At 46.1% G+C, this 86,267-nt stretch carries 82 protein-coding genes and 1 pseudogene; 67 read left to right on the top strand and 16 right to left on the bottom strand.

From position 1 onward, the window contains the following. Positions 1-1,450: WIAG-tail domain (locus MH215_RS26665; RefSeq protein WP_239294010.1), on the top strand; the 1,450-nt coding region annotated here is incomplete at its 5' end. A 228-nt stretch (positions 1,451-1,678) separates the two neighbouring features. On the opposite strand, the gene MH215_RS26660 is transcribed toward MH215_RS26665, so the two are convergent. Further along, positions 1,679-3,244 (bottom strand): M4 family metallopeptidase, encoded by a 1,566-nt coding sequence (locus MH215_RS26660; RefSeq protein ID WP_239294009.1) that lies wholly within the window; start codon positions 3,242-3,244, stop codon positions 1,679-1,681. 73 nt (positions 3,245-3,317) lie between these two features. Here MH215_RS26660 and MH215_RS26655 point away from each other — a divergent pair, with 73 nt between their 5' ends. The 5 genes from MH215_RS26655 to MH215_RS26635 all read left to right on the top strand — a co-directional run bounded on the left by MH215_RS26655 (position 3,318) and on the right by MH215_RS26635 (position 7,601). Next, positions 3,318-3,578: a hypothetical protein gene (locus MH215_RS26655; RefSeq protein ID WP_239294008.1), complete on the top strand. Its 261-nt coding sequence runs from the start codon at positions 3,318-3,320 to the stop codon at positions 3,576-3,578. Positions 3,579-3,964: 386 nt separating this feature from the next. Next, complete coding sequence (locus MH215_RS26650; protein WP_481857490.1) at positions 3,965-4,855, top strand: glycosyltransferase family 2 protein; 891 nt, start codon at positions 3,965-3,967, stop codon at positions 4,853-4,855. 165 nt (positions 4,856-5,020) lie between these two features. Further along, the gene (locus MH215_RS26645; RefSeq protein ID WP_239294006.1) at positions 5,021-6,100 is read left to right on the top strand and encodes a glycosyltransferase family A protein; all 1,080 of its coding nucleotides are present in this window, start codon (positions 5,021-5,023) and stop codon (positions 6,098-6,100) included. Beyond that, a complete protein-coding gene (locus tag MH215_RS26640) occupies positions 6,100-6,873 on the top strand; it encodes a glycosyltransferase family 2 protein (RefSeq protein ID WP_239294005.1) in 774 nt (257 codons plus the stop codon). The genes MH215_RS26645 and MH215_RS26640 overlap by 1 nt, the downstream gene beginning before the upstream one ends. After that, the gene (locus MH215_RS26635) at positions 6,870-7,601 is read left to right on the top strand and encodes a sugar phosphate nucleotidyltransferase (RefSeq protein ID WP_056702532.1); all 732 of its coding nucleotides are present in this window, start codon (positions 6,870-6,872) and stop codon (positions 7,599-7,601) included. The genes MH215_RS26640 and MH215_RS26635 overlap by 4 nt, the downstream gene beginning before the upstream one ends. Before the next feature lie 190 nt (positions 7,602-7,791). On the opposite strand, the gene MH215_RS26630 is transcribed toward MH215_RS26635, so the two are convergent. Continuing rightward, complete coding sequence (locus tag MH215_RS26630; RefSeq protein WP_239294004.1) at positions 7,792-8,208, bottom strand: hypothetical protein; 417 nt, start codon at positions 8,206-8,208, stop codon at positions 7,792-7,794. Between the two features lie 118 nt (positions 8,209-8,326). On the opposite strand from MH215_RS26630, the gene MH215_RS26625 reads away from it, so the two are divergent. From MH215_RS26625 to MH215_RS26575, 11 genes are all read left to right on the top strand, one after another. Further along, positions 8,327-9,187, top strand: coding sequence for a GT-D fold domain-containing protein (locus MH215_RS26625; protein ID WP_239294003.1), 861 nt, complete (start codon positions 8,327-8,329; stop codon positions 9,185-9,187). A gap of 67 nt (positions 9,188-9,254) precedes the next feature. Next, positions 9,255-10,826, top strand: a complete 1,572-nt coding sequence (locus tag MH215_RS26620; protein WP_239294002.1) for a glycosyltransferase family 2 protein — start codon at positions 9,255-9,257, stop codon at positions 10,824-10,826. 556 nt (positions 10,827-11,382) lie between these two features. Further along, entirely contained in the window at positions 11,383-11,661 is a 279-nt protein-coding gene (locus tag MH215_RS26615) for a glutaredoxin family protein (protein ID WP_239294001.1), read from the top strand. A gap of 394 nt (positions 11,662-12,055) precedes the next feature. Then, positions 12,056-13,399: an LLM class flavin-dependent oxidoreductase gene (locus MH215_RS26610; protein ID WP_239294000.1), complete on the top strand. Its 1,344-nt coding sequence runs from the start codon at positions 12,056-12,058 to the stop codon at positions 13,397-13,399. A gap of 101 nt (positions 13,400-13,500) precedes the next feature. Further along, a complete protein-coding gene (locus tag MH215_RS26605; protein WP_239293999.1) occupies positions 13,501-15,141 on the top strand; it encodes an ABC transporter substrate-binding protein in 1,641 nt (546 codons plus the stop codon). A gap of 40 nt (positions 15,142-15,181) precedes the next feature. Continuing rightward, positions 15,182-16,114: an ABC transporter permease gene (locus MH215_RS26600; RefSeq protein ID WP_239293998.1), complete on the top strand. Its 933-nt coding sequence runs from the start codon at positions 15,182-15,184 to the stop codon at positions 16,112-16,114. An 18-nt stretch (positions 16,115-16,132) separates the two neighbouring features. Next, positions 16,133-17,050, top strand: a complete 918-nt coding sequence (locus tag MH215_RS26595; protein ID WP_239293997.1) for an ABC transporter permease — start codon at positions 16,133-16,135, stop codon at positions 17,048-17,050. A gap of 77 nt (positions 17,051-17,127) precedes the next feature. Then, complete coding sequence (gene ssuE, locus MH215_RS26590) at positions 17,128-17,676, top strand: NADPH-dependent FMN reductase (protein ID WP_239293996.1); 549 nt, start codon at positions 17,128-17,130, stop codon at positions 17,674-17,676. 89 nt (positions 17,677-17,765) lie between these two features. Then, a complete protein-coding gene (locus MH215_RS26585; RefSeq protein ID WP_145049735.1) occupies positions 17,766-18,638 on the top strand; it encodes a LysR family transcriptional regulator in 873 nt (290 codons plus the stop codon). Positions 18,639-18,705: 67 nt separating this feature from the next. Next, the gene (locus MH215_RS26580) at positions 18,706-19,764 is read left to right on the top strand and encodes an LLM class flavin-dependent oxidoreductase (RefSeq protein ID WP_239293995.1); all 1,059 of its coding nucleotides are present in this window, start codon (positions 18,706-18,708) and stop codon (positions 19,762-19,764) included. Positions 19,765-19,837: 73 nt separating this feature from the next. Further along, positions 19,838-21,094 carry an amidohydrolase gene (locus MH215_RS26575; protein WP_239293994.1) on the top strand — a complete coding sequence of 419 codons (1,257 nt, stop codon included), beginning with the start codon at positions 19,838-19,840 and terminating at the stop codon, positions 21,092-21,094. Between the two features lie 286 nt (positions 21,095-21,380). On the opposite strand, the gene MH215_RS26570 is transcribed toward MH215_RS26575, so the two are convergent. Beyond that, on the bottom strand, positions 21,381-22,109 hold the full coding sequence (locus MH215_RS26570; protein WP_239293993.1) for a biotin--[acetyl-CoA-carboxylase] ligase: 729 nt from the start codon (positions 22,107-22,109) through the stop codon (positions 21,381-21,383). Between the two features lie 329 nt (positions 22,110-22,438). Here MH215_RS26570 and MH215_RS26565 point away from each other — a divergent pair, with 329 nt between their 5' ends. The 13 genes from MH215_RS26565 (at position 22,439) to MH215_RS26505 (ending at position 35,445) form a co-directional block, all read left to right on the top strand. Beyond that, a complete protein-coding gene (locus MH215_RS26565; RefSeq protein ID WP_239293992.1) occupies positions 22,439-23,305 on the top strand; it encodes a histidine racemase CntK family protein in 867 nt (288 codons plus the stop codon). A gap of 29 nt (positions 23,306-23,334) precedes the next feature. Further along, positions 23,335-24,129: an SAM-dependent methyltransferase gene (locus MH215_RS26560; protein WP_239293991.1), complete on the top strand. Its 795-nt coding sequence runs from the start codon at positions 23,335-23,337 to the stop codon at positions 24,127-24,129. 130 nt (positions 24,130-24,259) lie between these two features. Further along, the gene (locus MH215_RS26555; protein ID WP_239293990.1) at positions 24,260-25,579 is read left to right on the top strand and encodes an opine metallophore biosynthesis dehydrogenase; all 1,320 of its coding nucleotides are present in this window, start codon (positions 24,260-24,262) and stop codon (positions 25,577-25,579) included. Between the two features lie 254 nt (positions 25,580-25,833). Continuing rightward, the gene (cntA, locus tag MH215_RS26550) at positions 25,834-27,432 is read left to right on the top strand and encodes a staphylopine-dependent metal ABC transporter substrate-binding lipoprotein (RefSeq protein WP_239294013.1); all 1,599 of its coding nucleotides are present in this window, start codon (positions 25,834-25,836) and stop codon (positions 27,430-27,432) included. A gap of 13 nt (positions 27,433-27,445) precedes the next feature. Then, the gene (opp1B, locus tag MH215_RS26545) at positions 27,446-28,378 is read left to right on the top strand and encodes a nickel/cobalt ABC transporter permease (RefSeq protein ID WP_239293989.1); all 933 of its coding nucleotides are present in this window, start codon (positions 27,446-27,448) and stop codon (positions 28,376-28,378) included. Further along, positions 28,378-29,274: a staphylopine uptake ABC transporter permease subunit CntC gene (gene cntC, locus MH215_RS26540; protein ID WP_239293988.1), complete on the top strand. Its 897-nt coding sequence runs from the start codon at positions 28,378-28,380 to the stop codon at positions 29,272-29,274. The genes opp1B and cntC overlap by 1 nt, the downstream gene beginning before the upstream one ends. Continuing rightward, complete coding sequence (cntD, locus tag MH215_RS26535; RefSeq protein ID WP_239293987.1) at positions 29,255-30,064, top strand: staphylopine uptake ABC transporter ATP-binding protein CntD; 810 nt, start codon at positions 29,255-29,257, stop codon at positions 30,062-30,064. The genes cntC and cntD overlap by 20 nt, the downstream gene beginning before the upstream one ends. Next, the gene (locus MH215_RS26530) at positions 30,065-30,811 is read left to right on the top strand and encodes an ABC transporter ATP-binding protein (RefSeq protein WP_239293986.1); all 747 of its coding nucleotides are present in this window, start codon (positions 30,065-30,067) and stop codon (positions 30,809-30,811) included. Positions 30,812-30,825: 14 nt separating this feature from the next. Further along, a complete protein-coding gene (gene cntE / locus MH215_RS26525; RefSeq protein WP_239293985.1) occupies positions 30,826-32,019 on the top strand; it encodes a staphylopine family metallophore export MFS transporter CntE in 1,194 nt (397 codons plus the stop codon). 26 nt (positions 32,020-32,045) lie between these two features. Then, positions 32,046-33,278 carry a staphylopine family metallophore export MFS transporter CntE gene (cntE, locus tag MH215_RS26520; RefSeq protein ID WP_343224616.1) on the top strand — a complete coding sequence of 411 codons (1,233 nt, stop codon included), beginning with the start codon at positions 32,046-32,048 and terminating at the stop codon, positions 33,276-33,278. 253 nt (positions 33,279-33,531) lie between these two features. Next, a complete protein-coding gene (locus MH215_RS26515) occupies positions 33,532-34,731 on the top strand; it encodes a GTP-binding protein (protein ID WP_239293984.1) in 1,200 nt (399 codons plus the stop codon). A 32-nt stretch (positions 34,732-34,763) separates the two neighbouring features. Continuing rightward, positions 34,764-35,033, top strand: a complete 270-nt coding sequence (gene rpsN / locus MH215_RS26510) for a 30S ribosomal protein S14 (RefSeq protein ID WP_128103379.1) — start codon at positions 34,764-34,766, stop codon at positions 35,031-35,033. 79 nt (positions 35,034-35,112) lie between these two features. After that, positions 35,113-35,445: a DUF3024 domain-containing protein gene (locus MH215_RS26505; protein ID WP_239293983.1), complete on the top strand. Its 333-nt coding sequence runs from the start codon at positions 35,113-35,115 to the stop codon at positions 35,443-35,445. Between the two features lie 142 nt (positions 35,446-35,587). On the opposite strand, the gene MH215_RS26500 is transcribed toward MH215_RS26505, so the two are convergent. Continuing rightward, on the bottom strand, positions 35,588-36,646 hold the full coding sequence (locus tag MH215_RS26500) for a substrate-binding domain-containing protein (RefSeq protein WP_239293982.1): 1,059 nt from the start codon (positions 36,644-36,646) through the stop codon (positions 35,588-35,590). A 358-nt stretch (positions 36,647-37,004) separates the two neighbouring features. Here MH215_RS26500 and modA point away from each other — a divergent pair, with 358 nt between their 5' ends. Next, positions 37,005-37,874: a molybdate ABC transporter substrate-binding protein gene (gene modA, locus MH215_RS26495; protein WP_239293981.1), complete on the top strand. Its 870-nt coding sequence runs from the start codon at positions 37,005-37,007 to the stop codon at positions 37,872-37,874. Beyond that, positions 37,871-38,554 (top strand): molybdate ABC transporter permease subunit, encoded by a 684-nt coding sequence (gene modB / locus MH215_RS26490; RefSeq protein WP_239293980.1) that lies wholly within the window; start codon positions 37,871-37,873, stop codon positions 38,552-38,554. The genes modA and modB overlap by 4 nt, the downstream gene beginning before the upstream one ends. Positions 38,555-38,743: 189 nt before the next feature. On the opposite strand, the gene MH215_RS26485 is transcribed toward modB, so the two are convergent. Continuing rightward, positions 38,744-38,887 (bottom strand): hypothetical protein, encoded by a 144-nt coding sequence (locus tag MH215_RS26485; RefSeq protein ID WP_239293979.1) that lies wholly within the window; start codon positions 38,885-38,887, stop codon positions 38,744-38,746. A 256-nt stretch (positions 38,888-39,143) separates the two neighbouring features. Here MH215_RS26485 and MH215_RS26480 point away from each other — a divergent pair, with 256 nt between their 5' ends. The 16 genes and pseudogenes from MH215_RS26480 (at position 39,144) to MH215_RS26405 (ending at position 53,770) form a co-directional block, all read left to right on the top strand. After that, positions 39,144-39,485 (top strand): hypothetical protein, encoded by a 342-nt coding sequence (locus tag MH215_RS26480; protein ID WP_145049773.1) that lies wholly within the window; start codon positions 39,144-39,146, stop codon positions 39,483-39,485. A 184-nt stretch (positions 39,486-39,669) separates the two neighbouring features. Continuing rightward, positions 39,670-40,035 (top strand): annotated as a pseudogene (locus MH215_RS26475) (ATP-binding cassette domain-containing protein); the annotation flags it as partial. A 122-nt stretch (positions 40,036-40,157) separates the two neighbouring features. After that, positions 40,158-40,445 (top strand): hypothetical protein, encoded by a 288-nt coding sequence (locus MH215_RS26470; protein WP_056702634.1) that lies wholly within the window; start codon positions 40,158-40,160, stop codon positions 40,443-40,445. A gap of 23 nt (positions 40,446-40,468) precedes the next feature. After that, positions 40,469-40,810 (top strand): alpha-helical endospore appendage domain-containing protein, encoded by a 342-nt coding sequence (locus MH215_RS26465; protein ID WP_056702637.1) that lies wholly within the window; start codon positions 40,469-40,471, stop codon positions 40,808-40,810. Beyond that, positions 40,807-41,106: a hypothetical protein gene (locus MH215_RS26460; protein ID WP_056702643.1), complete on the top strand. Its 300-nt coding sequence runs from the start codon at positions 40,807-40,809 to the stop codon at positions 41,104-41,106. Before MH215_RS26465 ends, MH215_RS26460 begins: the two co-directional genes overlap by 4 nt. A gap of 1 nt (position 41,107) precedes the next feature. Beyond that, positions 41,108-41,452 carry a hypothetical protein gene (locus MH215_RS26455; protein ID WP_235540899.1) on the top strand — a complete coding sequence of 115 codons (345 nt, stop codon included), beginning with the start codon at positions 41,108-41,110 and terminating at the stop codon, positions 41,450-41,452. A 224-nt stretch (positions 41,453-41,676) separates the two neighbouring features. After that, the gene (locus tag MH215_RS26450) at positions 41,677-42,771 is read left to right on the top strand and encodes a CgeB family protein (RefSeq protein ID WP_239293978.1); all 1,095 of its coding nucleotides are present in this window, start codon (positions 41,677-41,679) and stop codon (positions 42,769-42,771) included. A gap of 107 nt (positions 42,772-42,878) precedes the next feature. Beyond that, positions 42,879-44,018, top strand: coding sequence for a CgeB family protein (locus MH215_RS26445; protein WP_239293977.1), 1,140 nt, complete (start codon positions 42,879-42,881; stop codon positions 44,016-44,018). A 63-nt stretch (positions 44,019-44,081) separates the two neighbouring features. Beyond that, entirely contained in the window at positions 44,082-45,713 is a 1,632-nt protein-coding gene (locus MH215_RS26440; RefSeq protein WP_239293976.1) for a glycosyltransferase, read from the top strand. Between the two features lie 14 nt (positions 45,714-45,727). After that, positions 45,728-46,819, top strand: coding sequence for a non-hydrolyzing UDP-N-acetylglucosamine 2-epimerase (wecB, locus tag MH215_RS26435; protein ID WP_239293975.1), 1,092 nt, complete (start codon positions 45,728-45,730; stop codon positions 46,817-46,819). Beyond that, positions 46,812-47,798 carry a polysaccharide biosynthesis protein gene (locus MH215_RS26430; RefSeq protein WP_145049787.1) on the top strand — a complete coding sequence of 329 codons (987 nt, stop codon included), beginning with the start codon at positions 46,812-46,814 and terminating at the stop codon, positions 47,796-47,798. Before wecB ends, MH215_RS26430 begins: the two co-directional genes overlap by 8 nt. Continuing rightward, a complete protein-coding gene (locus MH215_RS26425; protein WP_239293974.1) occupies positions 47,795-48,622 on the top strand; it encodes a dTDP-4-dehydrorhamnose reductase family protein in 828 nt (275 codons plus the stop codon). Before MH215_RS26430 ends, MH215_RS26425 begins: the two co-directional genes overlap by 4 nt. Next, entirely contained in the window at positions 48,604-49,545 is a 942-nt protein-coding gene (locus tag MH215_RS26420; protein ID WP_239293973.1) for an NAD-dependent epimerase/dehydratase family protein, read from the top strand. The genes MH215_RS26425 and MH215_RS26420 overlap by 19 nt, the downstream gene beginning before the upstream one ends. Next, positions 49,542-50,258 (top strand): glycosyltransferase family 2 protein, encoded by a 717-nt coding sequence (locus MH215_RS26415; RefSeq protein ID WP_239293972.1) that lies wholly within the window; start codon positions 49,542-49,544, stop codon positions 50,256-50,258. Before MH215_RS26420 ends, MH215_RS26415 begins: the two co-directional genes overlap by 4 nt. Before the next feature lie 475 nt (positions 50,259-50,733). Next, on the top strand, positions 50,734-52,842 hold the full coding sequence (locus MH215_RS26410) for an RICIN domain-containing protein (RefSeq protein WP_275446347.1): 2,109 nt from the start codon (positions 50,734-50,736) through the stop codon (positions 52,840-52,842). 211 nt (positions 52,843-53,053) lie between these two features. Further along, the gene (locus MH215_RS26405) at positions 53,054-53,770 is read left to right on the top strand and encodes a glycosyltransferase (RefSeq protein ID WP_239293971.1); all 717 of its coding nucleotides are present in this window, start codon (positions 53,054-53,056) and stop codon (positions 53,768-53,770) included. Positions 53,771-54,158: 388 nt separating this feature from the next. Here the strand turns inward: MH215_RS26405 and MH215_RS26400 are convergent, their stop codons facing one another. Both MH215_RS26400 and MH215_RS26395 read right to left on the bottom strand, forming a co-directional pair. Next, entirely contained in the window at positions 54,159-54,335 is a 177-nt protein-coding gene (locus tag MH215_RS26400; RefSeq protein WP_239293970.1) for a hypothetical protein, read from the bottom strand. After that, positions 54,332-55,570, bottom strand: a complete 1,239-nt coding sequence (locus MH215_RS26395; protein WP_239293969.1) for a glycosyltransferase family 4 protein — start codon at positions 55,568-55,570, stop codon at positions 54,332-54,334. The genes MH215_RS26400 and MH215_RS26395 overlap by 4 nt, the downstream gene beginning before the upstream one ends. Before the next feature lie 186 nt (positions 55,571-55,756). Here MH215_RS26395 and MH215_RS26390 point away from each other — a divergent pair, with 186 nt between their 5' ends. Continuing rightward, positions 55,757-56,116, top strand: a complete 360-nt coding sequence (locus MH215_RS26390; protein ID WP_239293968.1) for a hypothetical protein — start codon at positions 55,757-55,759, stop codon at positions 56,114-56,116. A gap of 403 nt (positions 56,117-56,519) precedes the next feature. Further along, positions 56,520-58,004 (top strand): DHA2 family efflux MFS transporter permease subunit, encoded by a 1,485-nt coding sequence (locus MH215_RS26385; protein WP_239293967.1) that lies wholly within the window; start codon positions 56,520-56,522, stop codon positions 58,002-58,004. A 140-nt stretch (positions 58,005-58,144) separates the two neighbouring features. Here the strand turns inward: MH215_RS26385 and MH215_RS26380 are convergent, their stop codons facing one another. From MH215_RS26380 to MH215_RS26370, 3 genes are all read right to left on the bottom strand, one after another. After that, the gene (locus tag MH215_RS26380) at positions 58,145-61,531 is read right to left on the bottom strand and encodes a DUF5704 domain-containing protein (RefSeq protein WP_239293966.1); all 3,387 of its coding nucleotides are present in this window, start codon (positions 61,529-61,531) and stop codon (positions 58,145-58,147) included. 11 nt (positions 61,532-61,542) lie between these two features. After that, positions 61,543-62,874 carry an S-layer homology domain-containing protein gene (locus tag MH215_RS26375; protein ID WP_239293965.1) on the bottom strand — a complete coding sequence of 444 codons (1,332 nt, stop codon included), beginning with the start codon at positions 62,872-62,874 and terminating at the stop codon, positions 61,543-61,545. A gap of 462 nt (positions 62,875-63,336) precedes the next feature. After that, the gene (locus tag MH215_RS26370) at positions 63,337-64,410 is read right to left on the bottom strand and encodes a glycosyltransferase family 4 protein (protein ID WP_239293964.1); all 1,074 of its coding nucleotides are present in this window, start codon (positions 64,408-64,410) and stop codon (positions 63,337-63,339) included. Between the two features lie 344 nt (positions 64,411-64,754). Between MH215_RS26370 and MH215_RS26365 the strand changes: the two genes are divergently transcribed. The 6 genes from MH215_RS26365 (at position 64,755) to MH215_RS26340 (ending at position 70,620) form a co-directional block, all read left to right on the top strand. Next, positions 64,755-65,903, top strand: coding sequence for an ABC transporter ATP-binding protein (locus tag MH215_RS26365; RefSeq protein WP_239293963.1), 1,149 nt, complete (start codon positions 64,755-64,757; stop codon positions 65,901-65,903). Continuing rightward, positions 65,900-66,616: an ABC transporter permease subunit gene (locus MH215_RS26360; RefSeq protein WP_128103352.1), complete on the top strand. Its 717-nt coding sequence runs from the start codon at positions 65,900-65,902 to the stop codon at positions 66,614-66,616. Before MH215_RS26365 ends, MH215_RS26360 begins: the two co-directional genes overlap by 4 nt. Before the next feature lie 4 nt (positions 66,617-66,620). Then, complete coding sequence (locus tag MH215_RS26355; protein WP_239293962.1) at positions 66,621-68,015, top strand: GldG family protein; 1,395 nt, start codon at positions 66,621-66,623, stop codon at positions 68,013-68,015. Continuing rightward, a complete protein-coding gene (locus MH215_RS26350) occupies positions 68,012-68,962 on the top strand; it encodes a DUF4340 domain-containing protein (RefSeq protein ID WP_239293961.1) in 951 nt (316 codons plus the stop codon). The genes MH215_RS26355 and MH215_RS26350 overlap by 4 nt, the downstream gene beginning before the upstream one ends. A gap of 209 nt (positions 68,963-69,171) precedes the next feature. Continuing rightward, positions 69,172-70,155 carry a YhcN/YlaJ family sporulation lipoprotein gene (locus MH215_RS26345; protein WP_239293960.1) on the top strand — a complete coding sequence of 328 codons (984 nt, stop codon included), beginning with the start codon at positions 69,172-69,174 and terminating at the stop codon, positions 70,153-70,155. 240 nt (positions 70,156-70,395) lie between these two features. Further along, positions 70,396-70,620, top strand: coding sequence for a helix-turn-helix domain-containing protein (locus MH215_RS26340; protein WP_017692532.1), 225 nt, complete (start codon positions 70,396-70,398; stop codon positions 70,618-70,620). A gap of 115 nt (positions 70,621-70,735) precedes the next feature. On the opposite strand, the gene MH215_RS26335 is transcribed toward MH215_RS26340, so the two are convergent. Beyond that, the gene (locus MH215_RS26335) at positions 70,736-71,755 is read right to left on the bottom strand and encodes a hypothetical protein (protein ID WP_239293959.1); all 1,020 of its coding nucleotides are present in this window, start codon (positions 71,753-71,755) and stop codon (positions 70,736-70,738) included. Further along, a complete protein-coding gene (locus tag MH215_RS26330) occupies positions 71,755-72,120 on the bottom strand; it encodes a hypothetical protein (protein ID WP_239293958.1) in 366 nt (121 codons plus the stop codon). Before MH215_RS26330 ends, MH215_RS26335 begins: the two co-directional genes overlap by 1 nt. A 245-nt stretch (positions 72,121-72,365) precedes the next feature. Between MH215_RS26330 and MH215_RS26325 the strand changes: the two genes are divergently transcribed. The 5 genes from MH215_RS26325 to MH215_RS26305 all read left to right on the top strand — a co-directional run bounded on the left by MH215_RS26325 (position 72,366) and on the right by MH215_RS26305 (position 77,030). After that, a complete protein-coding gene (locus tag MH215_RS26325) occupies positions 72,366-73,229 on the top strand; it encodes a MurR/RpiR family transcriptional regulator (RefSeq protein ID WP_239293957.1) in 864 nt (287 codons plus the stop codon). A 4-nt stretch (positions 73,230-73,233) separates the two neighbouring features. Next, a complete protein-coding gene (gene nagB, locus MH215_RS26320; RefSeq protein ID WP_145049824.1) occupies positions 73,234-73,962 on the top strand; it encodes a glucosamine-6-phosphate deaminase in 729 nt (242 codons plus the stop codon). A 145-nt stretch (positions 73,963-74,107) separates the two neighbouring features. Beyond that, entirely contained in the window at positions 74,108-75,325 is a 1,218-nt protein-coding gene (gene nagA, locus MH215_RS26315; protein ID WP_239293956.1) for an N-acetylglucosamine-6-phosphate deacetylase, read from the top strand. Positions 75,326-75,466: 141 nt separating this feature from the next. Then, complete coding sequence (locus MH215_RS26310; protein ID WP_239293955.1) at positions 75,467-75,838, top strand: hypothetical protein; 372 nt, start codon at positions 75,467-75,469, stop codon at positions 75,836-75,838. Positions 75,839-76,046: 208 nt separating this feature from the next. Next, positions 76,047-77,030, top strand: coding sequence for a CgeB family protein (locus MH215_RS26305; RefSeq protein ID WP_239293954.1), 984 nt, complete (start codon positions 76,047-76,049; stop codon positions 77,028-77,030). Here the strand turns inward: MH215_RS26305 and MH215_RS26300 are convergent. Next, positions 77,023-77,646 carry a polysaccharide deacetylase family protein gene (locus tag MH215_RS26300; protein ID WP_239293953.1) on the bottom strand — a complete coding sequence of 208 codons (624 nt, stop codon included), beginning with the start codon at positions 77,644-77,646 and terminating at the stop codon, positions 77,023-77,025. The two genes, MH215_RS26305 and MH215_RS26300, sit on opposite strands and share 8 nt — an antisense overlap. Before the next feature lie 81 nt (positions 77,647-77,727). Here MH215_RS26300 and MH215_RS26295 point away from each other — a divergent pair, with 81 nt between their 5' ends. Genes MH215_RS26295 through MH215_RS26275 form a run of 5 tightly spaced genes read left to right on the top strand, consistent with a single transcriptional unit; the run spans position 77,728 to position 81,791 of the window. Continuing rightward, positions 77,728-78,717 (top strand): CgeB family protein, encoded by a 990-nt coding sequence (locus MH215_RS26295; protein WP_239293952.1) that lies wholly within the window; start codon positions 77,728-77,730, stop codon positions 78,715-78,717. Further along, a complete protein-coding gene (locus MH215_RS26290; protein ID WP_239293951.1) occupies positions 78,717-79,385 on the top strand; it encodes a polysaccharide deacetylase family protein in 669 nt (222 codons plus the stop codon). Before MH215_RS26295 ends, MH215_RS26290 begins: the two co-directional genes overlap by 1 nt. Beyond that, entirely contained in the window at positions 79,382-80,359 is a 978-nt protein-coding gene (locus MH215_RS26285; RefSeq protein ID WP_239293950.1) for a CgeB family protein, read from the top strand. Before MH215_RS26290 ends, MH215_RS26285 begins: the two co-directional genes overlap by 4 nt. A 37-nt stretch (positions 80,360-80,396) precedes the next feature. Then, on the top strand, positions 80,397-81,011 hold the full coding sequence (locus tag MH215_RS26280) for a polysaccharide deacetylase family protein (protein ID WP_239293949.1): 615 nt from the start codon (positions 80,397-80,399) through the stop codon (positions 81,009-81,011). 27 nt (positions 81,012-81,038) lie between these two features. Next, on the top strand, positions 81,039-81,791 hold the full coding sequence (locus MH215_RS26275) for a glycosyltransferase family 2 protein (RefSeq protein ID WP_239293948.1): 753 nt from the start codon (positions 81,039-81,041) through the stop codon (positions 81,789-81,791). Here the strand turns inward: MH215_RS26275 and MH215_RS26270 are convergent. Beyond that, positions 81,776-82,273 carry a cell wall hydrolase gene (locus MH215_RS26270; RefSeq protein ID WP_239293947.1) on the bottom strand — a complete coding sequence of 166 codons (498 nt, stop codon included), beginning with the start codon at positions 82,271-82,273 and terminating at the stop codon, positions 81,776-81,778. The two genes, MH215_RS26275 and MH215_RS26270, sit on opposite strands and share 16 nt — an antisense overlap. Positions 82,274-82,398: 125 nt before the next feature. Between MH215_RS26270 and MH215_RS26265 the strand changes: the two genes are divergently transcribed. Continuing rightward, entirely contained in the window at positions 82,399-83,484 is a 1,086-nt protein-coding gene (locus tag MH215_RS26265) for a UDP-N-acetylmuramoyl-tripeptide--D-alanyl-D-alanine ligase (protein ID WP_239293946.1), read from the top strand. Positions 83,485-83,587: 103 nt separating this feature from the next. Here the strand turns inward: MH215_RS26265 and MH215_RS26260 are convergent, their stop codons facing one another. Next, positions 83,588-85,168 carry an oleate hydratase gene (locus MH215_RS26260; protein WP_239293945.1) on the bottom strand — a complete coding sequence of 527 codons (1,581 nt, stop codon included), beginning with the start codon at positions 85,166-85,168 and terminating at the stop codon, positions 83,588-83,590. A gap of 214 nt (positions 85,169-85,382) precedes the next feature. After that, on the bottom strand, positions 85,383-85,958 hold the full coding sequence (locus tag MH215_RS26255) for a TetR/AcrR family transcriptional regulator (protein WP_056702755.1): 576 nt from the start codon (positions 85,956-85,958) through the stop codon (positions 85,383-85,385). Between the last annotated feature and the right edge of the window lie 309 nt (positions 85,959-86,267).

Raw genomic sequence — 86,267 nt, 5'->3', positions numbered from 1 at the left:
AGTGTCGGGTGAGCATCTGACGGAAGAGAGTGTGCAATCAGCTCATATTCAGGATGGAGCTATCCAAGCAGGTCATATCCAAACGGACAGCATCTACGGAGATCACATTCAGAGTGGTGCGGTTCAAGGAGACCACATCCAAGAGCAGAGTATCCGTGCGGATCACATTCAAGAACAGAGCATTCGCGCGTCACATCTGGAAGTGGGAAGTGTAACAACGGAGGCTTTGGAGAGCGGAGCCGTGACGTTGGATAAACTTGCTGAGGGCAGTGTAGATGGCAGCAAATTGACGCCAGGAGCAGTGTCGGGTGAGCATCTGACGGAAGAGAGTGTGCAATCAGCTCATATTCAGGATGGAGCTATCCAAGCAGGTCATATCCAAACGGACAGCATCTACGGAGATCACATTCAGAGTGGTGCGATTCAAGGAGACCACATCCAAGCACAAAGCATTAACGCAGGACACATTCAGAGCGGAGCCGTTCAAGGAAATCACATCCAAGCGCAAAGCATCAACGCAGCTCACATTCAAGACGGAGCTATCACGGTAGATAAACTTGCGGGTGGTGCCATTGACGGAAGTAAGCTCCGTGAGCAGAGCATCACATCCCATCATTTAAATGTAGGGATTGTGAATACTGCACATTTAAGCGAGGATATTTGGACTGCGATTCGTCAGGTAAGTGGAGAGACGCTAGAGCAGTTTGAAGCCACCAAACGGCAGGAAGCTCCTGCAATTGTAGAAGAACATCACCTGAATCAACCCAACTTGCTCAATCAACCCGACCACTCAGAACATCTGCATCTTGTTAACCAGCTCAATGTACTGAATGAGTCGGATCAACAAACACAATTTACGTTAGTCGATCAACAACAGCAACTTACGCGATTGGAAGAACAAACCGTCGCACATGCCGAGGCGATCCAATTACTTCAGACATCTGTCCAGGAGTGGAAAGAACAGCCTGTTACAGAATCAAAGACTGATATATCGACAGGCGAATGGATTCAGACAGAAGGAGAACTTTCCGGTGTAACCGAGACGGATAGCGGCAATCATACGTTCCAGCTCAATGAACAGTCTGTCCAACAAGCGCATTTGTGTGACAACATCGTGGGTAGCGAACAGTTACAGGCAGGAGCGGTTCAGCCTCAACATCTATCCTTCCAACCTGTACGTAGTGTTAGCCGCCAACTGGTTGTGCAACAATTCGGTATGGAGGCATTTATCCTGCCAGAGAATGAAGAATGTGTAGAGGTGACGGTTGCATTCGAAGAGTCATTTGCATCAGAGCATTACGTTATTGTTGCGATGAGCAATGACCGTGGGTTCCAGGTATCCCTGCTGTCTCAGAGCGAGGATGAGGCGGTGCTGGAGGTATCACGTGCGGTAGGCTGCAAGCATACGTATGGTTTGTTATCATGGATCGCTGCTGGACCTTCTGTATAAGAGGTTGTTCATAACGCCCGCTGTTGAACACGTACTATATATATTTCTACATGTTAACAAGCAAAAGCGGTTCCCGGATTTGTCCAGGACACCGCTTTTGTTGATTATTAGGGTTGATCCGTTCGGACAGTGAGGGGTGTCAGAACGATAATTAGGAGACAAAGTTATAGTTTAATGAGTTCCATAGAAGTGAATCATCGATTAGCCTTTTTGCAGTAAAACAGATCATTATAGTCCTACAGCTTGATATGCTTTGGTAATCGCTGTTGCCTCAGCGGAATTAGCACCGTACAGATCTTTGGCTGCTTGAATGGTTGCTGTTTTGGCAGCGGCAAACTTGGACGTTGGAGTCAAATAATTCACAAGTGTGCTGTAGAAAATTTTTACAGCTTTGTCACGTCCGATCCCAGTTACTGTTACACCATTATGTGTACCGCCTTGCGCTGCGAGATAATAAGCTTTATTGATAATTCCACTATTAATATGAACACCACCATTATCCTGTGAACCGATGTAACGATCGCTGTACTTATCAGGTTGTCCATACAAGGTAGGATTGGAGAGGGAACGCAAAGCATCACCCGGAATGTTAGGAGTATAGATGGCATCACCAAGCAACCAGTTTTTACTTTCAATGGTGTTCCCCATGATATCAGCGAAAGCTTCATTTAATGCACCAGGTTCATTACGGTATTCGAGATTAGCTGTGTATTCAATGACACCGTGAGTCAATTCATGACCTACCACATCGAGATCACCAGATAGGGAAGTGAAGGTTGTACCGTCCCCATCACCAAAGACAATTTGCACACCGTTCCAGAACGCATTGTTATAGTTGGAACCATAATGCACGGTAGATCTGATCTGCAATCCATTGCCATCGAGTCCATTACGATTGAATTTATTTTTATAGAAATCATAGGTGGCAGCAGCATAGGCATGCGCATCAACTGCCGCGCGGTCTGTCCAGATATTGTCTGAATCTGTGAGCAAAGTACCCGGTAGAGAGGAACGATTGTTGGCTGTATACGTCTGAATGCCTTTTCCACGCGTGGTATCTTTTAATTGATACGTACTTCCCGATTGCGTTGTGGTAAGGGTCTTCGTATCACCAAGGACGCCTGTACCTGTACCAGTGGCGAAGTTAATGAGGTCAAACTGCGATACGATGCTGCCATCAACGGCATTAATGAAGTATTTTGTCCGCAGCGGGGCGGGTTCAAGCACATTGACTTCGGTAATATACACGAGATAGGTTTGCCCATCCTCTTCATGGTGATAGATGTTCAATTCAGCTTGAGGGTCTTTTTGTGCTTCGCCCAGCTCTCCAATACGGGAAGTGGCTTCTTCAGAGGCAATACGGATCGCATCCTCAGCACTAATTTCTGCTACACCATCGTTCGGGATAGATTGTTCTTCAACTGGAGGAAGATCACCAAGCGCGGAGGAAACGGCTCCTGTTTTGTCTAGATGAATCGTCTGCTCTGCACCGTAGACAGGAATGCCCTTAATGTATTGTTTCAAACGGAAGTGTCTTATGCCCGAAGTGTCGGTGGTTCTTTTAATAATTTTGAGCTGGGACGTTACATCCGAATTCAGGAATTGTTCTTGTTGCCCAAGGAAATTGAAGATGGTTTCGTCGGAGCCGCTGTTCAAAGGAATCCCCTCCTCAGATACGTATGGCGCTTGCAATGGAATGGATTGATCTGACAACGGAGCTGCTCCTGCAGAAGATACGGAAGCGAGCAAAAGTGCTCCTCCAAGAATTGTTGGCATAACTTTGGCAAATTTCATAGTAAACTCTCCATTCATTCAATTTTGGTGGGAATCATATCATGCCATTCTTGGGTGGAGTTCCGACTGCGACGTGGGCAGCGCGGAGCGTGGGGCTAATCCTGAAGCGCGGAATGTTACACAGACGGTTATAAGTCAATCGTTCGGACAGCTTGTCTCATACCAGATTGGCAAGGTCACTGTTTCCGATCCGGTCGCTTGTTCCATATCGTCTATTACCTTTCCTCTTTCGGATGCCAAGGGGTATTGTCAACTTGCGAAGCAGAAGAAGTCTTACGGAGCCGGGGTGTTCGTACCAGGTTCGCGTAACCGGGAAGTAGCAGGTATATCGTGAACGGCATCCCTCCTCTCAAGTGATGTAAAGCAATGAAAGAAACGAATGACAGAATTGTCCTAAGGTTAATTAAAAGTAAAACATATTGGGATCGTTTGTTCTGTATAAGGATTATTTTGTAAGTTGAAGGCTTGAACGTATAGTATCACAATGTAAAAGTTTGGAAAAGAAGAAATTTTAGATTTTGCCCAAAATTATGTCTAAAGTAGGGGATAAGCAACCTTTTACCGATATTTTGACGGAATTTGTCTGGAAGGAGCGGAGGGAAAGCGGATTTTGCTGGGAGAAGCGCCCGCCAATCAAGGACAAACGCCGTTTCCACTTCTCCACGAATACATAGAATAACGTGTACTCCCTTGCATGCTGATGATTTTCACTGGGAGGTGATGTGGTTGCAAAATCGCCGTAGTATCGCTCGGACGGGTACCAAACCAAGTTCCAAACGAAGTAGGTCACATCAACAAAAACAGCGATTGAAATCGATGCGTAAAAAAGGTACAAAGACCTATAGGTATGTCATTCCAGCTATGGAGCAATCAGAGCATAGCCCTTTGCTTTCGGTAATTATTCCAGCAATGAACGAAGAGAAAACAATAGGTAAGGTGGTTCGTTTGGCTCGCCGTGTATGCCGGGATTCGGAAGTGATTGTAGTGGTCAATGGCTCTACAGACGGTACAGCAAGAGTTGCAAGAGCGGCAGGTGCTCGTGTAATCCATTATACAAAGGCTCTAGGTCATGACGGCGGTCGTCAAGCGGGCGCGACGGTGGCTCGTGGCAACATATTATTATTCACCGATGCAGACATTCCGATCTCTCCAGAGCACTTAGCGCCTTATGTGCGAGCGATTATGGATGGAACAGACGTTGCCCTGAACGACTATAACGGCCCGATTACACGAATCCCTATACATCCGGTAGTAGAAGCCAAACATGTTTTGAACAGTATGTTAACGAGACCGGATCTGGAAGGAGCCTCGATGACAGCCATTCCACATGCGATAAGTCGTAAGGCTCTGGAGGTTATAGGTGCTGAAAGTCTAGAGATTCCTCCACTGGCACATGTCAAAGCAGTGGTCGGTGGGTTGCAGGTGCGCGCAGTGCACCATGTGCCTGTAGGCAGAATGAATGCAGTTCGGTCACGCAAACGAAGAGGTGCCGATCTATTAAGCCAAGTGATCTTAACGGATCATCTAACGGCGATCAAATGGATGACAGATACCCTTGGTTCCCGTGGAGGACATTCCGATCTGGAGCGGGTACGTAGCCTAGCGAGGTGAGCATGTTGTAATCATTCACGGACGGTTTCCAGGCGGCGCGCGATAGAGCATAAGGTGGATTCACATTGATCCTTGCTGGACGGCGGAACGGAGAATACCCTTGCTCTAAGTTATCGTATTCGGAAACTTGTAGGATGAATGCTGCAATATGCTGGAGGTGACAAAATGAGAGCCCGTATCGTTGGCGTTCGCCATCAGCGAACACGAAAGAGAGGTATGCGAGGAAGACGAGGGCAAGTGTTGAAGAAACAAATCATGAAGCTGGAAACGAATCGAGCAGTGTTCCAGCAGTCATGGAAATATGGTGAAGAAGCGGGGCGGCATAGCTCGGGTGATATCGATTCCATGGAGCAACAGGCACATCTTGCTTGGCACAAATGCTGGCCTGTTATATCTGAGCAGTTGGGTAATTACGAGGATGTAATGCAGGCAGGGAAGGCATTTATGCAGGGCTATGCCCATTCGTCTGGACGCTCATTGAATATCGTTCCTATGCATCTTCACCGTAGTGCGGCTGCTGTAGTCAGTGCCTGTAACGAAGAGGCCACGTTGGCTCAAGTCATTGTCCAACTGAAACGACTTCCCCTGACAGAGATCGTTGTTATATTAAACGGAACAACCGATCATAGCCTGGAACGGGTGCTTGCTCATTCAAGAGTGACCCTTGTCTATGAGCCGAATCGCGCAGGTCATGATGTTGGCCGTGCACTAGGTGCTAAGGTAACGACAGCAGAATCCGTTTTGTTTGTCGATGGAGATATGGTCATCGCGGCAGAGCAACTGGTACCTTTTCTGTATGCGGTTGATCGCGGAGACGATGTGGCGCTTAACGATCTGTCCTCCTTATTGCCTGCATTTGCACGACAAGATGAGGTTACTCGAATGAAGGCATACCTCAATCGGACACTGGGGAGAGCTGATCTTCAATCGAATTCTCTAACGGCTGTGCCCCATGCATTATCTCGGCGTATGATCCAGGCAGTAAATCCAGAGTCTCTTGTTGTTCCACCTAAAGCACAGGCTCTCGCCATTCAACATGGATTAAGAGTAACGGCACCTAGTCAGGTTGACGTCATTCGATCTAATCGTCTTCGTTCCACCAATGTAGGTAGCGGCAATCCAGTGGCTAAGCTCATTATTGGAGATCATCTTGAAGCGATAGCCGAGTGGCTGAACTTGGCGGGGCAAGAGGTGCTAGCACCTACGTTATCCCGAAGCGAAGTGGCTTACAGGAGGAACACCTGATGACATGTACGAGTATTATAATTCCAACCTATAACGGATTAGATTTATTGCAATCCTGCATTGCGTCGATCCGTCAATATACAGGTGCTCATACCCCTTACGAGATTGTTGTTGTGGATAATGGTTCAACGGATGGCACGGCTGCTTATTGTGCCAAGGAACATCTAAGATTTGTCCGGTTGCCTGAAAATCGTGGATTTCCTGCTGCCTGCAATGCAGGGCTGCGTGTAGCTATCGGAGATGAGCTTCTCCTCTTGAATAATGACGTTACGGTGACCTCCTGCTGGCTCGAAAATTTACGAACTGCCCTCTATAGTGATGAGCAGGTTGGAATTACAGGCCCTGTCACTAATTACGCCAGCGGCATTCAGCAGGTCAAGGTGGATTTTCACAGCATAGAGCATTTTCAGGAGCTGGCGAGAGCCAACAATGTAACTGATCCACAGAAGTGGATAGAGGTTAAACGGATCGTTGGGTTATGTATGCTTATTCGGAGACGAGTACTCGATTCGATTGGCTTACTTGACGAGGCGTATTCGCCGGGACATTATGAGGATGATGATTATTGTTATCGCGCCCGGATGAAGGGCTTTCGCTTGCGGGTATGCGGTGATGTTCTAGTTCATCATCAAGGTAGTGCAAGTTTTCTGAAGACGGATTCGGATACATGGAAACAGCTACTAGAGCGTAATCGCTCGATTTTCATTAACAAATGGCAGGTCGATCCTCTTGATTATATTGAGACATCCGATGAAGGAGGCAACGTGAAATGAAAGGTGTTATTCTTGCTGGCGGAACAGGAACAAGATTGTACCCTCTGACGCGGCTGATCAATAAGCATCTGCTTCCAGTCGGTAAACATCCGATGATTGTGTATGGAATCGACAGGCTCCGTCAGGCGGGGATTGAAGATATTTTGATCGTGATGGGTAAGCAGTCGGCCGGTCTATATACCGATTTCTTGGGTGGCGGGGCAGAGCTGGGTGTTCGTTTGACTTATCGTATCCAAGAGAAAGCAGGGGGCATTGCAGAGGCTTTGGACTTGGCGAGATCTTTTATTTTACCGGGAGAACGATTTGTTGTGCTGTTGGGTGACAATCTGTTCAGTGATGATCTGAAACCGTATGTTGATCGATATGTACAACAACCTGAAGGAACAGCCCGTGTGTTGCTGAAGAAAGTGGATGACGCCAGACGATATGGCGTACCGGAATTTGATCCTCAGCACCCAGAGCGTATTACGCATATTGAAGAAAAACCGAGTCATCCAAAGACATCCTACTGTGTCACTGGAATTTATATGTACGATGATCATGTGTTCAACCTCATTGGTAACATTGCGCCTTCAGCGCGTGGTGAGCTTGAAATCACTGATGTGAATAATCATTATGCTGCCGCAGGTGGGCTTGAGTACGACATTTTGCAAAAATATTGGAGCGATGCGGGTACGTTTGAATCCCTACAGGAAGCGTCGGTTCGAATGAAAGGTCAACTGCCATAAAATGATTGTTCTGATGCTGCTGTGCGGTGCCCTATGGGAGAGCAGATGATCCTGCGCCGGAGCTTTGCGCAGTGGCACTCCTAACGAAGATCAGGGGAGGAAATGCCGTGAAAGTAGCCAAACGCAACAGTCTTGCTGGAGCCTGGGTAACCGGCAAGTCCAGGGGTACCCATCCGGCAGCATTTCAGGGTCAAGGACATCGAATAGGCACAGGAAATAGGATATCTACTCGCCCACGTGTGGGGATGAGCAACGCTACGGAGCGAACGACAGCCAACCGAGCAGGGGAGACGCTGGTCCATGCGCAAGCAGGTGCTTCTCTCCACCAGGGTGAACCTCGCGAACAGGGTTCGAGTGGAGAAGTCGTGGTAAGGAGCAGAGCCGTAAAGAAGCCCAAGCGCAAGGCTGGCGCGAGCGCTCGTGCTGGTGCCCCGACCAAAGTGCGGGGCACCAGCTCTGCGCTGCCAGGTCGCAGACGGGCTGCGCGCAAGCCCGCAGGCGGGCGAGCTGCTGCACGCTCGCGCCCTGGCTCACGGGCAAGCGCAGGGCGCAAGCCCGGAGCAGCGCCAAGCGGGCGAGCCATCGCCGCCCGCAGCACCCAGCGCACGGCTTCGCGCCGTGCGCCCACGCCAGCACCGCAGGCCAGCACGCCATGGGCGTTGCCTGCCAGCGGTGCTGCCGCGGGGCGGGAAGGCGCTGCCCCAGGTATGGGCAGCGCACAGGGCTTGCCGCCAGCGCAGCACGCAGTGCAGGCGGCGGCCGTGCCCGGCGGCTATGCCGAGGGCTACCGCGACGGTGTGTTCGCGGGCGGGGAGGCGCTGGTGGCGCAGCACATCCCGCCGGATCATATTCTGCCTGCCGTTGCGGCGGCAGATCTGATCGCGGCGGGATTCCGCCAATATGCGCCCAGTCTAGCAAGGCTGTCCAGCCCTCATGAGGTGGCTGAACAGCTTGTGGGCGCATTGGATGCCCAGCGCCCGCTTTCCGTCGTTCGCCTAGGCGATGGCGAACTGTTGGCCCTGGCAGCCGATACGGTGCTGCCAGGCGAGGAGGTGCAGGAACTGGCACCGTTTCTGCCATATGCAGGGGTGGCGCGTTCTACACCTGAGATTCGGGCTTCGCTCGCCGAAGCCATTCAAGGTGCAGATTGTGTCGGAGTTCCGATCTCGCGGGCGCCGACATTCCAAGGGTTACTTTTTCCTGTCTTACAGCACTTTGGGATCGATTGGTCACGTCTGAAGCTGACCAGCTCCACCATCAATTACGGATTGCATCAGTCAGGTCTATTGCTGCCTATTCTACATGGGCGACGTGTACTGTTAATCGGCAGCAAGGCTCATGAGCTAGGGGTACTGCTTCAAACTCATGGGGTACATGTTGCGGGGGTTATCGGTTCTGTCGCGGGATATTCAGATATTCCGAGAGTGATGCAGCAGACAGCAGAGGTCGCTTTTGACATTGCGCTCGTTGCAGCCGGGATTCCGGCCGTTATATTGTGTCGCCGAATTGCAGGAGAACTTGGCAAGGTTGCATTGGATTTTGGACATTTAGCAGACAAATTGGTTACGGGAGAGCTTCATCTCTAATGAATGCCGAGGGCAGCGCTTGATTGACTGCACTCGGCTCTCATTGAAGAGAAATGGAGGGGAAAGTATGAGGAGCAATAGTCATACATCTAGCGGTTCAGGGAAAAGTGCTGTCGGAATGACTGCAGCTACACGCAGTCTGGAATCGAAACGTGTTACTCTACACTCGGTAAACAAACGTGTAAGGCAAAAGTCTAAGCGCAGAGGTACCGGGCGACGAGCCGCCCAAGGTGCGAAATTATATAAGCAGGGTTATCGCAGAGGTTACGATCAAGGAGTAGCGCAGGGGCAGAGCTCGTTCGGTCTAGTTTTTGAAGGAGTAAGCATCATTATCCCTACTTACAATCAACGTGATTATGTACTGAAATGTATTGCGAGCATTGAAAAACATACACCAGCTCCCTATGAGATTATCGTCGTAGATAATGATTCCAAAGACGGTACAGCACAAGCCTTGCTTCGCATTGGTGGTGTAGTTAGAGTTGCTGCATTGGATGTGAACCGTGGATTTGCTGGCGGGGTAAACTATGGCTTGATGATGGCACGAGGAAGACATATCGTAGTGCTGAACAATGATACCTTGGTCACACCTGGCTGGCTCGATAACATGATGACATGTCTGGAGAGTGATCCGAAGATTGGAGTGGTTGGGCCAGTAACGAACTACATTGGCGGTGATCAGCAGATCGAGGTTCCTTATCGTGAAGTGGAGGATATGTGGTCATTTGCGAGCAAACATAATCGGCCGGATGCGAATAAGCATCGGTTAACAGATCGATTGGTTGGGTTCTGCTGGCTGTTCACGCGGGAGGTATGGGAGCGTGTCGGTTATCTGGATGAAGGCTATGCCGTTGGCAACTTCGAGGACGATGATTGGATCATCCGTGTGAAGCTGGCGGGATATGAACTTGCGGTAGCTGGGGATGCATTCATCCATCATTTCGGAAGTGTGAGCATGAAGGCGTTAGGTGAGCAGGATTACGTGGTCGTAAATCAAGACAACGAGCATTTTTTCTCGAAGAAATGGGGAGATCCTCATACGCTTGTTGCAGAAACAAACAAACTTGCGCTTCGTGAAATGCTTCCAGCCGGCTCGCAGAATAAGAAGCAAATGGATTCAAGACAGCGTATATCCACTCAGGGAAGCGCTGACCCTGCATTATCATTTAGACGTAGCAGCGTATTCTATCCAGAGGGTTCGTTCATATCGGATGCCAAAGGAGAGGTCTACACCTTAGTTGGTGGACAGCGCCGCAAATTAAATATCCCTGTCCCACGCGGTATTTCTCCCGTTCAGATTGCTAAACCTGAACTGCTCAGCATTCCTTCGGTAGAGGCAGTTGAATCAATAAACGAAATACAGGCGTGGCCGCTGGAAGCTCATCAGCTGCGGAGCTCATCTATGGAGGGCTCAGGAAATCTTTGGCCGAATGGAACGATTGTTGCAGCAGCAGATGCACCTGAGACCTGTTACCAGATTAGCGGTGGCAAACGTAGAAGGTTTGTAACGACCTATGCATTCGAGCGTTGGGGTATACATTCTGCACATATTGTGCACGTGCCTGCAGAACAATTACGCTTGATGGAAGAAGGCTGGCCGATTATTGCCCCGCCGCAGCTCTTGAACGAAGACTTATAATGATTCGAGTAGCGATTGTGGGTTGTTGGTTCGCTTGATGTGGGGTGAAGTGCTGTGCGCACGGCTATCGAATTACGCCGCCTTCATTCCACATTCAATGATTACATACAGTAACTAGTTACGATGAAGACGGCTTACTGCAGCTAGCTGGAAAAGTGCATTCTTGTATGAACAGGCTAATCCGTAATGACGGGTTAGTCCTTTTTTTATGCTTGTTTTCGTATGGTTACTACGCTCAACAGACGGTTCAAATGTATGCAGGCCTGTGATCTAATCCCCCCCGTATGAATCAGAATATGTCCTGTTCCCGAGAAGTGGGTGAAGCCGAATTATATATGCGAGTAAGGTAGCTCTTCTTTTGCAAAAGAGCCAAAAATTAAATTTTTAAATTTAATCTTTCTATCCGGTTATAGGTTTATTCTATTAGCATATGGATTGACGCCTGATAGGCGCGGGAGTACATTTATAGCCATAATTCTTATTTAACAGATAGGAATTGATGGTCTGGGGTAGTGACCCCTGATCATAACTTTGAATCCAATCAGGAGGTATGTCGATGTCTTCTTCACCAAAAAAAGTCGTGCTCTGGAGCAAAACAGGTTGTCATTTCTGCGGGGAGGTTAAGGCATTTTTGACCGAGCAGAATCAGCCTTTTGAGAACATTGAAGTACAAGGCAATGACGTATTGAGAGATGTGTTGGAAGCCAAGTATGGCATCCGCCATGTACCTGTTATTGAGGTAGGCAGAGATGGAAAGTATGAAGCCTTGCTAGAGGCGGATTTGGAAAAACTGGCAGAGCTTCTTGAACGCCAGGACGAAGCGGCAGCCGTTTAAGTTGATCGTAATAGATCCTTTTGTAAAAGCAAATTTTCTCGGCTGCGATGGGCTGTCATCACGGCGTAGAGTAGTCGGGAGAGTTAATTTTGATCTATACATGGCTAAGGTAAAGTGTTCCTTTGGGCTATCCAATGCACATATAGAAAAGTTCTATAAGAAACACAGTTGACCCATTAGCAGGGCAGTGATAAGATTTGTGAAATTAAAACAAACCAAACTCATAGGAATAGTTAACTTTTATTTTTTTCTCATACGGATGAATAGTCGGAAAGCCTGAGAGAACAGCGTTTGGGACGGTTGCTCTGCGAACGTGGGTCATTATCAATAACTTCTAGATTAACGAATATTAGTGGTTATCCCATCATTTAATCAGAGAGAGGCGGAAGCGGATATGACGGCAAAACGTAGTTTGAAGTTTGGAGCGATTGTACACGGGGTTGGAGGTAGCATGACCACTTGGAGACATCCAGATGTGCAGGCGGATGCAAGTGTGAGCTTTGATTTTTATAAACGCCAAACACTAAAAGCAGAAGAAGGCAAGTTCGATCTGGTATTCATTGCAGACGGTCTATACATTACAGAGAAATCTATTCCCCATTTTCTAAATCGATTTGAGCCAATCAGCATTCTGTCTGCGTTAGCTGCAATTACGTCCAAAATTGGTCTAGTTGGAACCCTATCGACGTCATATAGTGATCCTTTCACGGTCGCTAGACAGTTCGGTTCACTTGATCTCATCAGTGATGGTCGTGCTGGATGGAATGTTGTAACTTCCCCGCTAGAAGGCTCGGCCAAAAACTATAGTAAAAGCAATCATCCAACCCATCCCGAGCGTTACCGGATTGCTACAGAGTATTTGCAGGTGACTAAAGGGCTGTGGGATTCATGGGAAGATGATGCATTTGTAAGGGATAAAGAAAGTGGCGTATTCTTCGACTCATCCAAGCTGCATACGCTCAATCATGAGGGCGAGTTCTTCTCCGTTCAAGGTCCACTCAATATTGCCCGTTCACGTCAAGGTCAGCCTGTCATTTTCCAAGCAGGTTCTTCCGAAGATGGCAAGACACTAGCCGCACAAGAGGCGGATGCAGTCTTCACTGGGCATGATACGATTGAAGAGGCTCAAGCATTCTATAAGGATGTCAAAACTCGTGCTGCTTCTTATGGTCGTAAACCAGAAGATATCGTGATCCTTCCGGGAATTAATCCTATTGTGGGACGTACTGAGGAAGAAGCGGAGCGTAAATATGAGGAAATTGCAAATCTAGTTACGATTGAGAAAGCACTTGATTACTTAGGTCGTTTCTTCGAGCATCATGACTTCTCCCAATATCCACTCGACGAACCATTCCCCGAGTTGCATGGCATTGGAAGCAACAGTTTCCGCAGTGGCACAGATAAAATGAAGCAGAATGCCAAAGAGCATGGCCTTACCTTGCGCGAAGTAGCTCTTCGAGCAGCGACACCTAAAAGTAAGTTTATTGGAACACCTGAACAGGTGGCAGACAAAGTTCAAGAATGGTTCGAAGCCGAAGCGGCAGATGGATTTATTATCGCTTCTGAGCTACCAAGCGGACTGTCTGATTTCGTAGAACTCGTTGTTCCAATTCTGCAAGAGCGTGGACTCTACCGTACTGAATATGAGCATGATACATTGCGCGGCAATTTGGGCGTGCAGATTCCAGCTAATCGGTACACTGTAGCCCGCCAACAAGCCGAACCACAACCTAATTAGAGTAATGATATTGATTTCTTAACGGCTTAAAACCAAGTTATCTTATAGGTTATATTGATTAATGATTCAATGACACCTGTATACACAGAGGGGGAAGCGATATGAGCAGGTCTATTCGATGGATGAAATATATGGCTTTGGCAGCAGCACTAATACTGGTATTATCCGGATGCGGAGCTGGCAGCACATCAGACGGAGCTGCTCAAGCTTCGGGTGGCGAGCAGTCTGCACCAGCAGAAGGCGGCAATCTGACGTATGCACTGGCTACATCTCCTGATACGCTTGATCCTCATCGAAGCGGGTTAGCGGTAACGGTACGTGCAATTCGGACGATCTATGACAACCTGGTGGTTCAACTGCCAGATGGCTCCATTAAGCCTTGGTTAGCCAAAGAGTGGAGCGTATCGGACGACGGCACAAGTTACACGTTCAAGCTACGGGATGACGTGAAATTCCATGACGGCACGCCGTTTAATGCGGAAGCGGTCAAGTATAATTTGGATCGCGTTATCGATCCAGCTACCAAAGCTGCCAATTCTCTAGCTCTCATTAGACCGTATAGCTCCTCCGAGGTCATTGATGAATACACAATTAAAGTTAATTTGGCACAGCCATCACAGGCATTCCTTGGTAACCTAAGTCAAGCATTGCTCGGCATTGTGTCTCCAACTGCTGCGAAGAAATATGGAGATCAATTGGGGAAAAACCCAGTAGGTACCGGGCCGTACACGTTTGTAAAATGGGATGAAAATGCGGATATCGTTGTTGCCAAAAATAAAGATTATGCATGGGCACCTGAGACCGTAGAAAATCAGGTTGCACCTCACCTGGATACAATCACATTCAAAATTGTACCTGAAGAAGCGACGCGCATCGGAAGTGTACAAAGTGGTCAGGTGCTCGCGGCCGAGACGGTTCCACCGCAAAATATTGCGGCACTGAAGGGTGATCCGAATCAACAGCTGTTGCAGGCGAATACCGTGGGACTGCCTTACACCCTCTTTTTCAATCTACGCAAAGCACCTTGGGATAATGTGAAAGTTCGTCAGGCCGTTCAATCTGCCGTGGATGTGGAGACCATTGTCAAAACGCTGTACCTAGGTAACTACGAACGTGCTTGGTCTGCGCTATCTCCAGGAATTTTGGGATACGATGCTTCGTTAGAAGGTAGCATTAATCCGGATATCAACAAGGCGAATCAATTGCTGGATGAAGAGGGATGGGTTAAAGTAACGGACGGGATCCGTGCTAAGGATGGGAAGAAGCTGACACTTCGTTATGTGGATGGTTCGCCTAACCGGGAAAAACGCAATGATATTGCGGCTATTATTCAACAACAGTTGAAACAGGTGGGCATTGCGGTTGAGGTTGAGATTACGAAAGATATTGCCACTGTCATATATCAGAACTGGGATTATGATCTATACGGTAATAGTCAGGTGAATTCCGATCCTAATGCCTTGTATGCCTTCTATCATACGAGTGCGGAAGGGGAGCGTCCAACGTTGTCTGGCCTGTCTGACCCTGAAATTGACAAACTGCTGGAGCAAGGAGCGGTTGAGACCGATCCGGACAAACGGGTGGAAATCTACCATCAGGTTCAGCAATATTTGATTGATCAGGCAGTCATTTTGCCAATCTACGTCTTCCCTTATACTGTCGCTGCATCCAAGACGGTTCAAGGTGTGAAGTTTGATGCACTGGGATACCCTTTGTTCAATGATGTAACCATTCAGCCATAACATGCAGCATGTTACGTATTCAGGAAGGAGACGACCCGGTATGGTTCAAACGGTACTGACACGGCTAGCAACATCACTTTTCGTTATTTTCGGAGCTTCGGTGCTGGTGTACTGCATCATGTATCTTCTGCCGGGTGATCCGGTTCTGCTGATGTTAGATCCATCCTCTGCTACACCGGAAATGATCCAGAACTTGCGGGTTCAGCTAGGTCTGGATCAGCCGTTCTACGTCCAGTTCGCACATTATTTTGGAGATATGCTCCGTGGGGATTTTGGTAAATCGATGATCAATTCCGACCCGGTGCTGCCTAAAATTTTGGAGCATTTCCCTGCAACACTGGCTCTGACGGCGCTTAGTTCTCTAATCGCAATCACAATTGGCATTACTCTAGGTGTGTTGTCAGCGATTCATCGTAATGGAGTGATTGACTTTGTTGCTCGCCTTGTAGGATTATTCGGGATTTCAATGCCTACCTTCTGGACGGGAATTCTGCTCATTCTTTTGTTCTCCGTGCAGCTTGGTTGGTTTCCGGCGATGGGTTCAGATGGATTCAGTTCACTGGTGCTGCCAGCAGCAACACTAGGTTTAGTAGGTGCAGGATTTATCGTGCGAATGGTACGTAACAGCATGCTGGAAGTGATCAATGAGCCGTTTATCGTGGCATTGCGAGCCAAGGGGCTCTCAGAACGAGTCATTATGTATGGTCATGCACTACGAAATGCATTGATCCCGGCCGTAACGGTTATCGGTATGCTTATTGGTGATCTACTCGCAGGTACAGTTGTCGTTGAGACGGTCTTCTCCAGACAAGGAATTGGTCGAATTATTGCAGATGCCCTTATGTCTAAAGACTTGCCCGTGGTGCAAGGTGTCGTATTCTTTACAGCGATCATCTATGTCGTGTTGAACTTGCTCGTGGACATATCATATGCGTACATTGATCCAAGAGTAAGACGTACAGTGCGAGCTTAATCGGAAGGAGGAGTCTTCATGAGCATGAAACCATTGGTTGGTGACAAAGAGGCATGGTTGGGGCGTAGGGGACGCATTCGCTTATGGAATCGCCAGTCATGGCAGCCACGCTTCTCGCTCGCCATCTCGCGATCATTCTTCTATGCTGCACTACTGATTGTGGTATTTACGATTGCTTGTGCCATTGTACCGGGCTGGATTGCACCTTATTCGCCAACGGAGATGTTGACCGATGCCATCCTCCAGGCTCCCTCTATAGCTCACTTGTTCGGAACGGATTATTTTGGCAGAGATATCTTTAGTGTGGTTGTGTATGGTAGCCGAGATTCGTTGCTGATTGGTTTCGCTTCTGTTCTCGTAGGCGGTCTTGTAGGTAGCGCGCTCGGGATTATATCCGGTTATATCGGCGGTATTGTAGATTCAATCCTCATGCGTGCAGTGGATATATTAATGGCTGTACCTGGTGTGCTGCTTGCTTTGTCTGTGGCAGCCGCTCTGGGGCCAGGACTGCTTAACATTGCTTTGGCGGTTGCGGTAGCCTCTATTCCGGGGTATGCACGGGTTATGCGTGGGCAGGTCATGTCGGTCAAAGGACTTCCTTTTATCACCGCAACACGCTCACTTGGTGGTTCCAATACACGTATTTTCTGGCGTCATGTGCTTCCGCATTCCTTATCACCGTTGTTGGTTATGGCAACGCTTGGGGTGGGAACGTCCATTTTGACCGGATCTGGGCTTAGCTTTCTAGGCCTCGGGGTATTGAAGGAAATCCCTGATTGGGGAGCGTTACTCTCCCAAGGTCGAGGTTATTTGACAGTGGCTTGGTGGATCTGTACTTTCCCAGGGCTGGCTATTACGTTGTTTGTATTGGCGGTTAATCTAATTGGAGACGATATTCGTGATCGACTTGATCCCAAAGTGAATGGGGCGGCGTAGACACTAACGTTATTCTATCTTTTTGATACCAAAGACTGCAGGAAATTGAAGATGTTTTATATAAGGAGGAATTCATCATGTCACATGTTGTTATTATTGCAGGTTCTCCGTCCAAACGCTCACGTCTGACGGGACTAATTGATTACAGTGTAAGCCAGCTAAGCGAGGCAGGCATTACGGTTGAAGTTATTCATGTGGCAGACCTACCTGCTGAAGATTTGGTGCAGGCTCGATTCGACAGCACATTCATTCGGGATGCTCTAGCGGTAGTTGAAGCGGCAAACGCTGTGGTTGTGGCTACTCCGGTTTACAAGGCTGCATACTCAGGCGTATTGAAGTTGTTCTTGGATCTCATTCCTCAAGAAGGACTACGAGGCAAAGTGTCGCTTCCGTTAGTGATTGGTGGATCTATTGCACATCTGCTTGCGATTGATTATGCGTTGAAGCCTGTACTGACAGCTCTTGGAGGTAGACATATTCTTGGTGGAGTGTACGCAGTCGATCAAGGTATCGAACGGTTGGATGGAGATAAGTATGTATTATCGGCTGAGATTACAACACGTTTGGATCGGTCACTCGAAGAATTAAGATTGACACTGGAAAAGGATGGTATTACGATAGCCTAAAACCAAGTAATTAGATCGGTAAAATAAAATAAATTTTGAAGGTCAACTGATTGGAGCAGAGCGTCAGTGACGTGGATACGGAGGCACTTATGAATATTGAAAATATTGAAGCATTTGTATACATCAATCACTATGGAAGCTTCAATAAGGCTGCCGAAGTACTCTTTTTGTCCCAGCCTTCCGTGACCGCACGTATCCAGTCGCTCGAACGTGAACTCGGATGCAAGTTGTTTGACCGATTGGGCAAGCAGATTGTGCTAACGGAGGAGGGGCGTAAATTTCTCCCTTATGCACAGCAGGTGCTGCAAGTGATTCAGAAGGGCAGACAGAAAATCCAGCAACGCCGCACTACACCTGATGCGCTGCGTCTGGGGAGCACCGTTTCTGTCTCGAATTATGTCATACCCGATTTCTTGCCCAAGATTAAGGAAGCCTACCCGGAAGTCAGCATTAAACTAACGACGGCTCCGACCGACCAGTTGGTCGCCAAGTTATTGAATCAAGAAATTGATCTTGCTTTTGTACGTAAGGTCATGCATCCGGCAATTCGAACAGTTGCTTTTTATGAAGATCCGATCCAGTTGTATGTGTATAAAGGGCATCCGTTTATTGAACGTGGGCATGTCAGTATGGAGGCGATTCGAGAGGAGAGGTTGGTCTTCTTCGAATGCGGATCACTGGACTGGCTACGTATACACAGAGCTTTTGACTCACTGGAACACCCGCCGGATATTACATATCATGTGGATCATTCGGAAACGGCGAAGAAACTTGTTATGCAAGGCGCAGGTATTGCCTTTTTGCCTGCTCTTACGGTGAAGAAGGAAGTGGAAGAGCAGCAACTGTTCCCTATCCAGGTACACGAGGTTGCTGGGGTCTCCTTACAAATTAGTGTCGTTACGTTAAAAGAAGAACATTCTCCGTTTGCAGAACCTTTTGGGGAACTGTTGCGGCAGCTATAGCATTTTGGATATTCGTACTGCGGATCGTACGTTTGAACTCGAATGATTAATTTAGGGGGAACTTCACATGGGCATTCGTATTGGGATATTGGATCAGACGCCAATCTATGAAGGGGAAAAGCCAGCGGATGCATTTCGACATACGATTGAGCTTGCTCAGCGGGCGGAAGCGCTTGGATTTCATCGTTTCTGGGTATCAGAGCATCATGATTCAGAGCATGTGGCAGGCTCTTCACCGGAAGTGCTCATTGCCCATCTAATTGCTCATACCAAGCAGATTCGCTTGGGCTCCGGAGGTGTGATGCTTCAGCATTACACCCCTTACAAAGTGGCCGAGAATTTCAATATTTTAGCGGCACTCGGAGAGGGAAGAATTGATCTGGGTATTGGTCGTGCACCAGGAGGGCTGCCCCGCTCAACCCAAGCGCTACAACAGGGCATCCAAGATGCAGCCTCGCTTAAAGAGAAGATCGCTCAAGTAAGGAAATTTATTCATAACGAGCCTGAACAAGATCCGTCCCATCCTTTAGCTGGATTGAAAGCTTCACCTGTATCCGAAATTCCAGCCGAGTTGTATGTACTCGGGGCAAGTCCTGACAGTGCTGGTATGGCAGGAGAACTTGGATTGCCCTATGTGTTCTCCCTGTTTATTAATAGTAATCAAGAGGTGGCTCAAGAAGCCTTCCGAATCTATCGTGAGCAATTCGACCTTTCTACAGGGCGTGAGCCATATGCGGCGCTTGCTCTGTCGTTAATTGTGGCAGAGAGTGAGCAAGAGGCCGAGGAGTTGATCGGTGAGCATAGACCGATTAAGATTTTTTTGGAAAGTGGTAAGACGCTGACGGTACTTTCAGAGGAACAGGTAGCTGAATTTGCTAAACAAACGAATGAATCCTATCGAACCGAAGTGCTGGAACCAAGCGTGACCCGAGGTACGAAGGAAGTGGTGGGTAAAGCGTTGCGTGATTTCCAGCAAAAATTTGCTGTGGATGAGCTGATCGTAACGACGGCTACGCGTAATTTTTCTAAACGAATCCGTTCGTTTGAATTGTTGCGGGAAGCTCTGGAGGAGCAAGGATTATTGGGACATGTCGAAACCGCAAATGTTACGGAATCAGTGGTATAGCTAGGGCGAGTTTTCAAACACGTCCTAATCATTACAAAACCCGTACACGATCATGGAGAGAGGGAGCGATGATATGAGTGATCTGAAACTGTCTGAACAGCGTACAGGGCATGAATTACAGCAAGTGGAGCCAGAGCCTCATCTCGATCACAAGCCAGTAGCTCCTACAGAACAGGACGAAACATTGGCTGCTCGCTTGATTGAAATTCGGCGTCAGCTTCACCGTAATCCGGAGTTATCCGGAGAGGAATTCGAAACGACCGCAGCCATTCGAGGCTGGTTGGAAGAAGAGGGGATAACCGTTGCGACGGATTATAAATTGCGTACTGGATTGATCGCAGAGATCGGTGAGGGAGATGGCCCAATCGTTGCTCTGCGTGCGGATATTGATGCTCTGCCTTTACAAGAAGAGACGAAACTTGAATATGCATCCCAGGTTGATGGCAAAGCTCATGCCTGCGGTCACGATGCGCATACGGCTATTCTCATCGGTGCGGCACGGCTGCTCAAGCAGCGTGAAGCCCAGCTTCGGGGTAAGGTGAGACTTGTATTCCAGCCCTCTGAAGAGAAGGCAACAGGTGCAAGACAAGTCATTCAGAGTGGTGCGCTCAGCGACGTTGGTGCCATATTTGGTTTGCATAACAAACCGGATCTGCAGGTAGGTACAGTAGGCATTCGCGAGGGCGCACTTATGGCGTCAGCAGATGGGTTTGTTGTCAAGGTGGAGGGTGTAGGGACTCACGCGGCAGTGCCAGAGGCGGGCATCGATCCAATCGTCGTTGCTTCACACATCGTCACGGCACTGCAAGCAATCGTAAGTCGAAATGTTGGTGCGCAGGAAAGTGCCGTAGTCAGTGTAACTAAAATCCATAGTGGAACTGCATGGAATGTGATTCCTGATGAAGCAATTCTGGATGGAACGGTGCGTACTTTTGATGAGAAGGTACGGGCGCGGATTCGGGAACGTTTTAATCAGGTCGTCTCAGGTGTAGCGGCGGCTTATGGAACACGTGCATCGGTGCGCTGGATACAAGGTCCACCGGCAGTTGTGAATGATGCCTCGTTAGCGGCTGAAGCAGAACGGGTGGCTAGCCAAGTCGGATTGAAAAGTGTTAGACCATTGCCGTCTCCGGCAGGTGAGGATTTTGCCTTTTATCAAAAAGAAGTTCCGGGGCTATTTCTCTTCCTAGGTACTTCCGGACGCCATGAATGGCATCACCCGGCATTCGATCTTGATGAAAGAGCGCTCCCGCTTGGAGCACATCTCCTAGCAGCTCTTGCAGAACAGGCTCTTGAGAACCTACAGGCACAACAGCCGGTGGGTGACTAATTGCTCGACTAAAGGAATAGCACGAAATGTTAGAAAACAGATGGCAATAGAGTAGCCGATAAAGAATAGATTTTAAAGAACAGCTGCCAAAGAATAAATAATAAAAAGAACGACTTTGTAGGCTAATCCGCCTGTTCGGAGTAGGGAATCTGCCTGTTTACTGTACGTTTTCTTGCAAAAGGTCATGCCAAAAGGCTTTATGGACTAAGGGTTCCCATAAAGCCTTTTTGTGTTACTCACCACCGCACCGCGTGGTACTTATGATTATATATCGAAATATAACTCCTCAGCTTGAAGCGTTCGATTTCTTAATGATAACGTCCCCACTTGCATGCGCAGTGACCTGGCCATCCGCCTGCTCAATGAGCAAACGTCCATAACTGTCGACGCCTAAGCATTGCCCTTCAATCCATTCGCTGTTCTCCCGGTCAACCATGAATTGAATCTCTTCTCCAAAGTTAAACATTCGTTCTTGATACAGCGGGATCAGCGGCTCGAATCCATCCGTAATCCAAGATTGATGATAGTGCATTAGGCTCTGCACGAGCTGCTCTGCAAGTATCTCAGGACGAATCTCAGCGAATTCGGATAAGCATATGGTGGAGTAGGGCACATGCTCTGGTCGATATGCCACATTGATACCGATTCCGATGTACATCGCGGAGTGATCAGCTTCAACGAGCGTACCGGATAGTTTAGCTCCGTTAATGAGAATATCATTCGGCCATTTGATCTGCAGACGCTGATTGGCTGTAAGATACGGTTCAATAACATGATAAATCGCAAGCCCTGTCATCAATGCGATCGTTGGTCGAAGAGCCAGATTGGTGGATAGCGGCAAAACGGTAGTAAGTGCGAGGTTTCCCGGAGGTGTCTGCCATACCCTTCCGTATTGTCCTTTACCCGCAGTCTGATTCTGGGACATGACGGCGAAGCCTGGAGACTTACCGCTTTGGATCAGTCGCTTCGCTTCTATATTGGTGCTATCAATGGTGTCGTATTGTAATATGTCCATGGATGATCCCCCAATCATGTCTGATGCAACGCACCTGAACTAACGTTTGAATTATAACATGAACCTATCCCCGGACAAGAGAATTCCCTCTGTTCTGAATACTATGGATTGAAGTTGAGCGTTAGCCGGATACATCAATGCACAGGAAAATGGATTGTTTCATAACGGATAGAGCTCTTTTTTCTAAAATGGAAATATTTGTTGACGATCTGAAATGGCTATGCTATATTTTTCTCGTCTACTAATCGTAATAATTACGATTAATGTCGAATGGAGGAAAATAAGCTCACCTTTATATTCTGAGGATAAGAATAGGAGTAATCGCTGCGATGAAACAGGAGATCGAGTTTATCAAATTTAATCCGACCCAGAACATGACGATTCTGGTTCAGACGAATCATCCAGCCGAGAGCTACCCACACATTGCATCCCAACTGATGTCGTATGAACATGTGTACGCTGAACAGGTGGGATTCATTGAGAGATCCATGCAACAGGGAGCTGCTGCACATTTACAGATGGCGGGAGGAGAGTTTTGTGGCAATGCCTGTATGGCGCTGGCTGCACATATCGCATCAGAAGCTAGGCTGGAACAACATGATCAGATGCACGTTGTGCTTACGGCTTCCGGAACAGAGCAATTAATTGTGTGTCATGTGAAAAGGCAAGCCAGCGGATATGACTGCCAGGTGTCTATGCCAATCCCTGAACAGATTGAGCAACAATCCATTAAGTATGAAGGTATGGATCTGGAGATCATCATCGTGCGCTACCAAGAGTTTATCCATATCGTGATCGAAGTTGAAGAATTCGATGAGACGATGAAGAGAAGGGCTCAAGCCTTGGCTCGCTTACTTGGGCTAACGATGGGGGATAAGCTGATCGGTATTATGTTATACAAATCCCCGTCAGCGGAGTTAGCCCCACTCATCTATATACCTCAATTGGATAGTCTCATCTGGGAACGAGGGTGTGGTTCAGGTACGGCCTCCCTAGGAGCGTACCTTGCATGGAGCCAGCAACGAGATATCTCTCAGTACATTAAGCAGCCTGGTGGTGCCATTAAGGTGATAGCCAGGTGGCACGAAGCAGAACTTGGGAGCATTACGATTGAGGGAACGGTTGGCATTGTGGCACAAGGGAGAGCATTTATCGATGATCCAGTAAGCGTACTGTTACAGACACATCACACGTAACACGATGACAAGATGTAGGGGGATAAGAAATGGTCACATTGGTTCATTTTCAGAACTGTTTGCGTGAATACGCGATGAAATTCAAAGAGTTGGCAGACAAGTATGATCATACGCTGCATCATAGTTCAGAGCTTGAAGCTCTGATCAATCGCTATTCAGGGTTCGTGACAGATCCGGAGAACAAGGCAGCCTGGGAACAGCTTGCAGAGCAAGAACTGGACAGTCTCCATTCTCTCGTAGAGGAACTAAGGCAGCAGTCCGCCTACTGTGTAGCGATTATGGAGAAGTATCGTGCATTGCGATTACAGCGTGGCGATGTACAGATCGCGGATTACTTCAAGAACATCGAAGAATGCATTGATAAGGAGTTTGGCAGCTTTCACGTCACAGCGCAGTCCAAGGTATTGTTGGTGGGCTCGGGTTCATATCCCATGACTCCCTTGTACATCGCCAAGCGAACAGGAGCCGAGGTCGTGGGTATCGATATTGATGAAGAGGCAATTACGCTGGGACAGAAGGTTGTGGAGATCCTAGGAGCGGGCTTGAACATTCGTCTGGAACGCCTGTTGCTGGAACAGCTGGACTACACTCAAGAAGCAACACATATTATTTTCAGCTCTACGGTAGCGAATAAGTACGATTTGCTTGATCAATTGTATGACCTGACGAATGATCATGTCGTTGTAGCGATGAGATATGGCAACCAATTAAAATCCCTGTTCAATTATCCCATGCGGGAAACGGACAGTCGGAAATGGGAGCTCGCAGACACGGTGTTACGCCCTGACGATGTGTTCGATATTGCGCTATATCAAAAAGCATAGTTGTTACAACCACCTTTTACAAAAACGATTAAACCTGAACAGAGGTTGATCTTGCTTCGTTAGAGCTAGGAGCTAAGAGCGAAGGTGATTCTAATTTACAGGCAGTATGTTGAACCTTAAGGAGGCTCATATGGGAGGTTTTCAGCGAATTCTGATATCCGGAACAGGTCCTGTATCCATTCAGCTTGCCGTACTGTTCCAAACGTATCTCAACTGCTCCATCGGGATGGTGGGCAGAGAATCCGTTCGATCGGGATCGATATTTGCATCACTGGAACAGAACAACCAGCGCATTCAAGCGAGTATCCAAAATGAACAGCATCAACCGCTTGCTGGTGAGTGCACTGTCGATCAGGTGTTTCACGGCTACGATACCATTGAGGGTGAGTGGGATACGATGATTTTGGCTGTCACAGCAGATGCTTATATCGACGTATTGCGAGCAATGAAAGAACACTTCATTAAACAAGTGAAATGTATCGTTTTGGTGTCACCTACTTTTGGTTCCAATCGTCTGGTAAGCCAGTATATGAAACAGAGAAACGCGACTCCGGAAGTGATCAGCTTCTCTACGTATCTTGGAGATACCCGCTGGATGCACGAGCAACCGTCCAATCAGGTCATTACGACAGGAGTTAAGAAGAAGGTCTATATCGGTTCCACCCGATCTGCTTCTGAATATGTACACAACCTGTGCCGGTTGTACGACCGACTAGGAATTCACATGGAGGTCATGGCATCCCCGCTAGAGGCGGAAACGAGAAATATATCTCTATATGTGCACCCGGCTCTGTTCATGAATGACTTCTCACTTGAGGCGATCTTTGGGGAGTCCGATATCCAAACGTATGTGTACAAAATATATCCAGAAGGCCCGGTTACCCAATATTTGATTCGGGATCTGCGGGCTCAGTGGCAAGAGATCATGCAAATTACAGACAAACTCCATATTCAGGGAATCAACCTGCTGCAATTCATGACCGATGACAATTATCCGGTTCGATTAGAGAGTTTATCCCGCCACGATATCGAGAATTTTAATCAACTGCAAGCCATACATCAAGAGTATTTATTGTACATACGTTACACCTCATTGTTGATCGATCCTTTTTCTAAACCAAGTCCGGAAGGAACCTATTTTGACTTTTCGGCCGTGCCATTTCGGAAAATGTTTGTGAATCATGAGGGATATGTGGATATTCCCCGTATGCCCAAAGAAGATTATTATCGCATCAAAATCATCCAGGGTATTGCAAGACATATGGAGGTAAGCTGCCCGACCATTGATCAATTTATTGCTACATATGAGGCGAAGCTTCAGCAAGTAGCTCAAGCTCATAGTGGTCGGCGTTTATCCGATGCCTTTGACATTCAATCCTTTGCTGAGGACATTGAGATGATCTGCCAAGGAATTGCAAACCACAGGGATGGAATACATCACGATGTATAGCCTTGCTCCTTAGAGTCCGCAGTATAGTTACGAAGCATGCCGGCTGGCATGAATAAGTACATGAATAAGTACATGAATCAATTTCATAACTCATTAAAACGAGTTTTAAGTAACTAGATATAGCTAAATTGAACCGTTTTGATCCATATCTAGCTCTGATTGAAGCAGCTAAAGGTGTTATGAGATTGATTTCCATATCTATTTTTTTATCATCAGGAGGAAATGTTGTGAAGAAGAGTAGTCCAATCATTTATATGTTGATGTTGGTATCGATCCTAGTTCTTATTGCCGGTTGTGGGCAACCAAATGGAGCTTCGACAGAGTCAGCAGAGTCAGCCAACCTTGAAGTCAAGAACGAATTAATCTATGCGTCAGCCAAAGATATTAACGATATGAACCCTCACCTATATACAGGTTCCATGCCTGCCCAAGGGATGGTATACGAGTCTCTAGTGGAAAACACACCTGACGGAATTAAGCCATTGTTGGCTGAATCCTGGGATATCTCCGAGGATGGCAAGACATACACATTTCATTTGCGCCAAGGGGTGAAGTTTCATGATGGTGAGCCTTTTAACGCAGAGGCCGTGAAACAAAACATTGAAGCCGTACAGGCTAACGCTGAGAAACATGCCTGGATTAAACTGTCCACCAAAATTACGAATGTGGAAGTCATTGACGAGCACACCGTGGCGTTGACACTATCAGATGCCTACTATCCAGCAATGGTCGAATTGTCTATGACCCGACCATATGTGTTCATTTCACCGAAGGATTTTATTGACGGTGGAACCAAAGACGGCGTAAGCGGACACCATGGCACAGGGCCATACAAGCTTACCGCACATAAGGTTGAAGAGAGCGCTACTTTTGAAGCCAATGAAGAATACTGGGCAGGAGTCCCCAAAATTAAGAAAATCACGTCAAAGGTTCTTCCGGCAGGAGAGACCACATTTTTGGCACTACAAAAGGGAGAAATCAACGTTGTATTCACAGATGATCGGGGTGCGGACAGCATCGATGTTGAAGCGATGGAACGATTAGCTGAATCTGGCGATTATCAGGTTGTTCGAAGTGAGGCGATGAATACGAGCATGATCGTCGCTAATAGCAGTAGGCAAGGCAGTCCGGTACAAGAAACGGCAGTTCGGGAAGCAATCTGGTATGCCATTGACCGGGAGACGATCAGCAACGATATTTTCAATGGAACCCAGACGGTAGCGAACACACTATTCTCATCCAACGTTAACTATGCGAATGTCGATCTGAAGCTGCGAGAGTATAATCCAGAAACGGCAAAAGCACTATTGGATCAAGCAGGCTGGACAGCAGCAGAAGGGGGAGCTGTAAGAACGAAGAACGGTCAGTCTTTAACGATGAAACTATACTATGACAGCAACTCCTCCTCTCAGAAAATCCAAGCTGAAATAATCCAGCATGCAGGAAAAGAACTGGGGATTGGGCTGGAGCTTGTAGGTGAAGAATCCACTTCCATTGCGAATCGAAGAGCGACCGGGGAATATGATCTGTTGTTCAATCAGACCTGGGGACTGGCTTATGATCCTCAAAGCACCATTGCTGCGTTTACGTCCGATTCAGCGTACAAGCACACAACGAGTGGTATAGCACAAGCGAATGAACTGTATCGGAAGATCGACGAGGTTATGGTATCTACGGATGAGGCATCACGGAAGTCCTTATACGCCGATATTATGAAAATCGTGCATGATGAGGCGGTATTTATCCCGATTACGAACGGACGTGTGACAGTTGTTGCTCCCCAGAACCTGGAGGGCATTGGATTCAAACAGACGCAATATGAATTGCCTTTTGAACGGATGAATTTTAAATAGAGCGGAGATGGATATGGGAAGTTATATCGTCAAACGAATTCTGTTAGCTATCCCCTTACTGATTGTCATTTCATTTATAACGTTTGTGCTGATTAACCTATCGCCCTTGGAACCAGCAGTCGTGGTATTACAAGCACAGGAAGTTCCGCAGATTACGGCTGAGCTCATTGCCCAAACGAATAAAGAACTGGGTTTTGATCAGCCGTTTCTGATCCAATATATGAACTGGGCGATGGCCGTCATGCAGTTTGATTTTGGTCACTCGTATGTATCCGGTGAGTCTGTCTGGTCGCTAATTGGCCCAGCGTTTCTGAATACGTTGAAATTAACGTTAGTTTCCTCGGTATTTATTATTGCGTTATCGATACTACTAGGTGTGGTCTGTGCGATGCGGGAAGGAAAATGGCTGGATCAATCGGTCAGAGGCATTTCGTTTTTCCTTACGGCGATGCCGTCCTACTGGCTTGCAGCTATTATGATCTGGTACTTCTCCGTCAAGCTGGATCTATTGCCGACCAGTGGAATGGATTCGTATCACAGCTATATTCTGCCGGTTATTGTGATCACGGTTAGTTATACAGGCATTTATTTTAGAACCGTTCGAAGCTCCATGTTAAGCAATATGAATGAGGATTATGTGTTGTATGCGCGGGCAAGCGGTCTGAGTGAAAGGAAGGTCATGCTTCATATTTTGCGTAATTCACTGCAAGTGGCTGTATCGATCTTCTGTATGGCGATTCCAATTGTGCTGGGCAGCACCGTTGTTATTGAAAATGTGTTTGCTTGGCCAGGACTCGGCAGGCTTAGTGTGAAGTCTATTCTCAGCAGAGATTTTCCGATTATTCAGGCTTATGTGCTTATTTTGGCGGTCACCTTTGTACTGTTTAACACCCTTTCCGACATTATCAATGCTGCGATGAATCCAAGGTTAAGAAAGGAATTCTAATGCGAATACTGAAAAATCTGAGCAAAGACAAGCTTGCAATAACCTCGTTGTCCATCATCTTGGCTACGATTATTGTGGGCGTCTTTGCCCCTTTCATAGCACCGCATGATCCTGGAGCCGTAAACATGAAGCTTCGTTATGCTTCGTCATCCTGGACCTATCTGTTAGGCAATGATCACCTCGGCAGATGTGTATTATCAAGGCTCATTTACGGCATTCGTCCCAGTGTGTTATGGGTGCTCGTCGCTTTGGCGTTGTCTGTGCTGATCGGAGCCATTGTCGGCTTTGTAGCGGGTTATTTCAAGGGCAGAGTGGATGCGTGGATTATGCGAATCTGTGACATTATGCTGTCTTTCCCCGGTTATGTGATGACACTAGCTGTGGTGGGTATTTTGGGAGCCGGTCTGGAAAATATTTTGATTGCTTTTGTATGGATGAAATGGGCCTGGTTTGCCCGCGTCATTCGAACCTCTGTCATGCAGTTCACTGACATGGATTATGTGAAATTCGCCAAAGCTTCTGGCATACCTAACCTGAAAATCATCACCAGGCATATTGTGCCGGTTACCTTTGCGGATATTGCGGTCATCGCTAGTGGCGCGATGTGCTCCATGATGTTGCAAGTCTCGGGATTATCCTTCCTAGGGCTAGGTATTCAGGCACCTCATGCAGAGTGGGGCATGATGCTTAATGAAGCTAGAGAAGTTATGTTCTCTAGACCCGAATTAATGTTGGCACCTGGGCTGGCAATTGTGATCGTTGTGTCGGCATTTAATTTTTTATCGGATGCACTTCAGGTTGCTCTAGATCCTAAACTGATGACTTCGCAGGGTAAGTCTGTCCAGCATCACGAAAGCGAGGTGAGAAAGACAGCTTATGAATATAGTGGAGGTTAAAAACCTGAAAGTGTGGGACACCAATACAGGCAAAGTCATTATTCATGACAGTTCATTCGAAGTTAAGCAGGGAAGTTGCTTAGCGATTGTTGGTGAGAGTGGTAGTGGTAAATCTGTCACATGTAGGGCGCTAATGCGGCTGAATAAGCCGTGGATTCGTCAATCGGGCACGCTGTTGTTTCAGGGTGAGGATCTGAATGCGCTGACGGAACAAGAGATGAGGCGCAAGAGAGGCAAGCAGCTATGTATGATTTTGCAAAATGGTATGAGTGCATTCGATCCTTCCTGTGTGATTGGCGTCCATATTCGAGAGACACTGCAGCAGCATTTTGATTGGAATGTCCGTGAGATAGAGCGCCGAATCTGCAATGCGATGGAAAGTGTCATGCTGAAGAATCCTCTTGAGATCCTGAATCAGTATCCATATCAGTTGTCTGGCGGGATGCTGCAGCGGATCATGATTGCACTAGCATTGGTGCTCGAACCAGCTCTCATTATTGCGGACGAGCCAACCACAGCACTGGATACAATTTCTCAATACGAAGTGGTGGAACAATTAATTCAATTGCGTGAACGCATCGGCTGTTCCATGATATTTATCTCTCATGATCTGGGTGTTGTTAAGAAAATTGCGGACGATGTGATGGTCATGAAGGATGGAATCATTGTGGAGAGGGGCAGCATGCAGTCTGTACTGACGGAGCCAGCACATGCCTACACTCAGTATCTCGTATCTACCCGCTTGGAGCTGAGCAATCATTTCAAGACATTGATGCAGGAGGGCGTATAGATGCTGAAGGTGGATGGAGTGGGCAAATCGTATAACCAAGGCGGACTGTTCTCGAAACAACGACAGCAAATTCTCAGCAACGTTACCTTTGAGTGCAATCAAGGCGAATGTCTGGGTATCATCGGTGAGAGTGGGAGTGGGAAGTCTACCTTGGGACGATTGATTCTGGGCATTGAGAGGCCGGATCGTGGCCTGATCCAGTTTGAAGGAAGAAGTGTGAGTGATCGGCGCGTCCGGATCGGCAATATCAGCGCTGTGTTCCAGAATTATACGTCCTCTATGAATCCGTTTCTTACGGTAGAGGATGCCATTATGGAACCGATGCAAGCGCTGAAGAAGAGTGAGCAGGATATAGCGGGAAAGGTAGATCTGTTGCTGACTCAGGTTGGATTGGACTCCACCTACCGTTCCAAATATCCACATGAGCTATCCGGCGGGGAGGCACAGCGCGTCTGTATCGCCAGAGCAATCTCTACAGCTCCAAGGTGCATTGTATTTGATGAAGCGATCAGTTCTCTGGATGTGTCGGTTCAGATTCAGGTGCTTCAGCTATTGAAGGAACTGAAAGACATCTATAAGATGAGTTATGTCTTCATTACACACGATATTCAGGCGGCAGCCTATATCTGTGACCGGGTGATTATTTTCAGGGCAGGTCAGATCGAAGAAGTGATTCCTACCGAGCAACTCAGAGATGTTCAGTCAGATTATGCGAAGAAATTATTGAAACATCTTATTACATTTTAGGGGGTTATCCCGTTGTGAGCGGAGCAATGTCGTGGCCTTTTTTACGTTTGTACATATTGGTGCTTCTCTACTTCAGTGCCAATGCCATTCTTAATGTAATCATCCCGCTACAAGGAGAATTCTTTGGGGCTAGCAGCACAACCATTGGGCTAATCATGGGCGCGTATATGTTTACGACGATGTTTTTTAGACCATGGGCTGGCAAGATTATTCAAAAGCACGGGCCTATCAAAATCTTACGTATTATTCTGATTATTAACGGATTGGCTCTCGTTTTATATACGTTTACGGGTCTAGGTGGATATCTGCTTGCCCGGATTTTGCAGGGGATATCTACCGCGTTCTTTAGCATGGCTCTACAGATTGGTATTATCGATGCACTCCCGGAAAAAGATCGATCGCAGGGCATATCGTATTATTCGTTGTTTAGTTACATCCCGGGCATTGTGGGGCCAGTGCTCGCACTAGGTATTTGGCAGGCTGGCGGTATGGATTATTTCACGGTTGTGTTAATCGGAATTGCCATCTGTACGGGAGTCTTCGGTTATACCGCCAAAATAGAGAAAAATAAAGATCAGCCTGAAGGGAATGCACAGGATCAGTCTGTCAGTATGTGGGAGTCCTTTGGACAATTGGTGAAGAATTCACATTTGTTTCGTTGCAGCGTATTGATGCTTAGTGCATCCATTGTATTTGGAGCAATTACGACGTTTATTCCGCTCTATGCAAGTCAGATTCCGAGCGGTAATGCTGGCATCTATCTGATGCTTCAAGCGGGGACGGTGGTGCTGGCACGAATTGTGCTTAGGAAACGGATTCCTTCCGATGGACGATGGCATGCGCCATTTATCATGGGTACGATGTTTCTGCTCGCTTTAGCTGCGCTATGCGTAAGCATGTCGACCACAGGAGGGGTGGTTCCCTTTTATATCGGTGCGATTTTGATGGGCATTGCTCAAGCGATTCTGTATCCGACATTAACGACCTATCTGTCATTTGTATTACCTCAGCTGAACCGCAATGTATTGATCGGCTTGTTTATTGCGACAGCAGATCTGGGTATTTCTCTCGGTGGTGTAATCATGGGGCCACTGGCTGACTTATTTTCCTATTCAATGATGTACATGATCTGTGCTATTCTGGGAGCGGTGATGATCGTTTTTGCCTATGAACGGCGTAATGCGGTTACGGGTACATCTGTGAGCTGACTTCCAGAGAAAGTAGGTACGATGCATTGAAGGATTCTGAAATTGTGACATCCCATGGAAAGTTAAACCCGGCATCCTTATCTTTTTTTCGGTTTTATATGCTGGCCTTTTTATTTTTTGCAGCCAATGCTGCGCTGACCATTATTCTGCCTTTACGGAGCGAGGCAGCGGGGTTAAATCAGGCGGAGATTGGTCTCATGATGGGGGCATACATGTTCACGTGTATGCTATTAAGACCTTTTGCAGCGCAACTGCTGGGCAAGTATGGGCCGCTTCGTGTCATGAAGGGGTTACTGCTTCTGCATGCGGGAACGCTGCTGTTGTTTGTTGTGTTTGGTGTGGAGGCGTATCTGTGGCTGCGGGCATTGCAGGGTGTGGCAACAGCGTTTTTCTCGATGACGATGCAAGCGGGGATTGTAGAGAAGCTTGAGGATAAAGACCGTGCGCAAGGCTTGTCCATGTACACCTTATTTACGATGGTTCCCACGCTAGTGATCCCGATCCTTGCCATTCAGATTTGGGAGAATGCCAATGATCTGTGGTTCACTGTACTGATATTGGGGCTGGCTGCACTTCCCTTATTGATTGGTTACTCCGTGGATCTGCCCCAAAGTACAGTACAGAACAAATCGTACACTTTGGGCGATATGCTGCGTTCATTCAGCGGCATCTGGCGTAGTACACCCCTGTTAATTAGCAGTATAGTGATGCTCTTTGCTTCATGTGTGTTTGGAGCAACGGCGACGTTTCTTCCCTTGTATATGGTGTCCACGGGAGCAGCGAGTGCTGGGCTGTTTCTAACGATTCAAGGCTTAGTGGTTATTCTGTGCCGGTTCATCCTGCGCAAAAAAATCCCGTCGGACGGGAGCTGGAGTACCTGGCTGATGGCAGGATTACTGCTAAGTGCAGCACTGGGAACGCAGTTACTCAGCCTGCTGGAGACGATCGGATCACTCGTATATCTCTCGGCAGTGTTTAGCGGTTTTGCCGTAGCTTTGCTGTATCCAACATTGACGACTTATCTCTCCTTTGTGCTGCCTGCGGATTCCAGATATGTACTTATGGGCATCTTCATGTCGTCGTACGATCTGGGCTTCTCTCTCGGCGGACTCGCCATGGGCATCATTGTGCAAGTAAGCTCGTATTCGACGATGTTTATGATCTGTACACTGCTCTCCGTGGTGGCCTTGGTTCTGGTCGTGTTATTCCGTGAGCGGATGGAAGCAGGCAATAGGGACAGGTATGTGGTGGCGAACTGAACAGCAGAGTGAGTAGGTGTTTGTTTATATTTTTCTAGTGAAGACTTATGAACTGAAATTTCCTAGATCTATCGTTAGGTAGAAACCGCAGGAGAACAGGGCATAAGCCTTTTTTTTTATTCAAGATCAGGACCATATTGTAAAAAAAAAATTTGACAACAGCGACGAACAGGATTATAGTCTTTCTTGTTAATAGTAATAATTACTATTAAGGTTCATTAAGATGAACTGTACCTATAAGGAGTAGATATGCATGACACAAAAGCAAGTGCCGGTAACTGTACTCAGCGGTTACCTCGGTTCAGGTAAAACGACGGTTCTGAATCATATTCTGCATAATCGGCAAGGCTTGAAGGTTGCCGTGATTGTTAACGACATGAGTGAAGTGAACATTGATGCCGCATTCGTTCGAGGAGAAGCGACACTCTCGCGTACGGAAGAGAAGCTGGTGGAGTTGTCTAACGGCTGTATCTGCTGCACCTTGCGGGATGATCTGATGCAGGAGATCGAGAAGCTGGTAAATGAAGGCAGGTTCGACTATATCCTGATCGAATCAACGGGGATAAGTGAGCCAGTTCCTGTAGCACAGACCTTTACATACGCCGATGAAGAATCGGGTATTGATCTGACCCGTCTAGCTAAACTGGATTGCTTAGTAACCGTGGTCGATGCTAACCGGTTTTGGCATGATTTTGCGTCAGGACAGAGTCTTCTGGATCGGAATCAGGCTACCGGGGACGACGATACGCGTGATGTCGTAGACTTGTTGATCGATCAGATTGAAACGTGTGACGTACTGCTGCTGAACAAATGTGACCTAGTCGATGATGTGGAGTTGAATAAGCTTGAAGGTATCATTCGCAAGCTACAGCCTCATGCCAAAATTATCCGTACGGTGAACGGTCAAGTTCAGCCGTCTGAAATTTTGAACACAGGCCGCTTCGACTTCGAACGAGTGAGCATGTCTGCTGGATGGATTCAGGAACTGGAGAAAGAGACTCATACACCCGAAACCGAGGAATACGGCATAGGTTCCTTTGTGTACCGCCGGAGAAAACCATTCCATCCTTCCCGTCTAGCGGAATTTATGAGTTATTGGCCGGAAGAAGTTGTACGTGCAAAAGGTTTGGTCTGGCTTGCAGCTGAAGGAGATGTGGCAGCCAGTCTTAGCCAAGCCGGGCCATCCATCCAGTTTGGACCTGCGGGACACTGGGTAGCAGCGTTGCCGGAAGCGGATCGGGAAGAAATATGGCAGAGTGAGCCTGAGGTTCGAGCGAAGTGGGATGCCCAGTGGGGGGATCGCCAGACTGAGCTAGTAATGATCGGGATTGAGATGGACCGAGCCATCATAGAAGAAGAGCTGGATCAGTGTTTACTTAGTGATGATGAGATGCAATCCGATTGGACAGGGTTTGATAATCCACTGCCATGGCCTGTGGACGCCGTGGTTTAGAAGATAAGCTGAAACGATAAGGAGATGTAAATATGGCCAAAAAGTCAAAAGTTGTTCGTGAGAAAAAACGTCAAGCCATTGTAGCTCGATATGCAGAGCTGCGCCGTGAGCTCAAAGAAAAAGGAGATTACGAAGCGTTGCAGAAACTACCACGCAATGCCTCTCCTACTCGATTGAAAAATCGTTGTGAGGTTACAGGTCGGCCAAGAGGATACCTACGCAAATTCAAAGTATCACGGATTGTCTTCCGTGAACTGGCTCACAAAGGACAGATCCCGGGTGTGACAAAGTCAAGCTGGTAACGAATATGCCTATGTGTTCATAAGCGTGTTCATAAGTCGGTTTGGTTGTCTGTATTAGACCAGTTGGGGAGGTAATACCATGCTAGACTCCTTTACCGTTTGCCGAATTGAGTCCATACTGGACGGGTATATCCATGAGAAAGTACCTGCACCGCTGCGAACGATGGTGAAGTTGACCTATCGTATGGATCAGAATGAGCTAATTCTGACCGAAGAAAGACCAGCCCAGGAGCGTTACCGATGGGACAAGCTGGATATTGCCAGATTCGAGTGGGATGAGCATCGCTGGAAGGTGTTTGCCAAGGATAAGCATGATCGCTGGGATACAGTAGATGCGATACAACCTTGCCAGCATTTTGAGGATTTACTTGAACAGGTGGAACGAGATGAAGCAGGCGTGTTTTGGCGCTAATGCTTAGAACGGATAAATGCCGCTGCAATCCATGCAGCGGCATTTTTATTTTAATCATTTCCATCGCCAGTGAGATATGAACACGACATACATTGTAGTAAGCTGCTAAATGAACATACATGCATTACGTCCAGTTTAGATACTACACTTCGTATAAAATTTCCCCTGTACGTGAAACATCGTAGCCTTCAAACGTTTGCAGTTCCTGCCTAAATTCGGAGGATTGCAAGATACGTAATACCGAGTCTACCCACGCTTCGTTTCCTTGTTTTCTAAGCATAACTAGATCGTATCGTTCCTGCACAAGGGGGATAAAATCAACCTGGCCAATGAGCCGAACGGCCTTCTCAATTCCCACCCCTACATCAGCTTCACCTGTACTAACTTTCGCTGCGACGCCCATATGACTGGTTTCCTCTATATCGTATCCCGTCAATTGGGAGGGGGAGATGCCGTGGAGACGAAGCTGCTCATCCAGCAAAACCCGCGCGCCAGACCCCTTCTCACGATTAGCCAATCGGAGATCAGGCTGGTTCAGGTCACGCCAATCCTTAAGGCCACGCGGATTACCCCGTGGTACATAGAGGCCAGCTGGGCGTGACAGCAGGTTCACCACTACGTAAGACCAGCCAATCAAGATTTTGCGAATATAGGGTAAGTTGTACTCTCCTGTATCTCCATCAAGCAAATGAGTGCTGACGAGATCCGATTCACCGCGATACATCGAAATTAATCCGTCTAGGCTGCCCATGAATGAGCGGAGGGGACGGATATTCTGCGTTTGTTTCTCCATATGGCGCATGAGAATATCTAGGCTCACATCCTGACCCGTAATGACAAGATGGCGGGCAGACAGGTGGTTCTGCTGGGAGCTTGTAGGAGGATATACAGTCACGGTAGATGAAGAGCCTGGTGCGGATACCGGATGTAGAACCAAGTCTGTGTTCATTAAATCGGTATCCTTGTCGCCTGAACCTTGTGAACGAGCTGCTGATTCCGCGGCAGCAGTTCGATTAATGCCGGATTGGAGCTGTTTGGAGCGATGTTTATATGCCTCCAGATCGGTGGCGTCCACTCTCATCTGTTTGCCTACGCGGTAAGCAACAAGGTCTCCTTTTTTGATCAGGTCATAGACCGTCAGCTTGGATATTTTGAGTAGCTTCGATATTTCTTCGGTCGTATAGGATTGCTCCTCCGTCATTAGTGAAGATCCTCCTTCAAAGGTATATAAAATAAATAAATGTATACATAGGACACTCGCCATTTCGATGGCATAGTATGATGAAGTCATTTTCAAGAGAGAAAGGTATAGATGTATTTTAGGGTTAAATCATTTTTCTTCATCTATGGTATCGCATGATTCGTCTTAATCGATGTCTCTTGTACTATACCATTAATTGAGGGGAACCATAAACCAGAGAGCGTGCAATCATCCGATCTAAACGTCATTAAAAATAGAATGTGAGCTATGTCACCTTCCCATTTTAACGCTCTTGTGTATAATGAATTATAGTTAATTATATCTAGTTATAACGAAACATAACATTGGGGGAGAAAGAATGAGACAGAGAATCGGATATGTACTGGGAAGTATGTCACTTGGACTAGCTCTTGTATTGAGCGGATGTGGGGCGAACACAGGCACTCCAGATGCGTCCTCGGCAACGGGGTCCGCGGCGTCTACTACAGCATCAGGGGAGAACAGTACAACAGAGAATGTGGATCCGCAGGAAACGGTGGAGTTAACTATCTCGGCTGCTGCAAGTCTGACGGATGCGATGAAAGAAATTGAGACAAGCTTTGAAGCGGCTAACCCTAACATTAAACTGAATTTTAACTTTGGTGCTTCGGGTGCGTTACAGCAACAGATTGAGCAAGGAGCGCCATCTGATATTTTTGTCTCCGCTGCAAGTAAAAACTTAAATGCTCTCGTGGAAGAGAATTTGATTGCTGAAGCAGATCAGCAAAATTTACTCCAAAACTCATTAGTGGCTGTTGTCTCTGCTGATCGTGCGAATGAAGTGAGCAGTGAGAAGGATCTTACCTCAGATACAATTAAAACCATTGCGATCGGCATTCCAGAAAGTGTACCTGCAGGTACGTATGCCAAGGAAGCATTGACCAATGCGAAGATGTGGGATCAACTGGAGAGCAAGCTCGTACAGGGTAAGGATGTGAGACAAGTATTACAGTACGTTGAGACGGGGAATGCAGATGCTGGATTTGTATATAAAACAGATGCGTTGACCTCTGATCAGGTGAAGATTGCGTTTGAAGTAGACAAAAATAGCTACACACCAGCCAATTATCCAGTAGGAATCATTGAAGGCACGAAGCACCGGACAGAAGCGGAACAATTCTATACGTATTTGCAATCACCTGAGGTACTGGACGTGTTCGCCAAATACGGGTTCTCCATTCCGGAATGAATGTTAACGCCATAGACTGGTCGGTATTTTGGTCGCCGGTTCGACTATCGCTTCAGGTCGCTCTTCTATCCAGTGTCATTGCTGCCGTGCTTGGGATTGTTGTAGCTTGGAAGATGTCGCGTGCTTCGTTCCGGGGCAAAATTTTTCTGGAAACGTTCTTCATGCTTCCGCTTGTATTACCTCCAACCGTCGTTGGGTTCCTGTTACTTGTGCTGTTAGGACGTAAAAGTCTGCTTGGTCAATGGATTGAAGCCATCTTCTCGGCGCCAGTCATCTTCTCATGGTGGGCTGCGGTTATAGCTGCTGTTGTGGTCGCCTTTCCACTGGTCTATCAAACGATGAAATCTGGATTTTCCGGAATTGATCGGGATCTGGAAGCAGCAGGTCGATCCATTGGTGCGAATGAGTGGCAAGTATTCTGGTACATTTCCCTGCCATTGGCTGGTAGAGCATTGATGACCGCATTTATATTGGGGTTTGCTCGAGCTCTCGGTGAATTCGGCGCTACACTGATGATTGCAGGTAATATTCCAGGCAAAACGCAAACGGTGCCTACGGCAATCTATGTTGCTGTGGATTCCGGGAATCAGACGATGGCATGGGCGTGGACATGTACCATTGTCGTGATCTCATTTATGATGCTGTTCCTGACAAGACAATCGCGAAGCAGTAATGATTGATCCATGAAACGACAGGAGGAAATTAAGCAAACCCGCTGAAGAGGAAAGTTGTTTCCTTTAAGCGGGTTTTTGAGTTAGATCTGTATACGGATATTAAATTATGAGAGTAGAATCTTGGCGCTAACCTGTTTGCACAAATTGGGCAAGATCACGTTCAGGGTCTAACAAGCAGATAACACTCATGCTGAGTTACGTTATTCTGATAACCTCCAATGTGGCATGTCCTGCAGGAAACGGAATGTTTAGCGCACGAATCGTCTCGTATGCATCCAAAGTAACGGCAAGCAACGATTCAGCGTCTTCCAGTGTGGCTAGGCGATAATGTTCTGTCATCGGTAACCTTCCCTTCATGATGGAATAACAACTATTCGTTCAGATTATAGATTAGGTGTCATTCTATTATGGAACGGTTTCTGGGAGTAGCGAACTCTAATCCATTCTATCTATAAGTCAATTGAAAGCTTCTATATGTGGAAAAAAACAAAAAAAATCCAAATTTAACGCTTTCACCTCTCGCCTAAATGGGGTCTATCCTGTAAAATAGAAGTAACTGATTCCAGCCCAGCACTGAAATAAGGAGAGACGACGAATGAATACGAAACCTGATTGCGGCGTATCGTTGCAAATTGACGACTATCTGGATCTTTTGCATTTTGCCATCCAAATTCAGGATCAAGAGTGGCAGCAGTCCCTGATCCACCAGCTCAAAGTATTTCAGCCGGCGGGGGAGCAGCAACAACAACGATCACCTGAAGAAGAGCTTTGGACAAGGCTGGATCATATTAACAGCAAGTTAACAGGGCTATGTAACCAACTGCATGCTGCACACTCCAAGGACGAACGTGAGAAGTTTGAGGCACGTATCGGTTTACTTCAAGTGCAACGTGTAGAAGTGGCACGCAAGATTAAGTGGGCAAGCCGTAGAACATAGATAAGCAATATGAATCAAAGTCTCGTTGAAGTTTGGATAGAGACCAGATAAGTATGTCTTAGATCAGAGAGATGAAGATTAGATAGAAGCTATTCTCCCAAGTTAGTTCAAGGGAAGAATGGCTTTTTTCTATTGAACAGACAAGGGATGTAATCAAACATAGAGAAGTTCTATAACGTTATCAGGATGTCCTATTAACCTAGCACAAAGCATGCTGTCCGGTGGGCAGTATCAACGTGTAGGCATTGCGCGTGCTCTGGCATTGAATCCAGAAGTCATTCTATTTAATGAACCGACCTCGGCGCTTGAACTCGAATTGGTGGGTGAGGTGCTCTCTGTTATACGATTCATCGCCCAACAGGGGATTACGATGGTCGTCGTCATCCATGAGATGGGGTTTGCTCGCGAAGATGCGAATCGTGTCATCTTCATGGATGGAGGCGTTATTGTCGAAGAAGGAACGCCAGAGGATATTTTTGTACGACCTAAGCAGGAACGAACGAGACAATTCCTCAGCCGATATTCCTCCGATTGGAGTTACGTCATCTGATGATATAGGCGCAAGCTGGAGTAACTGACACTCCCGGCCCGGCATATGCTGTAGCAGGCAAATGCTGATAGGCCGGGTTTTTGTATGGGTTGAAGCAGGCCGTGACGGCAAGGAGGAGGAGTATGCAGAGCAAAGTCGATGAAATACTCACACATATTGCACATTCTCATCAGCAGCTTGCGCGCGTATTAGATGCTAAACGTCAGGTTGCTGTGCGCATGTCTGAAATTATTAATCATTTGCCGGATATGGAACCAGAGCTTGATGGTGTCGAAGGCATGCTGGACAGTTCAGGACAGATCAACAAAAGCATTATCTCTTACTTGGGAGGTCTTGCTGATCTAGAGGAAGCTGTAGCGGAAACGCTAAGTCAGGTCATGCGGGAGATCGCAGGCCAAGAAGAAGAATAAGCCCGGAAGGCGGGTGAACGAACATGAGTAGAGAGCAAAGCCTTATTCTCATGCTGGATGCTGCAGCAAAAATGCAATGGAACATTGCGCTGATTTTGGAAGCGAAGGCCATTGAAGCAGAGAAGGTGCGAAATTGGACACTCAATCATCTGAATGGGGATACCTTTGTGACCCATGGTGACCAAGTCGCAGAGCCACTGAAGATGCATGAGCAATTAGTGGAGATGTTGGAAGGGCTAACTCGGATGGAAACGGGACTCTGTAACAACTTAAAAGCTGTCATGATCCAGGATGAGGGTGGAGACAGCGGCGGTATGGATGGTGGCATGTTTGGCGGTATGGATCTGGGGGATCTCGGAAAATGAGTCTGTTGCGACGTGAGCAGGAGGCGAAACTGGCCCTTATTGAATCTATTGCGCATAGTCAGCAGGCGCTGGCTCGTATTCTGGACAGCGTCGCCAGCGTATCTGCTCATTCAGAGGTATCTGCCCGAAATCTTGCCGAGAACATCCGTCTACTAAGTCGCTACCAAGAAGAAATGTCTCGTATGGCGACAGGAATTCGATTAGCTCGTATTCGGTATGGCGAGCCGGGATTGCCTTGGCTCAAGCACCCAGACTATGCAATCCGCATCGTTCGGGATCTACAGGAGGAATGCTAATATGTTAAAGAAGAAAAAAGCACGATTAAGAACGAAACGTGCACTCTTGGCTCGTGGAGCTCGTCTGCGCAGAATTCGTAAGCTTCGCGCCCTCAAAGGGAAACGAATAGTACACAAACGCACCCTCAAAGGACGTAGTGCGTGGCTCAAAAAAAAGAAACGTGTGGTACGCCGGCATCGGAGTGTAAAACAAGCAGCACAACCATTCGTCCCGGCTACCCCTACCGATCCAAACCCGGACAACGCGTACAGCCAAGGATACACCGAAGCGTACAACGAGGGATTCAACGCGGGTTTCGCCAAGGGATTCGAGGACGGACATCAGTTAGCTTACAAAGCACAATAACCGAGTAACTATAAAAGACATTAGCCCGGGATGAACTTTCTTCCCGGGCTATTTGCTTGGCCGCATAAGCGGACATGCCCGTACAGGCGGATGTGGAGGGCAAGCGCCAATTTTGTGCCTTACAGGACACCCGTCCATGATGCATCTGACCCCGGGGCATATCCTTTAGAGGGAACACCAATCTCGGGGAGAAGCTGAAGAGGCATCTCCTGAAGGAAGACAGGGTGAAGAATGTGGCGAAGAAACGACACCGCGCGCTCAGCGAAGCGGAGGTAGCATACCGCGGCGGTTATGCAGAAGGCCGCCGATTCGGCGGTTGTCAGGCCATGTTGGAGCGCGTTCAACCGGTTGAGCCAGCGAAGCGTGATATGAAGGTGCTGTATATCCCACAGGGATTTGATGCCATTGATGGAGGCATCATCGAAGCACTGCAGCGGTCTGTTCGGGAGTGTGTTGTCGGAACGTCGACAATGATGCTGCAGGAAGCGAGCGAGCATCGACCTGATGTTGTGTTGGTCATGAATGGATTGCATGTATTTCCAGCAGATCACCTGGAGCAAGTAGAGGGTATACGTGCACTCGGCATTCGAACAGCCATCTGGTTCGTGGATGATCCGTACTTTACCGAGGATACGGTTCACATCTGCCAACATTATGATGTTGTGTTTACCCATGAGGAAGCTGCGATTCCCTTTTATCAAGCTCATGGAGCACGAAGCGTCATCTATTTACCACTTGCGGTGAATCCGGGTCTATTCCAGCCACGACGTACCGAACCACAGCATCAATACGACATTTGTTTTATCGGTACAGGATTCTGGAATCGAATTGCCTTGTTCGATGAACTCGCTCCGTTTTTGGCTGACAAGAAAGTATTTATTGCAGGGAGTCAATGGAATCGACTGACCCGTTTGGATATTCTGGGTCGATTCATTCGTGAAGGCTGGCTCGATCCCGGAGCAACAGTGGACTATTACAACGGTGCCAAAATTGTTATCAATGTCCACCGCACGTGCAAGAACGGCGAGGATAATCGAAATACACATCATCTCGAAGGTCGGTCAATTAATCCGCGCACTTACGAGATTAATGCGTGTGGCACGATGCAGATTACGGATGCACGGAGTGACCTTTCAAGGTATTATCGGCCAGGTTATGACATCGAAACCTTCACGACAGCAGCCGAGCTTCAGCACAAAATTGGTTATTACCTCCAGCACCATAAGGAACGTGAAGCTATCGCTTGGCGCGGACTGCTTACAACGTTAAACCAGCATACTTTTACACACCGTATGGCGCAATTGCTGGGGCATCTGTAGATATATCCTCTATAAATGCTGTTCCAAAAGCTTGCTTGTCAACGATTGGAGCACATACGAGGAGAACTATTACGGTGAAGTCATTTTATATAAGAAGGAGTGGCGGTATGTCTATCAAACACAGAAAGAACAAGCAATTCCATGCGCCTGTGCTTAGTTTGGCAGATCAGGCTCGCAAGAATGGACAGCATGCCGGATACGATGCAGGGAAAGAAGAGGGATACCTGCGCGGTCGTGCCAACTATATCGTCAATTGCGCACAGGAACCGCTGCCGTTTCGCCCCATCCACGTCCTCTACGTATCTTCAGGCAAAGGTTTCCCATATTCACCTCTTGATGAAGCCATCATGGCTACACTCCAGAGCATGGTGTCTCAAGTCACATTAACTGATCCGCGTCAGCCTGTGTCCGAGATTGCCCTGCAATCGCGTCCTGACCTGGTAATTGTGTTGGATGGCATGGATATTCCAATGGAGCATATTGATGCCATTCGCCAAGCCGGAATACCGACAGCGATCTGGCTTACCGATGATCCTTACTACACGGATATGACGCTTGAGACTGTAAAACATTTTGACCATATCTTCACACTGGAACTCAATTGCGTTGACCTCTATCGACAAAGTGGCTGTGCTTCTGTGCATTATCTGCCCTTTGCCGCATTCACGAATCATTACTTCCCGATTACAACACCTTCTCCACTACATCGCGAGGTTAGCTTTATCGGTTCGGCATACTGGAACCGGGTCTACTTCTTCAATCCAATCATGGCACAGCTGATGACACACCAAACTGTATTTAACGGGATTTGGTGGGATCGTCTGCCTGACTATACGTCCTATGGCGAGAAAATCGAACTTGGCCGCTGGATGACGCCGCAGGAAACCAATGATGTATACAACGGCACCAAAATCGTGATTAACCTACACCGTTCCCATGAGGATGATTCAGTGAACAATAACCATCTCAAAATTCCACCTGCTTCTCCGAATCCAAGAACATTCGAAATTTCGGCATCGGCAACCCTGCAACTTACGGATGCACGTGACGATCTTGCCCGTTTCTACAAACCAGGTGTAGAGATCGAGACGTATTCTTCTCCTCAGGAGTTGCTCGAAAAAGTTGAATATTATCTTGCCCATGAGAAAGAGCGGCGTGAAATTGCTCTTCGAGGCTTGGAACGGACACTCAAGGATCACACCTATGGCAAAAGAATCAATGAAATGCTGACCATTATCTTTCCTTAACTTTATAGCCGGAAGGAGGTGTGCACAGAACCCGTATGCTCGCATACGGCGCTCCGTGCGGCTATGGCAACTAAACCTAAACTAATGTTGTTCTCCCATGTGTGTAATACCCGCAGTATTACTGGGGCGGAGAAGCTGTTACTGCATTTTATAAGGGAAATGGGTGCGATCTTCGACTGTGTGCTGGTTGTTCCTCAGGAAGGGAAGCTTGCAGGGCTTGCACGGAGATTCGATATACCGGTCAAAGTTTGTTTTCTCCCAATGCTGCACGGTGTTTATATCCCTTATCATGGCATCGCAAACGATGCAGAGCAGCTTCGTCAAAGCCCTGCTTATCAGGAGGCGCTCTCCCTATTAAGGGAGTCGGCGCCTGACCTGGTGCTGACCAATACGTGTGTGAATGTCATGCCTGCGGTAGCTGCTAAATCACTGCAAATCCCGGTCATTTGGAAAATCACTGAAATCATACAGTCCAATGAAAACATCAACGAGGCTGTACAGATGATTGGTCGGTATTCGGATTGGATCATTGGTATATCTGAAACAGCCGGAACACCGTTTAAACAAGCGGGAATGGGCGACAAGCTGACCATCTTACCACCAACATGGGACCCGGGTTTACCTGATCCTGATCGTTGGCTGCACTTGCGAGAGCGGAAGCGGAAGGAACTGGGGATAAAGCCTTTCCAGAATTGTATTGGTTACATTTCTTCTTTTATCTATGATGCAAAGGGACTGAAGCCTTTTGTTGAGATGGCATTGCAATTGTGTGAAACCCATCCTCGTGCCCGATTTTGGATTATCGGTACGCCATCAGACAAAAAGTACTATGACGAATGCGTGACCCGGGTCAAGAAGTCAGGTTATTATCGAAGATTCACCTTTACCACATTTGAGGAAAATGTATCGCTGGCCTATACAGCTATGGATATCGTAGTCATTCCAAGCATGGTCAAAGAGGGCTTTGGCATGACCGCCCTAGAGGGGATGTACTTTGCCAAACCGGTTATCGCATTTGCCCAAGGTGGTCTTGCCGAATTGCTGGAGACGGTAGGAAGTGGAGAATTTCTGGCCCCTCCTGGAGATAGTAAAGCACTTACCGTCATGGCAACTAAACTGCTGAATGATTCAGAGTTTGCTTCCGATGTGGCTTGGCGCAACCGGACAGAAGCGGAACGATTGTATGGCATCGCAACCTATAGGACTGAGATGCATACGATGGTGACACAGTGGCTTAAACGTTTCCCTGCATGGTTCCCCTACATTCAGCCTCCGAACGGGCCGGTATACGCATGGGGAGAAGGAGAGCTGCGCACTGTGCTGATGATGAGACCGGATGCGGTTCGAGCATGTTTATTCCCACTCTCTGTGATCCACACCTTGCCACTCTCGTCACTGCCTCCACTGACAGTTGGATCTCATGAACCTATACAGAGAACTGTAGAACATGAAGCTCTACGAACGAGAAAAAGAAAATTAACCCGGAATCGAACAGGCCGCAGTCTACGACAGACTCTAGAACATTCTAGGGTGCGGGATGCCTCCAAACGCAGCAAAGGATCGGGCAAACGCAAAACGAAGCTGGGTCAGAAGAAGAAGCATAGCTCGCACAAAAAATCATCGGCTGTTCGCAAACGTGGGCTTACCAAGGCAAGGGGGAGCCGGGTTCGTCGTAGCATGTCGAATACACGATGAAGGCAGGGATTACGATGAAGATCATGACTGTGCTGGGCACGAGGCCTGAGATTATTCGGCTCAGCCTAATCATCTCCAAGCTGGATCAGTACGCATCGAAGCACATTCTGGTGCACACAGGACAGAACTTTACGGAAAGTCTGAGTGGTCTTTTTTTCAAAGAAATGGGTCTGCGTGCTCCAGATTATGTGCTTCAGGATGAGGCGGCCTCCCTAGGTCGCCAGTTATCCTCCATGTTTACTCAGATGGAAGATTTATTACTGCAAGAAAAGCCAGATAAAGTGCTGCTGCTTGGTGATACCAATAGTGCGCTCTGTGCTGTATTGGCAGAACGTATGGGGATTCCCGTCATTCATATGGAGGCCGGCAACCGCTGCTTCGATCTGGACGTACCAGAGGAGAAAAATCGCCGCGTCATTGATGCGATATCCACAATAAATATGCCTTATACCGAACAGAGCAAAAAACATCTGGTCAGTGAAGGCGTGCCCAGTCGGCGAATCGTGCTGACAGGCAATCCGATCTATGAAGTGATGCAACATTATAAAGCACAGGTGGACTCCAGTAAAATTTTGCGGAAATTAAAGCTGAAGTCCGGACAATATTTTCTTGTTACAGCGCACCGAGCTGAGAATGTAGATCATCCACCGCATTTATTGGAAATTATGAAGGGTTTGAATCATGTTGCTGAAGCGTATGGCCTCCGGGTGATCTGTAGTATTCATCCACGAACTGCTATTCGGATTGCAGAGCATCTGCAATTGGAGATGAATCCATTAGTGGAATTTCATGAGCCGTTCGGATTCTTCGACTTCGTGATGTTGGAACGTCATGCCCGACTCGCCCTTACGGATAGCGGTACTGTGCAAGAGGAGTGCTGCATTATGGGGGTTCCGACGGTAACGATGCGACGGACGACAGAACGTCCAGAGACGGTGGACTGTGGTAGCAATGTGGTGTCTGGGCTGGATGCTGCTCGCATCGCTGACTGTGTGAAGGTGATGACGGAGCTATCCAATGATTGGGAGTGCCCGCAAGGTTACAAGGCTACGGATGTATCCAGTAAAGTGGTCAAATTTCTGCTTGGAGGGAAAATGCATGTTTGAAAATAAGCGTATACTCGTGACTGGCGGCACTGGATCATGGGGTTATGAACTTGTGGCTCAACTGCTGCCTCAGCAACCCAAAGAAATTATCGTGTACTCACGTAATGAATCAAGCCAAGTGGCAATGAGCCGTGATTTTGAAGATCCTCGTCTGCATTTCCGTATCGGTGATATTCGGGACAAAGAAGCACTAACTGCAGCATGCCAGCAGGTGGACTATGTATTTCACTTAGCTGCACTCAAGCATGTTCCGGTATGTGAGGATCAGCCATATGAGGCGCTAAAAACCAATGTGATCGGTACCCAGAATGTGATTGAAGCGGCCATTGAGAACAAGGTGGAAAAAGTCATCTATATTTCAACCGACAAGGCAGCTAATCCGTCGAACTTCTATGGAATGACGAAGGCCATCGGCGAGAAGTTAATCGTATACGCTAATCTATTGCACAGCAATACACGCTTCGTAACTGTACGGGGAGGCAACGTGCTTGGTACGAACGGGAGCGTCGTTCATCTGTTCAAGAATCAGATCCGTCAAAAGGGTCAAGTATCGATTACCGATATGAACATGACACGTTTCTTTCTGACCCTGAAGGATGCAATCACTTTATTGTTCAAGGCTTCAGTGGAAAGTGTTGGTGGCGAAATATTTGTCATGACGATGCCTACCTGCAAAATTGTGGATCTCGCTGAAGTGCTGATTGAAGATTCCGGTGTTGAGAATGTTGGCATTGTAGAGCGTGGCACCCGCCCAGGTGAGAAAATCCATGAAATTCTGATGAGCGAGTTCGAGAGTATGACTACGGTCGTCTACGACGAGCAGTATTTGGTTATTTTGCCTACGCTCGGTATTCCAGGACTCAAGGAGCATTACACGAACTGCCCGCCAGTCTCCTTCAGTAGTTTTAGTTCCGAACATCAATTGATGACAAAAGAGGAGATTCGTGAAATTCTCAAGCGCGGAGGATTCTTGTCATGAAGTTGCTGATACTTGGGGGGAACGGAATGGCCGGCCATGTGATGGTCGACTATTTCCGCCGTCAAGGTGTGCACAGTGTATTTTATACAACTCGGGATGCTTCTGATCCGAATGGACTGTTACTGGATGTGAACGATAGTTTCATGGTGGATCGTTTGGTGGAAGCTGTGCACCCTGATGTGATCGTGAACGCTGTGGGTGTATTGAACAGTTTCGCGGATGTAGACAAAATCAATGCTTATCATATTAATGGTTTTCTTCCACACCGTTTACGCCGGGTTGCAGATACGATTGGCGCACGGCTCATCCATATCAGCACAGACTGTGTGTTCAGTGGAGACCGTGGAGGTTATACCGAGTCGGATGTTACGGATGGCACTTCTGCTTATGCCGTCACGAAGGCATTGGGTGAAATTCAAGACCCAGGGCACCTGACTATCCGTACGTCCATTATTGGTCCCGAAATCCGGAAGGGCGGCATTGGATTAATGAATTGGTTCATGTCCAGCACAGGGGAGGTTGGTGGATATACCCGTGTATTATGGAACGGGGTCACCACTCTTGAGCTGGCCAAATGGGTGGATCATTATCTAGCCTCTCCTGTCAGCGGATTGATCCATCTTGCCCATCCACATCCATTAAGCAAGCATGATCTGCTCGTGTTATTTAAGCAGATTTGGAACAAAGAGGATGTCGTCATTGTCCCTGATGATCGTATGGTGCAGGATCGCACGCTTGTATCAACACGCGTGGATGTGAAGACAGACCTTCCGGATTATTCTACGATGCTGAAGGAGCTGGCATTATGGATGGAGCAGAGCTAATAGGCAAGAAGGTGCTCATTACAGGTGCCTCAGGTTTTACAGGGCGACATGCCGTTGAATTTTTTCAGTCAGCTGGTGCAGTGGTCGTTGCAGTGGTCAGGCGTGAGTATGTTTATGCATTCCCTGTGGGCACACATGTCCATGTCTGTGATCTGAATGACAAAGAGCAAGTGCGTCAATTAATCGACGAGGTGCAGCCTGACTATGTGCTGCATCTCGCAGGTAAAAATTCCGTACCGGATTCATGGTCTGATCCGTTGCTTGTGCTGGAGACAAATGTGATGGCTGTGCTATATCTGCTGGACGCACTACGCAGCTGTCCTGCTGCCAGAACGGTCATTGTTGGTTCGCGGCTGAAGTACACCCCAGAACCCGGCAAAATTCCACAACCGCCACACCCATACAGTCTTAGCAAAGCTCTGGAGGAGATGGTGACCCTGTCGTGGATGTCTCTTTTTGGTCAGCAGATTATGGTGGCTGAACCGGGCAATCTGATCGGTGCCGGTCCTTCAACAGGAATTTGCTCCCTGCTCGCGCGTCATATTGTTGCCTGTGAGCAGGAGGGCAAGACGGAAGCCTTCCGCCTCTCAGGTCGGGAGAACACCCGTGATTTTCTGGATGTACGTGATGCGGTGCGAGCCTACGCTACATTGTTAGTTCACGGAACGACGGGTACGGTGTACCCTGTTGTCTCTGGGACGGAGCGTAGCCTGGGTGAGATCGCGGATACATTGTTGTCGATGACGAGTGCAAATGTACCTGTCCGCTGGGATGGAGCAACCTCAGGCCCAGACGGAGCTGGGGAAGAGGAACAATTGTCATTGCTACGCAAACTGGGCTGGCAGCCGCTCATTCCGTTTGCACAATCCCTTCAGGATATTCTAAATGATGTTCGGTTCCAGCAAGGGAGGGGAACGGATTGAACCCGAAGGTGTCTATTGTTATTCCGTTCTACAATTGTCCTTATGTGCCTCAGGCGATTCAAAGTGCCTTGAATCAGACATATGCTGAGACCGAGATCATTGTTGTTGACGATGGCTCGACGCAGTATGCCCATCTACTACATCCTTATCTTCCTTATATTCATGTGCTTGGCAAGAGCAATGGGGGAACTGCATCTGCACTGAACCACGGCATACGCCATGCATCAGGGGAATATGTTGCTTGGCTCAGTTCAGATGATCTGTTCTATCCAGACAAAATTCGGCAGCAGGTTCAGTTTATGCTAGAGCAGCAAGCGTTGGTTTCTCATACTAATTTTCACTATATTAATGAGCATGCTGCTGTGACCAAGTTGCTTGGCGGAGCAGAGCCGATGGCTCCTGTGGATTGGTTGCGCAGGTTCGTGAACGGTAACCCAGTGAATGGCTGCACCGTAATGATTCGTAAAGATCTATTCGGAGCCGTAGGTCTCTTCGACGAACATTTGCCATACACTCATGATCTGGATCTCTGGTTGCGAATGTTGCTGAATGGACACCATTTCCCGTATCTGAACGAGCCGCATACTGCCTATCGCTGGCACGAAGGTATGGGATCAATGAGGCACGCTACAGTTATTGGTCAAGAGGCCGCTATGGTATGGTCCAGATATCGAGATCCCTTGTTACAGCGAATCGCGGGCATGGGGGGATAGCGATAACTAGACAGTAACTTAAGGCAGATATGAGGTTAAACTTCGAGCGGGACGTTAGCTAGTTCAGGTTACTATGTATAATAAGCTATGTCTTGTGTGTCTATGACTCTGAATACGATGATTCCTGTGCTGTGTATGAACAGGAATCATCGTTTTTTATTTATTTTTGAAGTCGACAGAATGCCCCTTACTTCGACAAAGAAATACCTATAGTATGATTGTGAGCTTAATGGATTATATTTCCAACTTGTGAGCGTTTTGCTGTTTGAGAGGGAGGGATGTAGATATTCAATGAATAGTAGGAGAGATTATGTATTTGTGTCAAAAATACATGGCCGGTAAACAGAAAAAGCGTGGATTGAAGTTTATAATTTGAAAGCGCTTAATAAACGATACTTAGCTCTTCTTTGCCACCGTAAAGATGAATGACGTGATGATATCAGAATATCAAATGTTGAAGGGAGATCACTTGATTATGCCATATATGTACAAGCTATGGAACAAGTTAGGCGTCATGATGCTAGTTATGATGTTGGTGATTATCAGTGTGGGGAGTGGAAGTGCCCTAGGGGCAGCCAGTTCATCAACAACTTCCAATACAACTCGTGTGTCTGTACATGACCCATCGATTTACTATGATTCGGCAACAAATAGGTATTATATTTATGGTTCACATCTGGCGCAGGCAAGTAGTACGGATCTCAGAAACTGGTCTTACGAAGGGACACAAGGGTATACAAACAGTAGCTTGTACGCACCTTCTACTTTTGAAGGTTACTATTACCTAAAAAATAAAAATAGCGGCCTATATCTAGACGTAGCTAATGGATCAACTGCGGATGGAACGAGTATTCGACAATGGACTTATAATGGGTCCGATGCGCAGAAATTCAGAATCATGAATAACGGTAACGGGGATTATTACCTGCTTACCGGCAACTCGGCCTACAATAGTGCAATCGGTGTCAATGGTGGATCAGGGACGGACGGTGCTCTAGTTAGTCAGTCCGCGTATGTGGGAGGAAATCCACAACTGTTCCGAGTTCAACAAAACGCGGACGGTTCTGTTGCCCTACTGACGAAGGCATCTGGCTATACGGGTGCATTGGATGTGGCGAACGGCAGTACAACGGCTGGTACGGATGTGCAGCAATGGAACTATTGGGGTGGAGATATGCAGAAGTGGGAGTTGATCAAAGCAGGCGGAACGGGGAACGCATCCCGAAGCTCTGGAGCTAGTCTCGCTTCCGCTCTGGCTGTATCTTACGCTTGGGCTGGTTATAATGATCAGGACAGCTCTGGTGGCCATGCAGTATGGGCACCAGCATCACCAATCTATAATGCTTCATATACATGGGCCGACGGTTCTAAAGGTGCGTATATGTTGTACTACTCCACTTCTTCTACTTATATTCGTTCAGCCATTGGTTATGGTGTATCTAAGTCTGTAAAAGGGCCTTATGAATACATCGATACCATCATCTATTCTGGTTTCACCAATCAAAGTAATCCAATTACAACAACGTCGTCTCTTGGCACAAAAACCATTAATACCTGGTATCAACATACCAATATTCCTGAGTTAATCGACCAAGGGAAGTTTTCGGGTACCAGAAGTAGCTGGTTCTCTGGCAATGGTGCATATAATAATACCTTATTTCCTAATGCAATCGATCCTACCTTAACCTATGACAGCTCGGGAAAACTGTGGATGAGTTACGGATCTTGGTCCGGTGGGATATTTATTCTTCAAATTAATCCAGAGACTGGACAACCGATCTATCCAGGAACAGATAGTGGCGATACGGATCGTTACTTTGGTAAGCGCATCGCAGGAGGTTATGGGAAAACAGGAGAGGCTCCGTTCATTGAGTTCGATAAGGAAGCGGGATACTATTATCTATATGTAACCTATGGTGGTCTGGCGAATGAGGGTGGTTATCACATCCGTTTGTATCGTTCCACTACAATTAATGGAACATATACGGATGCTGCTGGCAATCAAGCCGTATATTCGTCAGCATCGGTTAATCAAGCCAATCGCGGCGTGAAGTTGTTCGGTAACTATACTCTGCCTGGCATCCCTCTTGGCTACAAATCAGGCGGGCATAATTCTGCGCTTATCGATACGGATGGCGCAAGGTACCTGATCTATCATACCCGGTTTAATAATGGAACCGAGTATCATGAGGTGCGTGCGCACCAGCAATTTTTGAATGCAGACAAGTGGCCTGTCACAGCGGTGTATGAATTTTTGGGAAGCAGCATCTCATCCACCGGATATAGTACAAGTGATATGACCGGAACATATCAGTTTGTTAACATGGGACTGGATGCGTCTATTAATGGCGTCGGTATGCTGCCAACCCAAAGTGTGACGCTGAATACCAATGGAACGATATCGGGTGCAGTAACAGGCACATGGTCAAACACTGCAGGAACTTATTACTGTACGATGGTCATCAACGGAGTGACTTATAAAGGGGTATTCTTCAAACAGAAAAATGAGTTGTCCAGCCATAACGAGGTGATGACCTTTTCTTTGATCGGCTCCAACAATCAATCCATTTGGGGCTCCAAATAGACATCAATTATTGCTATCAGCGTGCTTATAAAGCTTTAACTGTTTCGGTTCCTCTTGGATCTAGATATTCATTAGAGAATATCTGGACACGGCAGTCTAAAGTTGTACTTTTTTGACCCTACAGATGTCCCATACGAATTAGGGAGTATTTCATATACTAGGGAACGAGGAGTACTATTTTAGATTCGCAACCCAGAGGAGGGAAAGCCGGATGGAACCGAAGGTATCGATCGTCATTCCTTTTTACAACTGTGCGTACATTGATCAGGCCATCTACAGTGCCGTACATCAGACATATCCTCACACTGAGGTCATTGTTGTTGATGATGGTTCTACGCAGTATGTTGAGCGGGTACAGCCGTTTATGGATCAAATTACGTATATTCGCAAAGAAAATGGCGGCACTGCGACAGCTCTGAATGAAGGGATCAAAAGAGCAACCGGTGATTATTTTGTATGGCTTAGCTCGGATGATGTGATGTTACTGGATCGGGTAGAGAAGCAGTTGGGATTTATGTTGAAAGTGAAGGCGTTGTTCTGTCATGGAGCCTATCACTATGTGAATGCCGATAATGAATGGATGGATACCATCCGTCCTGAAGTCGGGAGCCGCTTGGAGGTGCTGCAGGTACTTCTGGAGGGGTGTCCAATTAACGGCTGTACCGTGATGCTGGAGATGGATGCTTTTCGAAAATTCGGCATGTTCGATACCGATTTCCGTTACACACATGATTATGAGATGTGGTTGAGGTTGTTCCCGGTCTATGAGCTGTTTTATTTCAATGATCCGTTAGTGTCTTATCGGGTGCATGAAAAGATGGGTACGAAGCGTCATTTCGATGAACTGAAGGCGGAGATGGAGCGAGTTCAGGCGAAACATCGTCCCACGTTGCTTAATCTGCTCCAGGTAGGCGGGTATTGGCAGTAAGCTAGGCCGTGGGTTAGGCGTATGAATTAGACAATGCGTAGGTAGGAATTGTAGCATTTAGTGATAAGTGAAGGAACGTCTCAGATAATAGGGCTCATGTGTATATTAACTCTGAGAGGTGCGAGAACAGTATTTATGTTAATGCCAATAGGAGTATTTCACTGTGTCGTGTGTAGAGCTGCGGCAAGATGGAATACTCTTTTTTTGACGTATCGGAATTCCCTGGACAATAAATTGGTGGAATCGCGGTTGACGAGGGAAACACAAAAAACCAAAGTCACAGAAAGCACAGAAAGCACAGAAAGCACAGAAATACCCTCTTCAGCAAGAGGGTAAGTGCTCAACAATATCATGTTGTTTGCATCGTTTTATTGGACTTGCATTGAATTTACGTAGAATCATTTACATTTAAAATTTCCATGGATTCTGGGTCAGGCAAGATATATCCCTTTGGCAGTTTTTGCATCAACGTATTCATGACATCGTATTCGACCTCAATATGCGGTGTGGAAACCGGAGTGGAGAACCAGCGATTATACAAATCACTGGGTACAAGGATCGTCATACGGAATGCCCTCCTCTCTGAATGGCTTCTTGGTAAACCTGTAACGTGCGCATTCCCATTTCTTCCAGTGAGCGATGCTGCTCGGCCCATGCTTTGGCCTGTATGCCAACTCGTTTGCGAGTAGCATCATCCTCTAATAGCGCATGTAACAAACTACAGAGAGAGTTAGCATCTTGGGGAGGCACGACCCATCCGGTGTTAGCCGGATCAACCATTTCAGGCATCCCTGCAGTGCCGCTAACGATGACAGGAACGCCTGCAAGCTGTGCTTCGGTCACGGAGAAAGGCTGGGTGTCTTGCAGACTAGGTTGCACATAGATGTCAGCACGGCGTAGGAAGGAAGGGATATTGTCCAGTTTTCCAAAAAAGACGACATCGTCTCCCACACCCATACGGGAAGCCTGATCACGCAGTTCCTCCATGAGATTGCCTTCTCCCGCAATCCAGCAGACCCAATCTGAACGTAGTGTTTTCAGACCAGCAAGAGCGTTAATCAGGACATGTACACCCTTGATGTACTCTAGTCTACCGGTAAAAGCGATTACTTTTTTACCTGCCGGTGGTTTCTGGCGGAATTTGACTGCTGCTGAAGCTCGATAAGATGGAAGATCAATGGCATAAGGAATAAGGCGGAATTGGGATTCTGGTACGTTTAGTTCTGTGAGGGTGCTCTTGATCCAGTGACTAGACACGAGAATCAGCTCGGATTGTGCAGCGCTTCTTTTCTCCAGAGACAGGAAGTACCGACCTCGTTTGGATTGTAAGTAGGTAGGGAGTGTAAGTTGTGGATTCGAATTTTGAGCATCGTAAAAAGTTTCACGCGCAAGCGCTCCATGATAGCTCGTTACGAGTGGCGTGTTACGGCGTAGAATACGCTTCATGGCTACCGCAGCTACAGGATCTTGAGCATGGATGATATCATAATGATTGACCCCAAGATACGCAGCAGCCATTTCAAAGGCATAACGATTAAGCTCATAATAAGCAAGAAGTGAGTCGGCGGTGAATTGAGGCAGGTCAGTGGGATTAAGCTTCGTTTGCAGCATCGGCCAAACTTTAGTTTTGGAGAAGGATTGATTCAGATTACGGACATAAACCTCATTGTTCGCAGTGTTCGTGCCCATGATATCAACCTCCACACCTAGTGATGTCAGGTGATCGGCCAATTGTCTTAGATATGTCCATATCCCACCCATTTGGGTTAATTCCCAATAGGTTACGAGCAGAACTCTCATAGGTACCTCCTTATCACGGCCTGCGCAGACCGTTCTGCTATCTTTGTATTCTATGAAAAACGAAGTGTCTGAGGCCGGGCATTTCTATGTATACGTGCAAAAATGGGTGAATACAACTGGCATTGGACGAGAGGTTGCATAAACTACATAAGGATGATCGGTGGAAATGGGAGGGAGGGCAAGTGTATGGCGGTGTATCTACTTGTGATGCATGAGAGTATGCTCCAAACGGCTATCCCAGTCAGATACGTAGATATTGAGGTAGCATGGGTAGGGGATGACGAAGCGGATGTATTTATAGGTGGAAGAAACGATGTAGGCGGAGAAATTTATCGTTATCTTTTTCAGATTGGATCAGAGCACCAGGGGTGCATGCGGAATTATGTCATTCCTAATTTGGATGTGACTTCCGCTGGCTGGGAACTTCGAATTATTACGAATTATTCCCGTCCTTATCATCTTGCAGTTCGTTTGTATTGCCGGAGCGCATACGGACAGACTCTGGGTGTGCTCACGGAGCACCAGATGACCAAGCTCGCAAATTAACAGTGAAACATTGTGAACGTGTAGTTCGATGATATAGCGGATACAACGTGTGACCAAACGGATGGAGCAGGTAGGACCTGGTTCATCTTTTTGCATCTGCATTAATCCAGTACAAGTACATAGCTTCCAAAAATGGATTGTGTAACGAGATATAGATGGAATGGATCATTTTGATCTATATCTCGTACATATTGAAGCAGTTAGCGGAAATAGAGTTGAAATGTACATATATAATTAATGACATTAAAAATATCTTGACAGCAAAGGTATTTTCGTTAAAATATACTATGATTAAAACAAAAGTTTAAAACGACAGTTTGAAACAATGGTTTGAAACATGTTGTGATTATAAGGCCGTTGGAGAGGCATGAGATGCCTCTAGGCCGGAAAAGAGAGTGAGAATTTGAAAGAGCAAACAGCAATTCCCCAGAATCCAGCGGAGTTTTCGATAAAAACGATTATTCTACCGCTGCTGGCCATCATTGTAGGTATGATTATGGTCATTCTGGACAGCACGGTGGTGAATGTGGCGATTCCTAATCTCGTTCAGTATTTCGAGACGGATCTCAAAACCATTCAATGGACTGTGACGGGATACACCTTGGCTTTGTCTGCTGTCATTCCCCTTGCTGGATGGTTAACCGACCGGTTCGGTTCCAAGAGAGTATTCTTATTTACAATTGCGATGTTTACACTAGGGTCTGTGTTGTGCTCAGCTGCACAATCCCCAGAGCAATTAATTATTTTCCGCATCATTCAGGGGCTTGGTGGAGGTATGGTCGCTCCGATTGGGATGGCTATGGTTTTCCGTCTGGCTCCCCCGGAGAGAAGAGGCTCCATTATGGGTATGCTGGGGATTCCGATGTTATTAGCTCCTGCATTAGGTCCAGTCTTATCCGGCTGGTTCATTGAGTCATTCAGTTGGCACTGGATTTTCCTTATTAATCTTCCGATCGGGATCGCTGCACTTATTCTATGTCTCAAATTTTTGCCCGATACGGATCGTGGACGGACACCTACACTTGACCTATTAGGTATGATTCTGGCACCCATTGCATTCTCTATGCTGGCTTATGGTGTTAGTGAAGGCGGGACAAGTTGGACGTCAGCAACTACACTAACGGGTGTAATCGTAGGTGGGGTAGCATTGATTTTGTTCATTATTGTAGAACTGCGTCACAAGCATCCATTGCTGGAACTACGGGTATTCAAATCATCTGATTTCTCACGCGGTATTATTCTTGCTTGGGTATCACAAGTGGCTCTCTTCGGAGCGATGATTCTGATTCCGCTCTACTTACAACAGATCAAAGGATACACTGCTCTGGAGACAGGGCTGATTCTGCTTCCACAGGCACTGGCTTCTGGTGTAGGTATGCCACTCGGTGGACGTCTGTTTGACAAGATTGGTGCGAGACCGCTGGCATTCACAGGTTTAGGCATCATTTCCGGAGCACTGTTTATCTTGTCTTCCATCACAGCGGAAACAAGTCTTGGACTGATCATTGTTAGTCTGGTCATGATGGGATTGGGTATGGGTCTTTCAATGATGCCACTGAATACACATGTATTGAACGCCGCTCCACGTAAGCTGGTAGGTCGTGTTACGCCGCTTACTGCTGCGGCTCAGCAAGTGGTTGTGTCCTTTGCAGTTGCAGGACTGACGGGTTTCTTGACTTCCCGAGTGGCTGATCATACAACAGGAACTGGCGGGGCGAGTGCAGTTAATGGATTGGTTGCCGGATACAACGACACGTTTTTCTTGGCAGCTTGTATTGCACTGTTTGGATGTCTCCTGAGTCTAATTCTTCGTAAACCGAAACAGATGAAAGAAGAGACGCTTGAGTCAGGAGATCAGCCTGATCCAGCAATGATGATGGGTCACTAATATCTTAATGATATGATCTGAAAATAAGATCTAATTTGATCTAAAAGCAAAAGAAACCGTTCCTTCTCAGATGGGAGAGTGATTCGCCATTGAGAAGGGAACGGTTTTTTTGTACGAACAAGTTAAAGTAATCTATTGTATTAGTGAGGCACTTGGGCTTGGAAGTCATTCCGGCTGGACTGATCAGCGTGGTAAAAGACCACATCTCCATCTTTTACAGGCAACGATCTCCCGCGATCATCGACTTGATTAGGAATGAAACCTTCTAATCGCCATTGATTCATGAGTGGTGCATGGATGTATTGCAGATGCGGAGCATCTGTCTTGCCATTGCGTAACGTTTCCAGATTGAAGTTAACCACGATATATCCATTTTTCAAGAATACGTCTGACTTCTCATCGAGTGCATTTTGTCTAGCCAGCGGTACAAGATCGGTTCCCTTGGGCACAGCATACACATCGGCTGGCAAGCTATACTCTCCATACCAGCGCTGAATTGCGGCATTGGCTCGATCTACGTTCACAGTAGCGGGAATGTTGGCCTTTGGTCCGATGAGTGTACGGATGGACGCAGGCAGGATCATCCAATCGTAGCGGCCTACCCATGTTTTCTGGTGTGAAATCTGGTCGACCAGTTGAACCATATATTCTGCCAGCGTCGTTTGATTACGTTCCTGTGCCGTTAGTTCATAGGTATATCGGTAACGTGCCGTATCTCCAAGTTCCGTACCCGGTACATTTCGAAGTCGTGAGTTCAGCACGACGAAACGTTTTTCTAGATCCTGCGGCGATCCGATCTGGATAAGGCGTTCCTGTCCACGGTGATAGTAGAGATCCACGGCCTGTCGTGAAGTGCCATCCTTACTAACAAAATCAAAGGTAGGTGTAATACGAACGCCATCGGTTGTGCCAAACATATTGCCTTTGGTCTTCAAGTCGAATTTGACATGATAACCCGTTTTCACCGCGATATTCCGGAATCCCTGCACAGGGTGACTCCCCGGATGAATAGGTAGCACAAATGGCGCAAGATTCCCTCGCGGATCTCCGTCGATCCCATTAGTTCCTGTCCAGTAGCTGACTCCACTAGCTGCCGAGCTACCCATTTGTTTGCGAAATACATTTTCCCAGTTATAATCCGAGATGTCAGTCACGTGAAAATCATATAACCGCCCAATGACTTCCACGGGTACTGTATCTGTAGCTACATGGTGAGCCAGATTGGTATTTGCGTCGGGTTGTGTTGTAAACGTCGAGGGTGCATTTTCCGCAATATTGCGGAATTTTACTTGGTAATGTCCTTCATCAACCCATACGGGGAGATAGAATCCGGTATCCAGTTGGTTCACCGGGATATCTACCCACGTTTCTGCAGGAATGAACTGGCTTCGATCAGCGTTGTAGACATCAAAGGGAAACTGAACTTGTTTGATCCGAAAATACTTGGCATAATCTCGGTTACCATACCCCGGATAACTGGCTACTTCCAAGTGTTGTCCCGAAGTTGGAATACGCACGATAAAGGGACGCTCTAGGATCAGTGCAGAACTGCTCGGGTCAGGCACCGTTTTCTGGTTATGCGGCTGATCATCCGAAACCCACGAGTAGTTAACGACAGGCGTGTGAACCGTGACGGTATTAATCCCAGGGATGGGCAACACCTTATTAGCCCCGCCATTCACATTGCCCGGAAGCAGGTTGTAAAAGATTTCACCAGAGCTCGTTGTATTTGCTTTGTTCAAAAGTGTGCTGCTAATCATGTTATTCGGCATATAGAGAACATCTCGACCAATCGGTGTTGGATCAGGAATGTTCGTTGGGGTAGGACCGTCTTTGGTCGCTTCCGCATCGTCCATAACCTTATTGTTGTTAAATATGACGAGGTCGTTATTGACTTTACTCTGAGGCGTGTTCGACTCCGCCATGCCTTTTAACAGTGAAGTATCATCCGGTACATCCGGTGGTGAGTTTAACCCGCCTGTTCGTTTCGGTGGTGTGTATGAGATCGCTGCTGTTGGTGCGGGCTTGACATGACTTTCCACCGCTTCATCGTTTTGGGATTCCAGTGTTGGCGGCGTATAGCCTGAAGGCATCATAGTGACCATTGTACCCGGGAGAGCATAGTTCTCCATGGTTGCTTTAGCGATGTTGTATACTTCCAGTTTGTTGATTTTCCAGTACGAATAATCTCTTGTAATCTGGAAGCTGTAAGGTTTGGTTACAGTGTCACCTGTTTTCACGGGTGGCCCAGGAGAACACGCCCCTTTGGGCGGGCAGACCTCTGGACCAGGTATCGTCCATTCTCGCGCATAGGTGAGGGTGACATTACAATCATACGTTGTCTTCCCCGTCATACGTGCCCAGGATTGGTCGAACAGATAGTTGTCCGCAATCGCATTGGTATACAACGATTCGGAGGTCGGGATGCCCTTAAGTACATCGAATCGCTCAGCGTCTCTGTTATCTGCTTTGATGACTCCGCGAGCATTCGGATCAAGGTCACTCCTATTCATCGTTGTCCCCTGTGAAGGTGGACCAATGTTAGGTGTACATGCACCACCACCGCCGGGATCCTCAGGCTTATCAGGGCCATCGTACTTAGCATAGATTTTCATTTCGGGATACTTGTAAATTTCACCATGAAACATAACATTCCATCCGTTATACCATCTTCGTACTAAGCCATTCTCGTTATCACTTACAACCTCTCCACCCGGTGCAAAGTTATCGAATGTAGCAAGAAATTCAAAATTGAGGATAACATTTCTTTTATTTGAATCATCTATGGCTATATCACGAACATCATGTATTTTAGCGGCTTGCATGCATATTTCTGGACATTTCCAATATGTCAAATCTTCTTTCTTTACAATCACCTTAGCAAGCTCTGACATCTCAAATTCCATCCCGGGTAGCGTAGGACTTGAGAAGTTTTCCTGAAAAGTTGAACCGACTGTGATAGTTCTTTCCGACCAAACCATATTGGTATTTGAACCTTGTTTCCATCCTGAAGTTGGTATATTTCCGACCGTTCCAAATGTCCACTCACCGCTACTAGGAGGGAAGGAGGCATTATTAGATTTTAGAAAATATCGTTGGCCTTTGTAATCATACATCCAATATCTCCCTGAAGGAGCTCGGAACCATGCGAAGTACCCTTGATATTGACCATTCGCCTTGGCTGACAGAGTGATCTTATCTCCTTGAATATTCCCTATATTCCAAGATGTATCGCTCACTTTGGTTAAGTTTTTCACCATTTTACCATTGTTATCGTATATAGCAACCGATGTAGCAATGGAGTTACCTTTCTTTGGAACAACTACTGTTGTGTATGCTAATTGGCTTGAAGGAATATAATGATTGTTCTCAGCATCTACCTTCCCAATATCACTGTACAATCTAACATCTCCAATAAACTCATAGTTGTTAGGGACGGCTGCAGATACTGTTAGGTTATATCCGAAATAATTCGTTATGGTGAGAAGGAGATAACTCACCATAACGAATGCTACAATTTTTTTCAACGCGTAATCACCTACTGATGATATTCTGGATTCAGTTTACCTTGGTATAGTGTAATAAAAGTTCCCTGCCAGTTACCCATGCCGCCAAACATATATCGGAAAGGCTTGTCCGACATAAAGTTTGTTTTAGGAAACAGTGTGCCTGTAGCAAATGTAAGAGTTCCATTTGAAATTTCAGAAATGTCTAAAAATGAATGGAATTGTTCGTACTTCGGATTCCACGGCATAATTCCATACGATCGATTAGGGTGTTTAGGGCTCGTAACTTTTTCAGACATGTTGTACCAATCATCATTTTGAAATGTCATTCTGCAAGGAAACAACTCTTTAACGTTCATTTTGCCTGATATTTTCGTTTCACTGATGCCCATGACAGCATACCCATCTGAGTCAAGAAGCTTATAATATTTGCCATTGCCAGCCCATGCATACTCCGTATCTTCAATTATTTTACGGTTCGGATCTTTGGGATCAGCAAGATCAATCGCAACGAGCTTAGTGATTCTGCAGACTGCCTTACCGTTGGGCGATGTACTTACCATGGCTTTGTTATCAAAGGCTTTTCCATTGAAGGAATCACTGAAGTATCTCGGTAACATCGTCATGATATTTGTATCATGCCAGAGTAGTTCCGCAGCAGACACCGCATACTTATCAACGGGTAGCTTTGTTCCCTTCTTAACCGAGAGCACGCGTTCAATTACAGTGATGGCTTGAGCTCTTGTTGTACTGCCTTCTGGAGCGATCACTCCAGGAGAAGTGCCTGATATTAAGCCGTTTTTGGTTGCCATATACATCCACTGCGTTTTCTCCACATCGCTAACACCGATTGCTCGTACAGCTACTTTTGACATCTCTTCTCGGCTAATTGCTTTTGTCCAATTGGAATCCTTAAAATCACCAGATTGATATATTCCTTCTGCTTGTGCAGCGTTAACGTACGGTGCATACCAAGAAGCACTTGCGTTACTACTGACCTCTAAATCCAACGCAGAAACTAGCATTTTGACGAATTCAGCACGAGATACATTGTTGTTAGGGAGGAAGGTACCATTAGGATAACCATCTACATAACCACGGGTAAGTGCGCCATTAATACTTTTTTCTGCCCAATGTCCAACAATATCTTTAAAATTTTGATCTGACAGACTCAGTACAGATTGTAAGTTTTGATCACTTAGGTTCGTTGTAACCTCAGCATTAAGAGGGGAAGCTACGTTTGTTTTTTTTAGGTTTAACTTTACTTGAGCTGTTTCTATTAAATTCCCAGTACCTCCAATTCCTCCGACAATCCCTGTTAACAAAGCTAAAGTCGTAATCCCTGTTACAATCATCTTTTTCATGCTTAATGCTCCTCTCGGATCTACATTTTTTCGTTCTGTGGTATGTACTTCTTCCTACCAGATACTAAATTTGACATAATAATCAATATTCTACCATGTGTATTTAGTTAAATGGTATTATTTCTCAGAAATATTCATCCAACAGAGTTTTTTTAATCTCCTTCCTGAGACCTATGAACCCTAAAAAAGCAAAAAAAGGCCACAAATCCGTAGATTCATAGCCTTATACTTTAAGGTGTGGGTGGTCCTATGTAATTTGAGAAAATAAAACTAATTCAAGGATAACCGATTTCCAATCATTTGAAAAGGAGTCATTTAAATCTTTCCTGAAAAGGAGACGTTGACCTGAATAGAAAAACTCGTTCATCAGAGATAACAAACAAGGAAACAGCACATCGTCCGGCTGGGTTATAAAGGAGTCCGTGCTGTTTATTAGAAGGGATTAAAGGTTATTGCAGAGCTTTAGAAGAAAATCCTTAAGGCGGTCATCATTTCTCGAAAAGAAGTAGCATAGCGATCTGGTGAAAAGGAAATGCTCATATGCTGCAGACCTTGTGTACGAATACGTTCACGTAGCCTTTTGTTCTTCATCAGATCTATGGCCTCCGCCGCAGCAGTATCCACATGACCGATGGGGTAAAACTTGCCCGTTTTGTTGTGTGTAATAAATGAACGTACGCCATCTGAGTCCGTGCTGAGTACAGGACATCCACAGCTTATCGCTTCTGCCACCGCATAACCGAACCCTTCAAGGATGGATGTAGATAACATCACCCCACCGGATTCCGCTGTCATGGAATAGAAGGTAGGCATTTGCGAATGGGGGACATTAACGAAAATTCCAATACGATCCTCAAGTCCTTTTTCTGCCAACATGTGTTTAAATAATACATCATCCTCAGGATTGGCAAGTGTGGGATCATGGAACATCCACATTCTGGCGCTGGGAATTTGGCGAATAATCTCACTAGAGATGTTAAGATATTCTTGCCAATTTTTATTATGTTCCAGTCGGCCAACCCAGGCGATAACCGGATAAGGAGGAACATCTACCTTAAGTGGACTAAAGGTCTGCGTATCCAGCATATTTGGGATGACAAATCGATGTAGCCAAGGACAGATGTGGATGAACATTTCTAACAAATGATCGGTAGGAGGAATAACAGCAGCATCACAGTAGGCCTGCAGGTAGGGAATAGCCATTTGAATTGTTTCTAGTGCTTGATCCCGTGTGCCGAGCCCTTGGGCTTCAAAGATAATCCGTCCATCATATCCTAATCCTCTAAGCCTACCGGGCATAGATATATCTGAAGTGACAATAACGGCATCATACTGATGTTGATCCAGCAGTTCCTTAATTTCTGCATCACTGGAGGCGGTAAATACGGGAGTGCCGGTGCCATTCTGTAATCCAGAGCCTGGGTACAGGTATAACACATGTGCTTCTATGCCATGACGTTTCAATACGGCTGTGCGTAGCCGATTCAAGGTGTCCACCCCACCACTCGGCACAAAAAATGTGAATAAAACTTTCACAAGGTTCACCTCTGACTATTGTGCAGGATTGTACATGTGTCTTCCTGTATTCTGCACAGATTGTTATCATATCCTTGGCAATGGGTATAACTGCTCCTAGGGTATGGTACGTTTCCCTAAAGCACAGGGTGTGGGTGAATGTAGCCTTATTCACATTTTAGACATATTTTTTTAAGCTTTCTTTTAAGGAACATTAAGCTAGGTTTAGGGTATTGTAGCTATGCTTGAATAAACATCCCGTGTAGAGCCGTCAGTAGATCGAACGATGGTACACGGGTTATTTTGAGTGTGAATTCAAAAAATGGACTTTTTGAGCAAAGCTTTGATGGGAAAGGATGAATGATGTGCTCGAAGTGAAACAAGTTAGTAAAGTGTATGATGGACAACGTGGCGTACATCAACTCGATTTCACAATGGAGCGCGGAGAGATCGTGGGATTTCTAGGTCCTAATGGTGCGGGGAAAACAACAACGATGCGTATGATAACCGGATATCTGCAACCAACTACAGGATCGATCACGATAGATGGCGTGTCTGTGCATGAACAAGGGAGAAGTGTGCGATCGAAGATTGGTTATCTGCCTGAGACGCCGCCCTTGTACCCGGACATGACTGTGCAATCGTATTTGAAATTCGTTGCGAATCTAAGAGATGTTGCACCACGTGAAGTGAAGCTACGTGTTAGCGAGATGATGAGTAGGCTGGGTCTACAGGGCCGAGAAAGGCAATTAATTCGTGGATTGTCCAAAGGGTACAAGCAACGGCTTGGACTTGCTGGGGCTATTATCCATAAGCCTGATCTGCTTGTATTGGATGAGCCAACATCTGGACTCGATCCGAATCAGATTATTGAGATTCGAGATCTTATTCGTGAGCTTGGTGAGAATCATACTGTACTGCTCAGCACACATATTTTGCCTGAAGTCAGTGCACTCTGTAACCGTATGTTAATCATCAACCAGGGTCAACTTGTTCTTGATGGTTCACCGCAGCACTTTGGATCGGCGATGGGAGATCAATTTAAAGTCGCTATTGAAGTGAAGGCAACCGAGGAACAGTTACATAACTTGCTTATTCCTTGGGAGAAAATTCGGAGTGAGGTTATATCACCAACTGGAGTGGAAGGCGAGCCAGATTCAGGCACGGTGAAAATGTTACTTACGGGCGAATCCTCCGAGGATTTCCGTGAAGAGTTATTTTACTTATTGTCTGGAGCTGGATTGCCAATCCTCGAGATGAAAAAGGAAAACCTTAGTCTGGAGCAGATCTTCTTGAAACTTACGACAACGGAGACACAAGCAGAAGTTGTATCGCAAGAAGAGGAGGACAGTCTTGCTGGTGCGTCTACTACAGGTACAGAGCCGAGTGCGAATCAGACAACATGCGTTGATCCGAAGCCAGATTTGGTGACAGACGTCCAACAATCCACGGAAGAGTCAACAACGGTGTCTGATAAGTTGCCTCATGCCCAGAAGGAGGAGGGCTCCAAATGAGACGAATGATGGCGGTTTGTAATAAGGAGCTTCAAGCCTATTTCCTATCACCAACATCGTATTTTGCGTTTGCGGTGTACGTCTTGATGACAAGCTTGTTGTTCTATTCGAGTTTTGTATATTATCAACCCAGCATAGTGGATTATCGCCTCGTGCTTGGTGATACATTATCCATGCTGTTATTTGTAGTTCCATTATTAACGATGAGACTTGTGGCAGAAGAGTTTCGACAAGGCACGGATGAATTACTGTTAACCTCTCCCGCACGAGTTACGGAGATTATTTTCGGTAAATATTTGGCTTCGCTGGCCATACTGGTTGTACTTATTCTATGTAGCTTGGTATATCCGTTCATTATGTCCTTCTTCGGAGAACTTGATCTGACCTCGGTATGGTTGTCAGCCTTAGGTTTGTTCTTCTTAGGCAGCAGCATGATGGCGATTGGACTATTCGCTTCAACGCTATCTCAACATCAGATGGTGTCTGCGGTAGCTGGTTTTATTATATTGCTCGTATTGTGGATGCTTGATTCATTCGCAGGCAATACAGGTTCTACTTTGCAGCAATGGCTTGATCCATTTGCACTAACGAATCGCTTTGACAGCTTCACCAAAGGTGTGCTCAGTGGCCCGGATATTTTGTACTATGTAACGCTCTCCGGTGTATTTCTGCTGTTAAGCATTCAAATTGTAGAACGAAAACGGTGGAGGTGAGAAGATGAAAAAATGGTTAAGTCATACCAACAGCACCGTATTATCAGTAGCGGTCATTGGCATCTTTATTTTGCTAACGCTATTTCTGAATTCGCTTGGAGGATTCCAACTCGATCTAACGTCCAACAAACAATACACCTTATCGGATCAGACACTTACTGCCATCAAAAATGTGAAAGAAGACGTCAATATTCTGGTGTTGACCGTTGAAAATGTGAATAATACTGTCTTGAATCGTGAAGTGTCGGATATGGTACAGGAATATACGAAGCGTAATAGCAAGCTGAAGATGGAACAATACAATCTGACGCAGGAGCCGGCGCTCGCTTCGAAATATGGAATTACAGGCAGCTCTATCATTCTAGAGCAGGGAGATCAGCATAAGGTCATTGATATTGCGAGTTTGTTCACAGCCGCAGGTGATGGAAACGATGGATCTTACCAATTTACAGGTGAAGAAAAGTTAACTCAGGCTTTGATGAATCTATCCTCAACTGAGATGCATAAAATGGTTTTCCTGACCGGTCATGAGGAGCTTGGTTTGGATCAGCTGACAACACTGCGTTCATCATTGGAGCAGAGCAACATCACAACAGAGGAGCTACAGTTGAATCAAGCAGGGCATGTTCCTGAGGATGCTGATGTGCTTGCTATTATTGGTCCACAGCGTGACATTAGTGATACCGAGCTGAAAGCCATTCGTACCTATCTTAGTAATGGTGGCAAGCTGCTACTGTCCCTCGGATTCCATGAAGATATGGAGTCGGCTTGGAAGAATATCGATGCGCTTGCCGCGGACTACGGTGTAGTGGATGAACATGCAGTTATGGTGGATCAACAGCAGGCAAGTACAATGGGACCTTTATGGGTTGTACCTGAGTATGGAACTCATGCAATCACGGATAAATTATCCGAAAATAAGCTCTATCCAATGTTATCTCTGTCCATTGCGTTGACTAGCCAAGAGCAGGACAAATATACGTTGTCCCCACTTATTCATTCATCGAATGATAGTTATGGGGAGAAGGATATTGCTGGTCTATTACAAAATGAAACTTCTAACGATCCGCAGCAAGATGTACAAGGTCCGGTGGAACTTGGGTATGCAGCAGATACGACGGATGGCAAACCCAAAGCGGTCATTCTTGGCTCTTCGATCTTCATGCAGGATTCAGAGATTACTAATGGGGGTAACCGTGATTTTATTCTGAATGTGACGAATTATTTAAGCGAGAAGCAAGATGGATTAACGATCAGACCTCGTATACAAGCTGGTTATCAAGTGGCATACCTAAACGGGGAACAAGCCAGAGTCATATTCTTCGTAGCGCTTGTCGCATTCCCGCTCGTCTTTGTTATCATTGGAGTATTCTTATGGTGGAGGCGTAGACGTGTATGAGAAAATGGATTCCAACGATACTTGCCGTAGTGGTTCTACTGGTGGGCTGGATGTATGCAGCCAGTCAAAGTTATTTTCGTGAAGAAGCAGCGGAGCAGGTGAAATTGCTTGGGATTCAAGCTGGAGACATTCAGGCGATTACAATTCATAAACCAGCGGCTGAAGAGAACAGCACGGCAAGCCAAGAGTCCTCACAACTGAAACTGGAGCAAGGGGTCTGGCAGATGGTTGAACCAAAAGCTTATCCTCTGAACGGCTATGCCGTAAGTAATTTGCTGGATGCTTTAAGTGCAGCGGATCAGGAGCTTGTCGTTGAGGAGAGTCCAACGAATGTAGAGAAGTATGGACTAGGTACAGATGCTGCAAGGCTAGACATACAGCTCAAGGATCAACGTAAAATCGAACTTATAATTGGTGGTCAGTTACCTGCCGACGATGCTCGTTATGTTCGTGTAGACTCAGGCGCTGTTGTTGCTGTTAAGAGTGAAACGATTAGTGGTATTGAGTTGTCACGGCGCGAGCTGCTGGATACAACTCCGTTCAACCTCGATGAATCGAATGTGCAGTCTCTGGACTGGGAGGCGGAAGCGTCCACATGGATATTAAAATCAACAGCTCAACAAGATACGGCAGAGAAACAGTGGACATTCAATGGAGCTGAATTGGAAGCAACAGATGCAGTCTCTCTGATCGGTAAAATAAAAAATATAACAACTGCCGATGATGTGCGCCCAGCCTCTGAGCTGAAAAACACCGTACCACGATTTACATTTATCGCGGAACAGAATGTGAATGGACAGATGATTTCGGATGTATATCGTGGGCTTACGGTTGCTTCTGACCCTGACCAGATCTGGGTAATTACTCCGGATGGCGAATGGGCTTACGCTCTACAGGCTGATGCGTTGAAGGATGTGGAGGATTCCGCCGAGGCGCTAAAAAAATAACTTATCTGAATACTCGTCTGAATATTGAAGATTGATCTAAAGGTGCTGCAGAAGTTGCAGCATCTTTTTTTTGTTTTTCATCTAAGGCAGGAAGCTGTATTAGATCAGGCCACCAAAAATGGAGGTTCCATATCCTTTCAGGATACCAGTGACCACAGAAGCGCATCCTATCTTTGTGACCAAAACCATAACCCATTGGAGGATGAGACATGCCAGCAGCCAAAAAGGCGAAAGCGATAACCTTATCTTTGACAAGTGCAATTTTTGTAATGGCGGGATTAACCGGTTGTGGTACAAACAAGGACGCTAACAACATGCAATCCCAAAGTGTGCGCCATGAAGTAAGGGGTCTAAACCGTTACGGAGTTGAAACCAACGGGATGGATGGTATTCGCGCCAACAATTATCGTAATCACAATGTCACCAGTCTAAGATCAAGTGATGAATTAGCTAAACGTATTACAGAAATGAAGGAAGTTAAGTCAGCTAACGTGTTGTTAACGGATCGCAATGCGTATGTTGCTGTTCGATTAACTGACGGACATGCGGGCAAGTTGGGGAGTAAATCGACTCATGGAAATATGAGAGGCATGAGCGTTCGTCCGAACAGCACCATGCGCAGTGAAAGTATGAGCGAAGATATGGGCGGTTTGCGCGTTCATGGTGGGGATGGAACAATGTCTCCGTATACGACAAGCGGTATAGCACCAGGGCTGAACACAGGTGTAGCAACCGATCGTGGTCATATGGGTAATGATCGTGGCCTTTACGGTACGATGGGCACAGGAGCAGTGGGCATGATGCGTGGATTGACCGACAGTGGCAAAGCCCGCACGATGGATAATGGTCATTATGGAGCTAAAAGTGAGGGGCAACGAGTGGATAGCTCGGACGATAATACCCCGGAAGAAATCAAAGGTAAGATCGCAGCCAAAATCAAGCAATTTGCACCTAACGTCGAAAATGTCTATGTGTCTGCTAACCCGGAATTTGTTGAGCATACAGAATCGTATGCAAAAGACATTCGTAACGGTAAGCCGATCAGTGGCATGATCGATACCTTCTCTTCAATGGTGGAACGTATTTTCCCAACCAATGCAATGAATCCGAATCATCGTGATGGCATTCTTGGTGATGGTACAATGAATCGCAACAACAACCGTGATGGTCTTATGAATCATAATTTCCGGTAATCAGAACGAATGAGACAAATGTGCCTTTGTGTAGATGTTTACATCTAGTGCAAAGGCATGTTTGTTATGTACATAATTTCTATAATGAATATACACTGCTTGTATTCGAGCGATATATGCAAATTAATGCCCATTTTTCTTATAAAACTGAACCATCGCCCTTGACCTGACATAAGATGAGTTGACTGTATCCCCTTAACCTTGTTACACCAACACAACCCGAGCAAGGAGGGGTGAACATTGAAGGGTATCGATCATAAAAGTAAATTTTTGTTGACCCACCGTGAACGCGAAGTATTCGAGTTATTGGTTCAAGACAAAACGACGCGTGACATCGCAGGGCAGTTATTCATCAGCGAGAAAACGGTGCGTAACCATATTTCGAATGTGATGCAGAAACTCAATGTTAAGGGTCGTTCGCAAGCAGTTGTAGAGCTGATTAAGCTCGGAGAACTGAAGATTTAGTTGCGAATTACAGTTAAGGTTAAGTAGCAGCATGAAAGCCTTTCTCTATTCTTTGTCATGAAGAATGGGGCAAGGCTTTTTTGCTCTGTAGTAATCTCACAATGATTTTCAAAAATTATACTGATCTATGCTCTATGTGCTTATCTCTGTTTTTAATTAAAATCTGCTCCAACTGAATATTGCCCATGAATTGGCAAGCAGACGTAACTCGATCATATTGACTCAAGCTCATATTTTGAACAGCCTGTTCCAGAAAGCCTTCAATGGGTTGCCACAAAGTAAGGGAATGGGAAGAATCAGCACCATAATAATACATAATATCAATACACGTTTGAATCATTTGGCGCCCTAATCCAACCATACACCAACGATCCTCTTTAATAATGAGCGGAATGACAGATTCCATAGACAGAGTTGCTTCTTCAAACTGACCATTGGTGATGAGCTTTTCAGCCAAACTGGATGCCTGGTAGCAGTATTGATGATCATTTCCGGCATTTTTCTCGAGGGAAGCAAGTTTTCTCAGTACTTCAATCTCACCCTCAATATGTTTCCGGTTTCGTTCAATATAGAGCAGCTCAGTCAGATTTTCTTGGTTCCAGCACGTCTGTTCCGCAATCCATAAATCTACAAATGTTGAATGATACGTCATCTCGAGCAGATCTTCAGACAGGCGAATGCAATCCGAGAGGTCAGCAGTATTGATATGAAAAAGGTGTTGCTCTCCAATTCGAGTAGGCTCAAATCCACAGCTAGTATCGAAGTTGGCTTCTTTTGCTTGGGAAAATAGTTTCTGATCTTCGTCCCGGTTGTACTGCTTCAGCAAGAATACACAGTAATATAATGCTTCGCCTATACCCTGATAGCTGTTTGTCTGCCGATCTATGATCTCATTCATTAGTAGCCTTCTTACAATCGACTCATAATGCGGCGCATGCCGATCTTCCCGATGATAAATAGCCAGTAGTACTTTGAAGCGATTGGTATAATTCGCATCTCTTTTTCCATACGTAGCATCTTGCTTCTCTATATAATCGACCTGTGAAAAATCACCCATCTCATACATTATGCGATCCAACATCTCATGGTATGGAGCCATCATTTGAAGCAAAACCTGCTTATGATCTGTTTTCATTATGTACTCACCTTTTTATGGAGTTTACAGTGTTGCTTCATAAATTCTTTCCATCGTTTCTTAGAAAAAGGCTGATAAAACAACTGCTCTAAAGTCTCGAACTGTTCTTCATTTAGAGAAAGAAATATCGCTTTTTTGGCAATTTTGGCACAGGGTTGAGATGAGCTTCTTGTACTCCCTATCTTATGTCTAATAGGAACATGGAATTGCAACAAGTCATGCAGACGATCCCAACCCTCCCAGCTTAATCGGCCTGCCCGCTTCCAATCAATCGCATATAAGACGAAATAGGGTCTATATTCACTTTGTCTCTCAGCAATGATCCATAAGGACGGGATGATCTTCTGCTGCTGACGTTTATTCATGACATGATCCACTCCTTTATGCAAACTCATTGTTCCAATATAAGGGGTCTCTGGAGATGAAACAAGTGAGATAGAGTATGTTCGCTGGGTATGAAAAGTGAAATTTAGGCTGCGATGATCTACACCAGAAAAGTGAAGGAAATACTCTTGATTTGCAGGCCATCGTTGTATAAAATGATGTTATAAAAATAATTTTCTTAAATTAATTATATAATATAAAAATAATTTTCATAGGGAGCATACTTATGGCAGCTATATTACATGCGTTGCAGCAAGAATTGCAAGACCTGCCTGCTCAAGAACGGCGGATTGCAGAGGTGATATTGAGTTCGCCCACAGACATTCCAGGCTGGACGATTAACCATCTTGCGCAGCAAAGCGGGACGAGCCCGGCGACGGTAACCCGTTTTTGCAAATCTTTTCATTTCAAAGGTTTTCCTGACTTCAAAATGAAACTTGCTGCCGAATTATCACATCCAACAGGAGAAACGGCATATCAGGATATCGTAGCAGGTAACTCATTGTCCAAAATCGTTGAGGCTATTGAAGCGAATCATCTAGCTTCCATTGCAGATACAACTCGTTTGCTGGATCTGGAGCGGGTGAGTAGAGCGGTTGAGCTATTGTGCGCTGCACGTCGGATCGATCTCTACGGTGTGGCTACATCATCCATTGTGACCCAGGATTTCTATCAGAAACTGATTCGGATCGGGAAGAGCTGTACGGCCTTCTCAGATTCACATATGCAGATCACCTCCGCCTCTTCGTTAGGAGAGGGAGATGTTGCAGTAGCTGTATCATATTCGGGCGAAACCCCAGAGACGATTGATGCACTGCATTGTGCCAAACAGGTCGGAGCCGCAACGATTTCGTTGACGTCCTACAGTAATAATAAACTGGCTACCGTATCAGATATTCCGTTGTTTACTTCTTCACTCGAAAAGGGGATGCGAAGAGGTGATATGGCTTCACGAATTGCCTTATTACATGTCATCGACATTTTGTTCACAGGCATGGTGAGTTCCGATTTTGACCAATTTATTCCGAAGCTTGAGCAATCGTATCACAGTGTACAGTCCTATCGGGTTCATAACAACGGAGGTGCTTAACGAGATGAACATACGTATTTTTGAACATGAAGAAGATTTAAACGTTACAGGTGCCGGGATTATTACGAGTCTGCTACAGACGAAACCACGAGCTGTGTTAGGGCTTGCAACAGGCAGTTCTCCAGTGGGGATTTATAAACAGCTAATAGCGATGGTGCAAAAAGATCTGGTTAGCTTCGCGCAGGCATCCTCCTTCAATCTCGATGAATATGTAGGTTTACCCGCTGAGCATAGCGAAAGCTATCGTAGCTTCATGAATGAACAGTTGTTCCACCATATCGATATTGATCTGGATAAGACGTATATCCCTGATGGTAACGCGCCGGATTTAGCTCAGGAGTGCGAAGCCTATGAACAACGGCTTGAGGATCGTGGCCCGGTTGATCTGCAAATCCTTGGCATCGGACATAACGGTCATATTGGATTCAATGAGCCTGGCACAGAGCTGACGGGTCGTACACATGTTGTGGCGTTGAAGGAAGAGACGAGAAAAGCGAATGCTCGCTTTTTTGACAGTATCGATCAGGTTCCAACGCAGGCGATTACCATGGGAGTTGGTACGATACTGAAAGCCAAACAGATTCTGCTGATTGCTCGCGGTGAGGAAAAAGCTGAGATTATTCGGCAGGCGTTCATGGGGCCAATTACTACGGAATGCCCAGCTTCACTGCTGCAATGTCACCCCAATGTGGTTGTACTATTAGACCGCGCTGCAGGTAGATGGGTGAAATGATTGGAAATTTAGCAAGAATAAATATAGAAGATTCAGATGGGTCGTTAAAGTTAATATCTACTTTTCAATTAAAGCAGTTTAATCAATTATAAATTTGATCCTGATAACGTTTAAACATCATAGGTTGGGTTAGGAGGTTGGTTGAATGAGTACAGGCGATATACAAGAGCTTAAGGCTAGAGATGCGGTATCCATTTTACGGGGGAAGCTTGTTCTTTCAGATCGTATGATAGACGATGGAATTTTGGCTTGGCGTGATGGGAAAATAATATATGCAGGCTCGCCCGAAGGGCTACCTGATTCAATTCGACGACAAGAATTATTTTTGCCTGTGCCTGAGCATGGCATGATTGTGCCTGGATTTATCGATATCCATGTGCATGGCGGCAATGGGGAGGATTTCATGGATGCTAATCCAGAGGTGCTGGATACAATCACTGCATTCCATTGCACTCAAGGAACAACCGCGATGCTGGCTACTTCGATGACCGCACCGAAGGACAGATTGGATCAGGTGCTGTATGAGGTTCATGCATATCGATCCCAAACGATGCCTTTTGCACAACTCGAGGGAGTGCATCTGGAAGGGCCGTTTTTCAGCCCTAAATGGCCTGGAGCGCAAAATCCGGAGCATATTGTAATGCCTAATGTATCGTGGCTAGAAGAATGGGAGCAACAATATCCTGGATTGATCCGGCAGGTTACATTGGCGCCAGAGCGTGAAGGTGCGTTGGAGCTAATTGCATGGCTGCGAAGTCAACGAATCACGGCAGCACTAGGGCATACAGATGCTAGCTATGATGAGGTACAACGTGCGGTAGAGGCGGGGTTGCATCATGCCGTACATACATTCAACGCCATGACGCCACTGCATCATCGACTTCCCGGGGCTGCTGGAGCCGTGCTCAGCGATCCACGCATTAGTGCAGAAGTCATTGCAGATGGAATTCATGTGCACCCAGCAGCCATTTCCATACTGGCACAACTGAAACAACCCATAGATCAACTGGTGTTGATTACAGATGCCATGTCTGCTGCAGGTCTAGATGATGGGGAATACGCCATTGGTGATCTTCCGGTTATTGTTGAGCATGGTGTGGCACGCTTGAAGGACGGTGGTGCGCTGGCGGGTAGCACACTAACTATGGTGCGAGGCTTCCGGTACCTTGTGCAGGAGGTTGGCTTAAGTGTTACGGCTGCGTCACGAGCAGCGAGTCTGACCCCAGCTCGTTTGCTGGGCATCGATCATCGGACAGGCTCCTTCGTTCAGGGCAAGCAGGCAGACATCGTGTTGCTGAATGAGGGATTGGACGTTTCGGGTGTGTGGGTAAAAGGACGGCGAATCGCTGAATCACTGAACTGAATCATGCCAGCGTCCCACGAGTCATATAAGATAGACAGTCTGGGCAGATACTGTGAGAGAGGAAATAGACTAGATTATATGATAAAATAGATCTCAAAATAAGATGGGATCTACGGATTACGCATCACGGAGGCGTGAAATATGGAACGCAATGTTATGCCTGAGCTTGATCCTTTTATCACAGTGCTGGCAGAGAAGCTGCACATTCACGGATATTATGCTTTCTATGGCGAGCATTATAATGAGACTGATATGGAGCAGTATCGTAAGCAATTATTTGCATCGTTCAGCAATATCGTGTGGGTAGAGCTGGATGCACGCAAAAAGTATATGATTGTAGATCATCGTGGACGCAACACGGTTATGAAACTGATTGAAGGTATGCTGAATACCCGGAGAACACTCAAGGCCAATCAAGCGATGAGTGGCACAAGCACTATGGATGTCCAGCGAGAAATTACACACCTCATGCAGGTTATGCGAATGCTACAATTTACAACATTTCGAAGATAATTATGTTTCCTTATTTTAAAAACAAAAAAAGGTGGACGGTATGTCTGATTTTATAAATCAGTATATCGTCTATCTTTTTTTTGTATATGAGTACGTCAGCAACTTCTAAACAACGACATTCGATTAGGTAGAAGCCCAAGCAATTGAAAGCGAGTTGAATAAGATGTTGGCACCTAAATAAATTGTGCTCATGGTTAGGAGACAAAAAATGATTATGTACCGCATCTTATTTTTGGAGACGCACCCGATGTGGATTTATGGTCTACCAAAAGGTTTTGAGAAATTGGGGCATAAAGTGAAAATCTGCGCTACAGATCAGAACGCTGCCCGAACAATTCGACGTTTCAAGCCTAATTTGATTATTGCCATGGGTTGGACACCGTCCAACAGTACACCTGAGAAACAACGGCTCATTGCTCAGTTAGTGCGAGCATCCAATGTACCGCTCATATATTGGTCAACAGAAGATCCAGGTTACACAGATGTGTTCTCATTACCACTCATTCGAAGGACACGTCCTGCTTTTGTATTTTCTATTCACCGACCAACAGTACATCGTTTCAAGAAACTGGCTATTCCAGCCGCACACTTGGATTTTGGAAGTGATCCGGATACACATTGTAAATCGAAACGAGTTAAGAAGTACAGAGCGACAGCGGCGCTAGTAGCCAATGGTTACTCCAAATTATACCAGGAGAAGCCTGAGCATTACCGTTTTAAGTCAGTACGTCGACTGATAAATCCTTTTTTAGCAGAAGGCTTAGATATCAATATTTATGGTCGAGATTGGAACAAGATGAAGAAACTGTTCAACCGGAATATTCCTGCAAAACATATCCATGGTTATCTGCCATATAAGGAAGCTGTCAAAGTATACAATTCCGTTGATTTTGTCATTGGTCCGCAGAATGCAGAAGACCGTCTTACCCAACGCACATATGAAATTCTGGCTTCTGGTGGCTTGCTTATTACGGATGATACCCCAGAAGTACGTAGATGGTTTCGCCCAGGTAAAGATCTTCTCGTATCCTCATCAGAGAGAGAAACGAGGCAACTGATTGTTAAATATTTGCGGAGCCCTCAGAAGCGGAAGCAGATTAAATACAATGCGGTAAAGGCTGCGGCTCAACATTCCTACAAAAAGAGAGCGGCATATATTCTTCATACTCTGACAAGGAAAGGCATTATTTAGAACGCATTCTTAGTAATTCAGATACGGTTACGAACGTAAATCCCTGAGCGCGAAGCTTGCGGATAATAAAAGGAAGTGCCCGAGCAGTTTGACGCGCCGAGTCGCTTGCATGCAGCAACAGAATCTCACCGTTTTGTACCCCTGTGGTGGAATTACGAATGATGGTACGGACTCCCGGATTCGTCCAGTCCATAGAATCTTTACTCCAGTGGATGGTCGAATACCCCAGAGAGCCAAGCAACTGAATGACGCGTTGGTTCATATCACCGTTTGGTGTACGGATGAGCTTGCATGTAACTCCGGTAGCCTTTCGGATAGTCTTTTCTGCTGCCTTAACTTCACTGGTGATCCATCGATTATTATGTTCAGTGTAATTCTCATGACGGTATCCATGCGAGCCAATTTCATAACCATAATGTTTAATTTTACGAGCTAATAGTGGTCTTGCCGACACCCAAGTACTGGATAAAAAGAAAGTTGCCTTGTCAACTTTGTTAGCAGATAGAGCTTCAAGGACTGGAATGGGCACTTTACCGCCCCAACCAATATCAAATGTCAAAGCTATACATTTTTTAGATGTATTCACACGGTATATTGCTTCGAATCGTGGATTCATTGAATGCCCCCTTTTCTAAACATATATATGTCAACCGAATTGAATTGATTATGCACTTGTCATAGTGATTACAGGACGGTGGTGAATCTATTGAAAATATTATTCTTAGAACGAGGGAAATTATGGTCGTATGGACTGCCTGATGGTCTAAGAGATCTTGGACACCAGGTACGAGCATCAGGGCCGGTTCAAGAGAGAACACTTCGTCAACAATTGCGTACCTACAAGCCCGATATGCTGGTGTCCGTAGGATGGGGACCGGATCATACTCGGAGAAAGCAGCGGATGGTGAGAAGGCTAGCAACTGAATATCGTATTCCACTTATTTATTGGTCGACAGAGGATCCGAATTTCACGGAGGTGTTTACCCTTCCTCTCCTTAAGCGTATGAAGCCTGATTACACGTTTACCATTTCGGAGAAGACGGCCAATAGATTTCGACGGATGGGTTATTCAGCAGCGTATCTTGACTATGCATATCATCCCAAAGTACATTTCCGAACTCGTGTGAAAAAGAAGTATCAGACGGATATTGCGCTAGTGGCGAACGCCTACCCAGATGTTCTGAAAAAGTATCCTAAACTTTATAGGAATCAATCTCTACGTATCCTTGTACGTCCGTTGCTTAAGAACGGATATCGTATTCATTTTTATGGTAAGAATTGGTCTCGTATGAAATCCATTTTGGGATGTGATATTCCACCAAACTGGATTAAGGGGCATATTTCCTATAAAAATGCTAACCAGGTATTCAGCTCGGCGAAAATCATGATCGGATTACAAAATTACACGGATATGTTAACCCAACGAACATATGAAACCTTAGGTTCATCTGGATTTTTCCTGACTTGTGATACGCCAGCAGTGAGAGGTATGTTGAAGCCCGGAAGAGATGTGGCTGTAAGCTCCAATCCAGCGGAGACGTTGAGAAAAGTGCGTTATTATCTAAAGAATGAGAATGAAAGAGAGCGAGTTAGACGTAATGGACGTTCTGCGATTGGAAGGCACAACTATACCGCCCGTGCACAATTTATGTTGTCGACACTGAGAAAAAGGGGAGTGGTCAAGTGATGGTCACCCTTCGAACGACATATAAACGGCACGATAAGGTCGCATATCTAACATTTGATGATGGTCCATCCTTGTACACCAATCAAATATTGGACATTTTGAAGCAACACCATATTAGAGCTACGTTTTTTGTGGTAGGTAATTCAAGCCCATATGGATTACGAATGTATAGAAAACTAAAAAGATTAGGTCATAGCATTGGAAATCATACGTACTCGCATCATTTTGATCGTATTTATCGTAGCCCAAAAGATTTCTTTGCTGATTTCGACCGAATGGAACGCTTTTTGTACCGTGTCATTGGAATACGTACACATTTGTTCCGTTTTCCTGGGGGCTCCAATAGTGAGCGAGGGTCTAGAATCGGTGGGCGTGGAACGATGATGGCCATAAAAAGAAATCTAACATCTAGGGGTTACACTTACTTTGATTGGACAATTGATTCCCAGGACTCATTGTTTCCGAAGCGTACACCGGAAGAGATTACAGCCAAAGTATTGCGTGAGAGCAGAAACCGTCAACGTAACATCATTCTATTCCATGACTTCTCTAAGCAGAGTATGTTAGCACTGCCCCTTATCATTCGCGGACTGAAGAAGCAAGGGTATCTATTCGATAGGCTATCTACAAACTCCTACAACTATCAAATTAAGGAGGGGCGATCGTGAAAGTATTGTTTCTTGAAAGCCACCCTATGTGGATTCACGGACTTCCTAACGGATTCAGGGACGCAGGTCATACCGTGAAAATTTCCGGCGTTCTTACCCGAAGCAAGTTATCTAGATTGATGAAGGACTTTAAGCCTGATCTCGTCATTAGTATGGGCTGGACACCGGAGCATACGGTCAATAAGCAGAAATGGATGAGAAGATATATTGGTGATACACGTATTCCCCATGTGTATTGGGCAACAGAAGACCCTACGCATCATGAATCCTTTTCACGTCCTTATGTCCGCGTAGTCCAACCTGATTTTGTTTTTACCATATGTCGCTCCATGGTGAAAAAATATCAACGTATGGGCATTAAAGCTGCACATATGGACTTTGGTTTTCACCGTAAAGTACATCGAAGAGGAAAAGTCGTTCCTCATTTGAAAAGCAACATTGCAGTGGTAGCTAATGGTTATTCTAGAATACTCAAACTGTATCCGGAGCATTTTCGCATTAAATCGTTACATCATTTGATTCGTCCACTAGTTCAAGAGGGTACTCGAATCGACTTTTGGGGAAAACAGTGGGAAGAAATGAAACCTGTTCTGGGAACACGCATCCCGCGAAGTTGGATACATGGATACCTGGAGTATCCAGATGCACGCAAAGTATACAGCTCCACCAAAATTGTCATTGGTCCGCAGAATCAACTTAATCAGGTAACCCAGAGGACGTATGAGATTTTGGGTTCGGGAGGCTTCCTGATTACAAGCGATACGCCTGAGATCCGCCGTTTGTTCACACCGGGTCGTGATCTAGTTGTTTCGGCTTCACCCAAGCAGACAAGCAAGCTTGTTCGATACTATCTTAAGCATCCCGAAGCGCGTGAAGAGATCCGTAGACATGGCCAGCGTACTGCACGTAAACATAACTATAAATCGCGTGCTCAATACATGATTCGTCAATTGAAGAAGCATAACATCCTTTAAAATAAATGACTACTCGAAAGGAAGGATGACCTCAGTAATGAAGAAGCAACAGATTCTAAGCCGGATTTCAACCAATCAAAAGCGGGTTGCTTTAACTTTTGATATTGCTAATGGTCATGAAGTGCCCCTACGTATGTTGCCGCTTTTGCAAAAGCTTGGGGTGAAAAAGGCTACATTTTTCATCACAGGTATCTGGGCGGAGGAGCACCCCAAAATAGCGAAGCGAATAAGGCGAGAAGGCTACGAGATCGGATCACATGGATATCGACATCAGGATTACAGAGCACATAACAATACATGGATCAAGAATGAAGTGAAGTTAGCTCAGAATGCAATAGTTCGTGCAACAGGAGTATGGCCCTGCCTATTTCGTACACCTGGTGGAGATATGGATCATCGTGTCATCAAGAAGCTCCAGTTATTGAATCAGACTATTGTGCATTGGGATGTAGACTCCTTGGATTGGAAACTAACCCGAATTAGCACTATTGTAAACCGGGTTGTGCCTCATACTCGACCTGGCTCTATCGTGCTGCTTCATGCGAATGATCCTTGGCATCAAAGTTTGAAGGCAGTGCCCATTATTGTTCGTAGGTTAAGGCGTAAGGGATATCGATTTGCAACGGTTTCTGAACTGTTGCGGCAGCGATAAATCTTGTGAAATTCAGGAGCCGATTCTATGCATTTAACTCGAAGGGAAAAGCGTGCTAGACAATTTCAATCCGAAGACGTGAGCGTTATCGTCTGTACCAATCGTCCAGAGCATTTCAATCGTTTACTTGCAAACTATGGTAGACAGAAGTATGCGGCCAAGGAGTTAATTATCGTACTGAACAATGATTCCATGAAACTGAAAGATTACATGAAAAAGATCAATAAAAGAAGTGATGTCCGGCTGTACCAAGTCTCCGAAAAAAAGTCACTAGGTCATTGTTTGAACTATGCTATTCGCCGGGCAAAACATCAAATCATTGCCAGATTTGACGACGATGACTATTACTCCCCCTATTATCTGAACACAATGATGTACACATTAAACCACTCAAAAGCAGACATTGTGGGGAAGAGAGCATGCCTTGTATACCTGGAATCCAATTCTAAACTGTTGTTGCGTCATCCGAAGGATCAAAATTGCATTGTTGACCAAGTCGCTGGTGCGACGTTGTTGTTTCGAAAAAAGGTTTTTAAGAAAGTTCAGTTCCAGCCAGTGTCACTCGGAGAATGTGTGGGGTTCCTAATCCGATGCAAACGAAGAGGTTACAAGATTTATGCATCGGGCTGGTCCCATTACGTTATTAGACGTCGCGCCAACAAATCTAATCATACTTGGAAAATCAGTGATCATCAGTTGCTCGTCCAAAGTATTGAATTAAAGAAATGTGATGCGGATTACAGAAGCTACGCCCTTAGTGAGCGTTATGCAAAGACATGATTTCCAATTCGCAATTTGATTCGTAATCTCTTTACCCAGGTGGAGGTAGCTTTGTCGGGATTGAAGAAGTAGAGTGATCCTAATGAGGGATCCTTACCCTTCAGAGCTTCTCTTGCGGCTCGAAAGGCACGTTGTTGCGGTTTGAGCCAGAACTGTCCATTGCTAATCACGGTAAAGGCAAGAGGCTCAGTAATCACTTCTACAAGTGATGTAGGGAATTCAGGGGATTTTAATCGGTTTAATACCACAGCCCCCACAGCCACCATTCCGTGGTACGGCTCTCCTCTGCTTTCACTATAGATTGTTCGAGCTAATAGATTTAACTGGATGTCTCCAGATGTTAGTTCCTTCAGACGAGGTATTGTCAGGCGATGCAATGTCGATTTTGGACTTATTTTAAAATCATGCTGAAATGCAATCAAATTGGCACGTATTGTTTTTTTCTTATATCCCAACAACCTCAGTCGTTCATTAAGCAACATCTCACATAACCTCCTCATAGATTCGAGTCCATATAGCAAACTTGGAATCTCATATGATTAATCTATGAAAAGAAAAAGCATTGCGAACCTCCCTTTACCCAGTTTCATGCCAAAGGAGGCAGAACATGAACAAGCCAATCGTTGCGATCACGGGCAGCTCGGGAAAGACCACAACGAAAGAGATGATCGCATCTATTTTGCAAACGCGTTGGAGGACATTTAAGTCTGTAGAAAATGGGAATGATACCTGGTTTACCTCACAATATAAAAGACAAATTACCTCTTATCATAAAGCAGTTGTCCTTGAGTACGGAATGAAGGAAAAGGGCGATATCAAACGTCATTGTGAATTGATTCAACCTACTTTTGGAGTAATCACTAATGTGGGTCGTGCCCACATCGGTCACTTTAAAGATGGATTGCGTGGTATTGCTTCGGCTAAATCTGAGCTTATTGCTGGAATGAACCGCAAGGGGATGCTTTTTCTCAATAAAGATGATCCTCATTCGAAACGACTAAATCTTAAATCTTTCCAAGGTAAACGAATAACAGTAGGTGTACAAAACAAGGCAGATTTCAATGCACGAAATATCCGCTATAGCTCAAAAGGCATGAATTTCACCGTGTGTTTGAACAAAATTAAACATCGTTTTCACATTCCCTGTTTTGGGAAATGTAATGTTTACAATGCCTTGTTTGCTATTGCCGTTTCCCATCATCTTGGCTGTTCAGTTGCAGAGATTAAACGAGGATTTCGTAAAATGGAGAAGCCTTATGGTCGTCTTTCCGTGTTCAAAAATCATCGTAAAATAACGGTAATCAATGATAGTTTTAATACGAAACCTGAACTGGATTCTGCACTTGAAGTTTTGAGACATGTTGGTTCAACTGGAGGAAGAAAAATCGCTATTCTAGGGGATATACAGGATTTGGGCAAACATGCTAAACGAATTCATTTGGCACAAGGACGGAAATTGGGGAAAAAGAAGTTAGACTTGTTATATACGTTTGGTAACCATTCCAGGTATCTGAGCATTGGTGCACAACAAGAGGGTATGTCTTCGAAACAAGTTAAGCATTTCACTCAAATATACGCATTAAAAAGAGTACTGGCAATGCAACGGAAAACAGGAGATACATTTTTATTGAAAGGCTCAACCAACGGTCATCCTGTCAAATTAATGGATGTAGCGGATTGGCTTATCCGATAATTCAAGGAGATATAGAACACCTATGACAACAAAGGAGATCAACCCATTGGTCGTCTCCTTTGAGTATCCTATTCCTATTTCAAATAACCAGCACTTAATGTGCTTATCTGAATGAGGTCACAAAACTACTGAACAATGTGCGGACATCATACTGATACTGATGAATGGGTTCAATCGGTCGATTTACTCCCAGTAGGGTGTACACAGCAATCCGCGCTGCCCGAACCGAATATTCTTCCGTGAACACCACGTCATCAGGAATCTCGCAGAATTGACTGATAAAGGCAAGATTGGTGGAGCCGTCAGGAACGACCTTTGGTCGATCACTGTTCAATCTGGGCATAAATTGCGCTGTAATGTAAGGCATCATACATGGGATACAGTTAGCAGTAGCCATAATGGCTTCTTGATGTTCCTGAAAATGAAGATGGCCGATGAGTTCCTGCATGATTTCCTCTCCCGTACAATCACACATGCGTTTTTTCACGTAGTCACCTACGTTATCGGGATATAAGCCGTAACCCCAGAATACGTTGACATGCTCTGGTTGCCCACGGAAGTGTGGTTGGAAGGCGAGCACGACGGACATAAACCAACTGGAATCTTTGAAGGTGACTAACGCGCCGGTACCTGCACGATTACGCGTGAATTTCTCCATCAGATCGAAGAACACTGAATCTTGAAAAGTAACGGTAAACGATTCCCATTTGGACTCATCTACATGATCGTTAAAAGAAGAAGGGTTGCCAAGTAAAGGTTTCTTGGCGGCAATGTTCTCCCATAGCTTCCAAGAGCTGCCCTTGCCGTTCAGCTTCGGAGCGGAAGACATGGAACCAATATCCGCTCCCTCGGTCATCGAACCGTTGGTGACAATGACCAGATCACCTTCATGAATGTCGATGAAATCTTTGTTACCATTCCGGCGTACATGCATCCGTTCCACTGTAATACCATCGCCTTCTTTGAAATCCAGATCGGTGACGGTGCATTTCAGGGTGAAATCTACGCCGAATGGTTCAAGGTATTTTTGCAAAGGTAAGATGATGGAATCATATTGATTGTATGGAGTGCGTGTAACACCTTCGAGCGTTTGAATTCTAGGGAATTCGTGAAAGAAGCGGAGCATATATCGCTTGAATTCTACAGCACTGTGCCAAGGCTGGAACGCAAAGGTGGTAGCCCACATATACCAGAAGTTTGTTTGGAAAAAGTGAGGGCCAAACCAATCACTGATCCGTAATTTACCTAGTGTATCTTCAGGTGTGATAATCAGCTTGCCCATCGCCAGCCTGTCGGCCATATCAAAGCCCATAGAGAGCACATCTTCGACCTCGCCGTCACGATTAATGAGCCGAGCGTTGGAGTGGGTGGGGTTAGCATGATCAAACTCGGTAATCTCTTGTCTGACCGACAAACCAGGACGATCGATAGAGGGAATGGAAGCCAGTAGCTCCCAGAGATTCTCATAAGCCTCGTCATTGAGCATTCGTCCACCGCGGATGATATATCCTTGATCGGGGTTACCAGCGCCGTCGTTACTACCACCCAGAATGTTCATCTCTTCGATAATGTGAATGTGCTCTCCTGGGAAGTCGCAGTCTCGGACAAGATATGCTGCCCCTGCTAATGAAGCAATGCCGCCGCCTACAAAATAGACCTGTTTATTACCGTATTCGTTCTTCACAATGATTCGCCTCCATAAGGGTTCTGTAATCACATCCCTAATGTAAACCTTGCAGGTGAAGTAAGGTATGGTCAAAAGAATGGGAGTGTCTACTTTTTAGTCACTTTTGGGAAATTGTCTAAATTTTGAGTTATGCGATGCCACCATACATACAAGTAAGTTGAAAATAAGATATATAAGTAAGTGAGCGATAGACGAAATAAGCTGCGCATCCTTAGGTGGATGGCAGCTTATTCTCATATCTGTGTAATGCTCGTACCACGTTGCCTTCGATCAGCTCACTAAGCTTTTCAATGATCTGTTTTGGCGGCTCTGACATGTGGCCTCTCATCCACTGAATGATCAGCCCAGTAAACGCCAAGGTGTAAAAGTTGGCCACAAACTCCTTGTCCTCACTTCGTACCTGGATCCCGCAAGCTAGTTCATCGATGACACCCATGATTAGATCATGCGTTACCTCATAGAGATATCCATCAAGGTGGGTTCGTCCAAGAGAATCCAAAGTATTGAAGCAGAACGCCTTATTATCCTCGATATAACAAAAGATTTTATAGAATCCATCCGTCCATGTACTGTAGCTTCGATACTCCGTTAGACTTTCCACCGCTTCGGTCTTATAGATCCACTCAAGCAGCGCATAAATATCCTGAAAATGATAATAAAAGGTTTGCCGGTTCACACCACAATCGTCAACCAGATGTTTGACTGTAATCTTGTTTAGCGGTACATGCTCCATCAGTAATTTAAGCGAACGAGCCAGCGCCTTTTTGGTTAGGTGAGAAGCAGACATATCATTTCACCTCTTCGTAAGGATTAGCTACATTATCAGTCAAACATGCAGCAGACTCCATGACCAAAAACACAAAAAAGAAAAACAAAAATCAAAAGGAAGCACAAAGCAGGCACGAGAAAAGGAACTGAATCAAAAACCAAAACTAAGATTGAAACAAAGATCAGGAACAAGGAAACAGAACCCATAAGCATAATTCAAGAATCAAAAAAGAAATGAATAACCCAAAATTCAAAAGAAAATAAATCCCGCCAACCAATTTAAACCAAAAAACTCTAAACGTCACCCCAACCCTCTAAAACCAAAAAT

Origin of the sequence: Paenibacillus sp. ACRSA, from assembly GCF_022346845.1 — a bacterium.
In the GTDB taxonomy this organism is placed as follows: Bacteria; Bacillota; Bacilli; order Paenibacillales; family Paenibacillaceae; genus Paenibacillus.
Note: the sequence above shows the minus strand (reverse complement) of the source record. Positions and strands in the feature narration are given on the sequence as shown.

Coding starts and splice junctions, on each gene's coding strand:
- MH215_RS26660 (WP_239294009.1), bottom strand. CDS start 3,244: ATGAAATTTGCCAAAGTTATGCCAACAATTCTTGGAGGAGCACTTTTG.
- MH215_RS26650 (WP_481857490.1), top strand. CDS start 3,965: ATGTGGTTGCAAAATCGCCGTAGTATCGCTCGGACGGGTACCAAACCA.
- MH215_RS26645 (WP_239294006.1), top strand. CDS start 5,021: ATGAGAGCCCGTATCGTTGGCGTTCGCCATCAGCGAACACGAAAGAGA.
- MH215_RS26640 (WP_239294005.1), top strand. CDS start 6,100: ATGACATGTACGAGTATTATAATTCCAACCTATAACGGATTAGATTTA.
- MH215_RS26635 (WP_056702532.1), top strand. CDS start 6,870: ATGAAAGGTGTTATTCTTGCTGGCGGAACAGGAACAAGATTGTACCCT.
- MH215_RS26620 (WP_239294002.1), top strand. CDS start 9,255: ATGAGGAGCAATAGTCATACATCTAGCGGTTCAGGGAAAAGTGCTGTC.
- MH215_RS26615 (WP_239294001.1), top strand. CDS start 11,383: ATGTCTTCTTCACCAAAAAAAGTCGTGCTCTGGAGCAAAACAGGTTGT.
- MH215_RS26610 (WP_239294000.1), top strand. CDS start 12,056: ATGACGGCAAAACGTAGTTTGAAGTTTGGAGCGATTGTACACGGGGTT.
- MH215_RS26605 (WP_239293999.1), top strand. CDS start 13,501: ATGAGCAGGTCTATTCGATGGATGAAATATATGGCTTTGGCAGCAGCA.
- MH215_RS26600 (WP_239293998.1), top strand. CDS start 15,182: ATGGTTCAAACGGTACTGACACGGCTAGCAACATCACTTTTCGTTATT.
- MH215_RS26595 (WP_239293997.1), top strand. CDS start 16,133: ATGAGCATGAAACCATTGGTTGGTGACAAAGAGGCATGGTTGGGGCGT.
- ssuE (WP_239293996.1), top strand. CDS start 17,128: ATGTCACATGTTGTTATTATTGCAGGTTCTCCGTCCAAACGCTCACGT.
- MH215_RS26585 (WP_145049735.1), top strand. CDS start 17,766: ATGAATATTGAAAATATTGAAGCATTTGTATACATCAATCACTATGGA.
- MH215_RS26580 (WP_239293995.1), top strand. CDS start 18,706: ATGGGCATTCGTATTGGGATATTGGATCAGACGCCAATCTATGAAGGG.
- MH215_RS26575 (WP_239293994.1), top strand. CDS start 19,838: ATGAGTGATCTGAAACTGTCTGAACAGCGTACAGGGCATGAATTACAG.
- MH215_RS26570 (WP_239293993.1), bottom strand. CDS start 22,109: ATGGACATATTACAATACGACACCATTGATAGCACCAATATAGAAGCG.
- MH215_RS26565 (WP_239293992.1), top strand. CDS start 22,439: ATGAAACAGGAGATCGAGTTTATCAAATTTAATCCGACCCAGAACATG.
- MH215_RS26560 (WP_239293991.1), top strand. CDS start 23,335: ATGGTCACATTGGTTCATTTTCAGAACTGTTTGCGTGAATACGCGATG.
- MH215_RS26555 (WP_239293990.1), top strand. CDS start 24,260: ATGGGAGGTTTTCAGCGAATTCTGATATCCGGAACAGGTCCTGTATCC.
- cntA (WP_239294013.1), top strand. CDS start 25,834: ATGTTGATGTTGGTATCGATCCTAGTTCTTATTGCCGGTTGTGGGCAA.
- opp1B (WP_239293989.1), top strand. CDS start 27,446: ATGGGAAGTTATATCGTCAAACGAATTCTGTTAGCTATCCCCTTACTG.
- cntC (WP_239293988.1), top strand. CDS start 28,378: ATGCGAATACTGAAAAATCTGAGCAAAGACAAGCTTGCAATAACCTCG.
- cntD (WP_239293987.1), top strand. CDS start 29,255: ATGAATATAGTGGAGGTTAAAAACCTGAAAGTGTGGGACACCAATACA.
- MH215_RS26530 (WP_239293986.1), top strand. CDS start 30,065: ATGCTGAAGGTGGATGGAGTGGGCAAATCGTATAACCAAGGCGGACTG.
- MH215_RS26515 (WP_239293984.1), top strand. CDS start 33,532: ATGACACAAAAGCAAGTGCCGGTAACTGTACTCAGCGGTTACCTCGGT.
- rpsN (WP_128103379.1), top strand. CDS start 34,764: ATGGCCAAAAAGTCAAAAGTTGTTCGTGAGAAAAAACGTCAAGCCATT.
- MH215_RS26505 (WP_239293983.1), top strand. CDS start 35,113: ATGCTAGACTCCTTTACCGTTTGCCGAATTGAGTCCATACTGGACGGG.
- MH215_RS26500 (WP_239293982.1), bottom strand. CDS start 36,646: ATGACGGAGGAGCAATCCTATACGACCGAAGAAATATCGAAGCTACTC.
- modA (WP_239293981.1), top strand. CDS start 37,005: ATGAGACAGAGAATCGGATATGTACTGGGAAGTATGTCACTTGGACTA.
- modB (WP_239293980.1), top strand. CDS start 37,871: ATGAATGTTAACGCCATAGACTGGTCGGTATTTTGGTCGCCGGTTCGA.
- MH215_RS26485 (WP_239293979.1), bottom strand. CDS start 38,887: ATGACAGAACATTATCGCCTAGCCACACTGGAAGACGCTGAATCGTTG.
- MH215_RS26480 (WP_145049773.1), top strand. CDS start 39,144: ATGAATACGAAACCTGATTGCGGCGTATCGTTGCAAATTGACGACTAT.
- MH215_RS26470 (WP_056702634.1), top strand. CDS start 40,158: ATGCAGAGCAAAGTCGATGAAATACTCACACATATTGCACATTCTCAT.
- MH215_RS26465 (WP_056702637.1), top strand. CDS start 40,469: ATGAGTAGAGAGCAAAGCCTTATTCTCATGCTGGATGCTGCAGCAAAA.
- MH215_RS26460 (WP_056702643.1), top strand. CDS start 40,807: ATGAGTCTGTTGCGACGTGAGCAGGAGGCGAAACTGGCCCTTATTGAA.
- MH215_RS26455 (WP_235540899.1), top strand. CDS start 41,108: ATGTTAAAGAAGAAAAAAGCACGATTAAGAACGAAACGTGCACTCTTG.
- MH215_RS26445 (WP_239293977.1), top strand. CDS start 42,879: ATGTCTATCAAACACAGAAAGAACAAGCAATTCCATGCGCCTGTGCTT.
- MH215_RS26440 (WP_239293976.1), top strand. CDS start 44,082: ATGGCAACTAAACCTAAACTAATGTTGTTCTCCCATGTGTGTAATACC.
- wecB (WP_239293975.1), top strand. CDS start 45,728: ATGAAGATCATGACTGTGCTGGGCACGAGGCCTGAGATTATTCGGCTC.
- MH215_RS26430 (WP_145049787.1), top strand. CDS start 46,812: ATGTTTGAAAATAAGCGTATACTCGTGACTGGCGGCACTGGATCATGG.
- MH215_RS26425 (WP_239293974.1), top strand. CDS start 47,795: ATGAAGTTGCTGATACTTGGGGGGAACGGAATGGCCGGCCATGTGATG.
- MH215_RS26420 (WP_239293973.1), top strand. CDS start 48,604: ATGGATGGAGCAGAGCTAATAGGCAAGAAGGTGCTCATTACAGGTGCC.
- MH215_RS26410 (WP_275446347.1), top strand. CDS start 50,734: ATGCCATATATGTACAAGCTATGGAACAAGTTAGGCGTCATGATGCTA.
- MH215_RS26405 (WP_239293971.1), top strand. CDS start 53,054: ATGGAACCGAAGGTATCGATCGTCATTCCTTTTTACAACTGTGCGTAC.
- MH215_RS26400 (WP_239293970.1), bottom strand. CDS start 54,335: ATGACGATCCTTGTACCCAGTGATTTGTATAATCGCTGGTTCTCCACT.
- MH215_RS26395 (WP_239293969.1), bottom strand. CDS start 55,570: ATGAGAGTTCTGCTCGTAACCTATTGGGAATTAACCCAAATGGGTGGG.
- MH215_RS26390 (WP_239293968.1), top strand. CDS start 55,757: ATGGCGGTGTATCTACTTGTGATGCATGAGAGTATGCTCCAAACGGCT.
- MH215_RS26375 (WP_239293965.1), bottom strand. CDS start 62,874: ATGAAAAAGATGATTGTAACAGGGATTACGACTTTAGCTTTGTTAACA.
- MH215_RS26360 (WP_128103352.1), top strand. CDS start 65,900: ATGAGACGAATGATGGCGGTTTGTAATAAGGAGCTTCAAGCCTATTTC.
- MH215_RS26355 (WP_239293962.1), top strand. CDS start 66,621: ATGAAAAAATGGTTAAGTCATACCAACAGCACCGTATTATCAGTAGCG.
- MH215_RS26350 (WP_239293961.1), top strand. CDS start 68,012: ATGAGAAAATGGATTCCAACGATACTTGCCGTAGTGGTTCTACTGGTG.
- MH215_RS26345 (WP_239293960.1), top strand. CDS start 69,172: ATGCCAGCAGCCAAAAAGGCGAAAGCGATAACCTTATCTTTGACAAGT.
- MH215_RS26335 (WP_239293959.1), bottom strand. CDS start 71,755: ATGAAAACAGATCATAAGCAGGTTTTGCTTCAAATGATGGCTCCATAC.
- MH215_RS26330 (WP_239293958.1), bottom strand. CDS start 72,120: ATGAATAAACGTCAGCAGCAGAAGATCATCCCGTCCTTATGGATCATT.
- MH215_RS26325 (WP_239293957.1), top strand. CDS start 72,366: ATGGCAGCTATATTACATGCGTTGCAGCAAGAATTGCAAGACCTGCCT.
- nagB (WP_145049824.1), top strand. CDS start 73,234: ATGAACATACGTATTTTTGAACATGAAGAAGATTTAAACGTTACAGGT.
- nagA (WP_239293956.1), top strand. CDS start 74,108: ATGAGTACAGGCGATATACAAGAGCTTAAGGCTAGAGATGCGGTATCC.
- MH215_RS26310 (WP_239293955.1), top strand. CDS start 75,467: ATGGAACGCAATGTTATGCCTGAGCTTGATCCTTTTATCACAGTGCTG.
- MH215_RS26305 (WP_239293954.1), top strand. CDS start 76,047: ATGATTATGTACCGCATCTTATTTTTGGAGACGCACCCGATGTGGATT.
- MH215_RS26300 (WP_239293953.1), bottom strand. CDS start 77,646: ATGAATCCACGATTCGAAGCAATATACCGTGTGAATACATCTAAAAAA.
- MH215_RS26290 (WP_239293951.1), top strand. CDS start 78,717: ATGGTCACCCTTCGAACGACATATAAACGGCACGATAAGGTCGCATAT.
- MH215_RS26280 (WP_239293949.1), top strand. CDS start 80,397: ATGAAGAAGCAACAGATTCTAAGCCGGATTTCAACCAATCAAAAGCGG.
- MH215_RS26275 (WP_239293948.1), top strand. CDS start 81,039: ATGCATTTAACTCGAAGGGAAAAGCGTGCTAGACAATTTCAATCCGAA.
- MH215_RS26270 (WP_239293947.1), bottom strand. CDS start 82,273: ATGTTGCTTAATGAACGACTGAGGTTGTTGGGATATAAGAAAAAAACA.
- MH215_RS26265 (WP_239293946.1), top strand. CDS start 82,399: ATGAACAAGCCAATCGTTGCGATCACGGGCAGCTCGGGAAAGACCACA.
- MH215_RS26255 (WP_056702755.1), bottom strand. CDS start 85,958: ATGTCTGCTTCTCACCTAACCAAAAAGGCGCTGGCTCGTTCGCTTAAA.